This window comes from Hyphomicrobium sp. B1, from assembly GCF_049532635.1.
In the GTDB taxonomy this organism is placed as follows: Bacteria; Pseudomonadota; Alphaproteobacteria; order Rhizobiales; family Hyphomicrobiaceae; genus Hyphomicrobium_B.
Genome location: NZ_CP134871.1, coordinates 2951882 through 3066476 on the forward strand (window position 1 = coordinate 2951882; position 114595 = coordinate 3066476).

Annotated in this window: 102 protein-coding genes, 1 tRNA gene and 1 riboswitch (2 of these 104 cut by a window edge); of the genes, 55 read left to right on the plus strand and 48 right to left on the minus strand. The window is 60.2% G+C overall.

Going from position 1 to position 114595, the window contains the following annotated elements:
* Window positions 1-277, minus strand: the 5' portion of a protein-coding gene (locus RLW55_RS14155) for a hypothetical protein (RefSeq protein WP_024275937.1). 50 nt of this gene lie to the left of the window's left edge; only the first 277 of its 327 coding nucleotides appear in the window; the start codon lies at window positions 275-277; its stop codon lies beyond the left edge, outside the window.
* 105 nt (window positions 278-382) lie between these two features.
* Window positions 383-733, minus strand: a complete 351-nt coding sequence (locus RLW55_RS14160) for a hypothetical protein (protein ID WP_423414514.1) — start codon at window positions 731-733, stop codon at window positions 383-385.
* Between the two features lie 216 nt (window positions 734-949).
* On the opposite strand from RLW55_RS14160, the gene RLW55_RS14165 reads away from it, so the two are divergent.
* Window positions 950-1025, plus strand: a tRNA-Arg gene (locus tag RLW55_RS14165).
* Between the two features lie 154 nt (window positions 1026-1179).
* Window positions 1180-3087 carry a L,D-transpeptidase family protein gene (locus RLW55_RS14170; RefSeq protein ID WP_423414515.1) on the plus strand — a complete coding sequence of 636 codons (1908 nt, stop codon included), beginning with the start codon at window positions 1180-1182 and terminating at the stop codon, window positions 3085-3087.
* Window positions 3088-3106: 19 nt separating this feature from the next.
* On the opposite strand, the gene metC is transcribed toward RLW55_RS14170, so the two are convergent.
* Window positions 3107-4291: a cystathionine beta-lyase gene (gene metC / locus RLW55_RS14175; protein ID WP_409560154.1), complete on the minus strand. Its 1185-nt coding sequence runs from the start codon at window positions 4289-4291 to the stop codon at window positions 3107-3109.
* A 187-nt stretch (window positions 4292-4478) separates the two neighbouring features.
* Here metC and RLW55_RS14180 point away from each other — a divergent pair, with 187 nt between their 5' ends.
* Both RLW55_RS14180 and RLW55_RS14185 read left to right on the plus strand, forming a co-directional pair.
* A complete protein-coding gene (locus RLW55_RS14180) occupies window positions 4479-5516 on the plus strand; it encodes an amino acid ABC transporter substrate-binding protein (protein ID WP_409560153.1) in 1038 nt (345 codons plus the stop codon).
* Between the two features lie 53 nt (window positions 5517-5569).
* Window positions 5570-6148 (plus strand): hypothetical protein, encoded by a 579-nt coding sequence (locus tag RLW55_RS14185; RefSeq protein WP_423414516.1) that lies wholly within the window; start codon window positions 5570-5572, stop codon window positions 6146-6148.
* On the opposite strand, the gene RLW55_RS14190 is transcribed toward RLW55_RS14185, so the two are convergent.
* Together RLW55_RS14190 and RLW55_RS14195 are read right to left on the minus strand one after the other, a co-directional pair.
* On the minus strand, window positions 6135-7208 hold the full coding sequence (locus tag RLW55_RS14190) for a hypothetical protein (protein ID WP_423414517.1): 1074 nt from the start codon (window positions 7206-7208) through the stop codon (window positions 6135-6137). The two genes, RLW55_RS14185 and RLW55_RS14190, sit on opposite strands and share 14 nt — an antisense overlap.
* A complete protein-coding gene (locus RLW55_RS14195; protein WP_423414518.1) occupies window positions 7205-9145 on the minus strand; it encodes a vWA domain-containing protein in 1941 nt (646 codons plus the stop codon). Before RLW55_RS14195 ends, RLW55_RS14190 begins: the two co-directional genes overlap by 4 nt.
* A 114-nt stretch (window positions 9146-9259) precedes the next feature.
* On the opposite strand from RLW55_RS14195, the gene RLW55_RS14200 reads away from it, so the two are divergent.
* Window positions 9260-9835, plus strand: coding sequence for a nitroreductase family protein (locus tag RLW55_RS14200; protein ID WP_409560149.1), 576 nt, complete (start codon window positions 9260-9262; stop codon window positions 9833-9835).
* Between the two features lie 288 nt (window positions 9836-10123).
* Entirely contained in the window at window positions 10124-10627 is a 504-nt protein-coding gene (locus RLW55_RS14205; protein ID WP_423414519.1) for a hypothetical protein, read from the plus strand.
* Between the two features lie 3 nt (window positions 10628-10630).
* Here the strand turns inward: RLW55_RS14205 and RLW55_RS14210 are convergent, their stop codons facing one another.
* Entirely contained in the window at window positions 10631-11413 is a 783-nt protein-coding gene (locus tag RLW55_RS14210; RefSeq protein ID WP_013948038.1) for an NAD kinase, read from the minus strand.
* A 133-nt stretch (window positions 11414-11546) separates the two neighbouring features.
* Between RLW55_RS14210 and cutA the strand changes: the two genes are divergently transcribed.
* Window positions 11547-11873: a divalent-cation tolerance protein CutA gene (cutA, locus tag RLW55_RS14215; protein ID WP_409560146.1), complete on the plus strand. Its 327-nt coding sequence runs from the start codon at window positions 11547-11549 to the stop codon at window positions 11871-11873.
* Window positions 11874-11878: 5 nt separating this feature from the next.
* Here the strand turns inward: cutA and RLW55_RS14220 are convergent, their stop codons facing one another.
* Window positions 11879-13018, minus strand: a complete 1140-nt coding sequence (locus RLW55_RS14220; protein WP_423414520.1) for a hypothetical protein — start codon at window positions 13016-13018, stop codon at window positions 11879-11881.
* A 787-nt stretch (window positions 13019-13805) separates the two neighbouring features.
* Here RLW55_RS14220 and RLW55_RS14225 point away from each other — a divergent pair.
* The gene (locus RLW55_RS14225) at window positions 13806-15137 is read left to right on the plus strand and encodes a hypothetical protein (RefSeq protein WP_423414521.1); all 1332 of its coding nucleotides are present in this window, start codon (window positions 13806-13808) and stop codon (window positions 15135-15137) included.
* A 203-nt stretch (window positions 15138-15340) separates the two neighbouring features.
* Entirely contained in the window at window positions 15341-16126 is a 786-nt protein-coding gene (locus RLW55_RS14230) for a pentapeptide repeat-containing protein (RefSeq protein ID WP_423414522.1), read from the plus strand.
* 510 nt (window positions 16127-16636) lie between these two features.
* On the opposite strand, the gene RLW55_RS14235 is transcribed toward RLW55_RS14230, so the two are convergent.
* The 3 genes from RLW55_RS14235 to RLW55_RS14245 form a co-directional block, all read right to left on the minus strand.
* On the minus strand, window positions 16637-17221 hold the full coding sequence (locus RLW55_RS14235) for a cytochrome P460 family protein (RefSeq protein ID WP_423414523.1): 585 nt from the start codon (window positions 17219-17221) through the stop codon (window positions 16637-16639).
* Window positions 17222-17383: 162 nt separating this feature from the next.
* Window positions 17384-17695, minus strand: coding sequence for a YciI-like protein (locus RLW55_RS14240; protein WP_423414524.1), 312 nt, complete (start codon window positions 17693-17695; stop codon window positions 17384-17386).
* A gap of 50 nt (window positions 17696-17745) precedes the next feature.
* Entirely contained in the window at window positions 17746-19917 is a 2172-nt protein-coding gene (locus RLW55_RS14245) for a S9 family peptidase (protein WP_423414525.1), read from the minus strand.
* A 346-nt stretch (window positions 19918-20263) separates the two neighbouring features.
* Between RLW55_RS14245 and RLW55_RS14250 the strand changes: the two genes are divergently transcribed.
* The 4 genes from RLW55_RS14250 (at window position 20264) to RLW55_RS14265 (ending at window position 22905) form a co-directional block, all read left to right on the plus strand.
* Window positions 20264-20671 carry a MucR family transcriptional regulator gene (locus RLW55_RS14250; RefSeq protein ID WP_024275924.1) on the plus strand — a complete coding sequence of 136 codons (408 nt, stop codon included), beginning with the start codon at window positions 20264-20266 and terminating at the stop codon, window positions 20669-20671.
* Window positions 20672-20922: 251 nt separating this feature from the next.
* On the plus strand, window positions 20923-21393 hold the full coding sequence (locus RLW55_RS14255) for a hypothetical protein (protein ID WP_423414526.1): 471 nt from the start codon (window positions 20923-20925) through the stop codon (window positions 21391-21393).
* A gap of 514 nt (window positions 21394-21907) precedes the next feature.
* Window positions 21908-22345 carry a helix-turn-helix domain-containing protein gene (locus RLW55_RS14260; RefSeq protein ID WP_409560138.1) on the plus strand — a complete coding sequence of 146 codons (438 nt, stop codon included), beginning with the start codon at window positions 21908-21910 and terminating at the stop codon, window positions 22343-22345.
* Window positions 22336-22905: a DUF6456 domain-containing protein gene (locus tag RLW55_RS14265; RefSeq protein WP_409560137.1), complete on the plus strand. Its 570-nt coding sequence runs from the start codon at window positions 22336-22338 to the stop codon at window positions 22903-22905. Before RLW55_RS14260 ends, RLW55_RS14265 begins: the two co-directional genes overlap by 10 nt.
* A 239-nt stretch (window positions 22906-23144) precedes the next feature.
* Here the strand turns inward: RLW55_RS14265 and RLW55_RS14270 are convergent, their stop codons facing one another.
* Window positions 23145-23657, minus strand: a complete 513-nt coding sequence (locus RLW55_RS14270) for a YcgN family cysteine cluster protein (protein ID WP_409560136.1) — start codon at window positions 23655-23657, stop codon at window positions 23145-23147.
* A gap of 215 nt (window positions 23658-23872) precedes the next feature.
* Here RLW55_RS14270 and RLW55_RS14275 point away from each other — a divergent pair, with 215 nt between their 5' ends.
* From RLW55_RS14275 to RLW55_RS14285, 3 genes are read left to right on the plus strand one after another with little or no spacing between them, the layout of a single operon-like run.
* Complete coding sequence (locus tag RLW55_RS14275) at window positions 23873-26194, plus strand: transglycosylase domain-containing protein (RefSeq protein WP_409560135.1); 2322 nt, start codon at window positions 23873-23875, stop codon at window positions 26192-26194.
* 30 nt (window positions 26195-26224) lie between these two features.
* Window positions 26225-26881 carry a DUF1214 domain-containing protein gene (locus RLW55_RS14280; protein ID WP_409560134.1) on the plus strand — a complete coding sequence of 219 codons (657 nt, stop codon included), beginning with the start codon at window positions 26225-26227 and terminating at the stop codon, window positions 26879-26881.
* The gene (locus tag RLW55_RS14285) at window positions 26878-27435 is read left to right on the plus strand and encodes a DUF1254 domain-containing protein (protein WP_409560133.1); all 558 of its coding nucleotides are present in this window, start codon (window positions 26878-26880) and stop codon (window positions 27433-27435) included. The genes RLW55_RS14280 and RLW55_RS14285 overlap by 4 nt, the downstream gene beginning before the upstream one ends.
* Window positions 27436-27640: 205 nt before the next feature.
* Here the strand turns inward: RLW55_RS14285 and RLW55_RS14290 are convergent, their stop codons facing one another.
* The 3 genes from RLW55_RS14290 to RLW55_RS14300 all read right to left on the minus strand — a co-directional run bounded on the left by RLW55_RS14290 (window position 27641) and on the right by RLW55_RS14300 (window position 29171).
* Complete coding sequence (locus RLW55_RS14290; protein WP_423414527.1) at window positions 27641-27847, minus strand: hypothetical protein; 207 nt, start codon at window positions 27845-27847, stop codon at window positions 27641-27643.
* A gap of 214 nt (window positions 27848-28061) precedes the next feature.
* Entirely contained in the window at window positions 28062-28406 is a 345-nt protein-coding gene (locus tag RLW55_RS14295; RefSeq protein ID WP_013948021.1) for a DUF1491 family protein, read from the minus strand.
* Window positions 28407-28439: 33 nt separating this feature from the next.
* Window positions 28440-29171, minus strand: a complete 732-nt coding sequence (locus tag RLW55_RS14300) for a peptidoglycan-binding domain-containing protein (protein ID WP_409560131.1) — start codon at window positions 29169-29171, stop codon at window positions 28440-28442.
* A 257-nt stretch (window positions 29172-29428) separates the two neighbouring features.
* Between RLW55_RS14300 and RLW55_RS14305 the strand changes: the two genes are divergently transcribed.
* From RLW55_RS14305 to RLW55_RS14405, 21 genes are all read left to right on the plus strand, one after another.
* Window positions 29429-29821, plus strand: coding sequence for a DUF5330 domain-containing protein (locus tag RLW55_RS14305; RefSeq protein WP_409560130.1), 393 nt, complete (start codon window positions 29429-29431; stop codon window positions 29819-29821).
* Between the two features lie 120 nt (window positions 29822-29941).
* Window positions 29942-30373, plus strand: coding sequence for a SufE family protein (locus RLW55_RS14310; RefSeq protein ID WP_423414528.1), 432 nt, complete (start codon window positions 29942-29944; stop codon window positions 30371-30373).
* Window positions 30374-30627: 254 nt separating this feature from the next.
* Window positions 30628-31200: a hypothetical protein gene (locus RLW55_RS14315; RefSeq protein ID WP_423414529.1), complete on the plus strand. Its 573-nt coding sequence runs from the start codon at window positions 30628-30630 to the stop codon at window positions 31198-31200.
* Window positions 31118-32665 (plus strand): DNA-packaging protein, encoded by a 1548-nt coding sequence (locus RLW55_RS14320; protein ID WP_423414530.1) that lies wholly within the window; start codon window positions 31118-31120, stop codon window positions 32663-32665. Before RLW55_RS14315 ends, RLW55_RS14320 begins: the two co-directional genes overlap by 83 nt.
* A 283-nt stretch (window positions 32666-32948) precedes the next feature.
* Window positions 32949-34601 carry a phage tail protein gene (locus tag RLW55_RS14325; protein WP_423414531.1) on the plus strand — a complete coding sequence of 551 codons (1653 nt, stop codon included), beginning with the start codon at window positions 32949-32951 and terminating at the stop codon, window positions 34599-34601.
* Between the two features lie 153 nt (window positions 34602-34754).
* Window positions 34755-36062 (plus strand): TIGR02594 family protein, encoded by a 1308-nt coding sequence (locus RLW55_RS14330; protein WP_423414532.1) that lies wholly within the window; start codon window positions 34755-34757, stop codon window positions 36060-36062.
* Between the two features lie 90 nt (window positions 36063-36152).
* Window positions 36153-36443: a hypothetical protein gene (locus RLW55_RS14335; protein ID WP_423414533.1), complete on the plus strand. Its 291-nt coding sequence runs from the start codon at window positions 36153-36155 to the stop codon at window positions 36441-36443.
* A gap of 81 nt (window positions 36444-36524) precedes the next feature.
* A complete protein-coding gene (locus RLW55_RS14340) occupies window positions 36525-37196 on the plus strand; it encodes a response regulator transcription factor (RefSeq protein ID WP_013947991.1) in 672 nt (223 codons plus the stop codon).
* Window positions 37186-38565, plus strand: a complete 1380-nt coding sequence (locus RLW55_RS14345; RefSeq protein WP_409560107.1) for a sensor histidine kinase — start codon at window positions 37186-37188, stop codon at window positions 38563-38565. Before RLW55_RS14340 ends, RLW55_RS14345 begins: the two co-directional genes overlap by 11 nt.
* 160 nt (window positions 38566-38725) lie before the next feature.
* Complete coding sequence (locus RLW55_RS14350) at window positions 38726-39217, plus strand: RT0821/Lpp0805 family surface protein (RefSeq protein ID WP_013947989.1); 492 nt, start codon at window positions 38726-38728, stop codon at window positions 39215-39217.
* A 137-nt stretch (window positions 39218-39354) separates the two neighbouring features.
* Window positions 39355-40527: a c-type cytochrome biogenesis protein CcmI gene (gene ccmI, locus RLW55_RS14355; protein WP_423414534.1), complete on the plus strand. Its 1173-nt coding sequence runs from the start codon at window positions 39355-39357 to the stop codon at window positions 40525-40527.
* 29 nt (window positions 40528-40556) lie between these two features.
* Window positions 40557-41027, plus strand: a complete 471-nt coding sequence (ccmE, locus tag RLW55_RS14360) for a cytochrome c maturation protein CcmE (protein WP_013947987.1) — start codon at window positions 40557-40559, stop codon at window positions 41025-41027.
* Window positions 41028-41039: 12 nt separating this feature from the next.
* The gene (locus RLW55_RS14365; protein WP_423414535.1) at window positions 41040-43019 is read left to right on the plus strand and encodes a heme lyase CcmF/NrfE family subunit; all 1980 of its coding nucleotides are present in this window, start codon (window positions 41040-41042) and stop codon (window positions 43017-43019) included.
* Window positions 43019-43498, plus strand: coding sequence for a cytochrome c-type biogenesis protein (locus RLW55_RS14370; RefSeq protein ID WP_409560103.1), 480 nt, complete (start codon window positions 43019-43021; stop codon window positions 43496-43498). The genes RLW55_RS14365 and RLW55_RS14370 overlap by 1 nt, the downstream gene beginning before the upstream one ends.
* A 129-nt stretch (window positions 43499-43627) precedes the next feature.
* On the plus strand, window positions 43628-45214 hold the full coding sequence (locus tag RLW55_RS14375; RefSeq protein WP_409560102.1) for a Do family serine endopeptidase: 1587 nt from the start codon (window positions 43628-43630) through the stop codon (window positions 45212-45214).
* A 119-nt stretch (window positions 45215-45333) separates the two neighbouring features.
* Window positions 45334-46014, plus strand: coding sequence for a response regulator transcription factor (locus tag RLW55_RS14380; protein WP_029670984.1), 681 nt, complete (start codon window positions 45334-45336; stop codon window positions 46012-46014).
* A complete protein-coding gene (locus RLW55_RS14385; protein ID WP_423414536.1) occupies window positions 45998-47443 on the plus strand; it encodes an ATP-binding protein in 1446 nt (481 codons plus the stop codon). The genes RLW55_RS14380 and RLW55_RS14385 overlap by 17 nt, the downstream gene beginning before the upstream one ends.
* A 4-nt stretch (window positions 47444-47447) precedes the next feature.
* Window positions 47448-50405: a bifunctional [glutamine synthetase] adenylyltransferase/[glutamine synthetase]-adenylyl-L-tyrosine phosphorylase gene (locus RLW55_RS14390; protein ID WP_423414537.1), complete on the plus strand. Its 2958-nt coding sequence runs from the start codon at window positions 47448-47450 to the stop codon at window positions 50403-50405.
* A gap of 135 nt (window positions 50406-50540) precedes the next feature.
* Window positions 50541-51158: a sigma-70 family RNA polymerase sigma factor gene (locus tag RLW55_RS14395; RefSeq protein ID WP_409560099.1), complete on the plus strand. Its 618-nt coding sequence runs from the start codon at window positions 50541-50543 to the stop codon at window positions 51156-51158.
* A 20-nt stretch (window positions 51159-51178) separates the two neighbouring features.
* Window positions 51179-51691, plus strand: coding sequence for a hypothetical protein (locus tag RLW55_RS14400; protein WP_409560098.1), 513 nt, complete (start codon window positions 51179-51181; stop codon window positions 51689-51691).
* A complete protein-coding gene (locus RLW55_RS14405; protein WP_409560097.1) occupies window positions 51688-52203 on the plus strand; it encodes a periplasmic heavy metal sensor in 516 nt (171 codons plus the stop codon). The genes RLW55_RS14400 and RLW55_RS14405 overlap by 4 nt, the downstream gene beginning before the upstream one ends.
* Before the next feature lie 43 nt (window positions 52204-52246).
* Here RLW55_RS14405 and RLW55_RS14410 read toward each other — a convergent pair whose 3' ends face one another.
* The 6 genes from RLW55_RS14410 to RLW55_RS14435 form a co-directional block, all read right to left on the minus strand.
* Window positions 52247-53293: a sensor histidine kinase gene (locus tag RLW55_RS14410; protein ID WP_423414538.1), complete on the minus strand. Its 1047-nt coding sequence runs from the start codon at window positions 53291-53293 to the stop codon at window positions 52247-52249.
* Window positions 53294-53497: 204 nt separating this feature from the next.
* Window positions 53498-56155 (minus strand): aminopeptidase N, encoded by a 2658-nt coding sequence (gene pepN, locus RLW55_RS14415; protein WP_423414539.1) that lies wholly within the window; start codon window positions 56153-56155, stop codon window positions 53498-53500.
* Window positions 56156-56231: 76 nt separating this feature from the next.
* Window positions 56232-57401 carry a carboxynorspermidine decarboxylase gene (nspC, locus tag RLW55_RS14420; protein ID WP_423414540.1) on the minus strand — a complete coding sequence of 390 codons (1170 nt, stop codon included), beginning with the start codon at window positions 57399-57401 and terminating at the stop codon, window positions 56232-56234.
* Between the two features lie 33 nt (window positions 57402-57434).
* On the minus strand, window positions 57435-57872 hold the full coding sequence (locus tag RLW55_RS14425) for a hypothetical protein (RefSeq protein ID WP_414462867.1): 438 nt from the start codon (window positions 57870-57872) through the stop codon (window positions 57435-57437).
* Window positions 57872-59086 (minus strand): saccharopine dehydrogenase family protein, encoded by a 1215-nt coding sequence (locus RLW55_RS14430; protein WP_409560092.1) that lies wholly within the window; start codon window positions 59084-59086, stop codon window positions 57872-57874. The genes RLW55_RS14425 and RLW55_RS14430 overlap by 1 nt, the downstream gene beginning before the upstream one ends.
* 235 nt (window positions 59087-59321) lie before the next feature.
* Complete coding sequence (locus RLW55_RS14435; RefSeq protein ID WP_409560091.1) at window positions 59322-60008, minus strand: class I SAM-dependent methyltransferase; 687 nt, start codon at window positions 60006-60008, stop codon at window positions 59322-59324.
* Window positions 60009-60222: 214 nt separating this feature from the next.
* Between RLW55_RS14435 and RLW55_RS14440 the strand changes: the two genes are divergently transcribed.
* Window positions 60223-61053 (plus strand): sulfotransferase, encoded by an 831-nt coding sequence (locus RLW55_RS14440; RefSeq protein ID WP_423414541.1) that lies wholly within the window; start codon window positions 60223-60225, stop codon window positions 61051-61053.
* Between the two features lie 9 nt (window positions 61054-61062).
* Here the strand turns inward: RLW55_RS14440 and RLW55_RS14445 are convergent, their stop codons facing one another.
* The 11 genes from RLW55_RS14445 to RLW55_RS14495 all read right to left on the minus strand — a co-directional run bounded on the left by RLW55_RS14445 (window position 61063) and on the right by RLW55_RS14495 (window position 74596).
* Entirely contained in the window at window positions 61063-61611 is a 549-nt protein-coding gene (locus RLW55_RS14445; RefSeq protein ID WP_409560089.1) for a c-type cytochrome, read from the minus strand.
* Window positions 61598-62890 (minus strand): sulfite dehydrogenase, encoded by a 1293-nt coding sequence (soxC, locus tag RLW55_RS14450; protein WP_423414542.1) that lies wholly within the window; start codon window positions 62888-62890, stop codon window positions 61598-61600. The genes RLW55_RS14445 and soxC overlap by 14 nt, the downstream gene beginning before the upstream one ends.
* Before the next feature lie 25 nt (window positions 62891-62915).
* Entirely contained in the window at window positions 62916-63737 is an 822-nt protein-coding gene (locus RLW55_RS14455; protein ID WP_423414543.1) for a quinoprotein dehydrogenase-associated SoxYZ-like carrier, read from the minus strand.
* Window positions 63738-63918: 181 nt separating this feature from the next.
* Entirely contained in the window at window positions 63919-65703 is a 1785-nt protein-coding gene (atzF, locus tag RLW55_RS14460; protein ID WP_423414544.1) for an allophanate hydrolase, read from the minus strand.
* Window positions 65700-69320: an urea carboxylase gene (gene uca, locus RLW55_RS14465; RefSeq protein ID WP_423414545.1), complete on the minus strand. Its 3621-nt coding sequence runs from the start codon at window positions 69318-69320 to the stop codon at window positions 65700-65702. Before uca ends, atzF begins: the two co-directional genes overlap by 4 nt.
* Before the next feature lie 5 nt (window positions 69321-69325).
* On the minus strand, window positions 69326-69973 hold the full coding sequence (locus tag RLW55_RS14470) for an urea amidolyase associated protein UAAP2 (protein ID WP_423414546.1): 648 nt from the start codon (window positions 69971-69973) through the stop codon (window positions 69326-69328).
* Entirely contained in the window at window positions 69973-70704 is a 732-nt protein-coding gene (locus RLW55_RS14475) for an urea amidolyase associated protein UAAP1 (protein WP_423414547.1), read from the minus strand. Before RLW55_RS14475 ends, RLW55_RS14470 begins: the two co-directional genes overlap by 1 nt.
* A gap of 103 nt (window positions 70705-70807) precedes the next feature.
* Window positions 70808-71644 carry an ABC transporter ATP-binding protein gene (locus tag RLW55_RS14480; RefSeq protein WP_414462859.1) on the minus strand — a complete coding sequence of 279 codons (837 nt, stop codon included), beginning with the start codon at window positions 71642-71644 and terminating at the stop codon, window positions 70808-70810.
* Window positions 71641-72459: an ABC transporter permease gene (locus tag RLW55_RS14485; protein WP_409560081.1), complete on the minus strand. Its 819-nt coding sequence runs from the start codon at window positions 72457-72459 to the stop codon at window positions 71641-71643. The genes RLW55_RS14480 and RLW55_RS14485 overlap by 4 nt, the downstream gene beginning before the upstream one ends.
* A gap of 45 nt (window positions 72460-72504) precedes the next feature.
* The gene (locus RLW55_RS14490; RefSeq protein WP_409563271.1) at window positions 72505-73515 is read right to left on the minus strand and encodes a putative urea ABC transporter substrate-binding protein; all 1011 of its coding nucleotides are present in this window, start codon (window positions 73513-73515) and stop codon (window positions 72505-72507) included.
* Between the two features lie 200 nt (window positions 73516-73715).
* Window positions 73716-73823, minus strand: a riboswitch (guanidine-I (ykkC/yxkD leader).
* 134 nt (window positions 73824-73957) lie between these two features.
* The gene (locus RLW55_RS14495) at window positions 73958-74596 is read right to left on the minus strand and encodes a TetR/AcrR family transcriptional regulator (protein ID WP_409560080.1); all 639 of its coding nucleotides are present in this window, start codon (window positions 74594-74596) and stop codon (window positions 73958-73960) included.
* 258 nt (window positions 74597-74854) lie between these two features.
* On the opposite strand from RLW55_RS14495, the gene RLW55_RS14500 reads away from it, so the two are divergent.
* From RLW55_RS14500 to RLW55_RS14510, 3 genes are all read left to right on the plus strand, one after another.
* The gene (locus tag RLW55_RS14500) at window positions 74855-76045 is read left to right on the plus strand and encodes an efflux RND transporter periplasmic adaptor subunit (RefSeq protein ID WP_409560079.1); all 1191 of its coding nucleotides are present in this window, start codon (window positions 74855-74857) and stop codon (window positions 76043-76045) included.
* A 15-nt stretch (window positions 76046-76060) separates the two neighbouring features.
* A complete protein-coding gene (locus tag RLW55_RS14505) occupies window positions 76061-79231 on the plus strand; it encodes an efflux RND transporter permease subunit (RefSeq protein WP_409560078.1) in 3171 nt (1056 codons plus the stop codon).
* A gap of 101 nt (window positions 79232-79332) precedes the next feature.
* A complete protein-coding gene (locus RLW55_RS14510; RefSeq protein ID WP_423414548.1) occupies window positions 79333-81840 on the plus strand; it encodes a tetratricopeptide repeat protein in 2508 nt (835 codons plus the stop codon).
* Between the two features lie 21 nt (window positions 81841-81861).
* Here RLW55_RS14510 and RLW55_RS14515 read toward each other — a convergent pair whose 3' ends face one another.
* The 3 genes from RLW55_RS14515 to RLW55_RS14525 form a co-directional block, all read right to left on the minus strand.
* Entirely contained in the window at window positions 81862-83073 is a 1212-nt protein-coding gene (locus RLW55_RS14515; RefSeq protein WP_423414549.1) for an extensin family protein, read from the minus strand.
* 196 nt (window positions 83074-83269) lie between these two features.
* Window positions 83270-84280 carry a helix-turn-helix domain-containing protein gene (locus RLW55_RS14520; protein WP_409560075.1) on the minus strand — a complete coding sequence of 337 codons (1011 nt, stop codon included), beginning with the start codon at window positions 84278-84280 and terminating at the stop codon, window positions 83270-83272.
* A gap of 129 nt (window positions 84281-84409) precedes the next feature.
* Window positions 84410-84865 (minus strand): MarR family winged helix-turn-helix transcriptional regulator, encoded by a 456-nt coding sequence (locus tag RLW55_RS14525; RefSeq protein WP_013947952.1) that lies wholly within the window; start codon window positions 84863-84865, stop codon window positions 84410-84412.
* Between the two features lie 449 nt (window positions 84866-85314).
* Here RLW55_RS14525 and RLW55_RS14530 point away from each other — a divergent pair, with 449 nt between their 5' ends.
* Window positions 85315-87225: a hypothetical protein gene (locus RLW55_RS14530; RefSeq protein WP_423414550.1), complete on the plus strand. Its 1911-nt coding sequence runs from the start codon at window positions 85315-85317 to the stop codon at window positions 87223-87225.
* Between the two features lie 19 nt (window positions 87226-87244).
* Here RLW55_RS14530 and RLW55_RS14535 read toward each other — a convergent pair whose 3' ends face one another.
* Complete coding sequence (locus RLW55_RS14535) at window positions 87245-87943, minus strand: SDR family NAD(P)-dependent oxidoreductase (RefSeq protein ID WP_414462855.1); 699 nt, start codon at window positions 87941-87943, stop codon at window positions 87245-87247.
* Between the two features lie 317 nt (window positions 87944-88260).
* On the opposite strand from RLW55_RS14535, the gene RLW55_RS14540 reads away from it, so the two are divergent.
* Window positions 88261-88959: a hypothetical protein gene (locus RLW55_RS14540; protein WP_423414551.1), complete on the plus strand. Its 699-nt coding sequence runs from the start codon at window positions 88261-88263 to the stop codon at window positions 88957-88959.
* Window positions 88960-89016: 57 nt separating this feature from the next.
* On the opposite strand, the gene RLW55_RS14545 is transcribed toward RLW55_RS14540, so the two are convergent.
* Together RLW55_RS14545 and RLW55_RS14550 are read right to left on the minus strand one after the other, a co-directional pair.
* On the minus strand, window positions 89017-89865 hold the full coding sequence (locus RLW55_RS14545) for an LssY C-terminal domain-containing protein (protein WP_423414552.1): 849 nt from the start codon (window positions 89863-89865) through the stop codon (window positions 89017-89019).
* Between the two features lie 455 nt (window positions 89866-90320).
* Window positions 90321-91190, minus strand: coding sequence for a MurR/RpiR family transcriptional regulator (locus tag RLW55_RS14550; protein ID WP_414462852.1), 870 nt, complete (start codon window positions 91188-91190; stop codon window positions 90321-90323).
* Window positions 91191-91490: 300 nt separating this feature from the next.
* Here RLW55_RS14550 and RLW55_RS14555 point away from each other — a divergent pair, with 300 nt between their 5' ends.
* The 4 genes from RLW55_RS14555 to RLW55_RS14570 are packed head-to-tail and all read left to right on the plus strand — an operon-like array spanning window position 91491 to window position 96327.
* Window positions 91491-93092 carry an APC family permease gene (locus RLW55_RS14555; protein WP_423414553.1) on the plus strand — a complete coding sequence of 534 codons (1602 nt, stop codon included), beginning with the start codon at window positions 91491-91493 and terminating at the stop codon, window positions 93090-93092.
* Window positions 93089-94624: a glutamine synthetase family protein gene (locus tag RLW55_RS14560; RefSeq protein ID WP_423414554.1), complete on the plus strand. Its 1536-nt coding sequence runs from the start codon at window positions 93089-93091 to the stop codon at window positions 94622-94624. The genes RLW55_RS14555 and RLW55_RS14560 overlap by 4 nt, the downstream gene beginning before the upstream one ends.
* Before the next feature lie 42 nt (window positions 94625-94666).
* Window positions 94667-95605 carry a carbon-nitrogen hydrolase family protein gene (locus tag RLW55_RS14565; RefSeq protein WP_423414555.1) on the plus strand — a complete coding sequence of 313 codons (939 nt, stop codon included), beginning with the start codon at window positions 94667-94669 and terminating at the stop codon, window positions 95603-95605.
* 41 nt (window positions 95606-95646) lie between these two features.
* Entirely contained in the window at window positions 95647-96327 is a 681-nt protein-coding gene (locus RLW55_RS14570) for a type 1 glutamine amidotransferase (protein WP_423414556.1), read from the plus strand.
* Window positions 96328-96495: 168 nt separating this feature from the next.
* On the opposite strand, the gene RLW55_RS14575 is transcribed toward RLW55_RS14570, so the two are convergent.
* The 3 genes from RLW55_RS14575 to RLW55_RS14585 form a co-directional block, all read right to left on the minus strand.
* Entirely contained in the window at window positions 96496-97038 is a 543-nt protein-coding gene (locus RLW55_RS14575) for an NADAR family protein (protein ID WP_423414557.1), read from the minus strand.
* Window positions 97039-97102: 64 nt separating this feature from the next.
* Window positions 97103-97654, minus strand: coding sequence for a hypothetical protein (locus tag RLW55_RS14580; protein WP_414462847.1), 552 nt, complete (start codon window positions 97652-97654; stop codon window positions 97103-97105).
* 54 nt (window positions 97655-97708) lie between these two features.
* Complete coding sequence (locus RLW55_RS14585) at window positions 97709-98254, minus strand: tetratricopeptide repeat protein (RefSeq protein ID WP_423414558.1); 546 nt, start codon at window positions 98252-98254, stop codon at window positions 97709-97711.
* Between the two features lie 289 nt (window positions 98255-98543).
* Here RLW55_RS14585 and RLW55_RS14590 point away from each other — a divergent pair, with 289 nt between their 5' ends.
* On the plus strand, window positions 98544-98777 hold the full coding sequence (locus RLW55_RS14590) for a hypothetical protein (RefSeq protein WP_423414559.1): 234 nt from the start codon (window positions 98544-98546) through the stop codon (window positions 98775-98777).
* A 310-nt stretch (window positions 98778-99087) separates the two neighbouring features.
* On the opposite strand, the gene RLW55_RS14595 is transcribed toward RLW55_RS14590, so the two are convergent.
* Window positions 99088-100806, minus strand: a complete 1719-nt coding sequence (locus RLW55_RS14595; RefSeq protein ID WP_423414560.1) for a hypothetical protein — start codon at window positions 100804-100806, stop codon at window positions 99088-99090.
* Window positions 100807-100834: 28 nt separating this feature from the next.
* Window positions 100835-101647 carry a MotA/TolQ/ExbB proton channel family protein gene (locus tag RLW55_RS14600; protein WP_409560061.1) on the minus strand — a complete coding sequence of 271 codons (813 nt, stop codon included), beginning with the start codon at window positions 101645-101647 and terminating at the stop codon, window positions 100835-100837.
* Window positions 101648-102316: 669 nt separating this feature from the next.
* Between RLW55_RS14600 and dusA the strand changes: the two genes are divergently transcribed.
* A complete protein-coding gene (dusA, locus tag RLW55_RS14605) occupies window positions 102317-103321 on the plus strand; it encodes a tRNA dihydrouridine(20/20a) synthase DusA (RefSeq protein ID WP_414462843.1) in 1005 nt (334 codons plus the stop codon).
* Window positions 103322-103330: 9 nt separating this feature from the next.
* On the plus strand, window positions 103331-104158 hold the full coding sequence (locus RLW55_RS14610; RefSeq protein WP_409560060.1) for a sulfite exporter TauE/SafE family protein: 828 nt from the start codon (window positions 103331-103333) through the stop codon (window positions 104156-104158).
* An 86-nt stretch (window positions 104159-104244) separates the two neighbouring features.
* Here RLW55_RS14610 and RLW55_RS14615 read toward each other — a convergent pair whose 3' ends face one another.
* From RLW55_RS14615 to RLW55_RS14630, 4 genes are all read right to left on the minus strand, one after another.
* Window positions 104245-105750, minus strand: a complete 1506-nt coding sequence (locus RLW55_RS14615) for a phosphomannomutase/phosphoglucomutase (RefSeq protein ID WP_423414561.1) — start codon at window positions 105748-105750, stop codon at window positions 104245-104247.
* Between the two features lie 108 nt (window positions 105751-105858).
* Entirely contained in the window at window positions 105859-106428 is a 570-nt protein-coding gene (locus RLW55_RS14620) for a retropepsin-like aspartic protease family protein (protein WP_423414562.1), read from the minus strand.
* A 48-nt stretch (window positions 106429-106476) separates the two neighbouring features.
* Complete coding sequence (locus RLW55_RS14625) at window positions 106477-107175, minus strand: retropepsin-like aspartic protease family protein (protein ID WP_409560057.1); 699 nt, start codon at window positions 107173-107175, stop codon at window positions 106477-106479.
* A 31-nt stretch (window positions 107176-107206) separates the two neighbouring features.
* Window positions 107207-108853, minus strand: a complete 1647-nt coding sequence (locus RLW55_RS14630; RefSeq protein ID WP_414462839.1) for a sensor histidine kinase — start codon at window positions 108851-108853, stop codon at window positions 107207-107209.
* Between the two features lie 151 nt (window positions 108854-109004).
* On the opposite strand from RLW55_RS14630, the gene RLW55_RS14635 reads away from it, so the two are divergent.
* The 3 genes from RLW55_RS14635 to RLW55_RS14645 all read left to right on the plus strand — a co-directional run bounded on the left by RLW55_RS14635 (window position 109005) and on the right by RLW55_RS14645 (window position 110810).
* Window positions 109005-109568 carry a thermonuclease family protein gene (locus RLW55_RS14635; protein WP_423414563.1) on the plus strand — a complete coding sequence of 188 codons (564 nt, stop codon included), beginning with the start codon at window positions 109005-109007 and terminating at the stop codon, window positions 109566-109568.
* 3 nt (window positions 109569-109571) lie between these two features.
* Window positions 109572-110183 (plus strand): glutathione S-transferase, encoded by a 612-nt coding sequence (locus tag RLW55_RS14640; protein ID WP_423414564.1) that lies wholly within the window; start codon window positions 109572-109574, stop codon window positions 110181-110183.
* 126 nt (window positions 110184-110309) lie between these two features.
* Window positions 110310-110810, plus strand: coding sequence for an Lrp/AsnC family transcriptional regulator (locus RLW55_RS14645; protein WP_409560053.1), 501 nt, complete (start codon window positions 110310-110312; stop codon window positions 110808-110810).
* Between the two features lie 11 nt (window positions 110811-110821).
* Here RLW55_RS14645 and RLW55_RS14650 read toward each other — a convergent pair whose 3' ends face one another.
* On the minus strand, window positions 110822-111703 hold the full coding sequence (locus RLW55_RS14650; protein ID WP_423414565.1) for an NAD(P)-dependent oxidoreductase: 882 nt from the start codon (window positions 111701-111703) through the stop codon (window positions 110822-110824).
* Between the two features lie 124 nt (window positions 111704-111827).
* Window positions 111828-112508 carry a hypothetical protein gene (locus RLW55_RS14655; RefSeq protein WP_409560051.1) on the minus strand — a complete coding sequence of 227 codons (681 nt, stop codon included), beginning with the start codon at window positions 112506-112508 and terminating at the stop codon, window positions 111828-111830.
* Window positions 112509-112661: 153 nt separating this feature from the next.
* Here RLW55_RS14655 and RLW55_RS14660 point away from each other — a divergent pair, with 153 nt between their 5' ends.
* Both RLW55_RS14660 and RLW55_RS14665 read left to right on the plus strand, forming a co-directional pair.
* Window positions 112662-113921, plus strand: a complete 1260-nt coding sequence (locus RLW55_RS14660; RefSeq protein ID WP_423414566.1) for a threonine ammonia-lyase — start codon at window positions 112662-112664, stop codon at window positions 113919-113921.
* A gap of 578 nt (window positions 113922-114499) precedes the next feature.
* On the plus strand, window positions 114500-114595 hold the 5' end (the start) of the coding sequence (locus tag RLW55_RS14665) for a DUF4384 domain-containing protein (protein ID WP_423414567.1). Its footprint extends 2244 nt past the window's final position; only the first 96 of its 2340 coding nucleotides appear in the window; its start codon is at window positions 114500-114502; its stop codon lies beyond the right edge, outside the window.

Sequence of the window (114595 nt, forward strand, 5' to 3'; positions counted from 1 at the left end):
CTGGGTTCGACCCTGCCGCAGGGTCATTCGGTGTTCCCGTCGAAGGGCCGGGCTGAACATTTTCGTTCGTTGTCGGATCCGCCGGGATGCCTGCCGGGCTCGTCGCGCCGGATTCGCCCGTGCTCGCGCCTTCGTTGGCGGGAGCAGGCGTCACCGTTGTTGGCTTGCTGCCCGGCACCTCGGGTCTGACGCCGGAACTATAGTCCGCAGCCATCGCGCTGAGCGAGCCGGCTGCCACGAGGGCCAATGCAGCGGCGCCGACTTTGAAGCCTTTCATCGCGTTTCTCTCCTTTTCTTGTTGCCGTTTGCAGTCCGGAAACGGACCCCGGACGCGGATGGTTCCGCGTCCCGTTGGCTCGAAAAGAAGGTAACGAGATAGCCACTAACGCCCGCGTTCCGGCAGCATCCGCGCCACAATCTCGCGATGGAGACGAAGCTCGTCTTCGGCTTTGGCATAGAACTCAGTCAGTTTGCGCACGAGCATCTGCGGTTCGGACGCCAGCGAATGCCGCAGCTCCGATAATGCTGGAGCATTCTTGCGGTAGGCATCTGCCCCCACCGCTGCCATGCCTCGGAGCAATACGATGGATGCGGATGTGGTCGGGCGCTCGCCGGAAATCTCGCAATACCGCAAAATTTGCGAAAAGATGCGCAGACGCCAGTCGTGCAGATTCGGCCGGTTTCTCCAAAGCTCAACGGCCTGCCGATGGCAGGCTTGCTCGATGAAAGTCATATCTCGACAGTGTCCCCCTGACGAAAAAAGCCAACATCCCCGCTTTCTTCGCTAACGCGAACGTTGATCGCCGGTTCCACTCATGATCGCGTTTATCAACCGTCTGGAATATGCAATCATTCAGATGGAATCGCACCGTTCGCGTTGCGAAGACACTGACTTCAGAAAGCGGCGATTGTTGGTTTCATGCAGTCGTCGCATACAGGCGTCACATCTGGTCCCGTGGCTCAATGGATAGAGCGTCGGAATTCGACTCCGAAGGTTGCAGGTTCGAGCCCTGCCGGGATCGCCACACGTTGGCATCTGTTGCGAAGGAAATTGCAACGGTGCCCGTTATTAACATTTAACCTTGGAGCACGATTTAAAATCTTATGCTGGAAGCCGAGCGAAGCTTGCTTAGGTTAGCTTTGCCCACGGTCACCACCGAAATGTAGCGAGTGCGTACCATGATCTTGTCCCCCCGCGGCCCTCACGTTCTATCCAAGTCCTGGAGCGCCCGGTCGCTCATCGGGTCGCTCGTAAGGCCGTTCATGATATGCGGCGCCCTTGCCGTCGTGCCGATCCCTGGGCTCGCTGTTGCCGAAGATGCCGCGCCGCCCCCCAACGTTCCGAACATCGAAGCCGCGCAAGCCATTTCGACACCGCCCGCGGAAACGCCAGCTCCCCTGACCGGTGTCCCGGCGGCGCTTTGCACCAAGCTTTCGACCACGCTGGCCTTCGATACAAGCGACCGCGCCGACGTCGCCACATTCTATCAAAGTCGGCAATGCCGACCGCTGTGGGTCGATGATAAGGGACTGACGAACGCCGCTGATCGCGTGATCGCCGAATTGGGCCGCGCTGGCGAATGGGGTCTCGACGCCTCCGATTTCAACGTCGCTGCCGCTACGAAAATGCTCGGTGACGGACAATCGTCGCCCGAAGAACTCGCTGCAGCCGACATTGCAATTACCGGTGCAATTCTGCGCTACGCCCATCAGGCCGAAGGCGCACGCATTCCGGAACCCGAAAAGCAGCTTTCCTATTATCTCGATCGCAAGCCGGTCATTACGCCAGCCTCCGGCGTTCTGGCACAGATTGCTGACAAGCCCGACCCTGATGCAGTGCTGCGCGGTTTCCAGCCCCAGCAGGATCAGTTCCTCAAGCTGAAAGCTCTGCTCGCCAGCCTGCGCGGCGAGCATGAAAGCAAGCCGGTCGTGCCGCAAATTCCGAAGCGCGGCGCAATGCTCGCGAATGGCGTTCGCTCGCCCGACGTCGCAATATTGAAGCAGCGCTTTGCGATTGCAACGTCAGGCGAGGATGCTTCGCTGTTCAACGATGCGCTCGAAACGGCGATCAAGCAATTTCAGGAACAGAACGGCCTTGCCGCTGACGGTTTCGTAGGTCCTGCGACACGCGCGGCGCTGGCTGGTGACGATACGAAGTCGACAGCCGACAAGATCGAAGCCGTCATTGCCAATATGGAAGAGTGGCGCTGGATGCCGCGCTCTCTCGGCGATACGCACATCCTGGTCAACGTGCCCTCATTCTCAATTGCACTGACAGAAAATGGTAAGACGCTGTTCAGCGATCGCGTCGTCGTCGGCACCGCCGACAAGGAGACCCCGATCTTCTCCAAGGATATGACGACAATCGTCCTCAATCCGCGCTGGAACATCCCGGATTCGATCAAGCTCTCGATGCTGCTGTCAGGCCGCTCCATCGAAAGTCAGGGCTATGTCGTCATGCGCAACGGCCGCCGCATCGACAGCACCAAGGTCAACTGGGCGAAAGCCAACTTGAGTGCCTACAACTTCTATCAGCCCGCAGGCGACGACAACGCGCTCGGCGTCGTGAAGCTGCTCTTTCCGAATAAGCACTCGGTCTACCTGCACGACACGCCGTCGAAATATCTCTTCGACAAGCCCGTCAGGCTCTACAGCCACGGCTGCATGCGTGTACGCAATCCGCAGGTCTTCGCCCAGACCATCCTGGAGATCGATAGGGGCGACGCCGCGCCCAACGTGAAACAGCTCGTCCGTCGCGGACCGATGGACAACGAGATCAAGCTCGAACGGCCGATTCCCGTCCACGTCGGCTATTTCACGGTCTGGGTCGATGATGGCGGCAAGGCCCACTACTACGACGATTGGTACGGCCATCAAAAGCGCATCGAGCAGGCGCTTGCGGGCAAGTGGGACGCAATCGACGTCGCGACGGCGCCGCCGCTCGATACCGCGGCTTTGAAAGCGGTGCGCTTCACTCGCAGCAGCGACAGTCTCACCCCGCCGATGGGCCTGACAAATAGCGGCAGCAGCTATCGCAAGTACGATGGCGGCGTCGGCGATATCATTCGCCAGGTGCTTGGCTTCTAAATGGAAAAGAGCGCCATCATTAGGCGCTCTTCATCCGTTCGAATCCAGCGGCAAGGTCAGCAATGAGATCCTCGACCGCTTCGAGACCGATGTGGAATCGCAGTGCCGGCCCCGGACCCTGCCAGCGCGTCGCCGTGCGGTAGGATGTCGGGTCGAACGGCACGACGAGGCTTTCGTATCCGCCCCAGGAATATCCCATCCCGAACAGCTTCAATCCGTCAAGCAACGCCGCCAGCGCTTTCTGTGGCACGGGCTTGAGAACGATCGAGAACAAACCGCAGGCGCCGGTAAAGTCGCGTTTCCAGATCGCGTGGCCCGGATCGTTCGGCAAAGCCGGATGGAGAACACGGTCAACCTCGGGCCGCGCCGCCAGCCATTCCGCGACCGCAATGCCTGAGCGCTGATGCTGCTGGAGCCGCACCGCGAGCGTTCTCAGCCCGCGCAAGCCGAGGTACGTTTCTTCCGAGCCGGGACAGGTGCCGAGCCGCTCTTTTGCGTCGTCGATGAACTTTGCGGCTCGCGCATTGGCCGTGACAGTGCCGAGCATCGCATCGGCATGCCCCACGATGTACTTGGTCGCCGCCTGGATGGACACGTCCGCGCCGAGCGCCAGAGGCTTGCAGAAGAGCGGCGTCGCCCAGGTGTTATCGGCCAGCACCCAGATGTTCTTGGCGTGAGCCGCCGCCGCAATCGCTGGAATGTCCTGCATCTCGAACGTCTGCGATCCCGGCGCTTCGACCATGACGAGGCGCGTATTCGGGCGGAACAGCTTCGCGATGTCCGCGCCGATCAGCGGATCGTAATAGCTGACCTCCACGCCGAGCCGCGTCAGCATTTTGTCGGCGAACGTGCGGGCCGGCTGATAGACGCTGTCGAGGATCAGGACGTGATCGCCCGCCTCGGCGAATGCCAAAATCGCCGTCGAGATCGCGCCGAGGCCTGACGACGTCAAGATCGTCGCGGTGCCGCCTTCCAGCTGCGTGATCGCCTCTTCGAGTGCGCGCGTCGTCGGCGTGGCGCGGCGGCCGTAGGTGTAGGGCTGCGAATAGGCGCGAAGGGCGTCGAGCGTCGGATAAAGAACCGTCGATCCCCGATAAACAGGCGTATTGACGAAGCCGTGCTGTTCGAACGGCTTTCGCCCCAGGTGCACGACGTCGGTCTCGGGACGCTCTCCGCGCTCGGAACCTTCCTTCTTTACAGTCATTCTAAAGCTCTCCGGGCGGGTTCGGCCGTCGTGACGCAAGTTTGGTTGCCGGTCAAGGCCTTGACCATTGCGCGCTGACGCGAGATGTCTGGCTGCGCACTAGGACCGATGGGCGCTCCCGTCGCTTTTGTCTGCTCCGTGTATGGAATGATGAGACCCGAGTGAAGCATTGGCCGGAAGAGTGCAGATGAGCATCGTTGTGCGGGTCTTGGCGGCAGCAATCGCGCTGTTCGTGGTCGCGCTGGGGGTGGCTTCCGAGGCCGAGAGCGCACCGATCAGTATTCTTGACGCAATCAAAGCCCGTGGCAAAGTCGTCTGCGGTGTCCAGGACCATGCACCCGGCTTCAGCGAGGTGAGCCCGCGCGGTGCCTGGAGCGGCATGGACGTCGAATTCTGTTCAGCGCTCGCCGCCGCCATCTTTGGCGACCGTGACGCAGTGAAGCTCCTGAGCCTCAACGCCAGCGATCGCTTCAAATCATTGCAGGATGATGAGGTTGACGTTCTTCTCGGCGCGACGGCATGGACGCTGACGCGCGATACAGAACTCGGTGCGCGCTTCGTGGGTACGCTCTATTACGATGGCCAGGGCTTCATCATTCCACGCAATCACTCGATCGCCAGCGTTCTTGAGCTGTCTGGCGCTTCGATCTGCGTTCTGGCCGGAACGAGTGATGAGACCGCAATCTCCGATTACTTCGGCAGCCGGAAGATGCGTTACCAACTCATACAGTCCGATCGCTGGGAGGATCTGGTCAAAACCTATTCCGACGGCGGCTGTACGGTGCTGACCGGCGACATGACATTGCTCGCCTTCGAAAAGAGCCGCTTGGCCAGCGGCGCCGATCAGATGCTGCTGCCGGAATTGATTACGAAGGAACCGTACGGCCCGGCCGTGCGGCTTGGTGATGATGGCTGGTTCGCCGTCGTCCGCTGGGTGATGATGGCACTCGTTGCCGCGGAAGAAATGAATATTTCCAGCAGCAACGTCGACACCATGAAGGCTTCGCCCTCGCACGAGGTCCGGCGCTTCCTGGGTCTCGATGCCGATCTAGGCGCGCCGCTCGGATTGCCGCGCGACTGGGCCTATCAGGTCGTTCACGACGTCGGCAACTATGGCGAGATCTTTGAACGCACGCTCGGCCAAAGCTCATCGCTGAAACTCGATCGCGGCCTCAACAACTTGTGGAGCAAGGGCGGTCTCATGTACTCGGCGCCGTTCCGCTGATAGTTTCGCCGCAGGGGGAATTGCAGCCGCAGGCGTGACGATGGGGGAGGGTGATGGGAATCCCAGCGACGTATCACATGTTGCTCGAACTGATCGTCTTTGCGATCCCGGTCGCCGTCATCCTGATGCTCCTCTACCTGTGGCGGTCATCCCGGCGTTATCGCCGCGGCGCTTTGCCTCCGGATCGCCTCATCGAGCCTTTCCACGCCGTTGCGCAGCCGTCGCCGGAAGCCGCAGCACCGCCTTTGCAGAAGCCACTCGAAACCACTGAGACGATTGCAGCGAAAATCGACAGTGCGGCTGCCCACGGCGAAAAGACGGCGCTTGCCGGACTTTATCTCGATCTCGCCGCCACTTACGCCCGCGCAGGCGATCAGAGTGCACGGATGGAAGCGCTTCGCTCGGCCGCCGGGAATGGCGCGCTTCACGGCCCCCATTCGGCTCATGCTGCAGCGCGCCTGGCGCTGGGTGAAGCAGCGCAAGAAGCGGGCGATCTCACGAGCGCCTGCGAGCAATGGCAGTTGGCGCGCACAGCCTGCCTCGAAGGCGGTGATGCCGCGCAACATGCACTAATCGAAAAGCGCATGCGCGATAACGGCTGTCCGACCGACTGGGTCCTTACGGATTTCTGAAATCCATCGGCATGCCGCCGGACGTTGGCGCGATTGTTGGAGCGATCGTCGTCGCGCCGCTCGACACCCGATTGCTGTTGTCGTCGGTCGCGCTGGCCATCAGCACTTCGACGCTGATGTTGTCGCCGTCCTTGATCTCGAACGAGTTCTGGTAGAGACGGCCGCCCGACGACGCTGTCACTAGGTATTTCCCAGGCGCCAGCACATGCGTCGGCAGTGCGCCGACGCTCTCTTTCACAGTATCGCCTTCCGTCGTCTGGATCGTCCAACGCGTGTCGGGCACCGCTTCGCCTCCCGCCCGCGTGACGAGCTTGAACGTCGCCTTGCCGCCCGTGTGCGTTACTGTCGTCTCCGTCAGCTTGCCCGCTTCGACGGTCACGTCCGCCTCGATCTTGGCGTTGGCGTCGCCGTAAATCGAGACAATCCGGTAGATGCCGGAATTGAGGCGAATGATCAGGTTCGGCTTGGCGCCGGTGATAACCGCAGAGTTGCCTTCGAACTCGTCGCGATCATCGGTGTAGATTGAATACGAGACCGCGCCGGGTGGCGCTGGCTTGCCGCCGATCATCGCCGCGACGCGAAGTCCGCCCGCATTCAGCACGAACGGCTCGAACGGCGGCCCGTCCGGCTTGATGACGATCTTTCGTGTCAGGTTCGCCCGCCCGAAGGCGGCGTTGACGGTGTATTCGCCGGGTGGAAGTTTCACGAGGGGGCTCGCCTCGCGGGATTCCAACACGAGTTTCGACTTGGTCGACCGCGGCACGGTCCGAAAAACCCGCCAGATGAGACCTTGCTCGATCTGCTGGCCGTCGCCCGTCAGCAACGCAACGAGCCGGACGCCGCCTTTCGTCTTGCCGCGCTCAACCGTCGTTGTGTTTTGCCGTTTGCCGCCGACCGGCCCCCAGGGCGCAGGCGCTGGGCCGTCCGGAACGGGCTCCTGCGCGAACGATGCCGTCGCCGCAACGAACGACAACGCCATTGCCGCCAGCATAAGCACAGCGACGGCGCGCAACCGCTGGCGCAGCGATAATGGGTTTAGTCTACGCAACGCTTCGGTCATCCGGGTCCAATCTCAAGCTTCTGGCTCTGGCCCGCTCGGACCTCGAACGCAGCCTGTCCATGACTGTTACGCGCGTCGAAGCGCACGGTATATCTTCCCGGCGCCAGGATCGCAGTCGCTTCGGTGCCGGTCGCGCGCCAGATAGGCATGCCGTTTTCATCGGCGACTTCCCAGGTCAAATCGCCGAACGCGGGTACTGCGGCGGCTGTCGGCACGAAGTTGACCTGTCCCGACGCGATATCGATCACGGCTTTTGCAGGCTTGCCTGCGTCGAGCGTCACTTCCTGAGAGGCCGACAGGTGTGCGGTCGCAAGCGAAGCGCTGATCCGGTAGCGCCCCGGAGATAAACTGAGGTCAAGCGCCGGGCCGATGGCGCGTGCAATGCTGACGCGGTCGCCGTCGATGCGGTCGACACGATAGAAAATGTTGTCGTCGGGCTTAGCCGGTACACCTGCAACGAGCGCCGTGATCTTGACCGGCACGAGAGCAATCGCAAGCGTCTCCGTGACCGTCTGCCCGGCGCCGATGGCGACGCGTTTGCTGGTGAGGCCGTTGCCGGCATTGGCGCCGATGTAGTAGGTGCCCTCGGGAAGCACGAAGGTCGCCTGCGGGCTGCGCGACCGCGCCACTTCGCGACGTCCGTCAGGACTTTCCGGATCGTCGGTCTCGACCGTGTAGAGCACGTCTTGGATCGCCCCGCCGTTCGCGCCGGTTGCCGACAGGTCGAGGCGTCCAGTCGAGAGCGCGACATCGAGCCGTTTGTCGTCTCCCGCAGCGAGATTGATCGTCTGCGATGAACGCGCCGCGCCATCGACGGCCGTCACGCCATATTCGGCAGGCTGCAGATAGAGATCGACCGTATCGCCACGCTTCAAGGCAACAGGCTGGCCGTTCGACGACACGCTCAAGGTCGCGGTGGGCGAGGGCGGGCCACTCTTGCTGCCCACAGCGCGCGCAACGAGATGCGCAGCGTCGAGCGGGACGATGATGCTCTGCGCTTCGCCGTCGGCAATCGTGATCGTGTGCCGGGCTTTGACGCCGCCAAGCTCGGCTTCGATGTCGTAATCGCCAGCCGACAGTTTGGCTGAAATGTCTTTGCCGACGCCCTGGCCGAGCACTTTCGCGCCCCCGGCTTTGTAGATCCTCCACGTCACCGGTGCCGTGATGAGGGGGCGGCCCTCAGCCAATGCCGCAGAGGCGCGTAGCGATGCTCCGGCGGGCGGCGGCGGTGCTTTCGGCGCCACCGGTTTGCCTGCCGCGACCGCAACGTCGGACGGCGACAGAACCGCGAGCTTCACGGCTTCGTCGATGGCGGCATCGAGTCCGTTCGAATCTGCGATGTCGTAGAAGCGGCCGCCCGTCGCCTCTGCCATGCACGCCATGCGCGGGCGTTCGTTCGCGGAAAGTCCGATGCCGATCACCTGAATGACGACACCGGGTGACGACTTGGCGATGGCGCGCGCGGCTGCGCAGGAATCCTGGCGGCAGTTATCGGCATTGTCGCCGACGATAACGATCTGCGCCGGCCGTGAGGTACCAATAGCGTCCGCCGCCATGCGCAACGCCGCCGTCACCGGGCCTGGCCCTCTCGGGCTAAGCTTCGAGAGCGGATCGAGAACGCTCTGACGCGGGCTGTCCGGACCCGCGATCATCTCCACGTCGCTGCAATCACCGCGGCGGCGATGTCCGAACGAGATGAGGCCGACGCGGGTGGACGAGGGCTCGGCCAGAAGCGCGCCGAGCTTGTCACGCACGACGTCGATCTTCGGCCGGTTGGCGGGCGCCAGCCGGCCCCACATCGAGCCCGATCCGTCGACGATCAGCATGGCCGTCGGCGCATCGGCACTCAGAGCGGGTCGCGCCGCGAGGCCGACGGCGGCAAGCACGGCAACCGCCACGAGCGGTGCGACGATCCTCGATATTTTCAGCCGCATCATTCCCCCACCACCTTAGCGCTTCGATCCTTATCCCGACTCTGACTGTAACGGGTGGCTTGTAACAGCTCGACGCCTCGTATAGCGAGACGGGCACGCAAAGGTACGGAACAACCCATGAATACCGCATTTTTTGAATTTCTTGCGGCAAGACGTTCGGTCAAGCCCGACCGGCTCGCCGCACCCGCCCCAACGGCCGAAGAACTCAACAAGATTCTGACGGTCGGGACACGCGTTCCTGATCATAAAAAGCTTTCGCCCTGGCGTTTCATCGTTTTTGAGGGCGATGCGCGCGCGTCGGCTGGGGAAATCTTCGCCAAGGCCTGCGAAAAGGAAGAGCGCGAGCCGCCGTCGCATGTCCGTCTCGACATGGAGCGGGCCAGATTCATGCGCTCGCCCATGGTCATAGCGGTCATTTCATCGGTGAAGCCGCGTCCCGGTGCGCCGGAGTGGGAGCAGGTGCTGTCGGTCGGTGCGCTTTGCTTCAATCTTTGCTTGGCGGCCAATGCGCTGGGCTTCGGCACCTCCTGGCTCAGCGAGTGGATCGCCTACAGCCCCACGGTCCGCGAAGCCTTCGGCCTGTCGGAGCACGAGAAAATCGCTGGTTTCATCTATGTCGGCACGCCGATGGAGAAGCCCGAGGAACGCGAGCGCCCCAAGCTCGAAGCCATCGTCAAGCATTGGCCGGCCTGACCTTGAATCTGAGCGGTATCAGTACCGCGGCATTAAGCCAGCATTAACCATGCCCTGCCAAGCTCTCGGCATACGTGTTGGCAAACTCGATTCGGGGAGCCGCGGGATCAGCACCGCCGGCCGGGAAATCGGGAAACGGCACTTCAGACCACATCATGGCCCTCCGCGCGTGCCTCAAGCACCTGCTGGAGGGCCAGTTAGTTTCAGCCCGGCCCGAAACATACTTAATGAACTCTTAAGCTGTATAAGTGCAGGTTCGTTGACCGAAATGGTCACCGAAGGTCCGCCATGCTTTCAATTGTCGGCTTTTCCAGCACCCACACCACGGCCTTGCAGCTTCTCAAAAAAGCAAAAGGCGAGAATGACGGAGCGTCCGACCAAACGGATGGCGCGGCTGGCAGTTCGGATCCCTTCCACGATCTCTTTGCGACAAAGCTCGACGAGAATGACGGCAGCGATGAGGATCTCACCTACAAGCCAGACGCGGCGCCTCTGACTACGGCGTCGGGCTCGGTTGTCGAGCCCTTGACCGATGAGGGCGGCTTCACGGATGCGATGGGGAATTCCCTGCCTGTCGCATACACCATCAAATGGCATGGCGTTGAAGTGGCGCGCATTTATAACTCGGGTGGTTCGATGGTCGCCAATGGCTTCGATCTCTCATCCTTGGGCTGGAATGGAGAGGATCTTCCCACCGACGAAAAAGACGCTGCGGGAAACGCACTCACCGGAATGGACTTGGCAAATAAGCGCTTCGAAAAACTCACCGAATTTTTCGCGACACAGGCTTGATGCCTAATACCTGAACTGCTCCGCCAGAACGCGTTCTTCCAGGCCGTGTTCGCGGTCGAACATCATGTAGAGTTCGATCGCGCGCGCCTGCTCGATGTCGACCTTGATGACGTTGCGCGTCTCGAAATGGTCGGCCACGGCGCTGACTGGCCGCTTCTCGTGCTCCAGAACAGAGATCGTGATGCGCACCTTGCTCGGCACGATCGCCCCGCGCCAGCGCCGCGGGCGAAAGGGACTGATCGGTGTCACGGCCAGCAATTGAGATTTGATCGGCAGAATGGGACCGTGCGCCGAAAGGTTATAGGCCGTCGAACCCGCAGGCGTCGAAACCAGGATGCCGTCGCAGATCAGCTCTTCGAGCCGCATCTTGTCGTCGATGGCGACCTGCAACTTGGCGGCCTGATAGCGCTGCCGGAATAGCGAGATCTCATTGATCGCGAGGCTCTTGTGCGCTTTGCCGTTGGCGTCCGTCGCGATCATCGCCAGCGGATGGATGCGGCTCGTCTCGGCCGCGGACAGCCGCTCAAGCAGATCCTCTTCCCGGTAGTCGTTCATCAGGAAGCCAACCGAGCCGCGGTTCATGCCGTAGATCGGGATCTTGTCGTTGATGAAGCGGTGGAGCGTCTGCAACATGAAGCCGTCGCCGCCGAGCGCCACGATGACATCGGCTTCGGCAGGGTCGGTTTCGCCGTAGCGCTTGATCAGGGCCGCCTGGGCTTCGATCGCTTCGGGCACTTCGCTCGCGACGAAGGCGATGCGCTCGAATTTGTGCTTTTCTTTCGCCATCAAGGCCCTTCAGGTAAATGCTGTCGCGGTTGTAAGGCCGCGGACCAAGGCAGGGAAGCTCGCTCAAGTGCCGTCAAACGACAAGCCCCCCCATCTAGATCGTACAGTGCGGGATAGCGGAGAGTGCCGCCCGATGCCAGCCGATGGCGTCGTGATGATTTACGCGACGTTCCCGGATCGCGCCGCAGCCCTGGCTTTGGGCAAGGATCTGGTCGAGCGGCGACTGGCCGGCTGCGTTAACGTCCTGCCGTCGATGACGTCCGTCTATGTTTGGAAGGGCACCACCGAGACGGCGGAAGAAGCTGTCATGGTCGTCAAGCTCGCAGCCGAGGGTGCCGAACGCGCTGTTGCGCACATCGTTGCCAACCATCCCTACGAGACGCCCGCGGTGCTCGTCGTTCCCGTCACGGGCGGGAGCGACGCATACCTGAGGTGGGTCAGAGACGGCACCGAGATTTAAGACCGTCAATATACGCCGCCGAGCGACTGCATGAGATTGAAGCGTGTCGTGCCCGGACGCGGATCGCCATGGCGGCGCTTGCCTGAGTAAGCATAGGAATTATATCGCCGCCGTTTCTCGCTCTCGGCGCGGCGTGATTTCTTCACCTTGTGTGCGGGCGCGATGTCGGCGTCGCGCGTTACCGGGAGAGCGTCAGCCGCATCGGCGTCTTCGGAAACACTGTCGTCGTCCGGCTCATATTGCAGAGCGGCAAGCTTCGCTGACCCATTGGGTGTCACGGTAGCAGCCGGCAGCGCACCGGTGACGACGGAGGTCGAAGGCACCATCACCTCTGGCGGAAGAGGCCCACCGATCGACATGCGCCCAGGCAAGGGATCAGGCCGCGGAGCAATGGCGACCTGCGGCAGCGGATCGGTGACGACCTGATTTCTCTGCCAAGGCAGCACCTCGCGCTCGGTCGGCTTTGACGCCACAGCGCGCTCGCCAGCGCGTCCGTCGGCAAGACGCGTGATCGTCAGCCAGCGTCCATCCTGTCGCTTCTGCCGTCTCTCGGCCTGCGCGATGACCGCAGCGGGTAAGCAACGGCCGTCCCCCTGCATGATCTGTCCGGAGGGGCAGTCGGCGGAGCACATCACGTCCTGATGGCTCTGTACCAGTGCAAGCAACACGTAGTCAGGCTGATTGTACGGCAGCACGGCGTTGGCGCGATCCAGGAATGCAGCCATGGCTCGCCGTGTCGATTGTGTCCAGCTGCCGTTGATTGTGCCGCGATAGCAGCCGACGCGCTGCAATTCGGTCTGCAGGTCGCGTGCCAGCTGAGTGCGGGTCGCAGGGTCTGACGAGCCCGAGGATCGCACCGGCGACACGACCGAACGTCCGGCCGCCACGACCGTCGTCCAGGTGCTGGGCTTCGGAAGCACGACCGTCGCGACCTCGTTCGCATTGGCGGCAACCGGTTTGCGCAACGACGGAGACGTGGGCGCAAACGTCGGGATGATGTCTCGCTCCCGATAGGTACGGTCGGGCGCGACGGAAATGCGCGTGACGGCGGCGAGGTCGTCGGAAGGATCTGAGAACGGAAAGAGGTACAGGCTTCCGAGCACGATACCGGCGGTGATCAGCAGCAGTGCACCGGGGCGTGACATGACGCGACTCCACCAACCTCACTGAACATCAGTCACGCGGTCGAAAACGATCGGGCCGGAACGATGAATAGTCAGCCTCGCCCATGAAAATCGACGACGCTGCACATTCCAATGTGCAAGACCAACACGAGATGAGAATGCCTCAAGTCCGGGCGCTTGGTAAACGCACAATGCGTCATACCTTGTGACGGGCGCGACATGGGGCCGCCATGTACTCACCATGCCAAGAACGATATCCGGCACACGCCCGCCACAATCGGAGGCTTGTGCGAAACTTGCGCGGCCGGTGCAAAACCTCTTGATAACCGGGACTTTTCAACCGCTGCCGTGAGCTCGTGGACACTGTCATATGACGCCCGCGTCATAGTCGGCACGTGCTCCTACAATTCTGATTCTTCTATCGTTTCGGATTCACATCGCCTCCCGACTCAGCTACGGCTGAAAGAGAGGGGAGTTTAATTCGCGTAAGTTTTCCACTTTCGGTCCGAACCGGACGACAAAGTTTTCCACTCTGATTTCTTGCGGCGAAATCGTGGCGGAATCCTCCAGTCGGGCTTCGAATGTGGCGGCTCTGGTTTGCTTGATTGTGCGGTTTTCGCGTCGCTCGGCTGCCGATTTGTCATGGGGATGACATCGGAGCTCACAGCCGAACGAACGGAGATCATTCGCAATCTTGCTCGTTCGCGTACCGGAGCATGGTCGGCGGCACCCTCGGTCGCTGGGACCACAACGACGTGGCCGGTCTTTTTCAATTACCGACCGGCCTTCACAGGAGAGGGCAACCACGATGAGACACGTTTTAGGCGTGTTGGGGGTTCTCGCAGCAGGCGTATTGCTCGCCGTTTCCGCTGCGATGAACTGGCGTTTTGGCTTCAGTCTCGGACGAACCGAGCTCGACGGCCAAATCTACGGAGCAGCATCCGCTGCTGCCGACTGCATGAAGGCTCTTGTACCGTTTTTCTTCTTTGCCGCAGTACGCAATCGAATTTGGTCGCAAGCGGCAGCGTCCGCCTTGGTCTGGACGGTCGTAACGACCTATTCCATGACCTCCGCACTCGGTCACGCGGCGTTGAACCGCTTCGATTCGACCGGGGAACGCGCTCAGGAAGCTCAAGTCTATCAGGACTTGAGGACCGAGCTGAAGCGCGCGGAAGAGCAAGCTGCCTGGATCCCTCAGCATCGTCCGTATGAAACGGTGCAGAGCGAGATCGATGGGCTGAAGCTCGACAAGGCATGGAAGTGGTCGAAAGGCTGTACAGAAGTCACGACCAACATGCGGCGCCAGCTCTGTCAGCAGGTGACGTCTCTTGAAGCCGAGCTTGCATCAGCGGCCTCGGCCAAGAAGGCCGACGCTCATATTGCCGAGCTCAAGTCGAAGATCGATGCGACCGCAGGTACGCCTGCGCTGTCGGAAGCCGACCCCCAAGCGAAGGTTTTGACCGAGCTTGCGAACGCGTTCTTCCCGGACGTGAAGATCGAGAACGTGCAGATGGCGTTGACGTTGTTCGTCGCCCTGCTGCTCGAGATCGGGTCTGGATTCGGCATGTACGTCGCATTCAGCCAGTGGCGACTTTATGATCGCCAGCCTAAGCCCGTCTCGCCGAAGGCGCTGACGGAAGTAAGCACCGCTGCGGCAGCGGTGGCGGTTCCGGTGCTCACACCGGTGACCGTGCAAACGAAAAAGCCGCGTTCTGGCGCCAACGACAACCGGTCGCTCGAGATCGCTCTCGAAACACCCGTTGCCCCGGCGCGCGCAATCGAAGCTCCGCCCGCAGAAGTGCATCAGGCAGAGCCGACGGTTGTCGAAAGCAAGGTCGTGGCACCGGTTGCGCGCCTCGTCCCCGAGAACAACACCGAACGTTTCTACAAGGAGAATGTCGAGGTCCGTGATGGATCAAGTGTAACGGCTACTGAACTCTATGAAGACTATTGCTCTTGGTGTGACTCTAAGAACAAGGAGCCTGCAGCACTTCCGAGCTTTGCACGTGAATTCGCCGAGCTTGGCGTGAAAAAGGAGAAGGTAGCCGGACGAGTCCGGTACATCGGTATCGCACTAAAATCCGACACGGCACTCGAGGAGGTTACGAAATCGCTGACCTTCGGCACGGTCGCAGCCTAAGCGCTGCCTCCTAGAAACGAAAGGCCCGCTTCGGCGGGCCTTTTTGTTTTGGGGGGAGCAAACGCACCGATTACTTGCTCAGGATCCGGCAGCCCATCATTAACATTCGGTTCGCTCGTCCCAATCTAATCAGCGTGACTTTGGTCACATACGCCGGTGCCATATTCGGCTTTCTTGCGAAATGCAGATCCTGGAGAACTGACATGAAGAGAGCATTGGCAGTCCTAAGTTTCTTGATTTTAGGCGGCCCCGCAGTTGCCGCGCAAAGCATGACCGACATGGTCGATTTCAGCTCCGACGCCTATACGAAGGCCGAGATGAGCCGAGCGGACATCAGTGCTGCTCTCGCTAAGCTGAAAGCAGGGGAAAAGCTCGACCTCTCGGGAAAGGCGCTGAACGGACTGGATTTGTCGAAGATGGATTTGCGCCGCGTGAATCTGCAGGCCGCTCGCCTGATGCGCACCAACCTCTCGAACTCAAATCTCGACGGCGTGAACCTCGATTCTGCTTGGTCGTTGAACTCTAATTGGAGCGGCGCGCAGGTACGAGGCGCAAGCCTATTTCAAACCCAGCTCCAAGGCGCAAACCTGCAAGGCGCGGATTTTTCCGGCGCTAACGTCGCGGCAGATTTCAGTAAAGCGAATTTGCAGAACGCGAACTTCGATAAAGCCAACTTGGCGCCAAACGAGGCCAATCAGTCGATGGGACTGATGCGCGGCACATTCCGCAATTCAACGCTCGACGGCGCGTCGTTCCGCGGCGCGAACATGCGTCGCGTGCTGATCGAATTTTCTTCGCTGAAAGGCGCGGATATGACGGACGCCAACTTGGATGACGCCGAACTCGGCGGATCGAATTTCGATGGAGCGGACGTAAAAGGCGCTAATCTCTTGGACGCCGATTTCACGTCCGCCAACGTCAACGGCATCAAGAACCTTAAGCAGGCCCGCAACGCGGACAAGGCAAAAGGACTTGCCGTCGTTGAGTGAAACGACTGTCTTCTGGAGCGACGCATCATTGAGAAAGACCCGCGCTTCGCGGGCTTTTTTATGTGCAAACGCTGACAAACAAGCCCATAGCATTCGAGCGAATTCCTCTTACGGACGGGTTCGGCATTTATGCTTTTCTTATTTGGTGGGATCGGCAGGGATCTCGTTTCCCTATGATCGCAGCCTCATATCTCCGCGGTGAGCGAGGCTGCGAACGGCTGACACCCGTCAAATGCTGCATCGCAAGCGAATGTGCTCTTTGGAGGAGCATCAAATGGAAACGCATGGTCTTTTCAGAATTCACAACGGTTGGAAATGTCTCACGACGCAGGACAGCGTCAGGATTAAGTTCCCCGATGGGCAGGAAACAGAGGTTCCGGAGGACGAATATCGCGCGGCCGGATATCCCCCCGCTTTCGACACGCTACTTTGGCGAGAGACATCAGCGGAGAAAAGCTCCGCGGTCCGGCCAATCAATGACCCCAGCCTCAAGTAAGAGGCGACACAGCTCTATCTCTTCGGATACGCTGTAAAAATATAATCCTTCGCCTGCACGATCGTATGGCAGGTGAATCCGCACTTGGCGTCGTTCTCTTGGGGCGGCGTGTCGGAAGCCGTCGCGGGCGAGAAAGTATCGGTGGCCGGATCGTAGTTGAACGCCGCGTAGCCCCAACCGCCGCTGTCGGCGAAGCGCTTACTGTCCTTCTCGATGAAGTCGACGTTTTGCAGTTTGCCCGGTACCGTCGCAGGACCAGGCGAGTCCTTGCTCGGCACCGGCTTCCAATGGATCTTCGCGATCTTCGACCCTTCCGGGAACGGCTTGCCGTTTTCGGGAATACCTGACCGGTAGGCTTCGATCATTATCGGATTGGCGAGGATGACCGCCATCGCGCTTTCCGTCTGGCTGACGGCCACGGTTTGCCAGTCTTCGTAGCCTTTGAAGTCGGCGAAGGCGAGGCCGCCGGGAACTTTCAGGCTATACTTATCAGGCGCAGCGCGGACATAGCTGCCGGCGGCGGCAAGTAGCACCGCGATCATCGCGAACGCGCTAAGTAGCTTTGTCTTTGAGGAATTAGCCGTCGAAATACGCAACATGCACCAGCCTCCAGATCGGCCGGACGATGCTCCGGCCTGTACGCATGGAAGGAACGTCAATCTTAATTGCAGCAATATGATCAGCAAGCGGACCTTAGCGGCTCCCGCAATTTTGTCGAGAGACCCGTGCTGATGCCAACGTGAAAGTGCGAGGAACGAAAATCAGTCCGATGTGACAGGCTCAACCGGCTGGGCTGCATCTTTCCCGACGACCGTCGTCCATTCCCGCACCCGCCATCGTGTGACGAGGCCTTTGGTGACGTACGGGTCGGCTTTGGCAAAATTCTCCGCTACGGCAGGCGAACTTCCCGAGAAGAGCAGCATACCGCCATCCGCAGGACCGGCAAACGCGCCGCCGAGAAGCAGTTCACCCCGCTCGACGGCCGCTCTAGCCAGGACCAGATGTTCGTTGCGGAGGGCTCCACGGCGTTCCAGGTAGTCGTGAACGTAATCGTAAAAAAGAACGTAGTGCATGATCGCCCCCTTTCGTTTCTTCATTGGGGCGATACAGCCCATCCGCTGACTTACGCTCCGAGTCCCGCGACCTCCAGCGCGAACGAGAAGTTGAAGGCCGTATCCTTCAGACCGTCGAAGCGGCCCGACGCGCCGCCATGCCCTGCGCCCATGTTCGTCTTCAACAGCACGAGATTGGCGCTCGTGTTGAGCGCCCGCATCTTGGCGATCCACTTCGCCGGCTCCCAATACGTCACGCGCGGATCGGTTAGACCTGCGAGTGCGAGGATGTGTGGATAGTCCTTCGCTTCGACATTATCGTAAGGCGAATAACTGCGGATGTAGTCAAAGTCGTCCTTGCTCGTCAGTGGATTTCCCCACTCCGGCCATTCCGGCGGCGTCAGCGGCAAATCCTTGTCGAGCATCGTATTCAAGACATCGACGAACGGCACGTCCGCTATGATCGCAAGGAAAAGGTCGGGCGCCATGTTGGCGATCGCGCCCATCAGCATGCCGCCAGCAGAGCCGCCGTTGGCGACGATCCGCCCGCGCGTCGTGAAGCCTTCCGACACGAGATGCTCGCCCGCCGCGATGAAGTCGGTGAACGTATTCTTTTTCTTCTTGAGCTTGCCGTCGGTGTACCAGCGATAGCCCTTATCCTTGCCGCCGCGAATGTGAGCGATGGCGAAAATAAAACCGCGATCGACGAGCGACAGTCGCGCCGTCGAGAACGCAGCCGGCATTGCGATGCCATAGGCGCCATAACCGTAAAGGAACAGCGGTGCCGAACCATCGAGCGGCGTCGTCTTTTTGTAGAGCAGCGTGACCGGAACGAGCGCGCCGTCCTTTGCAGGCGCGAGCAGGCGGCGCGTCACGTAGTCGGCTGGATTATGTCCGCTCGGAATTTCCTGGCGTTTGCGCAGCGTGCGTTCGCGCGTGGCCATATCGTAGTCATAGGTTTCCGCAGGCGTCGTCAGCGACGAATAGGTGAAGCGGATGCGCGTGGTGTCGAATTCATACCCTGAACTCATGCCGAGCGCATAAGCCTCTTCAGCGAACGCAATGCTGTGCTCGCCGCTGAGATCGAAGAAACCGTCGGCGCTGCCGCCCGCCTTGATCGGCGTCACGACGATACGCGGCAGGCTTTCCTCACGTTCGAGCCGCGTCACGAAATTCTGGAACACGCTGACGTCGAGGATCAATCGCCCAGGTTTGTGCGGGACGATCTCGCGCCAGTTGGCTTCTTCGGGCGCGGCAACGGGCACAATCACCACGCGGAAATCTTCCGCATCGTTAGAGTTCGTCGCGATGATGAGGTTCTTGCCGTGATGCTCGACGCTGTACTGGTGCCCGACACGGCGCGGGGTCACCATCCTCGGACCGGCCGCGGGATTGTCGGCGTCGATCAGATGCACTTCGCTCGTATCGTGATCGTGAATGTCGATGAGGATGAATTTCTGCGACTGCGTTGACGACAGTCCGACGAAGAAGCCTGAATCCTTTTCCTCATAGACGAGCTTGTCTTCGGAAACCGGTGTGCCCAGTACGTGGCTGTAGACGAACAGCGGTCGCTGATGCTCGTCGACCTTGATGTAGAAAAGCGTGCGCCCATCGCTCGACCATTCGAGGCTGCCGTGGGAATCCGGAATTTCGTCGGCGAGATTTTGGCCCGTCGCCAGGTCGCGGATGCGGATCGTGTAGAGCTCCGAGCCCTTGTCGTCGGTCGCGTAGGCGAGCAGCTTGTGATCGTTCGTGTGCGCCGTTGCGCCGAGGTCCCAATAGCTCTTGCCTTCGGCTTCCGCATTGCCGTCGAGCAGGACCTGCGCATCGCCTTGCGAGCCGCCGCGCGGAATCCGGCAAAGCTGCGCATACTGGCCGCCTTTGACGAAACGCGGGAAGTATTCGAACGGCCCGTCCGGTTGCGGCACATGGCTGTCGTCTTCCTTGAGACGGGCCTTCATTTCTTTGAACAGCGTCTCCTGTAGAGGCTCGGTGTGCGCCATCATCGCCTTGGTGTAGGCGTTCTCGGCGTCGAGATGATCGCGGATGTGCCCAGCCAACTCCTGCGGCTGCCGCATCACTTCCTGCCAGTTGTCGGCCCGGATCCACGCGTAATCGTCGGTAAGGGTAACGCCATGATAGGTCGAGACAACAGGCAGACGGTGCGCCACCGGCGGGGAGGGCGGCGCCGTCTCTTCGGCAAGGGCGGTCGTGTCGGAGCTGCCAGTCGTCGGACCAGTCATCGGGCTACAAACCTTTCGATGCTTGAGTGAAGATCGGGGGGATGGTTCTCGGCCGCCCGCGGGCGCACGTCAACGCGGCTCCAGTCACCGAGTAATGATCAAATGCAGATGCTCCCACATCAAGAATTAGTAATGTCGTAATCTAATTCTGCACCGCGATTGACAATGAATGCGACCTGTAGTCAAAGCTTTCGCAAGTGAATTCCAGTTGATCTCGTCGGCTGCATTCGCGTTACTGGGGTTTCCGGCGGACTTCGTCGATTAAATCGGAAAACGGCGGGGTGTCGACATGGACGGGCGGTCCGGGCAGGTTTTTCGACCGGCAGAGGAAGCGGAAGATGAGCACATGGACAGTTCTGCCCAGCCTGAGCTTGTGACGATCACGGCGACGATAGTCGCAGCGTACGTCAGCAACAATTCGATCGCCTCGACCGAGCTTCCGAACCTGATCGCCGAAACGCACGCCGCGTTGAGCCGCGCCGCCGGGCGGACGGTGCCGCAGGACCGCGAAGAGTCAAAACCGAAGATCGCCGTCAAGAAGTCCGTCATGCCGGACTTCATCATCTGTCTCGAAGACGGCAAGAAGTTCAAATCGCTGAAGCGGCATTTGCGGACGCACTACAACTTGTCGCCGGAAGAATACCGCGAGAAGTGGGGGCTGCCGCCCGACTATCCGATGGTCGCGCCGAATTACGCCAACGCCCGCTCGCAACTTGCGAAGAAAATGGGCCTCGGCACCCGTCGCGAAAGATAATATGCATACGGTCGCCATCGCCTCTAGTGGAATAAAGATTTTTTCGTAGTCGATTGGGTTGCGTACGGGCCAATTATTTTCTGTGACGTTCCGGTGACCGGTCGCCGGGCTTGCAGCCACGAGAATGGGAATAAAGAGCAGAGCTGGTAGTTGGTGGGGTCGATCATCGCTGCATTGTTGAAGGCAGCGATCAGTTGAGCGGTCGCATTTTGAACTCGATCAGCGCGGTGGTTCATTGGGCAGATCTGTTCATGAATCTCGAAGAACAAAAATATATGGCGTTAGAGGGAATTCATACGTGGGCTCATGCCACCGTCAGACATGCTGCCGAACTCTCTAAATTTCAGCGAAGTTTCGCTGCCGGCAATTTTATTGGCGTCCGTCGAGATTTTGAAAGCGAACGCCATATCTTTTTAATCGTAGCGCATCGATTGATGTCATACATCAATTGGGCCACTGATTTAAATTTTATCGATACTCAAATTTTCAATGAGGTTAAGAGGTTCGAACTCGACATAAAGACAATGAGAGATTTGAACGAACATGTAATCGAATATTTCCGAGGTGGTGGAAGACGTCCTCAATTGTGGTCGACAGAGAATGCCGACGCGAGTTCGACCATGGGCACACGCATAGGCGACAGACTTGACTGGTTAGAAGTTAAAGATGCTGTCGAGACGCTTATCAAAAAATCGCCGCCTTATTACCATCCCGCTGCATAGATATAGCCCGCAGTTCAGCGCGTTCTTGCTTTAACAATCTGGCGAGGCGGGAGTGCCGCGTCAGATCGTAGGCGCGGTCTCCGGCAATGCCGCGGCGGCGCTCTTTCCGCAATTCCCGTTCGATGATGGCGATAATTTTTCGCCGACCCTGATCCGTGCGATCGCCAATTTCCTTCGGCCAAACGGGCAAAAGTTGCAAAGCATCCGGCGCGTAGTTGGACTCTGGCTTGCGAAAGACGGAGCGCCCCGCATCGCCGGACGTCGTCTTGTGTCGATTTGATACGCAGTTGTGCATGACTGGCGACTGTGAGGCCGCCGACGAACGCGGGGATAACTTTCCCAAGTGTCGCCGCCGATAAGGTGAACGTAAGCGCTCGAAAAAAACTTATCCCCGCTGTATCGGGCGCCCGTATTCTGCTCGGCGATGACACAACCGAGACGAATGGCCAGACATGTTCACTCATCCGCGACGGGCGTTAACGTCCGTACGACTGTCAGACCATGGGAAGAAGGGATGACACGGGCCTCGCTTTTGTCGGCCCTGAAGACGCGACAGCGTCTTGTGGCCGATCGCCAAACGGCGGACGACCTGCGCCACCGCCAGACGCGCGTTGCAATCGACCTTGCGATTTCCAACGTCTTCGGCGTTGATGCAGACCTCCTCTGGAGTGGCACACGCGGCGTTCGAGACATCGCCGAGGCGCGTCAGGTCGCGATGTACCTCGCGCATGTTTGCTGCCGCATGTCGCTGACGGAAGTCGGCACGATGTTCGGCCGCGATCGCACCACCGTCGCGCATGCCTGCCTTAAAGTCGAGTGCCGCCGCGACGATCCGAATTTCGATCGCGCGCTGGATGTTTTGGGCTGGGCGTTGCCGACGCTCGTCCAGCGCGACGTAACCACCAATCGGATCAGTCCCCGCGAGGAGATCGAGGAACATCAATGGCTGTAGGAAACACGCGCCGCAACGCAGTCAACGCGCAAGAGGGAAGTGCTACGCCGACGCGCAACCTTGCCGAAAGTCCGCTGGCCTGGCTTGCTCGGCGCAAGGATAAGGACGGACAGCCGATGCTGACCGACGCCGAATTCGACGCTGGCGAAAAGCTCCGCGCGGACTTCTGGTTCGCTCAAATGACGCCGCGCACGACCGCAAACTGGTCGCTTCTGCTTTCAGGCGGCGGTGGCGGCAAGGGCGCGCCGGACATCGGTCCCGACATCCGCGATGCCGTTGTCGCGGCGAAGGAGCGTGTGAAGCGCGCGCTGGCGGCCGTCGGTCCTGATCTCGCCGGAGTTCTGATCGATGTCTGCTGTCACTTGAAAGGTCTTGAAGCCAGCGAGAAGGCAAGCGGCTGGCCGCAACGCTCGGGCAAGATCATCCTGCAGATTGCACTTCGTCAGTTGGCGCGCCATTACGGAATGCTGCCGCCACCGACCACTGCCCACGCCGATCGTCCCGTCCGCGTCCGCCACTGGGGCGCGAGCGACTACCGCCCTGAGATCGATCCTCGGTGAACCTGCCTCCTCGGAACAAGCCCAAGGGCATCATGTCGATATCTTGCGCGCGCTCCCTCGCCATCGTCATGCCGACGGAGGTCGGCACCCAGGCAAGCATCATCGCAACGAATGTTTGGTGCCTGGCTGGATCCCGGCCTCCGCCGGGATGACGGTGGTTAGATGTCTCCATTTGCCATGCGGAGCCGACTAGCAAACTCTATCCTCCGGCCGAGCCCGAGGGATGACGTCGTGCTCGCTTACTTCGCGGATTTGCCCGCCTTCCGGCCCTTACCTGAGCGAGGCGGCTCCGCCGCTTCGTCCGGTAGATCGGGAATGATGTACTTCCAGTAGTTTTCCTGCTTCACGCGCCGCTCGCTCATGGCGAAACTGCGGACCGAGATCCCCGCCTGATGCACCGTCTCGTCCGTGCCGGAGACCAGCGGATGCCACCACGGCAGGTCGCCACCCTCACCGACGATTCGGTAAGCGCACGACTTCGGCAGCCACGACAGCTCGCGCGCACGCGGAATGTCGATGGCCAGGCAGTCCGGCATTTTCTCGAAGCGGTTGGGGTAGTCCTTGCAGCGGCAAGTGCGGACGTCGAGCATGCTGCAGGCGAGCCGCGTCAGATAAATCTGCGCCGTGTCTTCGTCTTCGAGCTTGACGAGACAACAGCGCCCGCAGCCGTCGCACAGCGCCTCCCACTCGTCGCGACTCATCTCTTCGAGCGTTTTTGTGCGCCAGAACGGTGGATCGTTGCCGTCCAACATCAGGTCTTGCTCTTCCCTTCTGGCTTGAGCCGGGATAACCACAATTTTGTCGACTTGCGACGTCTAACGTCGGCAAACTCGCTTTGCGGCGCGTCCGGCGGATGCGTCGCAATTGCTGTTGCAAATAAAATTCTTGCAGTAAAGGGCTTAAGCCCGCGTCTCGCGCGTGACAAGAGCGACTTGATACGATCGACGCCGGCAAGGGATGGCGCTTCTTGAACGACTGGTTTCACAAGCAGGGCGGACGGGATCGCTTTATCGATTGGCTCGCCATTGATTCGAAGCTCAATTCGTCGCTCGGGGATGCCTGGTCGCGCATCAAGGACTATTGGAACGCTGGCTCGAGCTTTTTCGCGCGCTTTCAGCTTGTCGGCTGGCGGCGGCTGCTGAACGAATTTGCGTCCGAAAGCCTGACGATGCTGTTTGGCGGCTTCGTCGTGCTTTATGGCTTGGCGCTGCCCGCCTTCCAGGAGTTCGACGAAAGCAAGTTTTCGACTGGGCGCTATGCCGTGACGTTCCTCGACGTCAATGGCAATGAGATCGGTCGCCGCGGCATCCTGCACAACGACTCCGTGCCGCTCAGCGAAATACCGGATGTGCTCATCAAGGCGACGCTCGCAACCGAAGACCGGCGCTTCTTTGAGCATTACGGCATCGACGTCTTGGGCACGCTGCGCGCGTTGGTCACCAACGTGCAGGCAAACGAGGTGGTGCAAGGCGGCTCGACCTTGACGCAGCAGCTCGCAAAAAACCTGTTCCTGTCGTCAGAACGATCCGTCCAACGCAAGATCAAAGAGCTGTTTTTGTCGTTCCTGCTCGAAAGCCGGTACTCGAAGAAGCAGATCCTGAAACTCTATTTCGACCGCGCCTATCTGGGCGGCGGCACCTTCGGTGTCGAAGCCGCCTCGCAGTACTATTTCGGCAAGTCCGTCCGCGACATCAACATGGCCGAAGCTGCGGTGCTGGCCGGCCTCTTCAAGGCGCCGACGAAATATTCGCCGTTGGTCGATCTGGCGGCGTCGCGGGCACGAACCAATCAGGTGCTCGATAATCTCGTCGAGGCTGGATACTACACGGCAGGGCAGGTGCACGCCGCGCGCATGAACCCGGCCAAAATCGTCGAGGCACGGGCGACGAGCAGTCCGGACTGGTTCCTCGATTGGGCTTATGAGGAAGTGCAACGCCTCGCCGAAGGCAAGAACCAATACGTACTGACGGCGCGGACGACGGTCGATCCCACGCTGCAACGTCAGGCACAGGAAGCGCTCAACGCGGCACTCCGCAAGGACGGCAAGGCCGACCGCTTTGACTCCGGCGCCATCGTCGTGATGGAAACCGACGGAAAGGTCCGCGCTCTCATCGGTGGCCCCGATTACGGTGAGAGCCAGTTCAACCGCGCGACGCACGCGAAACGCCAGCCGGGATCGTCGTTCAAGGTCTATGTCTACGCAACGGCCATGGAGAATGGTTTCACGCCGGATACGATTGTGCGTGATGCCTCGCGGTCGTGCGGAAACTGGTCGCCGTCGAACTACGGCGGCGGTGGTGGATCGGGCGCACGCATCCCGCTGTGGAGTGCGCTGGCTCGCTCACTCAACACCGTTGCAACTGAGTTGTCGTTCGTCGTCGGCCGCGACAAGGTTGTCGAAATGACCAAGCGGCTCGGCATCGAAGGCGTCAAGAAGACCTGCTCGATGGCGCTGGGGGACGGTGGCCTGACCGTGCTTGAGCATACAGGCGGCTTTGCGACGTTCGCCAACGGCGGCAAGCTCGCCAAGCCCTATGGCATTCTCGACATCACGACATCGAAGGGTGATCTTCTCTATTCGCGCGAGCGCGACGAGCCTCCGGCGCCGCAGGTGATCTCGCGGCACGTTGCAGAAGAGATGAACGTCATGCTCAACCGCGTCGTGACCCAGGGCACGGGCGGCATGGCCAATCTTGATTTCACCAACGTCGCTGGCAAGACCGGCACGTCCACTGGACCGAAAGATGCGTGGTTCATGGGCTTCACCGGCAAGTACGTGGCTGGCGTATGGATCGGCAATGACGATAACCGGCCGATGCGCACTGGCGTAACCGGCGGACATCAGGCGGCGCCGCTCTGGCATGATGTCATGACGGTGGCGCACACCGACATGAACATTCCGACGATCCCCGGCCTCGCACCGCATCCGCGGCAGGTCGAAGAACAGCAACGGCTCGCCGAACTCAGAGCACAGCAGGTGGCCGCCGGATTGGAACCTGCACAGACCGACGCGTCCAAGCCGCAGAGCATAATGCCGCCAAAGACACGCGAGGTCTTGAAGGTCCTGACATCGGCGCTGCGCAAGGCAAACGACGAGGGACCGGCGCCCGCACCGGGCAGCGGCGGCGCTTCGCATTTGCCGCTTCCGGTCGATCCAAAAGACATGCCGCAGCCCGCGACCAAGCCGGATCGGCGCGCGACCTTGTTCGGTACCTCGCCGGATGGTCTGTCGCCACCAATTGCAGCTAGCGGCTCCGGCGCGAGGAACCCGGCCACAGCAGTGCCCTGACGGCGGATGCGATAGGAAAGCAAAACGAACGTGGCATCGATCGGACTTGAACCTGCGGCTGCCCCATCGAGACTGAGCGTCTTGCGCGCGATCGTCGGCATTATCGTACGTGCCGTGACGGTCGTGCTCGTTGTCATGCTCGCGATCGGCGCCGGTCTATGGTCAAGCCGCTATATGATTGCGCGGGGCTCACCGCTGTCTGTCGCGACGTATGGACCATGGCAGCAATGGCCGCGCATCGGCCGAGAAAGCGCCGATCCCTACACCAAGGCGCACATGATCTCGACCGGCAAGCTTCGGATCTCGTCCGACAGCGCAGGTGTGTTCGAAGCGCGAACGGATTCAGAAGGCGCGCGGCTGCACTCGTCGTGCAATTACGTCGTCACCGGCGCGAACATGCACGGGCTCTGGTGGAGCATCGGCGTGTTCGACACGCGCGGCAATCTTATCGCAAACGATGCCGATCGCTACGAGTTTACCGCCGACACCATCGCCCCCAATCCGAACGGCTCCTTCGTCGTCACGCTCGGACGTGACGCGCGTCCCGGCAACTGGCTGCCGACAAGCGGCGCGGGCCGTCTCGTGCTGGTGTTCACGGTGCTCGATCCCGCGACCGGCCTGTCATCGGAAGAACGCGCCGAACGCAATAAAGATTTGCCGATCATCAAGCGCGAGGGCTGCTCATGAGGTTGTTGCGCAGCTTCGATTGGCGATTGCTCATCATCTTCTTCCTCGTCGCCGGGATCGTGCATCTCGTCATGACGTTCCTCGCTGTCAACGACACACGCGCCTCCGCCTATACGCGGCTCGCCCATGCCTATCCCAAGAACAAGATGACGATTGCGGACGCCATTGCGCCCCGGCGGCAACCGCTGCCGTTCCTGGCACCTGACGCGCGCTATGCATTCTGTCCGTTCGAAACGAAGAACGGCACGATGCGCGTGAAAGCCCTGTTGCCCGATCTCGGCTGGACGATCGGCGTCTATGCGCCCGACGGCACGAACCTCTACTTCGCCGCTGCATCTGCGGATCGCGAGACGACGATCGACCTGTCTATCATTTCGTCAGAGGATCGCTTTCAGGGATTACCGGTGACGAACCCTGCGAACATCGACCCGCAGCAGACGATTGCCGCCGCGAAGGGCCTCGTCGTCGTTCGTGCTCCCGACAAAGGTGAACCCTACCGCGCCGACGAACTCGCGGTGCTCGCCAAAGCCGCCTGCAAACTCGGCGGCGCATGAGTTTGTCATAGACGGCCACTCAGCGGCCGTGACAGTGGAGGGCGGGGGCGTACACGCCGCCCGTCATTCTCGGCGTCATGCCGGAGGATCGATTTCACTTCTAGCCTCTGCGCGATGAAACCGCGGACCGGCTTTACCCACATCACGATCGCGCAGGAAGCCATCCACGACAGCAATCCCCGCGCAAAAGCCGGACGCGCGTGCATCAGCTTTCGAGTTCTGGCTCGTTGCGGTGACGCTGCGCTTTGCGTTGGTCGTCCGCATCCTCTTGGCCGGTCCGCTCGTAGATATCCCGCTCGTACCGGACACCGGGAAACAGAACGATTTCTGCAGATGCTACCGCCCCGCACACTGACAGCATCGATGCTGCCGTGGGCCTCGGCGCGGACTTGAATTCCAGTATTGTCGCCATGGACAATCCCCCCAAGACGCGAGCATCGCTCGCATCGTGCGGCACTTCCCCGCCATGAAGGCTCCCGCCACGGGACTTAAATCACGATACCAATGTGGCGAGTATGCGCTGCGGCCGCCAGAATCATCGCATCAGATGAATTACAGTCGTCGAGAAGTTAAGAGCTTGTAAACGGCGGAAATGTCCGTGCCATTCTGCGCGCGGCGCGCTGTGGCTATTTCATCAATTCATCGCCGAGGAAGTTGCGGCCCTCGCGGTCTTCGATCTCGACAACCCAGATGTCGCTGTCGAACCCGGCCTCGCGATTGAGCATGGCTTCGGCCTCGGCTTCGGGCACGAACTCGCTTTTGAAGCGTGGCACCCACCGGCGGTCGAAGTCGGCATCGTCGAGGCCCGCTGGCGCTGGCGAGAAGACGGCAGCGGAGCCGTCGGCCCGCACCACCTTGATGAAAATCGCCCCGGCGTCGTCGTCACCATGGCGCGCGATCACACCCATCGCGCCGTTGTACTGACAGCGACGCAAATAGGCTTTGACCCAGATTTCAGATTTAAGACGCATGCGGCCACGTTAGCAAAAGATCGCGGGCGGGCTCTAGCGGCTTGAAGCTTTGGCGATGGCGTCACGCCGCGCCTTGGGCTCGCTTTTCAGGCGGAGCAGGCGGCTTTCCATCGGCCCCGAAATGCGGCCCGTGATTTTCAGCTTCTGATCCGTCTCGAATTCGCGGATGGCGCGCGCGAGTTCCGGCGTCAGCGCCGGACCGGGCACGCCGGTCTGATAGCCGAGGCCCGCGAGCTGCTGCTTGACGGTCCGCACGAGGCTCTCGGCATCGGGCGTCATCGTCTTGCCGGGACGCGCCGAGCTTTGCGACAACGATGACGACCCGAGGATCAACTGGCTCAGCAACTGATCGCTCGGCTCGCTCGTCAGGACGAGGCCGTTGTCATATTCGTAGGCGAAGATGGCGGCGCGGGTCACGAGACCCAGAATGCCGTCGGCCGGGCCTGGCTCGTAGTTGATGTTGTTCAGCTCGCGCTGCACGCCCTTCGTGATCTCGGCGCGAGCTGCGTCGTCGCTGGTGCTGAGCGGGGCGGGCGGCAGAACGCCGTCTGCAGACTGCGTCGGCGCGCCGGGGCCAGGGTCCGTCGGTCCTAGAATGATGCCGGGACCGTCGACCCACGCCGTACGGTCGGTGGTGATGCCGCCGGTTTCGATGCCGTTGTTCGTCTTGGCGCCGGTATTCTGGAAAACGAGCATATTCAGCGCTACGCTCGTAGTCGCCAGCAGCGACACGATGGCTGCAAGCTTTCGGTCCCTCTCGGTCATGTGCCTACGTTCCCTCGTTCCCCCGAGAACGATTATCGGGGCCAGCCGTTAAGACCTCCTTAACTGTCGCTTAAAGCGGTTTCAGACTCGTTAAAACCGCCGCCCGCATTCGAAGCAAATGCGGTTCAAATTGTGCGGCGCAGGCTAGCTTAACCTTGATGCGGAGCTGGTATCGATGAGGGTGAGGGGAAAAGCCCTCGTCCAATCCGCTTCCCGTGCCGGGCGTGTCCTGGCCGTCAGACGCGAAGGTTTGTGTTATGGGTTTGTTACGTCTAGCCACTGTCGCCGCAATCGGCATCGCGCTGCTTCCTTCCGACAAGGAACAGCAGCAGCATCTGTATGAGCGCGCCGGAGCGACAGCTGAATGGGTCGTCACCTTCTGCGACCGCAACGCCACCGTATGCACCAAGAGCGCCGAGCTGTGGACCCAGTTCGTTGCCAAGGCGCAGTTCGGCGCTCAGCTCGCCTATGAGATGGCGAAAGAGCATTACGCCGGCGACGGCATGAACACGGCGAGCCTGAAGCTCGACGATACCAAGACCGGTGGCCGCCTCGCTCCGGCCGTCCTGGAACGCGACAGCGGCACTCTGACGCCGCTCGACAAACAGCCCGACTGGCGCGGCAAATCCGCGAACCGCAACGGTATTTGACGGCTAAGCGGCGCACCGCGCCGCCTGCACTCCGGCTGTCGCCCTTGCCCTTTCCCTGTCCGGCCCCCTATGTGTAGGGAAACGGTCCGACGTGGTCGGGATCGAAGCCGGGATTTCTCCATGACGCTTGACGACATCCGCGCCGATTTCGCGCTCCTCGACGATTGGGAGGACCGTTATCGCTATGTCATCGAGCTTGGCAGGGCGCTGCAGCCTTTCCCGGAAGAGCTTCGGACCGAGGCGAACAAGGTGCGCGGCTGCGCCAGTCAGGTCTGGCTGGCGACGCGGCGGATCGGTGACGCGGGAAAGCCAAGCGCCGGCGATAAGCTTGAAATGCAAGGCATGAGCGACGCCCACATCGTGCAGGGGCTCGTTGCGCTGCTGTTCATCATCTACGACGGCAAAACGCTCGATGAAATTCTGAAGACCGACGCCGAAGGCATTTTCGCGAGCTTGGGCCTCAAAGAACATTTGACGCCGCAACGCTCCAACGGCCTCGCTTCGATGGTGAAGCGCATCCGCGCCGACGCTGCCGAAATGCTCGCGGCTTAAAATTCGTTGCGTCTAACGCTTTATAAAAATTTCGCCAAACTTATCCCCGCTCTACCCGTGCGGATTATACTGTCCGGTTGATTTTAATTTCTGAATATTAGTATTTGTTTTCAACGTCTTATATGATTTTGTCGATTGACAGCGCGACGCTTCTCAGGCATCATTTCTGTATAACGCGGAAAGTGTGAGAGCAGGCTTCGGCCCTGCCACGTGCACATCGCAGTTCCCTGAAAATTCGAAAAGGTCTCCGGCGCATGGCAGCAAGCCCGCGCGCTGCGACCTCCGCGCGTCGAGCAGTCCGCTCGATCGCGGAGAGCCGCTCGGCGCAAAAAATTCCAGCTGCTCGGCGGACGGCTTCGAGCGACGTCGCGATGAAGAAGGCGGCCGTTGCCGATGCCGCGGAAACGAAACCGCTGAAGATCTCGAAACCCAAAAAGACGACCGAACGTCCCGCCACTCCGACGGAAGATGACACAGCCCCGCGCCTTGCGGCCGGCTCCCCGCAGGGGAGTCGCAAGGCGCCTACTAAGAAATCTCTCGTTCAGCGCGTCTACAACACGATCGACGGCGAGCTGACGAAACTCGAAAAGCAGAAGGGGCTGACGTCCCAGGATCGCGAGCGCGCATCGCGGGCTCTGTCGCAGATGGTCAACGCATTGGAGAAAGCCGTTGAGATGCAACGCGAGATGACGAAACGGAAAACGACGGGAGCAGGCGGAGCAAGGACCAAGGAGGCGCTCGCGCATGCGGAAGACCTACGCCGCGAAATTGCGGAACGTCTTGAGCGCCTCAATCGCAAGCGGGCGCCTAGCCGACGATCTGAATGAGCTGACCCGCGCCGAATTGGAATTCATCGCCCACGACTGGGAAATCTGGGCGCGAGACGATCAGCTTGCGCCCTCTTTGATGGCGCCCTGCGACTCTGCTCCGCAGAGCCGGCCGGAAGCGCCGGACTTGTTGGACGAGGCTCGCGAAACATCGAGCTCACCCGGCGGCCGGCTACCCGCAGGGGAGTCGCCGGGTGCAATCAATAAAGCCTGGCGCGTGTGGCTGCTCCTCGGCGGCCGTGGTTCGGGAAAAACGCGAGCAGGCGCCGAGTGGGTGAGGAGTCTTGCTTGCGGCGGCGAAGCAGCTGCGTCCGCGGCCTCTCGGAACGCGAGTTCGAAGAACGATCCCACAAGCCCGTGCTCGGCGGCCGGCTCGCGGAACGCGAGTCGCCGAGCACAACAAATAAGAATAGCGCTGGTTGGAAAGACCTTGGCCGACGTCCGCAACGTGATGATCGAAGGCCAGTCCGGTCTGCTCGCGATCCACCCCGCGCATGAGCGGCCGGAGTTCGAACCGTCGAAGCGGCGTCTGACATGGCCGTCGGGCGCAATCGCCGAATTGTTCTCGGCCGACGAAGCCGAAGCGCTGCGCGGTCCGCAGTTCACGGCCGCGTGGTGCGATGAGCTTGCGAAGTGGCGCGGCGCTGAGAGGGCCTGGGACATGCTGCAGTTCGCACTCCGTCTCGGCGATGCGCCGCGCGTCTGTGTGACGACGACGCCGCGCAATACCAAGTTGCTGAAACAGATCATCGCTGACGAGACGACCGTGACTGTCAATCTAGCCACCGCCGACAATACGACGAACCTCGCGCCGTCGTTCCTCGCGGAGATGACGCGGCGCTATGCGGGCTCGGCGATCGGTCGCCAGGAATTACTCGGAGAGATTGTCGAGGACGCCAGCGATGGTTTATGGCGGCGGCATTGGATCGAGGAAGCGCGCGTCGAGGCGGCACCAGAAATGCAGCGCATCGTCGTCGCGCTCGATCCGCCGGTCACCGCGACGGCGTCATCGGACGCGTGCGGAATTATCGTTGCGGGATTGGGCGTCGATAAGCGCGCTTACGTTCTCGCCGATCGCACGATCCAAGGCCGAACACCTGAGATCTGGGCGAACGCGGCGCTGGGCGCGTTCGATGATTACGAAGCCGACCGCATGGTGGCGGAAGTCAACCAGGGTGGCGATCTCGTGATCTCGGTCTTGCAGCGGTTTCGAGAGAATTTCCCCGTCGTGAAGGTTCGCGCCACGCGGGGAAAATGGGTTCGCGCCGAGCCGGTCGCGGCGCTCTACGCGGAAGGCCGCGTGGTGCACGTCGGACGCTTCGATGCGCTCGAAGATCAGATGTGTTCCTTCGGCGCCGACGGCACGATGCGCGGCCGCAGCCCAGACCGCGCCGACGCGCTCGTCTGGGCGATTACCGATTTGCTGTTGAGCGACACGATGAAGCCCTCAGTGCGGATGCTTTAGCACCACCACCGTCATGCCGACGAAGAGCCTGCCCCCGCGAAGGCCGGGGTCGGCACCCAGTCAACGATCCACATCTGCTGTATCGCGGGATGGCTGGATCCCGGCCTCCGCCGGGATGACGGCAGCAGAGAACGACACTGGCAGCGAGAGCGCATCGTTTCGTTCAGTTGTCATCCTCGGGCTCGCCCCGAGGATCCATTGGGCGATCGCGCAGGTGCGAAATGGATCCTCGGCATGAAGCCGAGGATGACATGCGTCGAATTCGAATTCCAAAGGACAGGTCATGTCGCTGATCACGGAGGCGCTGTCGCGCTGGCTGCCGGAGGCATTGTTGGCACGCGGCGACTCGCGTTCCGCAATCCGGCCGCCGCGTGCGATCGATGATGCGCGAGGGTCGTCCAACAAGGCCGTGCCCGGCGGCCGGCTCCCCGCAGGGGAGTCGCCTGGCACAATTAAAACTTCCGTGCCCGGCGGCCGGCTCGCGGAACGCGAGTCGCCGGGCACCATCAAAAGCTCAGCTCCAGACACGAACAACAAGGGTTCCTCCGTGGGTCCCCTCATCGCCTATCACACTCTCGGCGAGCCCGTGTGGGCGCCGCGCGACTACGCCGCCTTCGCCCGCGAAGGCTTCATGCAGAATGCCATCGTCTATCCGCAAGCCGTCGCAGAAGCGCGGCGATTGACAGGCGCGAGCGGTCGCGTGGCGGAAGCCGATTTGCCGATCGTTCTTGACGATGGGCTCGCGACGTCAATTGCCGAAAGCTGGCTCTACGAAACCTGGGCGACGCGCGAATCCGCAACGTTCAAACTGCCACCGTCTACGCTCGCACTGGAACCCGGCGACATTGTTTCAGCTGACATCGGCGGTCGGATCCGTTTGTTACGATTGACCGATGTCTCTGAGCACGGCATCCGCGATATTCAGGCGTTGAGCATCGATCCGAGCATTTACGATCAGATCGACGTTCCGGCGCGCACGGCAACGCCGCCGCCGCTTGTGCAGATCGGCCCGCCCGCAGTCGCGCTGATGGACTTGCCGCAGTGGAACGCGAGCTTCGATGCCTCGTCGGGTTACGCAGCGACGATGCAGAAGCCGTGGCCCGAGAGCGTGGCTTTGTTCGCGTCGCCACAGGAAACGGGTTACCAGTTGAAAGCAGTGGCGACGGCGGCGGCAACGCTCGGCTTGACGCTCGACGATGTTCCACCGGGGCCCGAGGGCCGCATCGATCGCAGCGCATCGTTTCGTGTCCGTCTGACGAACGGCGCGCTATCGTCCGTCGATCTCATCGCGATGCTCGCAGGCGCTAACCTTGGGGTACTTCGTAACGCCGACGGCGATTGGGAGATCATTCAATTCCAGATCGCGGAGTTGGTCGATGCGCAAACCTATCGCTTGAGCGGTTTGCTGCGAGGGCAGTTCGGCACCGAAAGCGCGATGACGGAAGCGCTCGCGAGCGGAGCGCAGTTCGTACTGCTCGACGGTGCGGTGGCGCGCGTTCCGCTGCAGGAAAGCGAGCGCAAGCTGACGCTCAATTGGCGTTACGGTCCAGGCAATCGCAACATCGGTGACGCGTCCTACGTCACCGTACCATTTATGTATCAAGGGTTGGGATTGCGGCCCTTGTCGCCCGTGCATGTCAAAGGCACGCGCGTTTCAGGCGACATTCGTTTGTCGTGGATCCGGCGCTCACGGACGGGTGGCGACAACTGGGAACTGCCCGAAGTGCCGCTCGGCGAGGAGAGCGAAACCTACGAGATCGATATTCTCGACGGCATCACAGTGAAACGCACACTGACGGCTTCGACGCCAAACATCATCTACACCGCATCCGATCAGATCACCGACTTCGGCAGCGTTCAATCAAGCGTTGTCGTCAAAATCTATCAGACCAACGTCCTCTTCGGCCGCGGTGCGGCGCGCTCTGCCGTCGTTTAGGCAGAGCCGTAAATCATCAGATCGTCATCCCGGCGCAGGCCGGGATCCAGACAACCATCCACGATTGCTCTGCAGAGGCTTGTCTGGGTGCCGACCTCCGTTGGCATGACGGAGATTCTGTAAGCGTCGTCGAGGAAATTTCGAGGAACGATAATGGATCAACCGGCGTGGCTTGCGGCTGCGTGGGCCGAACTTGGCGTGCGTGAAATTCCCGGCGATGCGAACGCGCCGGAGATCCTGCGCTATTTCCGCGACGCTGGTGACGATGACGTCAAAACGGAAACGACGCCATGGTGCGCGGCGTTCGCCGGTGCCATGCTGGAGCGCGCTGGCGTTTTCAACACGGGCTCACTGCTCGCGCGCTCATATCTCGAGTGGGGCACGGCGCTCGACGATGCGCGGCTCGGTGCCATCGCTGTTTTCTCGCGCGGCGATGACCCGACTGCCGGGCACATCGGCTTCGTCATCGGCGAGGCGGCGGGCAAGCTCTATCTCCTCGGCGGTAATCAAAGCGATGCCGTGACGGTTGCGAGTTTCGAGAAATCGCGTCTGCTCGGGTTGCGTTGGCCGCAAGACGAAAGCGAAATTCCAACGGCAGACGGCAGCATCTTCGCCAAGGCGCTCGCTCACGTCCTCGAAATGGAAGGAGGATTTTCCGACGACGCCTACGATCCCGGCGGCCCGACGAACAAGGGCATCACACTCGAAGTCTATGCGGGTTTCAAAGGTCAGACGCTCGATGCCACGTCGCGCGACCGGTTGATCGCAGAACTGAAATCCATTCCCGACGCAACCGTCGCCACCATTTATCGGCGCCGCTATTTCGACCCCGCCGATTGCAGCGCGTTCACCCCGCCGCTGGCGCTCATGCATTTCGATGCTGCGGTCAATCACGGCGTCGGCACCGCGATCCGCATGCTGCAGCAGTCCGTCGGCGTAACGGTCGACGGTGAGATCGGTCCCCAGACGCTTGGCGCCATCGGAGCGCGCAACGTTGTCGATCTCATCGAAGTCTACGCCGACATCCGCCGCGCCCGCTATCGCGCTCTGCCGCACTTCTGGCGGTTCGGCCGCGGTTGGCTGAAACGCGTCGATGCAACGTTGGCCCTCGGCAAATCGTGGGCAGCCACTGACGGCATCATCCGCGGACTGATGGAGCCCGCACAAAACGCAAAAGGAGAGACGACAATGAGCGACACATCGACCATGGTCACGACCGACGACAGCGCCAAATGGTGGGCGCAATCAAAGACCCTCTGGGGAACTGTGATCACGGCGGCGGCGACCGTGCTGCCGCTTTTGGCCCCCGCAATCGGCGTCTCGCTGCCGGCCGATGTTATTCAGACTTTCGGCGACCAAGCCATAACGGCGGCCCAGGCCGTTACCGGTCTCGTCGGCACTGCGCTCGCTATTTATGGCCGGTTTACGGCATCTTCCGTCCTCAGCATCCGCAAAAGTTAATTGCAAATTGGGAGGGGAGGACGAACTCCAGTATTCATCGGCCATTCAACAGGCTAATCTTAACTGGTCTGATTTTTCCGGAAGAGACGTATGGTCGGTTTGGGAAAAGCGGCGGCGTTCGGGGCTGCGGCAGTCTTGCTGCCGTGGAGTACCGCCTGCGCTCTCGACTGCATGACCGACTGGGGTATGGCCGGACAAATCGTACGCCGGCAAAATCTGATAACGGTAGAGGAGGTTTCCCGGTCGCTGGCGGCCGACGGAGTGGGCGTACTCGTCAAGACGACGCTGTGCCGGTCAGACGAAGGATATTTTTATCGCCTTGTCATCAGAAGTCCGACGGGACAGTTGAAGACGGCCGTTATGAATGCCAAGAGCCGCTAGCCGGTTCGTTGTTGCGGATGGAAGGCGCGGCCAGCGCGTTCTGTAATCCGCGGCATTCCGTAGGAGGGGAGGGATACGCCCGTGCGTGCACTTGTGGTCGAGGACGACAAAGATCTGAACCGTCAGCTTTCCTCAGCGCTATCGGACGCCGGCTTCGCCGTAGACACAGCCGCTGACGGCGAAGAGGGCTATTTCCTCGGCGATACCGAACCTTACGATATTGTCATTCTCGATATCGGCCTGCCGAAGATCGACGGCATTTCCGTGCTGGAGCAGTGGCGCCGCAGCGACCGCAAGATGCCGGTCATCATCCTGACCGCACGAGACCGCTGGAGCGACAAGGTGGCCGGCATGGACGCCGGCGCCGACGATTATCTGGCAAAACCCTTCCACATGGAAGAGCTTCTGGCCCGCGTCCGCGCTCAGGTGCGCCGTGCTTCCGGTCATGCCAAATCCGAGATCGAGTGCGGTCCGATCCGGCTCGACACCAAGTCGGCGCGCGTGACCTGCGAAGGCAATCCGGTCAAGTTGACGTCGCACGAATTCCGCTTATTGGCTTATCTGATGCACCATAACGGCCGCGTCGTCTCGCGCACCGAGCTGGTGGAGCATCTCTACGATCAGGATTTTGATCGCGATTCGAACACGATCGAAGTATTTATCGGCCGTTTGCGGAAGAAGATTCCAGGCGATGTTATCCAGACGGTCCGCGGTCTTGGATACCGCATGAGCCAAGGACCGGATGAGGCTTAATTCACTTGCGCTGCGCCTCTTTGCGACCTCGGCAGCGTGGACACTTCTGGCGCTGCCGCTGGCCGGCTACATCATTTACGCGCTTTACCGCGAAGATGTGCAGCTGAGCTTTGACGCTCAGCTGAAAAAGCTTCTGACGCAGATCACCATCGATAGCATGAGCACGATGGGCGACCAGCCCGTCATTCCGCCGAACCTCTACGAGCCGCTTTTCGAAGTCACGCAATCCGGCTGGTATTGGCAGATCCGGCCAATCGACGGCGCGCCGGGGCGAACGCTCGTATCGCCCTCGCTTGCGACTGCCGTGCTGCCGTCTCCCTATGATCGCAAATTCCCCACCGACGATACCGGCACGCGCTGGATGAACGTACCCGGCCCGACCGGCACGACGATCCGCATTCTAGAATTCATCGACTCTCCCGGTCACGATCCCGATAAGACGAAGTATTCGATCATCGTTGCGGGTCCGATGGACTGGTTCGAGGCGACTGTCGCCAAGTTTCGAACGCGTCTGACGAGCGCGCTGGCGCTTGTCGGATTGGGCCTATTGGCCGCGACGGTTTTTCAGGTCCGCTTCGGCTTATTGCCGCTGCGCCGTGTCGAGAAAAGTCTGGCAAGTATTCGCTCGGGTCAAGCCGAGCGTCTCGAAGGCAACCTTCCTGCCGAGATCGAACCGCTGCAAGTCGAGCTCAACGCGCTGATCGAATCCAACCAGGACATCATCGATCGCGCGCGCACCCAGGTCGGCAATCTGGCACACGCGCTCAAGACTCCGCTCGCGGTCATCACCAACGAAGCGCATGAAGACGACAGCCAGTTTGGCAGCAAGGTCGCCGAGCAAGCGCGCTTGATGCGCGATCAGATCAGCCATTATCTCGACCGCGCGCGCATCGCTGCGCGGACGAACACTATCGGCCGCGTCACGCCGGTCGACACAACCGCCGGTCCGTTGATCCGCGCCCTCGAACGGATTCACCAGGACAAAGGCATATCGATCGACTTTGCAGTTCAGCCAGGCGCCAAATTCCAGGGCGAGAAGCAAGACCTGGAAGAGATGCTGGGCAATCTGCTGGATAATGCGTGCAAGTGGGGAAAGACGCGCGTCTACCTTGCCGCGACCGTCAATAGCCAAGACACCACGATGCGCCGGAAACTTCGAATCACGGTCGAAGACGATGGACCGGGATTATCTGCAGAACAGCGCGCGAAAATCGGCAAACGCGGTTTACGTCTCGATGAGACGAAGCCCGGCTCGGGCCTTGGATTGTCCATCGTCAGCGATCTGGCCTCATCATATCGCGGAAAACTGCGCCTCGACGCATCCGAGCACGGCGGTTTGAAAGCTGTTCTCGATCTTCCTGCCGCCTAAAGTTCAATTGGCGCACATGTGGCGGCGCAGCATCGAACTGCGGTGGGGATTTGCCCGAATTGTGGTGGATTTCCGCCTTGTCGAAGGCACAATATCGGTCTAGCCAAGTCCAGGGACTATGCGCCGATGGGGAAAAGCGGCGCGAGGGGATGAACCGATAATGGGGTTTACCATGCGCATCGCGCGCTTTTCGCTGCCGCTGCTGGCGACGATCGCCATGCTGGGGGGCTGCAGCAACGGCAACGGCGGGGTCGATAATACAAATACCGGTCTCGTCATAGGCAGCATCACCGGCGGCCTTCTCGGCAATTCCGTAGGCAAGGGCGACGGTAAAGTCGCAACTACGATCGCCGGCGCCGTCGTTGGTGGCATTGTCGGCAGCCAGATCGGCAAAAGCCTGGATGAACGCGATAGGCGCTATGCCCAGGAAGCCGAATACGACGCGCTTGAGCGTGGCCAATCGGGCGTATCGCGCGAATGGCGTGATCCCGACACCGGTAACTATGGCGAAATCGTGCCGAGCCGCCCCTACAAACGTGGTGTTGCCGACTGCCGCGATTACACCCATACGGTCTACATCGACGGCAAGCCGAAGCAGATGCGGGGAACCGCCTGCCGGAGTGCTGACGGTCAGTGGCAGTCTGTGGGCTGACGCACTGCAGCAAAACACGGGAAACATTTCCATAATTTAACCGGTCCGCGACAGATGGGCTGCCGCGAGCTTTGACTGCTTGCCTGGACCGGCGCGCGATCCTATTCCCTCCACAAAAGCTCGAGGATCGCGCGGCGATGGTTTTTTGGATTTTAGTGGCTGTACTCGTGGCGGGCGTCACGCTGGCCATCGTAAGGCCGCTGATGCGCCCCGCCGAGCCGGCCGGCGCTACCGCTGACGCCGATGTTGCGGTCTACAAGGATCAGCTCAAAGAAATCACGGCCGACGAGGCGCGCGGCACCCTCGGCGCCGCCGAAGCTGAAAGCGCCCGTGCCGAGATCGCACGCCGCCTGCTGCGCGTGACGCAGGACAACCCCAAATCCACGACGGCCGCTGAGGCGGCAATGCGCAATCGATTTATCGTTCCCGTCTCGATTCTGACGTGCATCGCCTTGCCGGTCGTCAGCCTCGCGCTTTATCTCGACTATGGCAAACCCGGCATGCCGGCTCAGCCGCTCAGCGAACGGTTGGCCGAAGCCAATGCGACCAGTACTCCGAACGATCTGATCGCCAAGGTCGAGCAGCGTCTTCGCGAGCATCCCGAAGACGGCAGGGGCTGGGATGTCATTGCCCCCGTTTACTATGCGATGGGCCGTTACGCTGACGCTGCTGATGCCTATCAGAAAGCCGTCCGATTGATCGGCGAAGACCCGAAGCGCTTGCAAGGGTTTGCGAACGCTCGGATCCGGATGGAAAACGGCATCGTGCCCGACGATGCGCGCAAAGCGCTGCAGCGCATTCTCGTGCTCAATCCGAACGCCACAGAACCGAAAATCTGGCTAGCGCTTGCGAAGGAGCAGGACGGTCATCTAACCGAAGCCGCGGCTGACTATAAAGATCTGATCTCGAAAGCGCCTCCCGATGCTCCGTGGCGTCCGGTTCTGGTGGAGCGCCTAGCTAAGCTCGATCCGCAGAGCGCCGCTGCTTTCGCAAACGATAAGAGCGCCGTGAAAGCGCCCGCGGCGGCGTCCGGCATGCCGTCCGGTCCCGAAGCCGGCGCCGTTATGAATATGAAGCCCGAGGACCGCCAGGCCTTCATCACGCAAATGGTCGATAATCTCGCGGCACGACTTAAGACGGATGGCAGCGACGCAAACGGATGGGTCAAGCTCATCCGCGCGTATCAGGTTCTCGGGCGTCATGACGACGCCGTGAAAGCGCTAAACGATGCCCGCGTTTCTCTAAAGGGCAATCAAGGAGGACTGGCCCAGGTCGAAGATCTGGCCCGTCAGCTAGGCCTCGGAAGTTGATGGCAACGTAAGATCCGCTCAGGGTTCTCATGACACGCAAGCAAAAGCGCGGAGTATTGATCGGAGGCGGCGTCGCGACACTCGCGATTGCGCTGATCCTCGTGCTCTTCGCTCTGAAAGACAGCATCGTCTTTTTTCATACGCCGAGCGATATCGTCGAAAAGCACGTTCCGCCCGGACAGCGCATTCGCCTTGGTGGCCTCGTCGAGAAGGGCTCCGTCATTCGCGGCCAGGGCACGACGATCAAATTCAAGGTCACAGATACGCTGAAGGATATCCCGGTGACATTCACGGGCGTCCTGCCGGACCTGTTCCGGGAAGGACAGGGTGTCGTGACTGAAGGCGTCCTCGACGGCCACGGCGGCTTCAAGGCCGACACGGTGCTGGCCAAGCATGATGAAAATTACATGCCACGCGATGTCGCGAAGGCGCTAGAAGCAAAAGGCGTGAAACTCGGCGCCAGCGCTCACCCCGATCAGATGAAGGCAGAGATGCCTTAGAAGGATAATGCCGTGATCGTCGAACTCGGACATTTCGCTCTCATTCTCGCACTGCTGGTTGCCGTCGTGCAGGTCATCATTCCGGCCTTCGGCGCGGCAATCAAAGACGAGCGCATGATGCGCGTTGCCGAACCCGCCGCCATATCGCAGCTCTTGCTGATCGCGGTCGCGTTCTTCGCTCTGATGCACGCTTACGTGACGTCCGACTTTTCCGTGCTGAACGTTGCCGAGAATTCGCATTCGACGAAGCCGCTGATCTACAAAATGGCGGGCGTCTGGGGCAATCACGAAGGTTCGATGCTGCTCTGGGTGCTGATCCTGGCGCTGTTCGGCGCGGCCGTCGCGCTGTTCGGCAACAATCTGCCGCCGACGTTGAAGGCCCGCGTTCTCTCCGTACAGGCGTCGATCGCCGTCGCGTTCCTGCTCTTCTCGCTGCTGACGTCGAACCCGTTCGTTCGTCTCGATCCGGCGCCGTCGGACGGCAACGGCCTGAACCCGATCCTGCAAGACCCGGCGCTCGCGTTCCACCCGCCGTTCCTCTACACGGGTTACGTCGGCTTCTCGATCGCATTCTCATTTGCAATCGCCGCTCTGATTGAGGGCCGCATCGACGCTGCCTGGGCGCGCTGGGTGCGTCCGTGGACGCTCGCCGCCTGGATGTTCCTGACGATCGGCATCTCAATGGGGTCCTGGTGGGCCTATTATGAACTCGGCTGGGGCGGCTGGTGGTTCTGGGACCCTGTCGAAAACGCTTCCTTCATGCCGTGGCTCGCCGGAACGGCGCTGCTCCATTCCGCGCTCGTGATGGAAAAGCGCGAAGCGCTCAAGATCTGGACGGTGCTGCTTGCGATCCTGACGTTCTCGCTGTCGCTTATGGGCACCTTCATCGTCCGTTCCGGCGTGCTGACGTCCGTGCATTCGTTCGCCGTTGATCCGGCGCGCGGCGTCTTCATCCTCGCCATTCTGGTGTTCTTCACCGGCGGCGGCCTTGCGCTCTTCGCCTTGCGTGCAAAGGATATGCAGGCTGGCGGTCTTTTCCAGCCGATCAGCCGCGAAGGCTCGCTCGTTCTGAACAATCTGCTGCTCGTCACGGCGACGGCGACGGTGCTCGTCGGTACACTGTATCCGATGGCGCTCGAAGGCCTGACGGGCGAGAAGATCTCGGTTGGGCCGCCGTTCTTCAACATGACGTTCGGCCCGCTGATGATCCCGCTGCTGATCGCGCTGCCGTTCGGACCGATGCTCGCCTGGAAGCGCGGCGATCTGCTCGGCGCCATGCAGCGCTTGGCCTTTGCCTTCCTCGCGGCGCTCGTCACGATTGTCGCCGTCTTTGCCGTCGAGCATCGCGGGCCTTGGCTCGCGCCGTTCGGCATTGCGCTGGGTGTCTACGTGATGGTCGGCGCCATCGTCGAATGGGCAAACCGCGTGAAGCTCGGTTCCGCTGGGCGCGATGAAGTCATGCGTCGCGCATCAAACCTGCCGCGCTCGGCCTACGGCACGCTGTTCGCGCACTTCGGCATCGGCATGCTGATGGTCGGCATCGTCGCGACCAGCGCCTACCGCGAAGAGCACATCCTGGCGATGAAGCCGGGCGACAAGGTCATGGTTGATGGATATGAGCTGACATTCACCAAGGTCGAACGCGGCCGCGGCCCGAACTACACCGAGGACATCGCCGACTTTAACGTCAAGCGTAACGGCGAGACCATCGCGACGCTCCAGCCAGCGAAGCGCCTCTACGATGCGCCGCCGCAGCCAACGACGGAAGCCGGCATTCATGCGGCGTGGCGTGGCGACCTTTACGTCGTCATCGGTGATGGCCAGCCGGGCGGCGGTTACGCCGTGCGCGCCTACTTCAACCCGCTCGTCCGGTTCATCTGGCTCGGTGCGCTGTTCATGTTCCTGGGCGGCGGCATCTCGCTGTCCGACCGGCGACTGCGTGTCGGCGCTCCGTCGCGTCCGCGCCCCATCGTTGCGGTTCCGGCGGAGTGATGAGCGTGCGGCGGCCCTTGGCAATTCTGGCGCTGGCAATTTGGGCGGCACTTGCTGCAGCTCCCGCGGCGTTCGCCGTTCAGCCGGGCGAAATGCTCTCTGATCCGGCGCTGGAAAAGCGCGCGCGCAACATCTCGGCCGAACTGCGCTGTCTCGTCTGTCAGAACCAGTCCATCGACGACAGCGACGCGCCGTTGGCAGGAGACCTACGCCGCCTCGTGCGCGAGCGGATCATGGCGCATGACAGCGATCAGCAAGTGCTCGACTATATCGTCGCGCGTTACGGCGAATTCGTCCTGCTGAAACCCCGGTTCGAGCTATCGACCCTGCTTCTATGGCTAACGCCGATCTTCGTCCTCCTTGCCGGCATCGTGTTGATGATCCGCGCCACCCGGCCGGCCGCTCCGACCACCGGCACGCCGTTGACGGAACAGGAAAAAGCCAAGCTTAATGAGATCCTTGCGGCCAAGGATCCGTAAGCCGTTTTGCGCCCCGGCGAGGCGTTAGATTACCAACAGTTAACGTCCCTGACATGCTGCCGTAACCCCGGTTCCGCTAGGCGTCATAGTAAGGCTCGCGAAGCCTGCCTTTCAGCTGGAGACCCTGGGATGCGATTTCCGCACCGCTTGTCGACGACGTTTTCTTCAAAATTGACTTCAAAGTTTGCCCCGGCATCGGTCGCGATGCTGGCTGTTACAGCGGTGGGATTTGGACTGGCGGTGCCGTCTCACCCTGTGCGCGCCGAGTCCGGCGCCCAGACAATTCAAACGCCATTCGGCCGCGCGCCGCTCTCCTTTGCCGACATCGTCGACAAGGTGAAGCCGGCGGTCGTTTCCGTTTCCGTCATCAACGACGGCGGCGCCTCGAAGCTTGCTTCGAACGAGAAGGGCGATAAGGACAAGAAGAATTTTTCGCTTCCCGATCTGCCGCCCGATCATCCGCTGCATGACTTCTTCAAGAACCTGCCGAAGGAATTCGGCCAGGAAGCTCGCCCGAAGATCGTCCAGGGCCAGGGCTCCGGCTTCGTCATCACGCCGGATGGTTACGTCGTCACGAACAATCACGTCATCGACGGCGCCACCAAGATCCAGGTGAGCTTCGACAACGACGAGACGAAGTATGATGCGAAGCTGATCGGCACCGACCCGCGCACCGACATCGCGCTCATCAAGATCGAAAGCAAGAAGACCTTCCCGACGATAAAGCTTTCCACCAAGCCGCCGCGCGTCGGCGATTGGGCGTTGGCTGTCGGCAATCCGTTCGGTCTGGGCGGCACGGTCACCGCAGGTATCGTGTCGGCGCTCGCACGCGATATCGGCTCCGGCCCCTATGATTACCTGCAGATCGACGCCGCTGTGAACCGCGGTAACTCGGGCGGCCCGACCGTCAACCTCGATGGCGACGTTATCGGTGTTAACACAGCGATCTTCTCTCCCTCGGGCGGCAACGTCGGCATCGCCTTCGCTGTTCCTGCGAACACGGTCGCCGAAGTCGTCAAGCAGTTGAAGGCCGACGGCTCGGTGAGCCGCGGCTGGCTCGGCGTCAAGATCCAGAACGTCGACGAAGACACTGCCGCCAGCATCGGACTTTCCGAGGCGCACGGCGCGTTCGTCAGCGAAGTGACGCCGAACGGCCCGGCTTCGAAATCCGGCATCAAAACTCAGGACGCGATCCTGCAGGTTAACGGCGAGAAGATCGCCGACAGCCGCGACCTTGCTCGCAAGATCGCCGAACTGGCGCCGAACTCGAACGTCGACGTTAAGGTGTGGCGCAACAATGCCGAAGAGACGATCAAGGTGAAGCTCGGCCTGTTCCCGAAGAACGCCGAAGCGGCGATGAATGGCGACAACAATGACGACAACAACGGCAACAGCAACGACGACGACGCTAAGTCGGTCGACCTGAGCCAGCTCGGCATCACGTTGATGCCGGCACGTACCGGCAAGGATGCTCAAGGCAAGGATACGCAGGGCGTTGCCATTGCTGAAGTCGATCCGACGTCGGATGCGGCGGAGAAAGGCCTGAAGCCGGGCGATGTCATTCTTGAGGTCTCTGGCCAGGCTGTGTCCTCTCCCGACGACGTCATCTCCGGCATCAAGAAGGCGCAGGACCTGAAGCGCACCGCGGTTCTCCTGCACGTCAAATCGGCCGACCAAAAGCGCTTTGTCGCTGTTCAGTTGACCAAAAAAGGTTGAGGTAGCGCGCTATGACGAACTCGAGCAGCTCCGTCAACCAAACGGCGGGGCTGCCTCGACGTTTGGGGGACATCCGGTTAAACAGTGAGCGGAGAGAAGACGAAGGTCGGACACAAACCATGCGCGTGCTGGTAATAGAAGACGATAAAGAAACCGCGCTTTTCCTGCAGAAATCCCTGAAAGAGAACGGTCATACGGCTGATCTGGCTCATGATGGCGAAGCGGGCCTATCGATGGCGACCGACGGCGCCTATGACGTATTGATCGTCGACCGGATGTTGCCGCTGCTCGATGGCCTTTCGCTGATCAAGTCCCTTCGAACGGAGGGCAATCGAACCCCTGTGCTTATTCTGTCGGCGCTTGGCGAGGTCGATGACCGGGTGAAGGGCCTGCGTGCGGGCGGTGACGACTATCTGACGAAGCCCTACGCTTATTCCGAGCTTCTGGCCCGCGTCGAGATTCTCGGGCGTCGGACGGCGCCGGAAGAGCAGCAAACCCGCTATTCCGTCGGTGACCTCGTGCTCGACCGGCTTTCCCATCGCGTAACGCGCGGCGGCGAACACATCCTGCTGCAGCCGCGCGAGTACCGCCTGCTTGAATATCTGATGCAGCACGCCGGGCAGGTCGTGACCCGCACCATGCTCCTGGAGCACGTCTGGGACTATCACTTCGATCCGCAAACCAACGTGATCGATGTCCATGTTTCGCGGCTTCGGGCGAAGATCGACAAGAACTTCGACAAGCCGCTGCTGCACACGGTCAGGGGCGCAGGATACACCATTCGTGACGGCCCGGTTTGATCGCGTCGCAAAAGCGGCATCGACGACAACCTTCGGATTGAGCGCGTTGGCCGTAGCGTTCTTTTTGTTCGCTGCGGCAATCGTTGTCGGCTTCCTGTTCTGGCAGACGAACAAGCTCTTTACCGATCAAGTCCTAGCGACCCTGTCGGCCGAGTCCCGCATCTTGTCTTCCGAGTTGAAGGTTGGCGGCCAGATGAAACTGGTCGAGACCGTCACGGCGTTGTCGCGGCCGCAAGGGACGGGGCTCTATTATCTCGCTGACAGCACTGGGGCGAAGATCGCCGGCAATCTCAATCGCATTCCGCCGGAGCTGGAAGCCGATAGTCCTGGCGGTGTATTCAATTACCAGCCGACGGACGACGAAGGGCCGTCGCATCTCGCCGTGGCCATTCCTGTCGATCTCGGCCCTAATCTCCACCTCCTCATCGGCCGCGATGTCGAAGATCAGCGCGCATTCGCGAATTCGATCCGCTTTGTCTTTCTGCTCGGCTTCGGCGCCCTTTCGATCATCGGACTTCTGGGCGGACTGGCTGTCAGTCGCCTCATCGTCAACCGCATGGATCAGATCACGGCCGCAAGCCGCCAGATCATGGAAGGCGATCTCTCGCGGCGCATTCCGACGACGGGCCGGGGAGGCGAACTCGACGCGCTTGCAAACAATCTCAACGAGATGCTGGAACGCATCGAGGGCCTGATGAATGGTCTGCGCGAAGTCTCAGACAACATCGCCCACGATCTCAAAACGCCGCTTAATCGCATGCGCAACGCCGCCGAAGCCGCTCTTCGCGATCCGCGTGGCGAAGAGGCCTATCGCGAGGGCCTTGAACGCACGATCGAAAAGGCTGATGACCTCATCAAGACCTTCAACGCGCTGTTGTTGATCGCACGGCTGGAAGCCGGTCCGCTCGAAGACAGCACCGAAACGTTCGATCTGGGACATTTCGTTGCCGACGTCAGTGAACTTTACGCTCCCGCCGCCGAAGAGGCAGGCTTCAATCTGACGATCGACGTCGAGCAGAATGTGTTCGTCCGCGGTAACCGGCAACTGATCGGACAGGCCATCGCCAATCTCATCGACAACGCCATCAAGTATTCCCGTGGCGGCGAGCCTGGAAGCGCCATCACCGTGCGCGCCTATCGCCTTGAGGGCCGGCCCGTGATCTCGGTCGGCGATCATGGCCCCGGCATCGACGAAATCGACCGCGAGCGCGTGCTGAAACGCTTCGTTCGGCTGGAAGCGAGCCGCACCAAGCCGGGCACGGGCTTAGGGCTTAGCCTCGTTGCGGCGGTCGCCCGCCTCCATCATGGCGAAATCCGGCTTGAGGATAACCAACCGGGCCTGAAGGTCGTCCTTCTCCTGTCGCAAAGGTGCCTCGTTGCAGTGCCCGATCAGGAGGGTGACGCGGCACCCGGGCTTGCGGCACAATGAGGGGATGGATCAGTCTCTTCCCCCAAGCTTCGCCGAACGTATATCCGAATCGCCGAAGAGCCCCGCTGACGGTCGCGGCGCCGAACGCTTCCAATCCCTGAAGGCGGAAGCCGCGGCAGCCTGCCCGCAACTCGCGGAACTTCTTCTCAATTCCGATGTCGAAAATCTGCTGACGGGCGTCTTCGAAGGTTCGCCGTATCTGACGACGCTCGCGAACCGTGATCTGGCGCGCCTCGCACGTATTTTGTCCGAGCCTCCGGCCGCGCGCTTTCAAAGCCTTACCGACGAACTCGTCGCGGCAATGCAGGCGGCCTCGGACCTAGGCTCCGCCAAACGCGCGCTTCGCATCTACAAGTCAGAGGTCGCGCTGCTGACGGCACTGGCCGATCTTGCAGGCGTCTGGCCGGTGATGACGGTCACCCGGACGCTGTCGGACTGCGCCGACACCGCTGTCGGGACAGCTGTCCGCTTTCTGTTTCGCTTGGCGTCGGCGCGCGGGCAGTGGCAGCCGCTCGAAGCGGAAAGTCCCGAACGCGACTCCGGCTACTTCGTGCTGGCCATGGGCAAGCTCGGTGCCTTCGAACTCAACTACTCAAGCGACGTCGATCTGACGGTCTTCTTCGATCGCGACAAGGCGCGGCTCGTGGGCGACGGCGACGTGCAATCGTTCTTCGTCCGGTTGACGCGCGATCTCGTGCTGCTGCTCGATGAGCGCACACCGGATGGATATGTCTTCCGCACGGACCTGCGCCTTCGGCCCGACGCCGGGGCGACGCAAATCGCACTCTCGACCGTTGCGGCCCATGGCTACTACGAGACCGTCGGCCAGAATTGGGAGCGCGCCGCGATGATCAAGGCCCGGCCGATTGCCGGAGACCTCGAAGCCGGTGCCGAATTCCTCTCCGAGCTGTCGCCCTTCGTCTGGCGCAAGTATCTCGATTTCGCGGCGATCGCCGATATCCACGCCATGAAGCGCCAGATCCACGCGCATAAGGCGATCGGGCCGATCTCGGTCGCCGGACAGAACTTGAAGCTCGGCCGCGGCGGCATTCGCGAAATCGAATTTTTTGCGCAAACACAGCAATTGATCGCAGGGGGCCGCCAGCCCGATTTGCGCGTCAGCAGCACGCTGGACGCACTGGCAGCGCTTGAACGGCGCGGCTGGGTGAAGGCTGACGTTCGCGCCGATCTTGATGATGCCTATCGCTATCTCCGCCGTCTGGAGCACCGCGTGCAGATGGTCGCCGATGAGCAAAGCCACGAAGTTCCGGGAGAGCCTGCAGCGCTTGAGTCTTTTGCGCATTTCGCGGGATATGCCGATGTGGCGGAGCTTTCCGCTGCTTTGCTGCCAGTGCTGGAAACCGTCGAGAAGCACTACGACGGTCTGTTCGAGGAACCGCCGCAGCCGTCGTCGCCTGCCGGTGCCAATCTTGTCTTCGCCGGAGCCAAGGACGATCCGCGCACGCTGGAAGAGTTGAAGCGCCTTGGATATTCGCAGCCGACACAGGTTCTGGCCATCGTGCGAGGCTGGCACCACGGCCGCGCGCCGGTCGTCAGGTCGCCACGTGCACGCGAACGCCTGACGGAAGTCCAGCCGCTGCTGATCGAAGCGCTTGCCGATACGGTCGATCCTGACGGGGCGATTGCGAGCTTCGACCGTTTTCTCGCAGAGCTTCCCTCTGGCGTGCAGCTTTTCTCGTTGCTGAAGGCTCAGCCAGGGTTGATCCGGCTGTTCGCCGACATCATGGGCTCCGCGCCGCGCTTGGCTCACATCCTGTCGCATCGCCGGCGGCTACTGGATGCCGTGCTCGATCCGCAGGTTCTGGGCGGCGATTTCAATGGCGCTGCCATCGACGACGTCGTCGTAAAAGCCTTCGCCGCTGCCCGCGCGACAAGCGACGGCGATCCGATGCAGGAGATCCTCGATACCGCCCGGCGGATCGGCAGCGAGCAGGCCTTTCTGGTCGGCGTCAGAATTCTTGCCGGCAGCATATCGGCGACCGAAGCAGGCGTCGCTTACGCAACGATCGCGGAGCGCCTGATCGCGGCCCTGCTGGGCGAGGTCACGCGCGAGATGGAGCAGGACCACGGCCGTGTGCCGGGCGGGGCTGCTGCTGTCATCGCCATGGGCAAGCTCGGTGGCCGCGAAATGACGGCGGCGTCCGACGTCGATCTCATCTTGATCTACGATTTTGATCCGGCGGCCGAACAATCGGACGGGACAAAGCCGCTCGCGCCGCCGCATTACTACACGCGCCTGACGCAACGCCTCATCACCGCCATCTCGGCACGGACGGCGGAAGGGGCACTTTACGAGGTCGATATGCGCCTTCGCCCTTCAGGTCAGAAAGGGCCTGTCGCGACGCGGCTTTCGAGCTTCACGAACTACCAGGCCAGCGAAGCCTGGACGTGGGAGCATATGGCCATGACGCGGGCCCGCATCATCGCCGGCTCACGCGAGTTGTCCGGACGTGTCGAAGCCGAGATTCGCAAGGTCCTGACGGCCAAACGCGACCGCGCCAAGATCGCCGCGGACGTCCTCGACATGCGCCGCCGCGTCGAAGCCGAGAAAGCGACCTCGGATATCTGGGATCTGAAGCAGGTTCGCGGGGGACTCGTCGATCTGGAGTTCATCGTTCAGTATTTACAACTGGTGCATGCCGCCAAGCATCCGGCAGTCCTCAATCAGACGACGCTCGCAGCCCTGGCTGCGGCCGCATCCGAGGGTGTTATCCATAACGATGACTACCTGCTGCTGGCACATGCCGGTCAATTGCTGCACGATCTGACGCAGGTGCTCCGATTGACCATCGAGGGGCCTTTCGACCCCGCATCGGCGCCGAAAGGCCTGAAATTGCTCCTGGCCCGATCAGGAGATACAACCTCTTTTGAAGACTTGGAAATAAAGTTGAAACAAACGCTTGCAGACGTAGCGGAGGCCTTCAATCGGCTGATCGTCTAGGGTTTTTACGGCCCGGCGACGGATTGTGGCAGGCTGAGACGTTCTTGCGATAACCGACACGGAAAGCCGTCTTTCGGGCGGCAGCATCCGAGGCGTTGGAGCGCAAGGCAGGCGAATAGGATGTCGAGGGGATTAGTGGCGGCAACGAGGACGGATGGCACTCCGGCCGCACCGCGACCGGCGGCCGAAAGCCGAGCCGATGAGGCGATGCTCGTTGCCGCGGTGGGTCGCGGCGACGGCGACGCCTTTCGCCTGCTGATGGCCCGCCATCTCGGAAGCATCGTTTCCGTGGCGCGCCGAATGCTGCGGGACGATGCGGAGGCGGAAGACTTGGCGCAGGAAGCTTTCTTGCGACTGTGGCGTTCGAGCGGAACGCTGGAAATTGGCCCGGCCGGCATTAGGCCGTGGCTGCGTCGCGTGGTCTCGAATTTGTGCCTCGACCGCGTGCGCGGTCAGGGGCGCGTGTCGGTGGTTGAAGAATTACCCGAGGTTCCCGAGCCCGCAAAACAGCTCGCCGGCCTCGAAAGTCAGGATACGCAGCGCCGGGTTGAAGCGGCGATGCAGAAACTGCCGGACCGGCAGCGCCTTGCGCTCACGCTCTTTCATTTCGAGGGGCTGAGCCAGATCGAGATCGGTCAGGTCATGGGAGTGTCGGACGAAGCTATCGAATCTCTGCTCAGTCGGGCGAGACGGCAACTGAAGACGGAATTGAAATCGGAATGGGAGTCGCTGCGAAATGATAGCGAACTCTGAAGTGCGGGAGACTGCAGACAATGTCACGCAATAGTTTAGGCCCTGTGGGGCTCGATAGACTGGAGGCGGCGCTCGATACGTACGGAGCAGACCGTACGCGATGGCCTGCACCCTTGCGTCTTACGCTATCGGGCTTAATTGCGGGCAATCCCGACGCCCACAAAATGCTGAAGGATGCCGAGGCTTTCGATCGGCTGCTGGACAAGGCTCCGCAATATGATGCGACGCGCCTCTCTAAGTTGAGCGACCGCATCGCGGCGGCAGCGGAACGTCAGCCCCGGCTCGTCACGAGCCAGGAGCGTTCGCCAGCGGCAGCTGTTCGGCCGGCGTGGCCCACGCTTCGCCGTCACCATGGCTTGGCTGCGACGGCTCTCGCTGCATCCCTCGTCCTTGGCGTATTCGCCGGTCAAATGAAGGTCTTCACGTCGACCGCCGATGCGCTTCTCGGTGAAGATGGCTCTTCGTCCACCCTCAGCCGGCAGATTGCCTTTACGGACGATGGTGACAGTTTTGTAGACGGGGATCTGCTGTGACGGTCAACGTCGATCAATCGCGACCGGCAGCGGATCGGCCGCGCTGGCTTTATCCGGGCTTTATTGCGTCGTTGGCCTTGAACCTGCTGTTCATCGGCTTGTTTGCGACCGCCGTTTGGCATCATCACGAAGAGGAGCGAAAGAGGGACGAAGGGTTCCTTGGTTTCGTCAAACAGTTGCCTGCCGATAAGCAAACCATGATCCGGCAAAAGGTGATCGAGGCGCGCGCGTCCATGAAAGGTTTGCGCGACAACGTGCGCAAGACATGGACCGATGCCAACGCCATGCTGACGGCCGAGCCATTCGACAAAGATAAATTTTTGGCAGCACTCATGCAGCTTCGGACGGCCGAGAATGCTTTCAAAGGCGCGATCTATACGAGCGTCGCGAGTACCGCAGCCGAGTTGACGCCAGACGAGCGCAAGCTTCTGCAGGAATGGCGAGCGAAGCGTCACGCATCGATGCTGAAACCGCCTGGACCGCCACGGCCAGACGACGACAGGGCAAAATAACAATAACGGCGGCGACCATGTGGACGCCGCCGTTATGCTTTCTTCAGGCCGCCATGGCGAAAAGGTCAGGCTGAACCGCGCGCTGAAGGCGCACGCTTGTTGTCCACTCGCCATTTTCCGCAACTGAACTCGTCAGCTCGGCACCTGACAGCTCGCAGAATGTGCGCGCCAGGATAATTCCGAAGCCGTCTTCCGGCTGCACGTCGATGCCGCCGATCAGCGTCAGTGAGAGATATACAGCTTCGCTGGCGACCTTCGTTTCAATCCGCAACTCAGAGCCCGGAGCCGCACGACGGGTGGCTTCTGCAATGAGGTTGATGAGCATCTGGCGCGTCGCCTGATGGTCGCCGACGATCTCGGCATCGCCTTTGACGTCAATCGCGATGGCAATAGATTGTGCCGCAAGATCGGGGGCGGCAAAGGCGCAAGCGTCGTCGACGATCGCTCGAATCTTGCTCGTCTCGCGAGCCCGCTTGCGCTCAGGAGCCGTCAGCAGCGCCGTGATCGCCAGCGCGTCTTCCGCCGACTTCAGCAGGATGCGACCACTCGTATGAATATCGCGGGCGTAGCCGCTGTAGCTCGACCCGAGAGGCCCGAAAACTTCGTTCGTCATCAGCTCCGAAAAGCCGAGCACGGCGTTAAGCGGCGTCCTGAGCTCATGGCTCATATGGGCCGTCAGCCTGGCCCAGGCCGCGCGATCCAGGCCCGGTTGCGCCGCGGGCGTGCCTAGAAGCTCCGGGAAGCGCATTTGGCGCCCGGTATCGGTGTTGAAGGCCGAGCGGTGGTCCAGCTCGCTGCGCTTCTGCGTGGCGTCCGCGCCATCCCGCGCAAGCGGCTGCCACGGCAGCATCACGACCAGGGCGGCAAGCCCTGCGCCAGCCACGAAGAATACGGTCGAAAGCATATCGGGGCTGAGCTGGGGAATGATGGCGCCGGCTGCCGTCAGCACGGCGGCGAGAACCAGAAAGAGACCGCGGTTTGGAAAAGTCCGGCTTGCGGCGGCTGCGTAGAGTGCGCCGGTGTGATGTGATCCAAAGCCGCCGAACGCGGCAATACTTCCCCGTTGAGGAACGGACCAAGTCCGAGCCATCCTCAAATTCCCCTGCTGAATTTTGATCTAAGTGCCCCGCCCCACAAGGCCGAAGACGATCATGTCTCCGAGCATGATTTGAGCTTCGCCGATTTGCGACTCACCGTCGAGGGAGAAAAAATCGCGAGAGAATCAATTTTGTCGCTCTTTCGACGGCCCGAGCAAAAGGATCGCGGGCTGTGGCCGAAATGCTCCAGAAACCGTTTAGTCGTCGAGCATCCGCGTGACCATTTCCAAGCAATCGCGCGACAGCCGCGGCGCCGAGGCCACCCTTTTCAGCGACGCTTTGGCGAGGTTCTTTCGCTTGGTCTCAAGCGCCCGATAGCTGCGGAACGCAGCCAGCATGCGTGCGGCGACCTGCGGATTGAGCGGGTCGATTTCGAGCACCTTGTCCGCCAGGAATTCATAGCCCGCGCCATCGGGACGGTTGAATTGCAGCGGATTGCTTGAAGCGAACGTACCGATGAGCGCGCGCACCTTATTCGGCGTCGTGATCTTGAAGAGCGGATGCTGGCAGAGCGCCTTCACTTCATCGAGCGTTTGCTCTCGCGGGGACTGCGCCTGCGCGGCAAACCACATGTCGATGACGAGATGATCGTCTTTCCAGCGCTCGAAGAAATTGTTGAGGACGCTTTCGCGGCCAGGAGCATTCACGCCCGCGATGAGAAACATCGCATGGCATGCATCCGTCATGTTCGTGGCTTTGCGATAGTGCGCTTCGAGCCGCGCGAAGTCTTCCTCGGTCTCGCGCGTTGTCAGCAGCGTCAGGGCGGCATTACGCAGGGCGCGCCGGCCGGCGTTCTTGGCATCGGGTGAGAATTTCTTCTCGCGCGATGCGCCTGCGTAGATCGTTTCGAGATCGCTCGCCAGCCTCTCGCCGATCGTGCGGGCGAATGCACGGTGCTCGCCGAAGATCGCCGCGTGGTCGACCTTCGTCGCCTTCTCACGCGCAACGTCGGCAACCGACGGCAACTTCAGAAGCTCGGCCTTGTACGCATCGTCGAGACCGGAGTCGCGCAGCGCATAGCCCAATGCGTCGGTGAGTTTCGCGGCCTTCGATGCGGCGAGCGATTTCGGCCGTTTCGCGTCGAGCAGAGCCAGGATGCTCCGCGTCGCGTAGGCGTTGCTCGCCTGCCAGCGATTGAAGAGGTCGCTGTCATGGTGCATCAGAAACGCCAGGTCCTGATCGGTGAGCGGCATGTTGATCACGACGGGCGCAGAGAAGCCCCTGAGCAGCGACGGCACCGGCCGCGAACCGACGCCCTTGAACGTGAACGTCGTCGCGCGTTCGGTGACGGCCATGACGCCGTCGCGGATCTTGACGCCGCCCTCGACGTCGAGATCCATCTCTTTGCCGTTCTCGCCAAGCAGCGCCATGCTGATCGGAATGAAGTAGGGCTGCTTCTTGGCTTTGCCGGGCGACGGCTTCAAAACCTGATGAACCGTCAGCTCCGCCGACTTCTTCCGCTTGTCGTAGGTCAGGTTGCAGACCAGTTCCGGTGTGCCTGCCTGCGAATACCAGCGATGGAACTGCGAGAAATCCTGCCCGCTCACGTCCGCGAAGCAGGCGATGAAATCCTCGATGGTGACGGCCTGGCCGTCGTGACGCTCGAAATAGAGATCCATCCCGGCGCGAAATTTCTCAGGCCCGAGCGTCGTCTCGATCATGCGGACGACTTCCGCGCCTTTCTCGTAAACGGTCGGCGTATAGAAATTGTTGATCTCGACGTAGCTTTCAGGGCGCACCGGATGGGCGAGGGGGCCTTGGTCTTCCGGAAACTGCAGCGCCTTCAGTTGCCGCACGTCGGCGATGCGCTGCACGGTAGCACTGCGCTGATCGGCTGAGAATTCCTGGTCGCGGAAGACTGTCAGGCCTTCTTTCAGGCAAAGCTGAAACCAGTCGCGGCAGGTGATGCGGTTTCCGGTCCAGTTATGGAAATATTCGTGCGCAACGACGCTCTCGATCGATTCATAGTTCGCGTCGGTCGCCGTCTCGGGCGACGCCAGAATGAGCCGGTCGTTGAAGATGTTGAGGCCTTTGTTCTCCATCGCCCCCATATTGAAGTCGGAGACGGCGACGATGTTGAACACGTCGAGATCGTATTCGCGACCAAAGCGTTTTTCGTCCCACCGCATGGCGCGCTTCAACGATTCCATCGCCCAGTGTGCCCGCTCTTCCTTCCCATGCTCGACATAAATGCGAAGGTCGACCTCGCGGCCGGACTGGGTCTTGAACGTTGACGCTATGGACGACAGATCGCCGCCGACGACGGCAAAAAGATAGGACGGCTTGGGATGCGGATCGTCCCAGACGGCATAGTGGCGCTCCCCGCCGAGCAGCGTGCCGCGCTCAACCGGATTGCCGTTGGCGAGCAGAACCGGCGCCGTCGCCACATCGGCTTCGAGCCGTACGGTGTATTTGGAGAGCACATCCGGTCGGTCGAGAAAATATGTGATGCGTCGGAAGCCCTGAGCCTCGCACTGCGAGCAGTAGACCCCGCGCGAGAGATAGATACCCTGCAGCGCCGTGTTGGCCTTGGGATTGATCGTCGTCACGATTTCGAGCGTGAAGGGCACTTTCGGCGGCGAGAGGACCGTCAGGCTGGCGTCGCCGACGCGATAGGAGGACGGCTTCAGCTTCTTGCCGTCCAACGTGATGCTCTCGAGCGTCAACAGTTCGCCGTCGAGCTTCAGGGGCACCTTGCCGGTCGTCGCCGAAGCAGGATTACGCCGGATCTCGAGCTTCGAGGCGACGCGCGTTTTCGTCGGCGCGAGCGCTATGTCAAGATGGACGGTGTCGATCAGAAATTCCGGAGGGCGGTAATCCGCGAGAAGGACTGGTTTGGGATTTTCTGCTTTCATGGCACCCCGCTGCGAACGTCATAGGCGCTTTCGGGGAAAGTTCCAACCGTTCCGCCGACCGACAACCGCAAAGCTTCTATCCTAATCGGTGCCGGAAATCATCGTAACCAAACGACCGCAGAACATGAATTGTTCCGTCCTCGTTGAGAACTGCGAGATCGGGCAATGGCACGCCGTTGAACGTGTTATTCTTCACGAAAGAATATTGCATCATATCGGTAAAGATGATGCGATCACCCACTTTCAACGGCGCGTCGAATGAGTACTCGCCGATGATGTCTCCGGTCATGCATGTCTTGCCGCCCAGGATATAACCGTGCGGTTTTCGGCCGGGTTCCGCCGCGCCAATAACATGTGGCGTATAAGGCACCTCTAGAACATCCGGCATATGCGTCGAGGCAGAAGCATCCAGAATAGCGATGTCCTTGCCATTGTGGTGTAGCCCCAGAACGGAGCCGACAAGGTATCCCGTATCAACGACGAGACCGGCGCCAGGCTCCAGAACAACGTCCACGTTGAACTCTGTTTTGAATGCCTTGATTGCGGCGATCAGCTTCGAAATGTCGTAGCCGGGCTTGTTGATGAAGTGGCCGCCGCCAAAGTTCACGACCTTCACGCGCCGGACATAGTCGCCAAACGCCCGCGCGACGTGCTCGATGAGCCCGACCGATCCCTCGTGGCCCGACTCGCACAGCGAATGCGTATGCAGGATGTCGACGTCGTCCCACGACACGCTGTCGAGCATGTCGCGCGTCGCACCGAACCGCGAGAAGGGCGCGCACGGATCGTAAAGCGCACCGCCAAGCGTGGCGTTCGAATAGCCCGGATTGATGCGGATGCCGATTTTGAGACCCGGCACCTCGCGGATCACGGCGAGATTGTCGATGATCTGCTGCGGCGAGTTGAAATAGATGTGCTGGGCGAGCTTCGTCAGGCGCGCAACCTCGCCTGGCGCGTAGGCCGGGGAGTAGACGTGCACTTCCTTGCCGAACTCGTCGTGACCAAGGCGCGCCTCGTACTCGCCACTTGCTGTCGTGCCATCCAGCACCTCGCGCATGATCGGAAAGGCGGCCGGCAGCGCAAACGCTTTCGTCGCCAGCAGGATCTTGCAGCCCGCCTCACGCTTGACCTCTGCGGCCCGCGCCAGATTGCGCTTCAACGCCGCCACGTCGAGCACATAGGACGGCGTCGCGATGGACTGCGCCCAGTCGAAAGACTGCAGGTTCAATTTGGAAAGGTCGGACACGTCGAGCCACCGATCAAACAGAAAAAGGGCGCTTTACGGCGCCACGCGAACAGGTCCGGCGGTCGTGCCGGGCCACTTGTAGATGAAGGTAAGATACGCAAGCGACACGTATATGGCCCCGAATGCCACGCCGCCAAGAAGGACTGCCGCTTCGTAGAGCGTCAGGCCATGCAGCCAAGGCGGCTGAGCATTACCGAACCCGGTGATCTCGCTGGCATGTGTCGCGAGCTTCGACCACGCGCGTTCGGTGCCGACCAGAAGGTCGTTCAAGCCCCACGTCAGCGCGCCCATGAATGCCAAGCCGAACGTGAGCATCGTGAACGCCAGAAGCCGCAGCGAAATGGGCGCCTCGCGAAGAAAGAGCCACAACCCGGCGATGTAAGCCGAGATCATTCCGAAACTCACCGAAAAGACCGACACGACAATGCCGGTCAATTCGTTTCTGATCGAAAGGATCTCGGCTTCGCTCATCAGGTCTCGACCGCGAACAGCTTCTTCTGGTCGGATTTGTCGATTTCCTTGGCGTGCCAGGGCAGGCCCTGCTCGGCGAGTTCATCAAGGAACGGTTCGGGCGGCAGCTGTTCGACGTTGAATACGCCTTGGCCTTTCCAGATGCCCTTAAACATCATGATCGCGCCGGTGACGGCCGGCACGCCGGTCGTGTAGGACACGGCCTGTGCGCCGACTTCTTTGTTCGTCTCGGCATGATCGCAGACGTTCCAGATCATGTAGCGCTTCTTCTTGCCCTTCTTCTCGCCTTTGAGGACGACGCCGATCGACGTCTTGCCGGTATAATTTTCGGCCAGCGAGGAAGGGGCCGGCAGCACCGACTTCAGAAACTCCATCGGGACGACGGGCGTGCCTTTGTAGTCGACAGGATCGATGCGCGTCATGCCGACGTTCTGGAGCACTTCGAGGTGCTTGATGTAATTATCCGAGAACGTCATCCAGAACCGGATTTGCTTCAGGCCCTTGATGTTCTCCACCAGGCTTTCTTCCTCCTCGTGATAGATGAGGTAGGATTTGACCGGCCCGACTTCCGGATAATCGATCATGGTCGAGATCGACAGCGGATCGATTTCGATCCACTCGCCGTCTTTCCAATACTTGCCGCGCTGCGTCACTTCCCGAAGATTGATCTCAGGGTTGAAGTTCGTCGCGAACGCTTTGCCGTGGCTGCCAGCGTTGCAGTCGATGATGTCGATCGTGTGAATCTCGTCGAACAGGTTCTCCTGCGCATAGGCGCAGAAAACGTTCGTGACGCCGGGATCGAAGCCGCAGCCGAGCACGGCCATCAGGCCCTTCTCTTTGAACTTTTCATGATACGGCCACTGGTATTTGTACGTGAACTTGGCTTCCTCACGCGGCTCGTAGTTGGCCGTGTCCATGTAATTGACGCCTGCTTCGAGGCAGGCGTCCATGATCGCCAGATCCTGGTAGGGCAGCGCCATGTTGATGACGAGATCGGGCTTGATCTCGTTCAGGAGCTTGACCGTATCCGCGACGATGTCCGCGTCGAGCTGATAGATCTCGATCGGCGTCTTGCACTCGGCCTGGACCTTCTTGCAGCTTTCGAGACGGCGAGACGCGAGATGGATCTTCTTGAAGACGTCGCGGTTCATCGCGCATTTCTTCGCGACGACCGAGCCCGCAGCGCCTGCCCCGATGATGAGTACGTTGTCCAACGACCGCTCCCAAAGTTGAAAGGCCGGTCATACCGGCTTGCGTAGCGCGTAAAGTCGCGCTGGGGGCCGGAAATAGGGCAGGCGCACAATTAATTCAATACGTTCCGTCGTTTGCCGCCGACAACGACGTCGAAGTCGATACAATTCCTGCAAAAAGAGAATTATGACAGTTTCTTGCTAAGCCGTTTACCGCAGTCCGGATCGCGGGCCACCACTGGCTGTGGAAGCCCGTTCCTTAATCCGGAAGCCGCCCAAGCTCGTAGATGGGGCAGACCGAACGCTGTTCCTCCGGCGGCCACCCGTACTGTCCAAGATTGAGGTCGGCCGCCTCGAAGCGGCGCAGGATCACAAGCCGGGCCGGAGCAAGATCCTCCTCCTTGAGCCAATTGGCATGCGAAATGAAAAGTTTGGCGGCTGGCGCCAGGCACCGCCCGATGTTGGCGAAGAACAAGCTCCGCTGCGCTTCGTTGCAATGATTGAGCACCGAGAACGCGATAGCGTGGTCGAACATCCGGTCGATGCCCTTCAGCTCGAAATTCGCCAGCGCGACGACCGTCGGCCGCTTTTCTTCAAGCCCGTGCTCGGCAATCAGGCGGCGGGCGGCCTCGACGAACGACAGATTGTAATCGAAGCCGTAGTAATGCCCGGCATTGAGATAGCGAATGAAATGGACGCCGGCGCGCAGCGGACCACAGCCAATGTCGAGCAGATTGGAAGACGTCTGCAAGCCACCCGCCCGAAGTAGCTCAAGCTGGAAGCGCCCGCGCGCATCCCATCCTTCGCTTCCCCCGCCGAGATGCTGTTTGTATTCGCCCCGTGCGATGGCGTTCCCGTCAAGCACGAGGTCCGTATACTTGCCGGCTGCAGCACCCTTGACCTTCGACAGGCTTTTCAAGGCGCCGCGAAGCGTAATTACCCCCATCGGGTCATCCTGCTCCACTGACATACCGTGTTGGATTGGCTTACGGCATGCGAGCGCAGCGAACAGCTATCCGTGAGGCATAGGCTATCTTGCTGATCTCGGGAGCGAAATTGGTATTCTGTCGCGGTGGGCGGGACCGCGCGTCGCCTGATGATCGCCTCGTTTCTGACATTTCGATCAAGTCTCTGACGGGCAGCAAATCATCGGAGGACTGATGGTCGCGTGGAGCAATCCGCTCATCGCATGGGGATTGATGTACTTTGGCGCAATGCGGTTCCATACATCGGGTGAAGCACGCCTTCAGCCGTTGAGTTTTCGTGTGAAGAAGAAGGATGTGGCGGCATTTGCTGGGAAAGGCGCTCTCGACGCCCGCCTTGATCGGATCGACGAACATCGCCCGATAGATCGTGTCTTCGTAATGGGGTGCGGCCGCTCCGGTACCTGGTTGTTAACGGGGCTCATGTCGACGTTCAAGGACACTTGCGTCGTTGCCAAGGAAGTTCCGGTCGAACTCTTCGCACAGCTGACGACGACCGGACGGACGCTCGTTCTGAAGCGCAACAACGTCTCGTTTGAACGCCTATCGCAGATCCCTGCGCGCATCAAAATTGCCTACGCAATCCGGCATCCCTTCGATGTTCTGACGAGCCACAATCCAACGAGCACGCACGTTTATCATATCGACGTCGCACGATGGCTCGGCGAAATGTCGGCGCTGCGGGCAGCACTCAACGATGACAGACAAAACTTCTGCGTCGTCCGTTACGAAGACTTGGCGACCGACGCAGCGGGTGTTCAGAAAAAGCTTGCCGATGAACTCGGACTCGAAGTCGGAACGCCAGCCAGCGAGCTTGCCTCAGTCTTCAAGCCGTCCGGCAAGGCTGAATCCGCAATGCACGGATTGCGCGGCATCGATACCAGATCACTGAACAAATACAGAAGCGATCCCAACCGCATTGCCTATCTGAAATCGATCAGGCCGCAACTCGGCGAAGCGCTCGACTGGGTCGCTACCCGTTTCAGCTACGACACGGCCTTGCCGTGAGCGCCATGCTCATTTCTTTTTCTTGACGTCGATCCAGATGAAGCCATTTCGGTTCGGCATTTCGACTTTCGGAAGCGTCTCCGCATTGATCACTTGGCTTTCGCCGATGACCTTGTTTGCTGCCAGCAGATAAGCGGTGATCGCATACGTTTCGTCGGCGGAGAGGGAACCCGGCGCTGCTGGCGGCATGCTGCGCGAAATGAAATCGAAGATCGTCGTCGCGAACGGCCAATAAGCGCCGATAGTTTTGTTTGGATCATCGCGCGTCGGTGGCGTCGGATCGCCGATAAGATCCTCGGCGGTCGCGCCTTCGCCGTGCGCGCCATGGCATCGGGCGCACTTTTCGGCATAAAGCACCCGGCCTTCCTTGGCCGTTCCATGCCCCGGTGGAAGTCCACGTCCGTCGGGGAAAATCGTCCGATTCCACGCGGCGGCTTCGGCGGCCGTCATGGTCTTGCCGAGATGCGGCGCTGCAACTTTACTGGCGTCCGCCGCGCCCACCGCATTGAACGGCGCTGCGGCGGCGAGCACGATGACGATATGTCTAAGCATAGACATGCGTGATCTCGCCATCCTCGTCGACAGCCCAGCTGACGATCGCATTGTAGTGAAAATATCCTTCTCGCCCGCGCTCCTTTACCAGGACATCGCGCTCCGGCTGAACGTAGCCCGTCTCATCCGTTGCGCGGCTCTTGAGGATCGAGGGCTTGCCGTCCCACGCCCAGGGAGCGCGAAAGCGCGTGAAGCAATGCGCCATGACCGGCTCTTGCAGATGCGCCTCAGCCCACGTCTTGCCGCCGTCGGCGGAAACCTCGACTTTCGCTATTCTGCCGCGACCGCTCCAGGCTAACCCTCGAATTTCATAAATGTTCGGGCCATACATCTTCTGCCCCGGCGATGGTGACGTGATGAGCGACTTCGCGTCCATGACGAACGTAAACATCCGCGCTTTGCCGGATGGCAGCAGTTCCGTGTATTTCGCCGTTTCATTGCGCGTCATTGCCGGTTGATCCGTGACGTGCAACCGCCGCAGCCATTTAACGTTCGTAATGCCTTCCCAACCCGGCACGATCAGGCGTAGCGGATAACCGTTCTCCGGGCGCAGCCGCTCGCCGTTCTGGTAAAGGCCGAGCATGGCATCGGCGGCAAGCTTCGACAGCGGCAGGCTGACATTCAACAATCCGGCGTCCGCGCCTTCCGCGATCACCCACGACGCGGTCGCGTCGACGCCCGCTTCATCAAGTAAGATCGACAATGGCACGCCGGTCCATTCCGAGCATGAAACGAGGCCGTGAAATGCACCCACCGGGCGTTGGATCGGTTCCGAGTGCCAACCGGCGTTGCTGTTGCCGCCGCATTCGATGAAGAGAAAGCGCGACTGCATCGGATAGCGCAGGAGATCCTCGACCGTGAATTCCAGCGGCTTACCGACAAGGCCGTGAATGACGAGCCGATGCAGCGCCGGGTCGATATCTGGAACGCCGTCATGGTGGCGTTCGAAATGCAGCCCGCTCGGCGTCACGATGCCGGCGAGATCCTCCAGCGGCGTCCACGAAACGCCATCGCCCGCGGGCGTGCGATTGCCGCCGATATTGCGAATGACATACTTTTCGTATCTCGAAGGCAGGCCATACGTTGTGAACGGTCCGCCGGTATGGTGCAACCATGGCGGATCGGCAGGATCGAGCGGCGCTGCATTCTTCGTCTCGGCGGCCGACAGTGAACCCGCTGCTTGCGCCGAAGCCAGAACGATGCCGCCTTTGAGCAAAAGGCGGCGATCTAGAAGACCACCGCCCGCAACAGGCTTCAAATCAGTTTCTGTGAGCTTTCCGGCCACGCGGCCGTCTCGCGGGTCGTGAGCGTCAGGACTGGCTGGGCGTTGAATGACCGCTGAACTGCGTGCCTTCCGAATCCTCGGCTTTGACGTCCATCTTGTCCGCCGGGTTGCCTTGGTATGTGAAGCGGAAGTTCGGGTCTTCGCTGATAGAAATGCCGCCTTCCATCGAAAAGATCAGCTTGCCGCCTGTCGTCACCGACAGCTTGTCGATGAAGCGCGCCGGCGGATACGCATGCGTGATCTGATCCATTGCCATGCCGGACGTATTGGGATGCTTGAGCATCACCTGCGCGACCTCGCTGCCGTCCTCTTTGCCGGCCGCCGTCTTGACGCGCATCTTACCCATCTCCTTGGCGGCCTCTTCGGGGTCCTTGCTCGCGGGTGCCGAGCAGCCGCCTGATGCCTTCACGAAGACGGTCGTCATATAGAGTTTGTTGTCGGTCGTTTCCGCGATAGCGCGAACGTCCGAGTATTGGTCGATGCGCACACGCGTCGCGAGCATACGCTCACCTGTTCCCGCCGCGTCGCCATAGTTGAACGTCGCAACGACCGGAGACGGATTCTGATCGATGACTAGGGTCAGCGACTTTACGTCAGCGGCGAACGGCGCCGGCATGCGTACGGTAATGGGGACGGTCGCCGCATCCTCGGCGCGCTTGGGAGCCTCAAGCGTAATTTTTCCTGCACCATCCAGAATTTCGCGCGAGCCGAAAGCATCCTTGCGAATGTCTGTCCATGCGCCTGGGTTGCTAACAGTGGGGCTTCCATCATCGGCGGCGAGAGCGCTGACGCTCATCGCGGCGATCAAAATAGCGGATCCCAAAAGTCCGCTTGCAGTTTTCCGCATCGTTTCCTCGCTTGCCGCCTTTTGGCGGTCTTTCATGCGCACTGAATGCCGAATTCGGAATGAAATACTACATCAACCCGGAAGACCGGGCCATCTTTTTCGCGAAAGTACGGCGCATCCTCTATTAAGACTACGCCTAACTGCCTCCATTCGTTACTAATTAGATCGAGAGGAGGCCGCGTCAAGCGACGGCCGTCCGGTTAAGCCATGCGCGCCAGCCGCCGAAATTCGTAATGTCCTCGGCGCCGACAGTGGCGTGGCTCTCGCACAGGAAGCCTTTGACGCGCCGCCCGTCTTCGAGCACCAGCGTTCCGATGCCGAGCGGCGCCGGGATCAACGCCACAAACGATCCGAAGGCGGCGTCATCCATTTCCCAGATCTCGACCTCGATCGCGCCCGGCCCGGTGCCTTCATAAACGAGTCCCGGCTTAGGCGGTGTTGTCCCCGGCAAGGAATAGAGCCGATAACCGGCAGCAGTTCGCGATGTCTCGCGGAAGATGGCGTCGCGCTCTGTCAGCTGGCTGTTGAGCGGCTGCCCACTGAGATGCGCGCCGACGACGGCGACCTGCACGGTCTTTTTCTTGGCCGGACGAACCGCGACCCGCATCGTATCGCCCAATGCTGCGTCGGTGGCGCCGAGCTTGGCATCGAGCAGTGCCCGGTGCACGGCATCGCCGATCGTCGCGAGCTTGCCGTCGGCAAACGCCCGGCCGATGAGGGTCACGCCGAACGGAATGCCGTCCTCGCGGAATCCGGCCGGAACCGCGAGCGCCGAAAGATCAAGAAGATTGACGAAGTTCGTATAGGCCCCGAGGTTCGAATTGAGCCGGACCGGATCAGCCAGCATGTCGGCGATCTTGTACGTCGTGCCGGCCGTCGGCAGGACCATGACGTCCATGCGCTTCCATTCGGCGTCCGCAGCGCGACGAAGCTCGGCGAGGCGATACATGCTCTCGAAGGTTTGCAGCGCGGTCTTGGCTTTGCCGCCGCGAACAATATCGGCGACCACCGGATTAAGATCGTGTTCGGGCAGATCTTCGGTGGCGAACAAGCGTTCCGCGACCCAGGGTCCGTCATAGAGCATCGCCGCCGTGTCGCGAAATGGCGTGTAGTTGAAGGGCGTGATTTCGACGCCCAGGCCCGCGAGACGATCGATCGTATAGAGATAGAGCCGGCGGTATTCGCTGTCCTCGAAGAACGAAAGGGGCGAATTCGGTACGCCGACCTTCAAAGGTCGCCCGACACTCTCGACCGTGAACGGCGGCGCATCGGCGCGCGAGAAGCAATCGTCCTTGTCGAACCCAATGGCGGTCTCGGCAACCCTGGCAGCGTCCGCAACTGTCAGGGCGAAGATCGAAACCACGTCCTGGCTTTTGCATGCTGGCACGACGCCACGCGTCGAGATCAGGCCTTTCGTCGGCTTCAGTCCGACAATGTTGTTGAAGGCAGCCGGCACACGTCCCGATCCGGCCGTGTCCGTGCCGAGCGAGAACGACACGAGACCGCCGGCAACGACGACGGCCGAGCCCGAACTCGATCCTCCGGAAATATATTCCGGGTCGAACACGCTCGCCGGGATGCCATAGGGCGAGCGCGTTCCGTTGAGGCCCGTCGCGAACTGATCGAGATTGGTCTTGCCGATCAAAATCGCACCGGCGGCTTCGAGCCTCTGGACGACGGTCGCCGATCGCTCCGGTGTGTACGCAAAGGCAGGGCAGGCGCACGTTGTCGGAAGTCCGGCGACGTCGATGTTGTCCTTGACGGCGAACGGGATGCCGTAGAGCGGTCCTTGCGTGATGCGCCGCGCTCGATCCTTTGCCGCTTCCTTGTCGACCAGCGTGATCCAGTCGGCCCGCACGCCTTTGGCCTGAATGCGCGCGTAAATCTCGTCGATGACGGCTTCCGGCGTAATCTTCTTCGCTTCATAGAGCGCGGTCAGATTGCCGATATCGAGCGATAAAGTCACGCCGTCGCCTCCGCCTGCAATTCTTTCAAGATGACGAGTGTCTGTCCGAGCGAAACCGGCCGACCTTCGGCACATCGAACCTCATGAACGACGCCGCTGGTCGGCGCAGGAACGGCCATTTCCATCTTCATCGACTCGACGATAATCAATGTCTCGCCTTCGGAAACCGCGGTACCCGGTTCGACAAGGACTTTCCAGACACTCCCCGGCACAGGACTTTCTACCGCAGTCGCCCCCGGCGGCAACGCGGCATCGGCGTCATGGTCCTCGAAGGTGTCGGCCGAGCTAGCCGCCCCTTCCTGGTCGCTCTGTTGCCAGCGCGCCCGCTCCGCTTCGAAAGCCGCCTGCTGCCGCGCTTTGAATGCCGCAATCGTCTCGGCGTTTTCGGCGGCGAACGCCTGATAGTCCTTCAGGCTGAACGTCGAAGGTTCAATTTTGACGTCCACTTGACCTTCGAGAAACCCGTCGCGGAAGGCCAGAAGCTCTTCGCCGGAAACTGGATAAAACCGGATCTGGTCGAAGAAGCGCAACAGCCACGGCGAACCGGCCTCGAAAGCCTTCGTAGTCCGGTAGGTATTCCAGACTTGGCACGTCCGCCCGAAGAGCTGATAGCCGCCCGGTCCCTCCATGCCGTAGATGCACATGTACGCGCCGCCGATGCCGACAACGTTGTCCGGCGTCCACGTCCGGGCCGGATTGTACTTCGTGGTCACGAGGCGATGGCGCGGATCGAACGGCGTCGCCACCGGCGCGCCAAGATAGACATCGCCAAGGCCGAGCACGACATACGTCGCGTCGAAGACGATGCGAAGAACATCTTCGATGGAATCGAGGCCGTTGATCCGCCGGATGAACTCGATGTTCGACGGGCACCACGGCGCATCCGGCCGAACGCCCTGCATGTACTTGTCGATTGTCTTCTGCACCGCCGGGTCATTCCAAGACAGCGGCAGATGAACGATGCGCGACGGCACCTCGACATCACTCAGATCGCCAAGCGTATCTTCGATGGCCGAGAGCTCCGCCAGCAAATCTTCCAGCGGCAACGTCGTACCGTCGTAATGGATCTGCAGCGAACGGATGCCGGGAGTCAGATCGAGAATGCCGGCAAGCTTGCGCCGTTCGAGCGCCGTCATCAGAGCGTGCGCGCGGAACCGCAGCGCGAAGTCGAGAATGATCGGCCCGTATTCAACGAGCATGTAGGCGTCGCCGGCACGGCGATAGACGACGCGCGGGCTGTCGCCCGACGCTTCACGGCTACCGATCACGCAATCGCCGGCGCCCCACTTGCCGTTCGGAAACGAGGGTGCTGCAATGGACTTCAGCGACGCGACTTCCGCTGCTTGCTTTCCCAGTCGAGCCGCCGCGGCTGCGGGCGTCAACCGCACGAAGCGGACTTTATCGCCAGGGCGCAATTGCCCCATCTTCCAAAGTTCCGCCTGCACGATCGTCACTGGACAGACGAAACCGCCGAGTGACGGACCGTCGGGGCCGAGGATCACCGGCATGTCGCCCGTAAAGTCGACCGCACCGATGGCGTAGGCATTGTCGTGAATGTTGCTTGGATGCAGTCCCGCTTCGCCGCCGTCGGTCCGCGCCCACACGGGCTTCGGTCCGATCAGGCGAATGCCGGTCGGATTCGAATTGTAATGGACTTCCCAATCTGCCGAGAAAAACGTGTCGATGTACTCCGGCGCGAAGAAGTCTGGCGCGCCGTGCGGCCCATAGAGAACGCCGATCTCCCAGGTATGCGTCAGCGGCGGCATGAGGTCGGCAGAAAGGCCGGGCACCGGCGGTTGGCTCGCCTCCGTGCCGACATGAAGCACGTCCCCGGTCATCAGCACGCGGCCGCCGTGGCCACCGAATTTGCCGAGCGTGAATGTCGATTTGCTGCCGAGATAGCTCGGAACATCGATGCCGCCGCGAACGCCGATGTACGCGCGTACGCCAGGACCTTTAACGCCGCCGACTTTCAGAACTTGCCCGGCCTTGACGGCGAACGGCTGCCAATAAGCCACCGGCTCGCCATCGAGCGCTGCGGCAAGCTCAGCGCCCCCCAGGCAAACAGTCGTATCGGTATTGAAGCGCAGCGTCGGGCCGGAAAGCGTGGTCTCGATCGTCGCTGCGCTCTCTTCGTTGCCGAGCAGGCGATTGATGAGCCGATGCGACAGCGGATCCATCGGCCCCGAAGGCGGTACGCCAACGGCCCAATAGCCGACGCGTCCCGGCCAATCCTGGATCGTCGTCTGAGTGCCGGGAGAGAGAACCTCGATCGTCTCCGCTTCATAAACGAACGTCTGCAGCGTGCGCGTCAGCATCTGACCGGTGCCGAACACCTCCGAGCGCGACAGCTGACGCAGATAATCGAGGTTGGTTTCAAGCCCGCCGATGCGCGTCGCATCGAGCGAAGTCTGCAATCGAGATAGCGCTTCTTCGCGCGATGCGCCATTGACGATGATCTTGGCGATCATCGGATCGTAAAACGGAGAGACTTCTGATCCGCTCTGTACCCACGTTTCGATGCGTGTCTGAGGTGGCCAGGTGACCTCCGTCAGACGGCCCGAACTCGGACGAAAATCGCGGCCAGGATCTTCGGCATAAAGGCGAACCTGAATCGACGCACCTTTTGGAGAAAGCGTCGCTTGCGCCGGAAGCTGCAACTCGTTCGCCGCTTGCCGCACCATCCACTCGACGAGATCGACGCCGAAGACTTCCTCCGTCACGCCATGCTCGACCTGAAGCCGCGTGTTGACTTCTAGAAAATAGAATTCGTTTGTCTCAGCGTCGTAGAGATATTCGACCGTTCCCGCGCTTTCGTAATTCACCGACTGGCACAGACGCCGCGCCGTGTCCCAAAGCGCCGTGCGCGTTGCCTCCGGCAGATTGGGAGCAGGCGTCTCTTCGATGACTTTCTGATTGCGCCGTTGTGCCGAGCAATCGCGCTCGCCGAGCGAGACGACGTTACCCTTGCCGTCGCCGAAGATCTGTACTTCGATGTGCCGCCCGCGCGACACATACTTCTCCAGGAAGATGCCAGCGTCCTTGAAGTTGTTACGGGCAAGACGCTCGACACGCTCGAACATCGGCGCAATCTCGTCGGCGGATGAGACGAGCTGCAAGCCGATGCCACCGCCGCCCGCCGTGCTCTTGATCATCACCGGATAGCCAATGTGCTGGGCTTCGCTTTTCGCATGCTCGACATCGCGAATAAGCCCTGAGCCCGGCGCCAGCGGTACGTTAGCTTCGAGTGCCAGCTCGCGCGCTTTGTGCTTCAGGCCGAAGGCGCGCATGTGCCGCGCCTTAGGGCCGATGAATGCGATGCCGGCTTTTTCGCAGGCTTCCGCAAAATCGGGATTTTCCGACAAGAAGCCGTAACCCGGATGGATGGCCTCGGCGCCCGTCTTCTTCGCAGCATCAAGAATGACGTCATACTTCAGATAGCTTTCGGCCGCAGGCGAGGGGCCGATGGCGACGGCCTCTCCCGCTTGCATGACGTGCATAGAATGACGATCCGCTTCCGAATAGACGGCGACACTCGCGATGCCCATCCGGTCGAGCGTCCGGATGATCCGGCAGGCAATCGCGCCGCGATTGGCGATCAGAACTTTGCGAAACATCTGCGTTACGCCCCCTTCGCCCAGACGAGCACTTCAATCGGCGTCGGATTGTAGGCGTTGCACGGATTGTTGAGCTGCGGGCAGTTCGAGATCAGCACGATGACGTTCATGTGCGCCGTCATCTCGACATACTTGCCGGGCGCCGACAGCCCGTCCTCGAACGTCAGGCCGCCGTCGGGCGTCACGGGAACGTTCATGAAGAAGTTGATGTTGTGGCTGATGTCGCGCTTCGAAAGTCCGTACTGCTCGTTCTCCGCAATCGCCAGCATGTAGCTGTCGCGGCAAGCATGCATCGATTTCTTTTCGAGCGCATAGCGGACCGTGTTGCTCTCGGTCGCGCACGCCCCGCCGAGTGTATCATGACGGCCGACGGTATCGGCCGTGATCGTCAGCATCGGCCGGCAGAGGTCCGACAGCAGAACCGTTCCCGCCGTCAGATAGATGTTGCCCTGCTCACGGATCGTGTCCGACGCCGAATAACGCTCGCCGGGATTGTCGGCATTGAAAAACAGCGTATCGGCGGCTTGGTTGCCGTCGAGATCGAGAATGCGAAACGTCTCACCCTCACGGACGACGTGCATCCAGTAGTCGCCAGCCGGAACGACACGCCGATAGATCGCGTCGGCATCGCGGAATGTGCTTTCTTTAATCATCAGTGTGCCTCCTCGCAGCAGCCGGCGAGAAAGATCCGGTTGTTCTCAAAACCGCGGCCGTTCTCGGGGCGCGAGAGGCGCGCTGGGTCGTCATCGGCAGCTGGCGGCCCTTCGAAAATTTCGAATCCGACGGCTTTGCGCGGATAGCTGTTGGCGGAATTGAACGGATGTGGGCAGGTGTGGAACAGCACCAGCGTTTCCATCTCGAAACGCAACTCGACCTGCGAACCGGCCTTCGCCGCAGCGGAATCGAGCGACATCGCTCCACTATCCGCGACGACGACCTTGCTGAACCAGTTGACGTTCGCCGCGAGATCGCGCCGCGTCAGGCCGTATTTCGCACCTTCGACGAGGAAGCTGTCGTGGCCATTCTGCTGCCAGTCGTTGCGCGCGGCCTGATAGCTCTTCTCACCCCACTTGCGCGTGACGGTGGCCTTCGTCGTGTTGCCCGAGACAGTGTCGTGCCAGCCAAACGTGTCACCGACGATCGAGCAAAAGATGCGCCCCATGTCGGAGTAGAGGCAATGACCTGTCGTCAGCTTGAACGTGTGCTGACATTTGAGCGTATCGGGCGCGTTGTAGCGCTCCAGAAGGTTTTGCGGATTGTAGAACAGCATGCCGATATTGGCGCCGCCTTCGACGTCCGTCAGCCGCAGTCGCATATTGCGCCGCATAAGCAGCGACCAGTGCTTACCGCCCGGTAGCGTATCGGTGTAGATCAGGTTTCCCATCGTAGACTCCCAACGCAAGAGCACTCCACTCTTTGCGTGCCGGTCCGGGCCGTCCCGGGTTGGTCATAGCCGCCAGGGTCGTCCCTGGCGGAGGCATGTCGTCTTACGAACGCGACTCCGAATGCCCGCCATCCGCCGGAATGGCGGGCGACCCCGCGATTTTCGGCGGCCAAATATCGATGTCCTTGGTGATGGTCGCGCCCTGGGGCAACACGACGCCGTTCATGCCCGGCGTGATGTCGGCCGACAGGCGCGCGCCATAGCGCTCGGCTTCTTCGGGACGATCACGCGTACGTTCGAAGGCGATGATGCGCGTGCCGAGCGCGAAGGCCTCGCGCAAATCGTGCGTGACCATCACGACGGTCAGTTCCGATTCATTCCAGATGCGGCGCATCAGAACGTGGATGTCGGCGCGAATGCCGGGGTCGAGCGCTCCGAACGGCTCGTCGAGCAGCAGGATCTTCGGCCGCCGCATCAGCGCCTGCGCGAGCGCCAAGCGTTGCTGCATGCCGCCCGATAACGCCGACGGATATTTCTTCTCGTTTCCCGAAAGCCCGACCGCCTTGAGCAACTCGCGAGCCTCTTCCTCAGCCTGTCTGCGCTTCGGACCGAACAGTCGGCCGAGGCCGCCGCTTTTCTCAAATTCCCGCCCGATGACGACATTGCCGAGCACTGTCAGGTGCGGGAACACCGAATAGCGCTGAAACACGACACCACGATCTGCGTCAGGCTCGGGCTTCAGAGGTTGACCGGCGACCGTGATTTTTCCGCGCGTCGGCTTCTCTTCTCCGAGCAGCATGCGCAGAAACGTGGTCTTGCCGCAGCCCGACGGACCGACGAGCGCCACGAAGGCACGCGGCGCAATTCTGAGATCGATCTGTTCCAGAACGACGTGATCGCCGTATTCCTTCCAGACCTTATCGAAGACAATTGCGCTCATTGAGCCCTCGCTTGAGCAAACCACGGGAAAGCCTTCCGTTGCAGGATGCGCAAACCAAGATCCATCAGGAAGGCGAGGAAGGTGATCCACGCGACATACGGCAGGATCACATCCATCGAGAGATAGCGGCGCACGAGGAAGATGCGATAACCAAGGCCGGCATCTGCCGCGATGGCTTCGGCCGCGATCAGGAACAACCACGCTGGTCCGATCTCGAAGCGCACGGAGTCGAGGAGACGCGGCAGTGTCTGCGGCAGGATCACACGCAGCGCGATCTGCATGCTCGATGCGCCGAGCGTCTGCGCTTTGATCAGCTGCTCGCGTGGAATGTCTTCGACGCGCAAAGCGATGTCGCGGATCAGCTTCAGCGACGTGCCGACGACAATAAGTGTAATCTTCGAAGCTTCGCCGAGGCCCATGATGATAAAAAGAATAGGTAACAAGGCGAGCGGCGGCACCATAGATAAGACGGCAATGACCGGCCCGAACGTTGCGCCTGCGACCGGCAGTAAGCCGAGCACGATGCCCAGAACCAGCGCTATGATCGTTGAGATCGCAAGACCCGTAACGAGCCGCGTCAAACTCGCGGTCGTGTCTTCCCATAAAAGATAGTCGCCGGTGCGCGCGTCGGGCTTCAGTGCATAGTCGTCGATGGCCTGGCCCATTTTCGAGAAGCTCGGCAGCAGCTTGTCGTTCGGGTTTTCCGCCAGTCGGATGCCTGACCCGATCATGTAGGCCAGAATTAGAAGTGCGAATGGCAGGAGGGCAAGCGCAAGCCGCCACGTTCTGTCAGGACGATAGTTTATGGCGCGCATGCATCCGCCTTCCTGCGATTATTGTGGGATGAGACGTGTGCGAGCCTAGAGCTTGCCGTCTTCCGCTTCTTTCATGAACGACGCGTCGTAGCGGAACTTCACGTTCCCCTTGTCGCCGAAGACGGTCTTGTCGGGAAATTCGACGCCGATCGCGCCGGCCGACTTCGCGTCCTTGCCGAGCAGCGCCTTCTCGAACAGGAAGTTCGAGACGAGTTCCGTCGTCTTCTTGAGTTGCTCGCCCGTCGTGAAGGCCACGGCGTCCTTCGGCGCGGAGAAGAGCATCGTCGTCGCAAGCTGCTCATCGAAGCCCTTGAGATCGGTGCCAGAAGCTTTTGCCATCGCTTCCTTCGCCGTGGTTCCGTCCTTCATCGCTGCCAGCGTCTCGTACCAGATGCCGACGAGCGCCTTCGCGAATTTCGGATTGTCCTTCAGGACGTTTGTGTTCACGACCATCAGGTCGATGATCTCGCCGGGGATCTGCGAGCTGTCGAACACCTTGTGCGCGTCAGGCGATTCCAGGATCGTCGAGACGATCGGCTTCCAGGTCACGACCGCTGTCACGTCGGGCGTCTTGTAAGCTGCTGCCATATCGGCGTCGGACGTGTTGACGACCTTCAGATCCTTTTCGGCGAGCCCGACGGTCGGCAGTGCTCGGGCCAGCAGATAATGCGAAACCGAGAACTCCACGAGATTGACGTTCTGTCCCTTGATGTCGGCGAGCTTGTCCTTGTTCTTCAGGATGATCGCGTCGTTGCCGTTCGAGAAGTCACCCACGATCACGGCCGTCGTATCGACGCCGCCTGCTGCCGGAATAGAAAGAGCGTCCATGTTCGTAACGGTCACGGCATCGAAAGAGCCGGCCGTGTATTGGTTGATCGATTCAACGTAGTCGTTGAACTGCTTCACTTCGATGTTGATGCCGTACTTGTCGGCCCACTTCTTCACGATGCCGGAATCGGCCGCGTATCCCCACGGCATCCAGCCGACATAAATCGACCAGGCGACCTTGAAGTCTTTTTTCTCGGCGGCGTTGGCCGGCGATAGGGCAAACCCCATCACGGCCGCGGCGCCAATCACAGCTTTCAGAATTGTCGTGACGGAATAGCGCATTGCTGACCCCTGTCCTTGTGCTGGTCACTCAAATCAGACCGCAAGGGCGCCGGTTCAGGAAGCGGGCGGGGATCCTCGAATACGCGCGGAAAATGCGCACAGAGGGAGGCCTGTCCGTTCGAGAGCCGAAGCAACTCGCGGTGTAGGTCTCCCGGGCTTTTATCCCGCCGTGGCTCCGCCGCGCTGCTCGCGAGGCGGGAGAGCCTCTCTCGGACCTGACGCTTGGAAAAGCCGGAACCCTAGAGGCGTTATGCATCGCTGCGCTGCACAAGCTGTGCCAGTTCATATTCGTCGAAAATACGTGATTTTATCGCGGTGTTTGCGCGGAGCTCTGCTAATCACTTGAGCACGGCGCCTAGTGCATGAGCATGCCGTCGGCGTTCGGCGATTATTTTGCAGCATCGCGGGGGCTGGCGGCGAGAAGGCTGCGCAGCATGGCAACGAGACGTGACGCCGGTCCGGCGCCGCCGCACTGCAGGCTGATGCGAGCCCCTTCGAACAGCAGGAAGACTTCGTCTGCGAGCCTTTCCGGCTCCCGATAGCGTGCAGCGCGGAAGACTTCGACGAGCCGGTCATGCTTCCGCCGCTTGTAGGCTTCGATCACCCCGCGTGCCGGATGTCCGGGATCGAGCTCCACTGCGGCGTTCGCGAGCGCACACCCACGCTCACTCTTATTGGATAGAACATCTTCGACATGATCGATCCAAGCGGTGAGCTTTTGTTCGGGCGTACCAAGGCCTTCGCCCAGCAGGCGGTCCAGGATTTCGACATTTTCTCCCGCCAGCTGCTCGACGTAAGCGACGATGAGGTCGTCCTTCGAACGAAAGTGCCGGTAAAGCGTCATTTTGTTCGTAAGGGCGGTCTCGGCGATGGCTTCGACGCCGACGATGTGCACGCCGAACCGATAGAAAAGCTCACGTGCCGCAAGCAAAATTCGCTCGCGCGGCGGCTTCCCGGCCAGGATCGCGCTGATTTCAGAGCGCAACTCGCTGAAATTGCGCACGTCCTTGTCCAGGGTGGTTCCCATCGCCCTCTTGACGAAAAAGTTAGCCGTCGTTAGCTGTGTTACCGATCGGTAACTGCGTCGGGGACTCGCTATCATGACTCCCTGGACCTGTCATTCGGTTGTTCAGCGCTTGCGCTCCATAGGGTGGGGTCCGAGTAAATGATATCGGCGAGCCCGCCCGTGTGCGTGACGCCGTAGAATCTGACGTTCAATGCCACGAGTTAACCGAAGCGCTCGGCTGATGCATTGACGCAAAATTTCGTGATGGAGAAAGACAGCGTGTTCCAAAGATCCGCTCCCATCGTCGCGGCTCTGCTCTTTCTTTCCGCAGCCATGTCGGGGTGCAGCGAGGAGAAGTCCGTCGCTCAGACGGCGCCTCCGCCGCCGCCGCAGGTCACCGTCGCCAAGCCGGTCAAAAAGGTCGTGACCGACTATGACGAATACGTCGGCCGCTTCGTCGCGCTCGATTATGTCGAGGTGCGCGCTCGTGTCTCCGGTTATCTCGACAAGATCCATTTCACCGACGGCCAGATGGTCAAAGTCGGCGATCCGCTCTTCACGATTGACCGTCGGCCCTTCCAGGCGGCGCTCGATCAGGCCCAGGCGTCCATCGCGCAAGGAAAAGCCAACTTGGCGTTCGCCGAGGCCGATCTCGAACGCGGCAAAAATCTGCCCGTCGGGACCGTCATCACGCAGCAGACGCTCGATCAGCGGGTGCAGGCCGAACGCGTCGCGCAGGCCAATGTGACGGCGGCGGAAGCCTCGACACGTCAAGCGTCGCTGGATCTTGAGTTCACCGAGCTGACTGCGCCGATCTCCGGCCGCATCGGCGATCGTCGTGTTTCCATCGGCAACCTCGTCACCGGCGGTACGAGCGGCAACACGACCTTGCTCGCGACCATCGTCTCCGTCGATCCGATCCGTTTCGAATTCACGATGGATGAGGCGTCTTACCTCCGCTATCTCGATGCAGCCTCGGTCAAGCGCGCCGACAGCGTCGATCGCGGCTTGAGCCTCGATGCTGACTTGAAGCTGATCAACGACAAGGATTTCGTGCATCACGGCCACATCGACTTCGTCGACAACGCCATCAACCCGTCGTCCGGCACGATCCGCGGCCGCGCCGTATTCAAGAATGCCGATGGCCGCCTGACGCCAGGCATGTTCGGTCGCATCCGCATCGCTTCCCATCCGCCCGAAGAGGCGCTCCTCGTTCCCGACGATGCCATCGGCACCGAGCAGGTTCGCAAGTTTGTGTTGGCCGTCGACAAGGACAACGTCGCGAAGCCCAAATACGTGACCCTCGGTCCGGTGATTGATGGCTTGCGTGTCATTACGGCCGGACTGACCGCCGACGACACGATCATCGTCAACGGATTGATGCGCGTGCGGCCCGGTTCGAAGGTGACGCCCCAACAGGCGACGGCAGACGCTTCGAACCCGAAGGACCAAATGGTCCGGACCAACTAGAGAACGGACCGTTCCATGCGTCTTTCGCACTTCTTCATCGATCGGCCCATCTTTGCGGCCGTCGTTTCGATCGTTTTTGTGATCATCGGCGCGGTGTCCGTCAGCCGTTTGCCGATCGCACAGTATCCGGAAATTGCACCGCCCGTCGTCAACGTGACGGGGCAATATCCGGGTGCCAGCGCGAGTATCGTCGCGGCGACGGTCGCAACGCCGCTCGAGCAGCAGATCAACGGTGTCGAGCACATGCTGTACATTTCGTCGAACTCGACGAATGACGGCCGCTTCTCGATTTCGATCACGTTTGATATCGGCACCAACCTCGACATCGCGCAGGTTCAGGTCCAGAACCGCGTGCAGATCGCGCTTCCCCGACTGCCGGCCGACGTGCGAAACATTGGTGTGACGGTCGCGAAAGCGTCGCCCGATCTCATGATGGTCGTGCATTTGTTGTCGCCCGACAACTCCCGCGATACGCTCTTCATCTCGAACTACGCCAACGTCAACGTCATCGACCAGTTGAGCCGTATTCAGGGTGTGGGTTCAGTCACGGTCTTTGGCGGCCGCGATTATTCGATGCGCGTCTGGCTCGATCCCGACAGGCTGCAGTCGCTAAGCTTGACCGCCGACGACGTCGTCACGGCGCTTCGCGGACAGAACGTTCAGGTCGCGGCGGGCGTTCTCAATCAGCCACCTTTGCCAAATCCTGGCGCCTTTCAGATTACGGTGCAGACGTTAGGCCGATTGGTGGATCCGAAAGAGTTCGGAAACATTGTTGTCAAGCAGACATCGAATTCGGTTGTCCGCGTGAAGGATGTCGCGCGGGTCGAGCTTGCGGGTCTCGATTACGGCATCAATTCCTATCTCGATAAGCAGGCCGCTGTCGGTCTTGGCATCTTCCAGCTGCCCGGCTCGAACGCCATCGAGACGGCGAAGAAGATCAAAGACGAGATGGAGGAAATTTCAAAGAATTTCCCGCCGGGCCTCAAGTATACGATCGTCTATAACCCGACCGACTTTATTCAGCAGTCGGTCGATGCCGTCGTTCATACGATCCTCGAAGCCATCGTGCTCGTCGTGATCGTGGTCGTGCTGTTCCTGCAGACGTGGCGCGCGGCGATCATACCGATCGTGGCGATCCCCGTATCCCTTGTCGGCACGTTCTTCCTCATGGCGCTGTTTGGCTTCTCGCTGAACAACCTGTCGCTGTTCGGTCTCGTGCTCGCCATTGGTATCGTCGTCGACGACGCGATCGTCGTCGTCGAGAACGTCGAACGCAACATGTCGAACGGGCTCAGTCCACGCGAAGCCGCATATCGGACGATGGAAGAAGTCGGCACCGCGTTGATCGCCATCGCCCTGGTGCTGAGCGCTGTCTTCGTGCCGTCGGCGTTCATCACAGGCATCTCTGGCCAGTTCTATCGGCAGTTCGCGCTGACGATCGCGGGCGCGACCGTCATCTCGTTGATCGTGTCGTTGACACTGTCGCCCGCGCTTTGCGCTCTCCTGTTGAAGCCGCACGCCGAGCACGAACGCCACAGCATCATCACGTGGCCGATCCGAGCGTTCTTCAATGCGTTCAACTGGAGCTTCGAGAGGCTCTCGCACGGGTACGGCTGGCTCGCTAGCCGCGCCGTTCGTTTCGCGGTGATCATGCTCGTCATCTATGCGGGTCTTATCGCGTTTGGCCTGAACGAGTTCCGCAAGACGCCGGTCGGCTTCATTCCCGATCAGGACGGGGGCTACCTGATTACCGTTGTCCAGCTTCCTCCGGCCGCATCGCTCGAGCGTACCGACGCGGTGAACCGGCGGATCGTCGACATGGCGCTGAAGATTCCCGGCGTCGCCCATTGCGTCAGCCTCGTCGGCTTTTCCGGTGCGACACGCGTCAACGCGTCGAACACCGGTGCCGTCTTCGTGGTGCTGAAAGACTTCGCCGAGCGCGCCAAAGATCCCAAAATGTCGGCGGCGAATATCCGCACCGAACTGCTGAAAAAGTTCTCGGCGATTCAGGAAGGTCTCGTTCTGGTCGTTGCGCCGCCACCTGTTCGCGGTCTCGGCAACGCTGGCGGCTTCCGTATGATGGTCGAAGATCGCAGCGGCGCGGGCTCGCAGGCATTGCAGCAGGCCGTCAATGCGATGATGGCCAAAGCAGCCCAGACGCAAGGCGTCCGGCAGGTCTTCTCGCTGTTTGAGACGGCAACGCCGCAGCTCTTTCTCAACATCGACCGCGTCAAGGCTGAGATGCTCGGCATCAATATTCCGGACGTCTTCTCGGCGTTGCAAACCTATCTGGGATCGCTCTACGTCAACGACTTCAACATCCTGGGACGCACGTTCCGTGTCACTGCGCAGGCTGATGGCGCCTTCCGCCTGACCCCGCAGGATGCGCTAAATATCCGTGTCCGAAACAACAACGGCGATACGGTTCCGCTTGGGTCGTTCGTGACTGTGAGTGACATTTCCGGTCCGTCGCGTGTTCCGCGCTACAACCTCTATCCGGCTGCCGAACTCGATGGTTCGGCGGCGCCCGGCTATTCGCAGGGCCAGGCGATCAGCATCATGGAGAAGATGGCTGATGAAACACTGCCGCCCGGCTTTAGCTACGAATGGACCGATCTCGCCTTCCAGCAGATCCGCGCCGGCAATACGGCGGTGTTCGCTTTCGCGCTCGGCGTCGCGTTCGTGTTCCTTGTGCTGGCCGCGCAGTTTGAAAGCCTGACGCTGCCGCTTGCGGTCATCTTGATCGTGCCGATGAGCTTGATCGCGTCGATCTCCGGCGTCGTCATCCGCGGTATGGACAACAACATCCTCACCCAGGTCGGCTTCATCGTGCTCATAGGTTTGGCGGCAAAGAACGCGATTCTAATCGTAGAGTTTGCTGAGCAACTTGAAGGTCAGGGCCGAAACCGCTTTGAGGCGGCAACGGAAGCCGCACGACTCAGAATGAGGCCGATCATCATGACGTCGCTCGCCTTCATTCTCGGCGTCGTTCCGCTGGTCTGGGCAGTCGGCGCCGGCGCCGAGCTTCGTCAGGCTCTCGGCACGGCGGTGTTTTCGGGCATGATCGGCGTGACGTTCTTCGGCTTGATCTTCACGCCGGTGTTTTACGTCGTCTGTCGTTGGCTCTCTAGTTTGCGCCGCAGCCGGCCGGAGCAGAGCGAATCGCCCGCGCATCCGGCGGAATAAAAATCTCGGCCGGTTCCTCACTGGTGCAAGCCTCGCACATGACGCCGGAGTCAAACTCGACTCCGGCGTTTTTATGCGGCTGAGAGGACCGGGCAGCGACGATGAATAGAAGAGAGCGGCGGCGCGCAGATGCAGTTTCGCGAGCGGCACCGCAGTCCGGTCAAAATGCCGACGTCGCCCGGCATTATCACGACGCAGTGCAATCCTTGAAAGCGGGCCGTCTCGACGAATCGGAGATCGCTCATCGTCGTGTGCTCTCGCTCGTTCCTGAGCATCCGCCGAGCCTCCACCATCTCGGCCTGATCGCCTTCCGGCGCCGCGATCTGGAAGGCGCGGTCGATTTCATTCGCCAAAGCGTCACCGCCAAGCCCGACTATCACGAGGCGTGGCTCAACCTGGCAATCATCCTTGGCGAGCTGAGCCGTTCGAAAGAAGCCATTGAGGCTTGCCGCGAGTGTCTGGCTCTGCAGCCGGGGAACGCGAATGGTCACGCTATTCTCGGCAATCTCTTGCGCGTTGCCAACAACGACGCCGAGGCCATGACGGCCTACCTCAACGCTCTCAACTTAAAACCGAACCAGCCGCTCGTCCTCGCGCGCCTCGGTGAACTTCACTTCAAATCGAACGACCTCGAATCCGCGGCGGCCTATTGCAATCGAGCGTTGACGCTGGACCCGGAACTCAATGAGGCGAAAACTCTCGATCTGCGTCTGTCGACGATGCTCGGCTTGACTGGGACACGCATCGCCGAAATCGAGGCCCAATCAGATTCTAACGAGGAGCGCGCCAGGACGTTCGACCACTTGGCCACGTACCTGCGCGAAAATCGGCGCTTTGAGGAGGCGGCTGATCTCGGCCGTCGTGCAATCGTCGCCAACCCCGCTGTTGCCGATTATCATTTCAATCTGGCGCTGTCGTACGAAGGACTGGGATACCGCCAAGATGCCTTGGCGAGTTATCAAGCGGGTCTCGCGATCGACCCCAATCGGGCAGAGGGGTATGCTTGTGTCGGCATGCTTCTCAGCGGCATGAACATGCACGCTGGCGCCGTTCAGGCGCTGGAGCACGCGATAAAACTCAATCCGATGCTCGCGTATGCATACTACAACCTCGCTATCGTCCAGAAGCAGCGCGAAAATTACGACGAGGCGCGCGCAGCCTTCCAGAAATGCCTTGAATGCGCGCCCGACGAGATCGTCAATCGCTTCGAATACATCAATCTGCGGCGATTGATTTGCGATTGGGATGGCGTGGATGAAGAAGAGCGCGTCTGCCTCGAAATCTTCCGGACGAGAAACGTAAGCATTGCGCCATTCCAGCTGATTGCATTGCGCGCAAAGCCGAGCGATCAACTCAAGGCAGCACAGAGCTACACCAGAACATTCGACGTTCCGCCGTCTTCGCGGTTTACCTCTTATCGCAGCCGCCTCGGGGCCGGGGAGCGCATCCGCGTCGGATTTGTCTCCTGCGATTTCTTCGAGCACGCAACCGCGATGCTTTTCGCCGAGGTGCTGGAGTGGATCGATCGCAGCCGCTTCGAGATCTTTGGCTATTGCCACAGTCCCGAAGACAACAGTGCCACACGCCAGCGCTTGTTGCGGTCGTTCGAGCATCTGAAGAAAATCGGGACGATGCGCAATCGTGACGTGGCGCAGTCGATCCATGATGACGCCATCGACATCCTTGTCGATCTCAAAGGATATACGCGAGATGCGCGCAGCGAGATTTTTGCCTATCGCGCGGCTCCGATCCAGGTGAACTATCTGGGCTATCCAGGCACAATGGGCGCCGAGTTCATCGACTACCTCATCGCCGACGCGATGGTCGCGCCGATGGATGCTCAGGAATTCTACACGGAACAGATCGTCCATCTGCCGCACAGTTATCAGCCGAATGATCGACAGCGCCTAATCTCCGAAGCGCCGATGTCGCGCGCCGACTTCGGATTGCCGGACGACGCGTTCGTGTTCTGCTCCTTTAACAACAGCTACAAACTCAACGCGACGATGTTCGACGTCTGGATGCCGTTGCTGCAAAAGGTGCCGGGATCGGTGCTATGGCTGCTCGTGCCGAATACGACGTGCGCAGAGAATTTGCGCCGCGAGGCCGAGGCGAGGGGCGTCGATCCAACCCGGCTCGTTTTTGCCAAGCGCATGCCAATCGCCGAGCATCTCGCACGCCATCGCTTTGCCGATCTTTTCCTTGATGCGCTGCCCTGTAACGCCCATACGACGACGACAGACGCACTGTGGGCCGGTTTGCCGGTCCTGACGTGTCTCGGCGACACGTTTGCGGGCCGCGTCGCCGCCAGTCTGCTGTCGGCAATAGAGTTGCCCGAGCTGATTACGACCAATCTTGCCGATTACAGCGACCTGGCGCTGGAATTGGCTCAGAACAAAACGAAGATTGGCGCGATCCGTCAGAAGCTCGCGGCGAATAGAGAAAGCACACCGCTTTTCGATCCCGCACGATACACCCGCAATCTCGAAAGATCGTTCGAAATGATGCTAGACATCAAGCGCGCGGGTGACGCGCCACGTCCTTTCACCGTGATCGAGAATGAGGTGGCGCAGATCGCGCCATCTCCGATCAAGATTCCAGCGGAATAGAGCTAAGCTGAAGCAGCGCGTCTATTCGCACAGTGTCAGATGCCGCTTGCGTTCCTTCATGTCGAGGTGAAGGTGATCGCGGTGAGCTTCGTTCGTGTCAGGCCCGAGCACGGTATCGAAAATATCGCAGGCGCCGTCGTGCGCTTGGTGCAGGAAGGCCGACACGGCCTGCTTTTCCTGCTCCGCCTTTAGCTCTTCCGGAGATTTCGCCTTCGCTTTCGGGTCGGCTTTGGATTTCGCGTCGCTCTTGTCTTTCTCATCGCTCTTCTTGGCGATGTCGTGCGCGCCGAGCTTGGAAGCGGCAACCTGGAACTTGGCTTTCTCGGCGGGCGCTGCGGCATCGCTCGCCTTTTGCGCCCGTTTTAATTCTTCCTCCGTCGGACCCCAGTCTTTCGAAATGCGGATGACCTTGCCGTCCGCTAGAACGAAGGCCGAGACGTCGATGGCATTCATCAGGGCGTGCTCGCTGATCGGCGCACGCGCAAGCCCGTAGCGGTTGCGGCACGAGTAAGACCCCGCAATGACGCGCACGATCGATGAACCGAAGGTTTTTTTCGCGGCGGGCTCGAGCTTGTCGGTGACCCACGAGTTGAGCCCTGCGATCATCTGGCAGTTGAGCGTTGCTGCGGGCTCAATTCTGACCTTGCTCTCGCCGACCGCCTTCAGAAGATACGGAGCCGGCGCGCCGCAAATACCTTCGCGGACCGGCGGCAATTCTTCGCTGACGACGGTTATTTTGCCGAGCAGCCGCGTACAATCCTGCTTCGCCGATGCGATCTCGGCCTCGGTCCATTCGGGCGCGCTCTGTTTGCCTGGCGGGACCGGTTTCGCCGAAGCCTCGCTCTGGGCGGGTAGCGTCGGAACTGTCTGGCCCGCATTCGATGACGCCGGCAAATTCGGTCCGGCCGCATCTGCCGCTTTGTCCGTCGGCGCCGCGTCGGCCTTTTTGTCGGCAGGTGGGCTGTCGGCTTGAAGCGTTGGCGCCTTCGGTGATGAGGGAATAATCGGCGGAACATCGACTCGCGCATGCAACTCAAGTGCGGGCGGCGAACTCAGCCGTCCGGCGCGAACGATGGAGAAGCTGTTGGGTTCAAAGAAGGGCAGCAGCAGCAGGCCGAAGAAGACGATGCGCGTGAGCAGAACAGATGAGCGAACCGCAAGTTCATCTGCCTTGACGGCAGCCTTGGAACGGAACGCCAAGGCCAGAGCTAACAATTCCTGTTGCCTGCTCAAGACGGATCCTATTCGCTGAAGCTCCCGAGGGGTCCGATGCGCTTTGAATGCTTAAGTTCGATAGCCCCAAAATTTGACGACAGATGGCCTCAGCCGCGCGCAAAGGCAAAATCTCAGCCCCTTTGAACGAGAGGGCCTTTCGAAACGCTAATAAAGGCGTGAAGTTCCGCCGACGCCGATTATGACCGGGATTTCTTCAAATTCGGTCAACGTGGGCGAGCTGACGCTTTTTGAAATCTCGTGGCGTCATTCCAACCAGGGCTTTAAAGAGCCGTCCGAAATGCGAGACGTCGCCGAACCCCCACGAATAGGCGATGTCGCTGATCTGGCGATGCGCTTGCGCCGGGTCAGCAAGCGCAGCCTGGCACTTTTCGATCCTTTTGCTGAATAATAGGCGTTGAAGGGATGTTTGCTCGGCATCAAGCAATTGATTGGCGTAGCGGACCGAAATGCCGGCAGCGTTGGCCAGGTCTTCGCATGTTGCACTGCAATTCGATAGGTTGTCATCGACGACGGATTTGAGCCGAAGGAGGGAGGCGAGACGTGCCGATGAATGAACGAAATCGTCACCTTCGGAATCCTTCAGCGCGAGTGCGACGAGATCAAGCAGCTGCAGCTTGACCTGCGATTGCGAGGACGCGCTCAGATAGGAAAGCTGGTCGGGCAGCAATTGGGCAAACGTCGAAGCCAGTGCGCCGCCGCCGTGCCGTCCATCGACCCGCCGCGCGGTCCATCGCGCCAGCGGACCGAGTCGCACTTCGCAATCGCGACGCGAGACTTCAATCACGAGGCAGTAAGCATCAGCGGATTGAACGAACGTGCCGAGACGCCCAGCATCGACAATGCAGAGATCGCCATTCTTGAGCTCGGCCTCGCGGCCGTCTTGTGTAATTCGGACACTGCCGCCGAGCTGCACTGCAATGTGCACGACATCGGCAAGCTGGGCCGCCTGGCGCTTGGTGCGCCACGCCGTCATTCCATTGCAGCGAAAAATCGAAATTGCCATGCCGGGCAGCCGCAGATGCCGCAGGTCGCCTTCGAAACGTGTTGGATGGTCTGGCCGCGTCTCGAAAGGCCCAAGTACCTTGCGGCTAGTCTCGAACCAGTATTCGAACCGATCGCGCGGATGAACATCTGATGTGGAAATGGACCATTCTGTCAGCTCGTCCCCGGCTGACTGAGTGGAATCCTCAAGAATGCGCAACATTTTTTTATCCCTGCCCGCTCTCAGATGATACGGGCCGAGGGAGGAACGTCAAACGCAAAGAGAGAGGAACCGCCGATAATTCTACGGATGGAACTATCGGCGGCGTCGGCAGTTATGATGGGTTATTCTTTATGCAGACGCTGCCGTTTCGTCGTGTGCGGACAGGATCGACTTTAGAGTCGAGACAAATTGGCTCGCCTCTGCAGCAGGGACGCCGGCCAGCAATTTCTTTTCGACGCGCGAGTAGAGGCGGTCAGCGCCCGCAATCGCTTTTGCGCCGCGCTTGGAAAGGCGGACGCAGTAGGCGCGACCGTCGAGCGGCGAGCGTTTGCGCTCAAGTAGGCCCTTGCGGATAAGACGGCTTACGATTCCTGCGACCGTAGAACGGTCGATGCCCGTAATCGTGACGAGATCGGTCTGGCTCAGGTTTTCCTGACGGGAGATCGCCGTAAGGATGGCAAGCTGGCGAAGGGTCAGGTCGTTGTCGGCCGTTTCCGTAGAATAAAGCTGCGTTGCGCACTGATCGACGCGCCGAAGAAGATGAATAACCGAGCGCTGAAGATGGGCTGCAGGCTGCTGGCTCATTGTCGAAGTGTCCCTCCATAAGAAAGCGTGCGATTGATCAGCACGCAAATGCTCAGTGGAGAAAACAGTAGTCGGCCTCGGTTTTCTCTACTCATCAGGGCTTGAAAGTCGGATGTGAGGGAGATTGCGGAAAATTTAGGTGAACGTGAACGTGCACAGATTGTTCTGAGCGAGAGAACAAACCCGCATCTAAAACGCGCGTGCTGGCATGCCACACGTGCCTGACGCACAAGGTTCACATTGCGCGTCGGATTTCGCCGAAGGTCGAATTGTTCGCAGACATCAGCCATTCCATTCGCGTCTGCACGTAAAAAATGACAGGGGATTCGCTGCAACACGGCCTGGACTTCGCGCGCCAAATCGCATCCGTGGAATGATACTTTCTGTCGGATGCGCCATCATCCGCCCATAGGCCTGCGCGACACGTGCGGCGACCAGGGGAGGGGGCTTTGGCGACGATCATTGCCGTGCACGGAACGTTTGCGGCGCCGACATCGGCTGATCCGAACGGCGGTCCTATGCCGGAATTGCAGTGGTGGGAAGCGGGTAGCACGTTCGAAAAGGACATGCGCGCCTGCGTCGAGGCGCGGGACGGTGAACTGAATTTCGTTCCATTCTCTTGGGCCGGCGACAACAGCGAAGTCGAACGCCGCGAGGCTGGCGACCGGCTGACGAAAGTCATGCGCGACCTCGAAACCAAGAGCGAGCCCTACTGCATCGTTGGCCATAGCCACGGCGGCTCCATCGTCTCCGACGCATTGCTGAACAACGCCGCCCGCCGCCGTCCGCTCGCCAACCTTAAGCGCTGGATCACTGTCGGCACGCCATTCCTGAAGCTTCGGAAAGAGCTTTGGTTGCTTACCCGTTTGAGCTTGATGCGGAAGGTGATCTTCGTCGCCTCGATGATGCTGCTGATCATGTATCTCGTGTATCTGATCGCAACACAGTTCGACGGCGGACGAACCTTGTTCGGCGGAGTCTTTCCTCGCGTATCAATCTTTACGGGCGTTCTTGCAAGCTTACCGGCCTTGGTCTTTTATGTCGTCCTGCACTGGCTGGACCGCCGCAGTCTGCTCAGCTACCGAAAACGAACGACGAGCCGTGCCCGCATAAATTTCGCCCCGCGATGGTTGCCGCTGTCTCATCCCGATGACGAAGCGATCCAAGGGCTCTCGCTGCTGCCCGACGCCAAACTCGATTTTTTTGATAAATCGTTTGCCGTCTCGTCGATCACGCTCCTGTCCGTCATTGCACTGCCGATCATATATTTTGCCATTCTGCTGTCGCCGGCCAAGATGGTTGGAATCGCGAACTGGATGAAAACCGAGATTTACGACGCCAACGCTTCACCCGAAGCGGAGGCGGCGTTGAAGGATCTTCGCAGCCAGCTGATGGCCGCTTGGCGCGGCGAAGGCGAGGCCGTGAAGACCGAGAGCGGTGCGGTGGTCCCAAAGCCGTCGGATCCGAAGGCTGCGTGGCAGCAATATCGCCAGAAACGCAACGAACTTGAGCAGAAATACCCCAATCTTGACGCTATCGAACGGGGAATGCGCTTCAAGAAACGCTTCTTCGAGAAGAACGGGCAGCCCTGCGAAACGCTCTGCGGAAACGGCGAAGATATCGCGACAAACAGCGGCCTTCTGCTGCACGTCGTCACCGACGAATTATCTTGGGCGCTGGGAACGACAGATCTGCGAGACCCACGGCTGCGCTGGTTTGGTACGATCTTCGTGCCCGCGATTATCGTTCCAGCCATTCTTGGCATTTTGGCTCTCGTTCTTATGGTCGTGATTCAAGGCATCGCGACAGTGGTCAGCGCGGGATTGGCGAAAATCCTGAATGGCATCACGAACTCGGAAGTAAAGCGCGCCGCTTACGGCAACGACACAGACGGCGAGGTTGCTATCGGTGCCCTGGACCGGCCGACGTGGGTCGAAAAATCTCAGCCGCGCCTTCCTGCGGCGGTCGCCGATCTCGTCACCACTTACTCCAATGCCGCCGCAAGTTTGACGATCGCTAAGTTTCGCCACGCGATCGGGCAAATCCGGTTCGCCGTACCGCCGCATACAGCCGATACCGCTATCAGCACGTATTTCACCTGGAAAGAACTGGTGCACGCGTCCTATTTCGACGTGCCCGAATTTCGCAAGCTGATCGCTCAGGCCATCAGCCGTTCGGATGGCTTCGTGGCGAGCGCACGCTTTCGCGCCGATCCGGATTTCGCGCGGACGGCCGAGTGGCTGGATGCCATCGAGAACGCACCCGGCACCACTGAAGAGCCCGCCGATCGCGAGCCGACGCCGGGCGACTCCAAGGCCGTCGCGGCCGTCGTCGGTTCGGCTGTGAAAGCCTCGCCCTAGCTGAACGAGGCCTCGCGCGTCACCACCGCACGGCGCGGCCCATATAGTCGAGATATTTCAGGCCCGGCGTTCCCGACTGAGCGGATATAGTGTCGACGACGCGCGGAATGCTTTCCTCGATACCGAGCGTCGCGTGTGGGCCGCCCATGTCGGTGCGGACCCAGCCCGGCGCAATGATAACGAGAGAGCGGCGGCTGCCCCGTTGCCTGGCCGCGTAGCTGCGCATGAATGTATTGAGCGCCGCCTTGCTGCCGCGATACACCTCCCAGCCGCCGTGCTCGTTATCGGCCACGCTGCCGAGGCCCGACGACATGACGCCGATGGTGCCGGACGGCGAGACGAGCCCATCGAGTGCCTCGATCACACGCATCGGGCTGAGGGCGTTGGTGACCATCACGCGAATAAACTCGTCCGTCGAAACATTGCCGATCGTTTCATCCGGATCGTTAGCAACACCCGCGTTGACGAACAGCAGGTCGAACGTTCTCCCCGCCAGCCGATCACGCAACGCCGCAACTTGATCTTGCGCCACGATATCGACCGTTTCGATTTCGAGCGATCCGGCGTGTCTCGCTTGCAGATCGTGAAGCGCTGTTTTCGTCTGGCCGCGCACGGTCGCAACCACGTGCCAGCCGCGTCGCAGATATTCCTCGGCGAGGGCGAGGCCCAGGCCGCGCGACGCGCCGACAATCAACGCTGAAAGTCTTTTGTCGGACATGGATTGTTTCCTTTCGATAATTCCAATTGCTGAGATCGGTCCCACCCGGAAGCAGTCCCACACCGCGAAACATCGTGCATCCAGAGCGCGGTTGCGAGTGCGGTTGTGTCAAGGGTTTGATGACAAGAAAGAACGGCGACGCAGGCAAAGCGCTCAAAATATCAATGCCAGCTTTATGAATGAAGGCAAAAAAGCCTCTCCGCGTTTCGCCGCGAGCACACTGCTTCCGGAAGCTGCGTGCCATCGGCGCTCAGTTCTTGACGCGCTAGGGCAAGGCTGATTGCTATGCCGCCCGCATAAGCGTTGGAACGTAGGGAATGACGAAAGAGCAGCATGAAATCGAGGGTGAAGGTTCGCAGCGGGAAAGTGGAAATTCTTCCGGCATCAGCAGCCGGTCATTTTCCGCAGCGATATCGGCGCTGGCACTCGCATTCTCGGGTTACAGCCTTTGGGACAGCTCGCTGAAAGCGCCGGATATCAAGATTTTCGTGCCGCCGGTCATTCAATTCAGCGCGCCGTACAACAACAGCAACTTCGAAGTCATCGAAGTTCCCGTCACGCTCCTGAACGACGGCGGCCGGACCGGAACCGTCATGTCGATGGAGTTGGAAGCAACCAACACCAAAACCAATGAAACCAAGCATTTCTACGCTGCCAATTTTGGCCGCTGGTCCATGGAAAAAGCCCGTTCGCTGGCATTCGATGCGTTCGCGCCCATTCCATTGCCGGGCAAGGCGAGCAAGACTGAGACCGTCCTTTTCTTCACCGATGGCGCGAAAGAGAAGCCGGACCAGCTCATTCGCGATCTCGGCGTCTACAAATTCCGCTTGGTTCTCGACAAAGCCGAAGTGAACGATTTCGGTCCGCTCGACAAGTTTTTCCATCGCGGTCCAGCCGAGGTGACGTTCGCTATGGAATTGCGCGATTACGATGCCAGATCATTCAACGTCGGCACATTGCCTCTTTATTCGACGACGGGACGCTCAGCGAAAGGCGGGGACGCACCACCAGAATAGTCGTCCCGGCTATCGGTTGGGGCGTAAGAGGACTAGCGAAGTTCGTTCGTCACCTGATTAAATCGTGTTTTTAGGCCGCCGTGCTGCAATCGCGATTTCCGCAATGGCGACGTCACCGTCCGTCACATAGTGGTTGACGCGTCCGGTCTTCACCTGATCGCCGGCGCGATAGAGCCTTGCGCCCGCGATGGCGCCGCAGCGGGTCAATTCGCTGACGATGAATTCGCGTTCTATGTCGGTATCGGGGTCCGTCGCGTGCGTGATTTGGAAGGTCAGCCGCGTAAGGGAAAATCCCGTGTCGCGTGTACCGGCGCCGATCCAAAGAACGCGCTCCTCTTCGCCGGGACGATCGGTATTGAGCCAAAAGTCGAGCGTATTGGCGTTCGCCTGCGCATAGTCGAGCCCTTGCGCCCAAAAGCGGATGTGATGACGTTTGCGCGGACTGTTATCGATCGCCTTTTGAAAGCCGATATCTTGCCCGCGTCCGAATAAGTACAGCGTGCTGAAAGGCGCCGTCGGATACGGTTCGTTGAGAACGAAGGCCTTCACCATGCGCCACGAGCTTTCCAGCGTCAGACGATCAGCTTCAACCCAACCGGCTGCCGCGAAGGCATCGCGCAGCTGTTGGAATGTCCCGGCCAGCGCCACGTTGATCGGATCGCCCGGAAGGCCATCGCCGGTGATCGTGAAGCTTGGTACATGTCGCGCCCGCTGGATTTTAAGGCCCATCCTGACTGCATTCGGAAGGATGAGATAGGCGCCAATTGCGTAGGCCACGCTCAGCGCCAGGATCGGTGGCAACCGGTGATCGACGAACTTGAAGACGTCGACGATCAGCCAGATGCTCAAAGCGCCGAGGCCAAGAATGGCCACGCGTTGCAAAAGCCGAATTACTCGTCTCACCATGCGCTGCTACAGCCCGGTCGATCGCACAAACCCGACGTTATTAAGAGTGTTTGGATTGGCGTTGCAAAGGAAGTTTGCGCGGGTGGTCGATCGCGCTATGCATCGGCGCCAGCGTCGACGGCGACACAAATTCCCCCTCCAATCGGCGCGCAAAGCGGGTACAAGGCCCCCGTGACCAATGTTTTGATGGCGCGCATTCGGCGCTACCGCACTGTCAGGTTTCTCTGCAATATCAAGCACATAGATTTCCAGTGCAATGAGGTGGCGCGCGTGGGCTATCCCTCGGAAGGTACGCATACGAAAATGTACGCGGTCCTTCGGACTAATCGGTAGGAGAGGCTCAACGCGCCGACGGATTGAAAGCGGTACCCGGCCATGTCCGTATCCTTAGCGGAGGTCGGCTGGTCGACAGTAGAGAAGGATGCCGAGACGGCATTGATCGATGTACGGCTGCGCTATCCGGCATCGAGTTTTCGGCGGATCGCCTCTAGCTCTTCCATGCGCGCCTTCACCTCGGGCCAACGCAGCGCGCTGAGGCGCGCGATCATCGCCTCGATCAGAACCGAGATCGGAGCAAAAGAATCCCAATTGGAATTGACCGCGATCCGCAACGCGAAGACGTGCTCGGCGACGGCAGATAACGGCGACAACCACTCATCCGTGAACAGGATAATCTTCGCTCCGCGAGCAGCCGCTTCCTTTCCCATGCGCACGACGTCATCCTGGTAGCGACGAATGTCAAACAGCAGGTATGTGTCCGACGATGTCACTCCCAGGAGATGCTCCGCCCAGGTCGCCGTCTGGCTGTCAATGATGGTCACGTTCGAGCGCAATTCGCGCAAGTGAAGATACGCCTGCAGCGCAAGGCTTGATGTGAGACGACCGCCCAGGATCGTCACCGGTCGAGCTTCTTGTGCGAGCAAGGCAATGGCACCGTCAAATTCCGAAGGCCGTATCAGGTGCATCGATGCGGCCATCGCGCTCGATACGGATTCCCAGTACTTGGCAAATGGAGGAACCTCCGCCAAATCTCGCGCGTCGGCCGAGAGGACGTCTTTTGTCAGCGGTGATCGGAGACGCGCTTCCAACTCGTCGCGTAGACGTTGCTGAAAATCCGCGTACGCGCCGAACCCGAGCTTAGCAATCAAGCGCAGAACGGTGGGATTGCTCACATCTGCTTGCTTGGCGAACTGCGCCACCGTCTGCAGCCCGGGAACCGGATAGTTGCCCAACAGAATAAGAGCGGCTTTGCGCTCCGTTGGCGTCAGTTGGTCTAACCGCCGGCGGATCATTTCCGCGACAGTGGTGTGAGGCAGGCCGGTCATTAATAGCGCTCCAGGTCGTCCATTGCCTCTGAGCCAAGCCGGGTTCGTGCCAAATAGTACAGCATTCCCGCTCCAAATCGGTGAAATTTCGTGCACGCGCTGGCTCCTAAGAGAGATTCGCGCGCCCATAACTGATCTTAACGTCGATAACCGATTTGGAAAATTTGGTACATATCTCTGTTATTTATGGAACTAAACAACACACATATTGCATAATCTGTTCTATTTGGTACACCGCTTGCAATGGCGTTGACGGAAGGGGCTCGACGGGACGCCCCAAGCTGAAGCAGGGGAAAGCGCATGTATCCGTCTGTAGATGGTAGCACGGCCGCCGCGAAAGTTGCCGACCGGTCGACGTTTGACGTCACCAAACAAGAAGACCTTCATCTTTTGAAACCAAAGGCCGTTGGGCTCGTCGGCGTTCTCTTTCTGACGCTGACGGGAGCCGCCCCAATGACGGCCAGCCTTTTGAACATTCCGATTGTCGTCGGTAACGGCAACGGATACGGCGCGCCCGCGGCGTTCCTAGTTGCGACGGCGATCCTTCTGCTGTTTTCCGTCGGCTACGCAGCAATGGCCTCGAAAGTATCGGCAGTCGGCGGATTCTATTCCTTCATCAGTCACGGTCTCGGACGTGAACTCGGCATGGCCTTTGGATTCTGTGCCGTCGCCGCATACGCGATCTTCGAACCCGCGCTTGCTGGCGGCCTCGCGTATTTCCTGAACCTTAAGCTCACTGAGCTCTTCGGTATCAATGTGCCGTGGGCGCCTCTCGCGGTCGGCATGGTGGTTCTGATTTCGGTGCTGACGTATTTCGAGGTTCAATTATCTGCTGCACTCCTCGGCGTTGCGTTAGTCGCAGAAGTTCTCATTCTTCTGTTCTTCGACCTCGGCATCTTTGCGCATGCTGGTCACGGCGCGACGGTATCGTTATCGGCGCTCAATCCCATCGGCGCCTTTCAAGGTTTCGAACCCGACGGCAAACTGCTGGGCGGCGCCGCTGGTATCGGATTGTTCTTCGCTTTCTGGTCCTGGGTCGGCTTCGAAATGGCTCCGAACTATGCCGAAGAGTCGGTCAATCCGAAAAAGATCGTGCCCATTTCGCTTTACGTGTCCGTCATCTGCCTAGGGGTGTTCTACACGATCACCACTTGGGCCGTGGTCTCATCCTATCCCGACTTCCATTCTTTGATCGACGCCGCGCAGAACAACTCTGCGACGTTCTTTTTCGACCCAGCCACGAAGCTACTCGGGCCGTGGGTGACATCAATTATGAGCTATCTCGTTCTGACGAGTTCGTTCGCCTGCGGCATGGCTTTTCATAACACTGCTGCCCGGTATCTCTATGCGTTGGGTCGCGAGGGCGTGTTTCCGAAGGCATTAGCGCGGACCCACGTCGTTCATAAAACGCCGTATGTCGCGTCCGTCGTCCAATCGGTGATTGCGATCCTCGTCATCGCTGCATTCGCCGTCTTCATCGGTTCCGATGACCCGAAGACCGATGCCTACGCCGGGTTGTTCTCCCTCATGGCGCTGATGGGGACGATCCTCGTGCTCGCCGCTCAGGCCATCGTGTCGCTTGCGGTGATTGTCTACTTCAAGAAAAATCACCCGTCTGAGGCAGGCCGTTGGTCGACGTTTATCGCGCCGACGTTGGCGTTTCTCTCGCAAGCGTTTGCGCTCTATCTTTGCGCAACAAACATGGAGTTCCTTGGTGGCGGCTTTGCGTTCGCGGAATGGATCATCCCGCTCGACATTGCGATCTTTGCAGTAGGCCTCGCGGGGGCATTCTTCATCAAGGCGACCAACCCAATAAAGTTCGAAAAGATCGGCCGGCTCATCTATCAGGGCGTGCCCGACGGGATGCTCGCCTCTGCCGAACACGCGGCAAAACAGCGATGAACTTACGCAACTGGTGGTTTCGGCGCGCGGCGCCGGCCACCGCACGCAATAATCTCGAACTCCAAACTAAGGACAGCATGATGTCGGCCAAGCAGCCTCATTTCATTGAAGACCACGGCCTCTGGAGCGAAGAGCAAAAACTCATGGCCGCCGATCTGATCGCCAGGATCGAACGCGAAAACATCAAGTACATCCGCATCGGCTGGGGTGACCAGCACGGCATCGTGCGCGGCAAGACGGTGACGGCCGCGGAATTTCGCTCAAACCTGAAAAGCGGCAAAGATTTTCAACTCGTCACGGCGATCTTCGATACGACGAACCATCCTATCGTCGCGCCGTTCGGCGATTCCAATAAACTGAACGTTCCCGAGATGATCGGGCTTCCCGACGGTGTGCTCGTGCCTGACCCGTCGACATTTCATGTTCTGCCGTGGGCGCCGGACACCGGCTGGATCCTAAGCGACGCTTATCTTTCGAACGGCACTCCGTGTCCGCTGTCGACGCGCCAAGTTCTGCGCAGCCAGCTTGAGCGTCTCGAGGAAAAAGGCCTTGAGATGGTTGTCGGTCTTGAGTTCGAATTTTACGTTTTCAAGCTCGAAGACCCGAGCCTCCGGCCTGAAGAAAGCGGCTATCCGCCGGAGCCGCCGAAGGTGTCGATGATCTCCCACGGCTACCAGTATCTGACAGAAAATCGCGGAGACGAAATCGACCCGGTTCTTCGTTTGCTGCAGTCCAATCTCGAAGCGCTCGGCCTACCGCTCGCAACCGTCGAAGACGAGTGGGGGCCCGGTCAATGCGAGATAACTTTTAGTCCGATGACTGCCATGAACGCTGCCGACAACGCTCTGCTCTTTCGTTCGGCCGTGAAGCAGATCTGCCGCCGCAACGGCTATCACGCGACGTTCATGGCAAATCCGCAGGTGCCAAATGTTTTTCCCAGCGGTTGGCATATGCATCAGTCCATCCGGCGCATCGCCGACAAAACCAATATGTTCATGGCCGAAGGCACAGAGGGCCCGCTTTCAGCATACGGCATGAATTACGTTGGCGGCTTGCTGCAAAATGCGGCGGCAACCTCTCTCATGACCACGCCGACGATCAACGGCTACAAACGTCAGCGCCCTGATGGTTTCGCGCCGTTCAAGGCGGGCTGGGCACTTGAAAATCGAGGCGCGATGATCCGCGTCATCGGACGGCCAAACGACCCCGCCTCTCGTGTTGAAAACCGCGTCGGCGAGCCGACGGCGAACCCCTACCTCTATATCGCCTCGCAGCTTATCGCCGGACTCGATGGTGTCGACACGCAAAAGGATCCAGGCAAACCGGCTGCTGCTGCTTATCTTGCCGACGCGCCGCTTCTACCACGCAGCCTCATGGATGCTGTGGAAGGCTTTCGCAACAGCGCCGTCATTAGGGACGCAGTCGGCGAAAAATTCTGGAACTATATGATCATGCTTAAAGAGTATGAAGTCGCCCGCTTCCTGGCCGCGGTTACAGACTGGGAGCAGAAAGAGTACTTCGAGATGTACTAGAGCGGCTTAATCATTCAACGCTTAGGGTATCAGGAGAATGCTTTGAAGATCGCCGCTGCTCAGATCAGGCCCGTTTGGCTCGACAAACGCGCGACCGTCGCAAAAGTCATCGACACAATAAAGCTCGCCGCTGCCGAACGGATCGATCTGCTGGCCTTCCCTGAAGCGTTCGTCAGCGGATATCCGTTTTGGTTATGTCGGACGGATGCCGCCGCGTTCGGCGACCCGAAGCAGAGCGAAGCGTATGCGCGCTTTCTCGATGAGTCGATGGAAGCCGATTCCGAAGAGGTGAAAGAAATCGTGGAAGCGGCGCGCGACTATCGCGTGTCCGTCTTTCTCGGTTTTAACGAGCGCGGCAATGGTATTGGTCGAGGCACGCTGTACTGTGCGTTGTTGAAGGTCGATCGCAATCAAGGGCTGTTGGGCGTACATCGCAAGCTCATGCCTACTCACGATGAGCGCTTGTGCTGGGGTGCTGGAGACGCACATGAACTCCGCACGCACCGCATCTCGGGAGTTCAGGTCGGCGGCCTTTGTTGCTGGGAAAACTGGATGCCGATGGCGCGCTTCGCTCTGTACTGCGGCGGCGAGGAGCTGCATATCAGTCTATGGCCCGGCAACGCGGTTGTTGCCGAAGGCATCGTTTCTGCTACAGCGCGCGAAGGCCGCGTCTGGTCGCTGAGCGTCCACGGACTACTCTCCATGAGCGATATTCCCGATGATTTCCCATTCAAATCGCAACTTATCGCGGATGGTCACGACGTGATTTTCAACGGCGGCTCTTCACTTGTGGCGCCGGACGGTACGGTTGTCATACCTCCATCTCCTGGCGTCGAAGGATTGATTTCGCACACCATCGACGTGAAAGAAGTCTACGAGAACCGACAGCTTTTCGACGTGACTGGACACTACTATCGCCCGGATATTTTCGACCTCCACATTCGCAGCGAGCGTTTCGACGCCGCGAAGCTGCGGCGTTGATCGCTAGAAATCTTGCATTTTAATTAGGCTGCCGGTCGAAGATGAGGGTTACCGTCATTCAAAACAGCGCGTATGGCAGCGCCGGTCTCGTCGAGAAATTCATAGCTTCAAAAGGTTGGACGTGTCGGCGCACGCTCTCACCAAAAGATATCGTGACAACCGACCTCGCTGACATCGCAGACGATGTCGTCGTCTTTCTCGGATCGCGCCGCGGCGTCTATGAGACTCATATCCAATGGATTGCACGCGAGCGCGCCTTGATGAAGCGTCTCATCGACAATGCCATTCCCGTCCTCGGGATCTGCTTTGGCGCGCAACTCCTCGCGACCGCCTTGGGTGGCACGGTCAAACCGATTGGGCATAGATACCGTGGCTGGATGGAAAATGCCTTTGCCAGCACGCCGGTGTGGCAGGGGCCCTGGCTTCGTTGGCATGGAGATTTCATTACGTTGCCGGGCGAGATAAAAGTTCTAGCGAGAGATAACGAGACCGTGCAAGCGTTCGAATATGGCAATGCCGTGGGCGTCCAATTTCATCCCGAAGTTTCAAACGCGGTTCTCAAAGACTGGGGCGCCTATCGGCGTTCAATGCCCGAAGAGGACCAGATATCTCTCGCGAAGGCGTTGAACTACGCGGACGACCACGCCTACGAAATCGAAAAACGGGCATTCGAGCTATTCGATAATATTTTTGGGAAGATTGTGGGTCGGAGCTTGGCATGAAGCGGCCCATATCGCTGCTGCAGGTCCACCGCCGCCTTGATGTCCGGTTTTCTCCCCAAAAGGTAGACATCGCTTTTTGAAGCGGCCGGCACCGCCACCGATTGATCCGGATGCGGAATGTTATCCGCAGTTTTTGAATCCAATGATTCCCTATTGTGTCCGAACCAGTTATGAAGGTGTCGACGATGGTCCGACGCGCAGGCCGTCGCGCACTTCCATCAGAACGCGCCCGGCCCAGTTGAGACCAGTGCCGTCAGGGCCGATGCCCCAGAACGGCTCGCTTGGGCAGTCTTCAACCAATTCGGCGTTCCCTGTCGCGAGTAATAGGATCCCCAAGCCCCCGTTCTGCACAAACTTGGCGTAGTCGGCACGACGCATAATGTCGAGTTTCACCTCGTGCCAGTCGGCGCGGGGTTGCTCGCCGTGCTTGCGGAACCATGAGCTCTGCGAAACCCGGCGAGGCGAAGTAGGCGGTGCCGCAAGGCGTTTGGCCAATCCGGGATGAACGGCTGCGCGGATAGCCGCCTTGTATTGCGGATTGGCCGACTTCTGCGCCTGATAATAATGCTCCACCGTGGGCCAGGCTTCGCCGTCAATCACAATGGGGCTTGAATGGAAATGCGAGAGAAAGCGGAACCGCTCACGATCGCGGCCGAAGTAGAGGATGCGATTGTCGAGTGGAACAATGACGCTTGGTCCATCTCCAATCATAGCTACCAGTCATCTCGAAAATTTAAACAGTCATATGGTGGATCCGGCCGACGTCCGCCCCTCGCTATGGCTTCGGCTGCGGGTTGACCTCGGGCTCAGGGTTTAGATATTTGCGGTCGGGTGGCGGAGGCTTGGGAAGGGCTAGGGCATTGTAACCTTGGTTGCCGCACCCCAGGAAGAGGAGCGCGGACAGATCATCGAGCGGGATGTTGAAGGGCCCGGCCTTCCTGCCTTCGGTGAGGTCGAGTTCCAGAACGGCGAACGAGCCCGTGCGCAGACCGGTGTTCAGGTCAGTTCGGTCCACAGTGCAACGCTCGCCGGCGGCGTAGCAGATGAACTTTTTCGTCACTCCGCCCTCAACGGCTAGCGTTCCGCCGACCATATGGCCGCCGCGGGCCATTACCTCGACAACCAGCGGCTCGACCCAGAACGAGTAATATGTCCAGTTGTCGGCATCGACGATATTGCGTGCGACGCTGCATCCGTTCTCTGGCCTGATAGCCCAAGGGCCGTACTTGACGCCGATCTTGCCGTCCGCCGGATAATCTTCTTCTGCCGCGGCCTGTGGTGTGCTGAGGAAGAGGACGCTAGCTATTGCCATAAAGGGAATACGCACGGCTCGACCTTTCAAGTTTTCTAGCATTGCACAGCAAGCGGCGCAGTTTATCCGTCAGCGGCGCACTCCCAATCTGCGTAGATTATCGCGGGCATATGCAAAATTCGGGTCGATGTCCAAGGCTCGGTTTAGATCGGAAATCGCTTGCTTCCTGTTACGGAAATAGGTGAAAAGTACCCCCCGGTTCGCCCAGGTCCAAGCATTCTGCGGATCAACGCGGATTGCTTCGTTATAGTCGGCCATTGCGAGGTCGAGCTGGCGAAGATCGAAATAGATCGTCCCGCGATTGTTATAGGCCGGGCCATAATCGCGGTTCGCACGCAGCGCATAAGTGTAGAAGTCAATAGCTTTGCGCTTGTCTCCCGTCTTTTCGGCGATAAACCCGGTCAGAAAGTTCGCATCCGCTTGATCGGGATCAAGCTCCAAGGATTGAGCAAGGTCCTTTGATGCCGGTTCGTACTTTGTCGCCGTGGAGCAAGACGGAGGTCGCGGAAGCATCGCCTTGCACGTGTCTCCTTCCTCGTTTGCGATTTGCACGCTTGTCCTCGCGCGCATGTAATAGGCTAAGGCCTTCGATTTATTGTCGGCGGATTGAGACATTTCGACAAGCTTGTCGAAGACCGGGAGAGCTGCACGATACTCACCCTTGTAGAAAAGGGCCTCGCCCTGATCGTACGTGCTCTGGAGTTCAGAAGAGCTAGGGGACGAATTTGAAGGAGTTGGTTGCGGGCTCGGTGCGGGGGAGGGCGTCGGCGCGGCTGGCGCGGGCTCTGGCTCTGGTTTGGCTGACGGCTCCGGAGTAGGCGGCGGTGCCGCCGGAGTTTGAGTTGGAGTTGGATTGGGTGACGGCTCCGGAGTAGACGTTGGTACTGCAGGGGTCGGCGTCGGAGTGGGCAACGGCTCCGGCGCGGGCTTGGATGGAGGAGGAGACGGCGGTTCAGGCGTTGCCGGCGCCTTCTCGTTCTGGACCGGCTTGACCTGCGGTTCCGGGTCTGGCGCGGGCGGAAAAGGGTCGGGCAAGAGGCCCGCTGCCCAAGCCGACGCTAAGGCGGCAACGATTCCGGTGCTGAAGATCAGTAGGCGCAACTTCCGACCCGCCGGCAGCGAACTCGCCGCCACGTAGGCACCATCGGCAGCTAGCTGTGTGGATGCGGGCGCCGCATCTGCTGTCGACGCGCAGGATGGGCACTGACTGTGGGCATCGGCGTCGTAGATGTGACCTTCGACGCAGCGAACGAGCCGTGTGCTCATTTTTTATTCCAAACAAAAACTGACTACGTCCACGCAATATTGCAGCAGCAAAAGCTGCAGCACAGCAGATCTAGCCAGATTTTACAACGTCTTCGAGCGAAGACCCTGGCGACCTAAAGATCCGTATTTTCCTGGCGAATTTGTTGCCCGGCGTGTCAGCTTTTTGACGTAAATTGTTGCCGCTACTGCCGTTTGATCTGCGAAACGAGTGGCAACGACAGATCCGGGGGAACTCGACCACCGGACGGATCAAGCATTTGGAACAGCGGATTGTTTGGGCGGATCGTTTGCAGAAGCTGCTCCTGGACGATTGCGCTAGGGACGGGGTTCGTTTCAAAGAAATCACGCGGGGTGCTGGATTGGTGATCAATCAGAAGTTTGATCAGCGCCTTCGCGGCGTCTACGGGCATGCGTCGTTCGGCAACGAGACGGCTGACCTGAAGCGCCGATGCGGGGTCGCAGCCACCGGCTTTCGCTTCGTCCAGGAGAAGTTGGGCCGCCTTCTCATCTTCTGGCCGGTTAGCGAGTTTAATGCCGGCCTTTTCCAGCGCGCGGCGGGCGGCGGTCGCGTCGAAATGGGCTGAGATCGTCAGAAACTGAGCGAAATCGATCACGCTGTCGGGGGCGGCAGCGGCGCGCAGACTGTCGATATAAGACGCACGCTCATCGGCTGTTGCAGTACGGGTCCCAGGAGAAATGCTTGCAGACAGCAGCCTGATCCATTTCGAGATGTCGGAGAATGATATCTGTTTGTCTGCGTATTTCTGGCCCAAGTCTTTGAGCATCGTATTGCCGGGTGAAGCGAAATCGGTCCCGGATGTCCTTACATCTCTCGCGGCGACGATCGTCGAGGTCACGGCGCCTGAAAACCGATCAACGATCGCTTGCGCGAAAGCATCCTTGGCGCCCGGATCGTCAAGGCCACACGTCATCTTCTCGCAATGGGATGCCGCAATCGTTTTTTGGAAATCCTCAAGCTCGGCAGCGGATACGTCGACAGGTGCGAGCGAACCACGTTCGCCACTCTTAAGGCGGACGAGCAATGCGTAGGGTTCACGGTCTGAAACCTTGCCGCTGACAAAGGTCGTCGGCTTCGTATCGCCGTCGAGACGGGCCGACCAGGAGGCCGTGAGGTCGCAGACCATATCGCCGCCGGGGAGAGGGTTCAGCAACTTCACATAAACCGTTAGCAGCTCGTCGACGTTGAGCTCATTGATCATGTAAGTGATGGTCCCGGAGGTTGGTTGTCCTGAGGGGCCAGCGCTGGTCCGGTTTGTTACCTCCGTTTGCACCTTATCGGTCTCGAAGAATGGTTTTTGCGCGGTACGGTCGGGCGGCGGATTCACAGACCCGTTCTTGCGTGGCAAGTTGCTAGTAATGTAGAGATTGAGTGAAGGCGCCGTGCATCCGCGCCAATCGAGACGCACGATGTTCCAGTAGACGGCCTCGGGTTTCTGGTTGCGCTTCAGCAGCTCGATCTCGGCGAGCAGCTTGGCGATCTCCACCTTCAAAGCGGTGATCTCCTTCTCCTGCGCAACCAACAGCTCTTCAAGTCGCTTCACCTGCGACGTGAGCTGATCGACCTGGATCTTCAATTGGTGGATGTTGAGCAGAGCCTCTTCGAGCTGCCGCGTTGCCTCATCAAGCTCATCCAGAAGGGCGTCGATCTCCTCATCGGTGAGCCGCCCCTTCTTCAGCTTGTCTTGAGCCTCCTGAAGCTTCTTTTTGGCTTGGTCTACCTGTTCAGTGGCTTCATCTGCCGTGCGCTGGGCCACCGGGTCGCTAGTATAATAGGGCATCAGCACAATCATGAGCACGAGGAACGCGCCCATGGCTTTGGTGATCACCGCCATCATGGCGATCTCGCTGCCACCTGCCGTGTCGCGCCGTATCCGTCTCATCGCGCCTGTCCCGTCCGCGTTGGTCTCATCATGTGCGCGGTACGTAGATACGGTTGATGAGATTCTTCAGACAGTATTGTGCGGCATCGTTCAGCGCGCTTTCTTCCATCTTCTGGACGGCGTGCTGGAAGAAGACCAATACTGTACTGACCAGGAGCGCGACGAGCGTCGTGTAAAACGAGACCGCAAGGCCGCCGGTCACACGGCCGATGTCGATCTTTCTCGGGTCGATGAACTCCAGCGCGACCGCGATGCCGACAATCGTGCCGATGAAGCCGATAGTCGGGATCAACCAAGCGATATAGCGGACATTCTGATAGCGCAGGTCGACGCGATGCGTGAGTAAGTCGAGGCTGCTCTGCATGATCGAAACCGCCTGGTCGACCGAGTGGCTAGCCTGCAGTTGCGTTGTCGTGATGTCTATCAGGTAGGGAAGGAAGCCGTTGTCGCCGTCGTAGAGTTTCGACACCTTGCGGCGGATCGGGCCGAGGTCGCTGACCTGCAACACGGATGAATCGTCTTCGGGCAAGAAACCGCAGCTCAGGAACGCACTCTCGGCGCTGGCGGACCGCCAGCGGATGTAGAGGTCGGCGAGACCGGCGGCGAAGATGAGATACGTCATGTTTTGAATGGTGAAGGGGTAGGGAAAGATGCTGCCCTTGTGATGATCGAGCACCAACGCCGCCGCGACCGAGTTATAAGGCAGCGCAAAGCTCAAAATTCCGATGATCAGCACGGCCATTAGCAGTGCCGTTGCGTAGACCATCGCTGAATTCAAGCGGCCGTTTCTGCCGCGCGCGAAGGTCGAGCTCTTCGAGAGGACCGGCGTCTCTGTTTGCATGCGATCTGGTCTCAGTTGTTGGAGAGACTAAAGAGGCAACGTCATAAAATCCGTTTTCAGAGCGTCTTTTAGTTGAGCTGTGTCGGAAGTCCGTTGTCAACCGGCTCTACCCACGGCGGTTTCAATGGAGCAAGAGTAATCGCTCCGCTGACGTGCATCCGCCGGGCGCATTCTGCTAATAGGTGTGATGATAGATGGGCGAGTTCGGCTGATGCTCGAGTACTATTCCTGAATCGCCCCTAATGGCCCTTCGCGTATCAGCTGACGAAACGTCCAAATCTCGTTTAGAGATGTTCAGCCCTCTGCACTATGCGCCAATACCAGGGGCGCCTAGAGGGCTGCGAGCCTCGCGAAGTACACATTCTTTGCGCCGAACGAAGCCGGACCTGATTTTTTCCGACCAGGAAACCTTCGTGCTGTGAAGCTGCTGCTGGGGGCACCAGATCGAACGCTCCGAGCGTTAGCTAAGCATCCAAGTCGATGAGGATATCGAGATCGCCGAAGATCGACATCTGAAGCATGGTCTCAGCAAATCGTGAACACTGCCGCGGGTAGGTCCGAATACGATTTCTGCAACTGCTTCCAGAATTTAGATAGCCGACCGCCCTTGTGAATTTCGGGTGTCTCCAATAAAACGTTGGACGGAATTAGACGTAAAAATATAGCAATATGAAGTGCATAAGTCACAGATTCTGCGTGGCCCCCATGATGGATTGGACTGACCGGCATTGCCGCGTCTTCCACCGCCGTCTGACGAAGCGTGCGCTGCTTTACACCGAGATGGTCACCGCTGATGCCGTCATTCACGGCGACCGCGAACGATTGCTCGGATTTTCCGCCGAGGAACACCCGATCGCTCTGCAACTTGGCGGCTCCGACCCGGCGAAGCTTGCGACCGCCGCGCGGATCGGTGCGGAGCTTGGATACGACGAGATCAACCTCAACGTCGGCTGTCCTTCGGATCGCGTCCAGGAAGGTCGCTTCGGTGCGTGCCTGATGGCAGAGCCCGAGCTTGTCGCCGCGTGCGTCTCCGCCATGCGCGAAAGCCAGCCTGTCCCCGTCACCGTCAAGTGCCGCATCGGCATCGACGATCAAGATGCCGAGGCCGATCTGACGCGCTTCATCGACGTTGTCGCTGATACCGGTTGCACCTCGTTTGTTGTCCATGCTCGCAAGGCTTGGTTGAAAGGCCTCTCGCCGAAGGAAAATCGCGAGGTGCCCCCGCTCGATTATCAGCGCGTGTATCGGCTGAAGGTGCGACGGCCTGATCTCACCATTATCATCAATGGCGGCATCGAAACCATCGCCGATGCTGAGACGCATCTCGAACACGTCGATGGCGTCATGCTCGGCCGCGCCGCTTATCAAAACCCGTATATTCTTGCGGATGTCGATCGGGCCATCTTCGCCGACGCATCCGCACCGCCGACGCGAGGCGAGGCATTGACAGATCTGCTTCCCTATGTCGAACGTCACGTCGCCAAGGGCGGCCGGTTATCGAACGTCACGCGTCACATTTTGGGTATCTATCACGGTCAGCCGCGTGGCCGCGCGTTCCGCCGCCTGTTGAGCGAGAGCGCAACCAGCGCTTCCGCCACCGCAGAGGTGCTGAGCGAGGCGATCGCGCTCGCAGAGCACGGCTTCGGACGGCAAGACCGTCCCGATGCAGCCTGAACCGACCGCATGGCATTCTCAACAGTCCCGACACATCATCTGATTGAATTGCTGGCGCTGCTTGCCGGTGCGGGGCTGCTCGCCGGATTTTTGTCGGGCCTTCTCGGCATCGGCGGCGGTGGCGTTCTCGTCCCGGTCCTCTATGAAGTCTTCGGCGCGGCAGGCGTTTCCGAAGACATCCGCATGCACATCACGCTCGGCACGACGCTCGGCGTCATCGCGCCGACCGTATTTCGCTCGTTTGCCGAATATCGGGCCAGAGGTACAGTCGATACCGGCATCGTCAAGCGCATGGGGCCATGGATTTTTTTCGGGGTCAGCGTTGGTATCGTCGTCGCGTACTACGCCAGCAGCGAAGTTTTGCGCTGGATATGGGTGGTTTTCGGCTCAGCGCTGGCCGTCAAAATGTATCTCGGCCGCGACGACTGGAAGATCGCCGACACGCTCCCACGTCGCCCGTGGCTGGAAATCGCTGCCTTCCTGATTGGCTTGGTATCGACGCTGATGGGCATCGGCGGCGCGACGTTCACGGTGCCGCTGTTCACGCTGCATGGCATGCCGTTACTGAGAGCCGTTGGAACCGCAACTGGCATCGGTACTGTGATCGCGGTTCCGGGAATCGCCGGCTACATCATCTCAGGCTGGGGCGAGCAGGGATTACCGCCGCTCTCGCTCGGCTACGTCAGCCTCGGCGCATTGCTGATCGCGCCGCTCGCGGTCTTTGCCGCGCCCTATGGCGTGAGGCTCGCGCACGGCATCTCGAAGCGCGCACTGGAACTCGCGTTCGCAGTCTTCCTGACGACCGTCGTCTCGCGTTTCCTCTGGACGCTTTTTTGATTGGCGCTGGCGACTCCCTGCGGGAAGCCGACCGCCAGCGCAAATGTATGGCGAATGCACGCACCGGCGGCCGGGGCGCGCTACGCTTAAACAGCTATCTTCTGATTGTATTCGCCGACTTCGGGAAAGCGCGAAAGCTGCTGGTCGATGTCCTTGAAGATCGCCTTCATGTTAGCTTCCGACGTCGGGCTTTCGACCACAACGACCAACTCCGGCTTATTCGATGATGCGCGGACAAGGCCCCACGTCCCGTCTTCCAGCATCACGCGCACGCCGTTGACGGTGATGAGATCGCGGATCGCCTGGCCTGCAATCGTGCCTCCGCTCTCTTTCTGCTTCGTATAGTGCTCGGTGATCCGATCAACGACGCCGTACTTTTTCTCGTCGTCGCAATGCGGCGACATCGTCGGCGAGCCGTAGGTCTTAGGAAGCGCGTCGCGCAGATCGGCAACCGTTTTTCCAGGACTACGATCGAGCATGTCGCAAACGGCGATCGCTGAAACGAGGCCATCGTCGTAGCCACGGCCAAGCGGCTCATTGAAGAAGAAGTGGCCCGACTTTTCGAACCCGACCAGTGTCTTGTGTTCGAAATTATAGCGCTTGATGTAGCTGTGGCCGGTCTTCCAATAGCTCGTCGTCGCCCCGTTAGCGATCAGCACGGGATCGGTCGTGAACAGGCCCGTCGACTTTACGTCGACAACAAACTTTGCCTTCTTGTGGATCGCCGAAATATCGCGCGCCAGCATCACGCCGACCTTGTCCGCGAAGATTTCATGGCCGTCGTTGGCAACAACACCGCAACGGTCGCCGTCGCCGTCGAAGGCCAAGCCGACATCCGCGCCGGTTTCGAGAACCTTTGCAGAGACCGCATGAAGCATCTTCATGTCTTCGGGGTTCGGATTGTGGTTCGGGAAGGTGTAGTCGAGATCGGTGTTGAGGGGCACGACTTCGCAGCCGATCGCTTCCAGCACTTGCGGTGCAAAGGCGCCCGCAGTGCCGTTGCCGCAAGCCGCGACGACCTTCAAGCGGCGCTTCAGCTTCGGGCGATTGGTCAGCGCCTTGATATAGCGCTCGGCAAGATCGGAAACGAAGATATAGCGCCCGCCGGTCTTGGCTTCGAACTCACCGTTGAGAACGATCGACTTCAATTCGGACATATCGTCGGGTCCGAACGTCAGCGGCCGCGACAATCCCATCTTGATGCCGGTCCAGCCATTATCGTTATGGCTTGCCGTCACCATTGCGACGCCTTCGACGTCGAGTTCGAACTGCGCGAAGTAGGCCATCGGCGACAGCGCGAGGCCGATGTCATGCACCTCGCATCCGCCGGCGAGCAGGCCGGTCATCAGCGCCTGCTTCACCGCGGCGGAGTACGAGCGGTAGTCGTGGCCGACGACGATGCGTTTCGGCACGCCTCGGCGCGCAAACAGCGTCGCCATGCCGAGCCCGACGGCATTGAGGCCCATCAGGTTGATTTCCTGCGGGTAGAGCCAGCGCGCGTCGTATTCGCGGAAGCCGGTCGGCTTGACGAGCGGAAGGCGCTCGAAGTCGGCGGTGTTGGGCTTCAGGTCAGCGCGTGGCTTCGGTAGCATGAGGTTCTCCTCGAACGTGGTTCATTCGGGGACCTTAACGCGCTTTGGCATGCGCGTGGTTCCGACGGCCGCTCTATCAGCAATGTTCTGGGCGGAATAGTGGAATAGTCACTCTTCAAGCTCGAGTTTGTCACCGCGCATCTCGACGCGCGACAGCCGCCCCAAAAACGACATGCCCAGAAGCGTGCGTTCGGAAGCACCTCGTTCCGACACCACGCCTTTGACGTTTCGCACAGTGATATCGCCGATTTCGATGCGTGAAATCGTGACTGGCGCGACACGTGCAATGCCGTTCGCTGTTTGAGCCGTATGTGTGAAATCCGACGGTTTCACGAAAATTCCGGCTCTGGCGGCATCGTCATAGGTCAATGCAACGAGAGACGCGCCCGTATCCACCATCACGCCGATTTCCCGGCCGTTGATTTCGGCCTCCGTCAGAAAGTGGCCATATTGACCAGCAGGCAGCGTCACCGAGTTGGAAGCATGCGAGGCAACGACTGGTACATCCAAAGCGGGGGAGGGTGCCGTATCTGTCTGATCGGCAACCATAGGTGCCGGATGTAGCCGGTCCATGATACCGGCGACGATGCCAGGATGTGTCAGGGTATAGGCAAGTCCAACCGCGCCAACAGCCGCGATGGCGAAGGACGCGAAAAGACTGGCCGTGGCCGACGACATTTCCATTGCCCTTTCAACAGCGCCGCGAACCCTTGACTTCGGGCCCAGCTATTGCCGAAGCGTCGCGAAATTGCCTGCCACTTGATATGACCCGAGACGTCTTAAAAAACTGGAACCGAGAAGGGTTTCGTTAAGAGTTCCAGCCTTCGCCACCAGGCCCTCGACATCATTCATGACGAGCGGCCCGATGCGGACGGATTTGAGACGCACCGGCGCCAGATAGCTCGTGCCGTTGGCGGTCCTGAGCGGGGTATCGTAGGCGAGGGTGCCGATATCGATGCCGGCCTTTTCGGCATCCGATTGCTTGAGGATGACGGTCGCCGCGCCGGTATCGATGCGTGCCGTCAGCGCCGCGCCGTTGATCTCCGAATTGGCCAGAAAGCCGCCGTCGTCTGCACGACGAAGCAGGACGGACGCCGAAGCATCCCGCGGCGTCGGTAACGCGCTGTCGTTTGCGTGTCGCGCAAAGGTCATGACATCGGCAAGCGAGAACGCCACGTCCTTGTTGAAAGCACCCATGACGAGCACCCCACCCGCGATGCAAGCCGCCAGCGTCGGCCAGACGGCGAGCCGCCGTTCGCCGCGATGGCTCAGAAGCGTGGCGATGTAGAGCGCCAGCAGAATGCCGATGACGGACGCTGCAACCGGGAGGTTCGGAATCGCATCGAAATTGAACCCGCCAAGCATCGACGCGCCCAGCACTCCGGCGAGCCCGACGACCACGACGAAAAGCAGAAAGATCAGCATGCCCCGGCCTTGTTGAGTGAGAAGATGGTGATTAGCGCGCCTCTCCGGCCACCCGCATCGGTGCATCGGAACCGAACGATGAAGACGATGGGCGCATCCGCGGTTGCCGCGGCTGCCGCGGCGCGCCGGTATCGCGGTGACGTTCCTGTCCCACTGGCTGCAGCGGCGATAGCGGATTGAGAACGCGCTGAGGCGGTATCGTTACGGTCACTTCGGTGCCCTTGCGCAACTCTGACTGCAAGTCGAACGTGCCGCCATGCAGATGGATCAGGTTCTGCACGATGGAAAGCCCGAGGCCGGTGCCGCCTTCGGCGGTTTCGTGCGCAAGCGAGCCCTGGCCGAATGCCTGCAGGACGCGCGGGATCTCGTTCTTCGGAATGCCGGGTCCGGTGTCGGCCACCGTCAGGAACTGGCCCCCATCCTGGGTATTTCCGACGATCAGCGTGATGCGGCCGCCCTTCGGCGTAAACTTCAGCGCGTTCGACAGCAGATTGAGGCAAATCTGGCGCATCGCGCGCGGGTCGGCCCACACCTGCGATACGTCCGGGGTGAAATCTTCGACGATCATCAGCGCTTTTGAATCGGCCTTGATCTTCACCAGTCGCTGACAATCCTCGGCAATATCGGTCAGGCGGATCGGTTCTTCGCTTAGATCGTAGCGCCCGGCCTCGATCCGCGAGAGGTCGAGAATTTCGTTGATGATGCAGAGCAAGTGGTCGCCGCTCTTGTAGATGTTGTGAGCGTAATCCCGATAGACGTCGTTGCCGATGGGGCCGAGCAGTTCGCGCTCCATGACTTCCGAAAAGCCCATGATGGCATTCAGCGGCGTGCGAAGCTCGTGGCTCATCGTGGCAAGGAAGCGGGACTTCGCCTTGTTCGCGGCTTCGGCGCGGCGCCGGGCTTCGTCCGAGATGGCGGTGGCTTCTTCGAGTTCCGAGATCAAGCCGTCCTTTTCCGCCCGGTATTCGACCATCGCCAGCGCCGTCGAGTGCAGCCCGCGCGCCAGATAGACGAAAAAGACGTGGATGCCGATCGCCATCGAACCGAGGGCAAAATAGAACGGATCGCCAAGGGAGAAGAGACGCGCCGCAACCGCAACCGTCATCGGCACGGTGCCCGCGAGAAAGAGTTGTGGTAGCGTTGATGCAAACGTCATACGGATCGCCAGCACGACCATCAGCGTCGCGAAAATAAACACATGCGATGAGAACGTCGCGGGCGACATAAGGTGGTGCCCGCCGCCACCATGGATCGACATGCCGATCAGCGCGAACGCCGCGAGCGCAAAGCCGTTGACGAGTTCGATGCGGACGAAATGACGGCGCCACTGTCCGACATTCACCTCGGTGCGCGGAATGGAGAGCAGCCGCCGGCACTGATCGAGCATATAGACGCGCGAGATCGACACGATCGCGATCCAGGTCGTCGCCTCCGTGAAGGACGCCCAGAACATCGAAGTGATGTAGAAGATGAAGCACAACGCCGGCATGGCGAAGGGCGCGCTGGTCTCGTTACGCGCAAACATCGTAAGCAGTTCGTATTCGAATTCCGGCTTATTGACGGTGCCATGCGTGAGCTTTTCCCGGAAAGACCTGAGGTCATTCCGAGATTGGGTCTGCCGCATAGAGGGCGCTGCGTCGACAGCCGTTGCTTCGACACTCTGAACGTTGTCGTCCATCCCGCGAGCCGTTATTCCCATTCCATGAATTTGCGCGTGCTCATGCCGGGCGCAGTTCGTAAATTGGCGGCAATTCGTTAAAGCAAGCCTTAAAGGTCTCCTTCGCCGGTCGAAAAAGGAGGCTACACAACCAGAGCGAAGGAAGCCGCAAATGGGGCGTTGGCGACGCTGGAGACGGCGAAACTGGGCATCCTTTATTAAGCTTGCGCTGGTTTTAACTTTGTTTGCCGCAGTTATCGTTGGTGCGCCCCGGCACTGGAATACGCGGTGGCACCGTGCCGACGCGGCCGATCCCTTTCCGCCAACGGTCACCGGCTATGGAGATCCTATCGACGGCGACAGCCTATGGGTCGGCAAAGAAGAGGTGCGCCTCAAAGGCATAGACGCACCAGAATGGCGGCAAGGCTGCGAGAAAAACGGCACGCGCTGGGATTGCGGGGCGGCGGCGCGGGACGAACTGGTCCGCGCCATTGGCGATGATGAGGTCACCTGCGCCATCGAAGAACGCGACGTCTACGGCCGAATGCTGGGTCGCTGCACGGCCGGCGGTCGCGATCTCAATGCACAAATGATCGCCTCCGGCATGGCGGTCGCCTATGGCGCGTACTGGGACGAGCAGGCCGTCGCGCGTGCCGAGCGAAGAGGACTTTGGGTCGGAGCTTTTGAAGAGCCGCGCGATTGGCGTCGCGAGCACGCCTCCGGGGATGACAGGTGAACCATGCACATCATCGAGACACACGCCGCTCCGAGCCCGAGACGCGTAAATATATTCCTCGCCGAGAAGGGCATCGTTGTTCCACGCGAGGAGCGCGATATGATGACCGAAGACCTCAAAAGCGGCGACTTTGCTAAGCTCAATCCCTGGCATCGCGTTCCGGTTCTGGTTTTCGATGACGGGCGGACGATTTCTGAGACCATCGCAATCTGCCGTTATTTCGAGGAGATAAAGCCTGAGCCGCCGCTGTTCGGCGTGGGTGCCATCGGCAAGGCCGAAGTCGAGATGTGGACCCGGCGCGTCGAGCTAGGTTTGTCGAGCGCTGTGTTCAGCGTTTTTCGCCACCTTCATCCGAAAATGGCCCATCTCGAAGTGCCCCAGGTCGCGGAGTGGGGGGAGGCCAATAAAGAGAAAGTTGCATTCGAACTTGGCCGCCTCGATGCCCGCCTTGCCGACAGCCGCTTTATCGCCGGAGACGATTATACGATCGCCGATATCACGGCGCTCGTCGCCGTCGATTTCATGCGGCCCGCGCGCCTCGGCAGACCAGATGCGTTTGCCAACGTCACGCGTTGGCACGGAGAGGTTTCAGCCCGGCCGAGCGCAAAAGCTTGACGCTCATCGGTCGATATGTGGAAAATATTACCAATCACCACGTTGACACACGGCATATACAGAATAATAATCTCAAAAAGCGACGCGAAAGCGTAAAATGTTGTTCTCCTGGCCAGGGCGGTGCCGATGCTCGACGAAATGGACGTTAAAATCCTGCGCATTCTGCAGCAGGATTGCACGCGCCCCGTTGCTGACATCGGCAAGGAAGTCGGCCTCTCGACGACGCCCTGCTGGCGGCGTGTGCAGAAGCTCGAAGAGTCGGGCGTCATCCAGCGCCGGGTCGCCATTCTCGATGCGCAACAGGTGAACGCCGGCGTCATGGTGTTCGTCTCGATCAAGACAGACAAGCACTCGCTCAACTGGCTGGAAAAATTTCACTCTGCCGTCGCGGAATTTCCCGAGGTCGTCGAGTTCTATCGCATGTCCGGCGAGATCGACTATCTGCTTCGCGTCGCGGTGCCCGACATCGCGGCCTACGATGCCTTCTACAAAAAGCTGATCTCGCGCGTCGATATCGCCAAGGTGTCGTCGGCCTTCGCGATGGAGCAGATCAAATACACGACAGCCCTTCCGCTGCAGTTCGCGATCACCGAGCGTTCGGGAAAGAGTGAGCGCGCCGAAGCGTAAGAGCCTAGCCGTCAGTCCGACGTTTTGGGTTTGAGGCGCGCGATCAGACTCGATGTATCCCAGCGGCTCCCGCCGTGGGCCTGAACGTCCGCATAGAAACCGTCGACGATTTTCGCCACCGCCAGATCGGCGCCGTTCGATTCTGCTTCATCGAAACAGATGGCGAGATCCTTACGCATCCAGTCTACGGCGAAACCGAAGTCGAATTTGCGCTCGTGCATGGTCTTCCAACGGTTGTCCATCTGCCACGATTGCGCCGCGCCCTTAGAGATCGTCTCGATCAGCGCCGTCACATCCAGCCCGGCGCACTCGGCGAAATGGATCGATTCCGCCAGCCCCTGGACGAGTCCTGCGATCGCGATCTGGTTGCACATCTTGGCAAGCTGCCCTGATCCGGAAGGTCCCATGAGCCGGACCGCGCGCGCGAAACAGGTGATCAGCGGCTCAGCCTTCTCGAATGCGGTTTTGTCGCCGCCAGCCATGACGGTCAGCACGCCGTTTTCGGCGCCCGCCTGGCCGCCCGAAACGGGACAGTCGAGAAATGCGAAGCCGCCGGACTGTGCGGCCGCCGACAGCTCCCGCGCGACCTTGGCCGACGCCGTCGTGTGATCGACGAAAATCGTGCCCGCGCTCATGGACTGAAAAGCACCGTCTGGGCCGGTCGTGACGCTGCGCAGGTCGTCGTCATTGCCGACGCACGCAAACACCACCTCGCAGCCACGCGCGGCTTCGGCTGGTGTCGCAGCGACTGTGCCGCCGAACTGCTGCTGCCATTTCTGGGCTTTGGCGGCAGTCCGATTGTAGACGACGACATCATGGCCGCCGCGCGTCTTCAGATGCCCCGCCATGGGATAGCCCATGACGCCGAGACCGAGCCAAGCCACCTTCGCCATTTGTCCGTTCCTGTTCCACGTCGCCGTGCGTCTCACCCGACCACGGCGGCTGATGACAAAAAGCAACGCCGGGATCAACTGCCATTGTCCCGGCGTCTGCGCGACTGATATTGCGAAGAGACCGCTAGTAGCGGCGATTCTGAGCGGCCCACGGGTTACTGCGGTCAAATCCGCGCACCGGCTGGGCGCTCGCGATGCAGATGACGCCGTTGCGCCGGTCCTTGTGGCAATCGACGTTCTTTCCCACAGCAGAACGCCACTCGGAGAATTCCGGGCCATAACGGTCGGCAACCTTGCTGCGCCAGCCCTGGATTGCAGCCCGACGGGCATCATCCTGCCGAACGCTCAAGGGCACACCGTCGTCGGGGGCCGAGGCTTGGACTTCGATCCGCGGCATGGTGCCGACATCTTGAATCGGCGGTCCGCCCACGCCGCGCGGCGGTTGAACTGACGGTGAAGGCGATCCACCACCGTTCTGGGCAGGCGAAAAGACGTCTTGGGAGGGTGAGTAGTGGCCCCGCGGAGACGAATAGGCGTCACCGGTAGGCGCGGGTGCATTGCCGCTGCTCTGATAGGCATCAGATTCGCCAGCTTGGTAGGGAGGCGCCGCCGCACCTCCGACGCCGGGAGGCGAACTCTGATGGTTCGGCGTGTAGCTGTCCGGCGGCGGGTCGGTCGGCTGGCCGCCGGTATTGTTGACACCCCTGTAGGGCGTGTATTCGAACGTCTGCGCACTTGCAGGCAGGGCAAAGCCCACAAGCAGGGCCGCCACCGCGGCAATCGACTTCAGGGGCAGACGGGCCATTTACGTTCTCCGGACGGCGAATCGGTGGAAGTTATCGCCGGTAGATGCACGGGCCTGAGCAAATGCTGAATGGCAACGGGCCAAAAGCTGGTAGCGCCGCGCTGCCGAGCAATATGCTAAGGAAAGACCTTCCATTAAACCCCCCGGACGATAATGACAAATTTGGCGAAACTTGATTCCCGGCCCCTATCCGTAACCTATGGCGATGTGGTCCGCGCGGCAGAGGCGATCCGCGGGGCCGTCGTTCCGACGCGCTTCGAGCCAAGCCGAACCCTCAGCACCCTTCTCAACGCCGAAATCTGGCTGAAGTTCGAGAACTTGCAGTTCACCGCGTCCTACAAGGAGAGGGGGGCCTTAAACAAGCTCCTGTCGCTGTCGGACGTCGAGCGGCAAAATGGCGTGATCGCCATGTCGGCCGGAAATCACGCCCAGGGTGTGGCCTATCACGCCCACCGTCTCGGCATCCCGGCGACAATCGTGATGCCGGCTTCGACGCCCACCATCAAGGTCGAGAACACCCGCAGCCATGGGGCCGAAGTCATTCTCGAAGGTCAGACGCTGGAAGAATCCTACGCCTTCGCCGTCGCCTATGGGGCCGAACGCGGCATGGCCTTCGTTCATCCGTTCAATGATCCGGCCGTGATTGCGGGGCAGGGAACGGTTGCGGTCGAGATGCTGGCGGTCGCGCCAGATCTCGATGTGCTGATCGTGCCGATCGGCGGCGGCGGATTGATCTCGGGCATGGCTGTCGCCGCGAAGGCGATCAATCCAAAGATCAAGATCATCGGCGTCGAGGCGCAGCTCTACCCCTCAATGCTCAACGCCGTGAAACATGCCTCGTTGCCCGTCGGCGGCGATACCCTCGCGGAAGGCATCGCCGTCAAGACGCCGGGCAGCCTGACGCAAGAGATTGTCGAAGCCCTGGTCGACGACATTCTGCTCGTCTCAGAAGCCGATCTCGAACGCGCCGTGTCACTACTGATCACGATCGAGAAGACGGTCGTCGAGGGCGCAGGCGCCGCCGGGCTCGCCGCGCTGATCGGCGCGAATAGGCTTTATAAGGGCCGCAAGATCGGTCTGGTTCTCTGCGGCGGCAACATCGACACGCGGCTGCTGGCCAGCGTTCTGACGCGCGAGCTTGCCCGTGACGGCCGCCTGTCACGCCTTGCCATCGACCTTCCCGACCGGCCCGGCCAGCTTGCCAAAGTCGCGGGCGTGATCGGTGGTGTTGGCGCCAACGTCGTCGAGGTTTATCATCAGCGCGTCTTCACTGACGTTCCGGCGAAAGGCACCGAGCTTCACCTTGTCATCGAAACGCGCGATCGCGCCCATCTCGATCTGGTCGTGACGGGCCTCAAAGAGGCGGGCTATTCGGTGATGGTGAAGAGTTCGACCGGCGCCGGAGCGCCCTGACCGTCAGAAAACAACGCGCAAAAAGATGGGCCCTCGGCTTTTGCGGAGGGCCCTAAGTGGATCGTTGGATCGGGGAAGAGTCGGATCGAAATTGACGAGGCATCGAAAATATTGCGGCTACCTCGAAGTGAACTGGACGGGGAGCGGAAATTTCAACTTGGTATCGTCTTGAAGCTTATTGAAAATGAGCGCGCCAATCAGAAGTCCGCAGCTTGCCAGAAAACAAATCGCCATACCGGCACGCGTTAAACGATCGACCGTGGAGTTTTGATCACTGGCTGCCTTGAGATCCATCGCACAAGCCCGCCTTCAATCTATTGAAGTAAGCTTCTTGTAACCGACTTTTACGAGGCGGTCGATTTTGAAGTCTTGCGATGACTAATCACTATACGATCGAATTAACGAACTGTTTACGCCTGTAAACAAGGCGTAAACCCGCGCTCCGATTTGGCATTCCAATAGATTGGGAGACGGACCGCCGGTCGCCACGTTACAGCCGCGCCTCCGCTTTAGGGATGCGCGAAGATACAGCGGCCAGAGACGGTCTTGGGCCTGGAAGACGAAACACGAGAGACGACGTGCAATTCGAAGACGTGATGTTTTATGCGCGGCTGTTGGTAGGCCTGCTGACTTTCGCCTGTTTCGGCGCGCTCGGTGCCGTTGCGGCGGACCCG

Excerpts from the sequence above, each read along its gene's own strand:
- RLW55_RS14160 (WP_423414514.1), bottom strand. The coding sequence starts at position 733 with ATGACTTTCATCGAGCAAGCCTGCCATCGGCAGGCCGTTGAGCTTTGG.
- RLW55_RS14170 (WP_423414515.1), top strand. The coding sequence starts at position 1,180 with ATGATCTTGTCCCCCCGCGGCCCTCACGTTCTATCCAAGTCCTGGAGC.
- metC (WP_409560154.1), bottom strand. The coding sequence starts at position 4,291 with ATGACTGTAAAGAAGGAAGGTTCCGAGCGCGGAGAGCGTCCCGAGACC.
- RLW55_RS14180 (WP_409560153.1), top strand. The coding sequence starts at position 4,479 with ATGAGCATCGTTGTGCGGGTCTTGGCGGCAGCAATCGCGCTGTTCGTG.
- RLW55_RS14185 (WP_423414516.1), top strand. The coding sequence starts at position 5,570 with ATGGGAATCCCAGCGACGTATCACATGTTGCTCGAACTGATCGTCTTT.
- RLW55_RS14190 (WP_423414517.1), bottom strand. The coding sequence starts at position 7,208 with ATGACCGAAGCGTTGCGTAGACTAAACCCATTATCGCTGCGCCAGCGG.
- RLW55_RS14195 (WP_423414518.1), bottom strand. The coding sequence starts at position 9,145 with ATGATGCGGCTGAAAATATCGAGGATCGTCGCACCGCTCGTGGCGGTT.
- RLW55_RS14200 (WP_409560149.1), top strand. The coding sequence starts at position 9,260 with ATGAATACCGCATTTTTTGAATTTCTTGCGGCAAGACGTTCGGTCAAG.
- RLW55_RS14205 (WP_423414519.1), top strand. The coding sequence starts at position 10,124 with ATGCTTTCAATTGTCGGCTTTTCCAGCACCCACACCACGGCCTTGCAG.
- RLW55_RS14210 (WP_013948038.1), bottom strand. The coding sequence starts at position 11,413 with ATGGCGAAAGAAAAGCACAAATTCGAGCGCATCGCCTTCGTCGCGAGC.
- cutA (WP_409560146.1), top strand. The coding sequence starts at position 11,547 with ATGCCAGCCGATGGCGTCGTGATGATTTACGCGACGTTCCCGGATCGC.
- RLW55_RS14220 (WP_423414520.1), bottom strand. The coding sequence starts at position 13,018 with ATGTCACGCCCCGGTGCACTGCTGCTGATCACCGCCGGTATCGTGCTC.
- RLW55_RS14225 (WP_423414521.1), top strand. The coding sequence starts at position 13,806 with ATGAGACACGTTTTAGGCGTGTTGGGGGTTCTCGCAGCAGGCGTATTG.
- RLW55_RS14230 (WP_423414522.1), top strand. The coding sequence starts at position 15,341 with ATGAAGAGAGCATTGGCAGTCCTAAGTTTCTTGATTTTAGGCGGCCCC.
- RLW55_RS14235 (WP_423414523.1), bottom strand. The coding sequence starts at position 17,221 with ATGTTGCGTATTTCGACGGCTAATTCCTCAAAGACAAAGCTACTTAGC.
- RLW55_RS14240 (WP_423414524.1), bottom strand. The coding sequence starts at position 17,695 with ATGCACTACGTTCTTTTTTACGATTACGTTCACGACTACCTGGAACGC.
- RLW55_RS14245 (WP_423414525.1), bottom strand. The coding sequence starts at position 19,917 with ATGACTGGTCCGACGACTGGCAGCTCCGACACGACCGCCCTTGCCGAA.
- RLW55_RS14250 (WP_024275924.1), top strand. The coding sequence starts at position 20,264 with ATGGACAGTTCTGCCCAGCCTGAGCTTGTGACGATCACGGCGACGATA.
- RLW55_RS14255 (WP_423414526.1), top strand. The coding sequence starts at position 20,923 with ATGAATCTCGAAGAACAAAAATATATGGCGTTAGAGGGAATTCATACG.
- RLW55_RS14260 (WP_409560138.1), top strand. The coding sequence starts at position 21,908 with ATGACACGGGCCTCGCTTTTGTCGGCCCTGAAGACGCGACAGCGTCTT.
- RLW55_RS14265 (WP_409560137.1), top strand. The coding sequence starts at position 22,336 with ATGGCTGTAGGAAACACGCGCCGCAACGCAGTCAACGCGCAAGAGGGA.
- RLW55_RS14270 (WP_409560136.1), bottom strand. The coding sequence starts at position 23,657 with ATGTTGGACGGCAACGATCCACCGTTCTGGCGCACAAAAACGCTCGAA.
- RLW55_RS14285 (WP_409560133.1), top strand. The coding sequence starts at position 26,878 with ATGAGGTTGTTGCGCAGCTTCGATTGGCGATTGCTCATCATCTTCTTC.
- RLW55_RS14290 (WP_423414527.1), bottom strand. The coding sequence starts at position 27,847 with ATGGCGACAATACTGGAATTCAAGTCCGCGCCGAGGCCCACGGCAGCA.
- RLW55_RS14295 (WP_013948021.1), bottom strand. The coding sequence starts at position 28,406 with ATGCGTCTTAAATCTGAAATCTGGGTCAAAGCCTATTTGCGTCGCTGT.
- RLW55_RS14300 (WP_409560131.1), bottom strand. The coding sequence starts at position 29,171 with ATGACCGAGAGGGACCGAAAGCTTGCAGCCATCGTGTCGCTGCTGGCG.
- RLW55_RS14305 (WP_409560130.1), top strand. The coding sequence starts at position 29,429 with ATGGGTTTGTTACGTCTAGCCACTGTCGCCGCAATCGGCATCGCGCTG.
- RLW55_RS14310 (WP_423414528.1), top strand. The coding sequence starts at position 29,942 with ATGACGCTTGACGACATCCGCGCCGATTTCGCGCTCCTCGACGATTGG.
- RLW55_RS14315 (WP_423414529.1), top strand. The coding sequence starts at position 30,628 with ATGGCAGCAAGCCCGCGCGCTGCGACCTCCGCGCGTCGAGCAGTCCGC.
- RLW55_RS14320 (WP_423414530.1), top strand. The coding sequence starts at position 31,118 with ATGCGGAAGACCTACGCCGCGAAATTGCGGAACGTCTTGAGCGCCTCA.
- RLW55_RS14325 (WP_423414531.1), top strand. The coding sequence starts at position 32,949 with ATGTCGCTGATCACGGAGGCGCTGTCGCGCTGGCTGCCGGAGGCATTG.
- RLW55_RS14330 (WP_423414532.1), top strand. The coding sequence starts at position 34,755 with ATGGATCAACCGGCGTGGCTTGCGGCTGCGTGGGCCGAACTTGGCGTG.
- RLW55_RS14335 (WP_423414533.1), top strand. The coding sequence starts at position 36,153 with ATGGTCGGTTTGGGAAAAGCGGCGGCGTTCGGGGCTGCGGCAGTCTTG.
- RLW55_RS14345 (WP_409560107.1), top strand. The coding sequence starts at position 37,186 with ATGAGGCTTAATTCACTTGCGCTGCGCCTCTTTGCGACCTCGGCAGCG.
- RLW55_RS14350 (WP_013947989.1), top strand. The coding sequence starts at position 38,726 with ATGGGGTTTACCATGCGCATCGCGCGCTTTTCGCTGCCGCTGCTGGCG.
- ccmI (WP_423414534.1), top strand. The coding sequence starts at position 39,355 with ATGGTTTTTTGGATTTTAGTGGCTGTACTCGTGGCGGGCGTCACGCTG.
- ccmE (WP_013947987.1), top strand. The coding sequence starts at position 40,557 with ATGACACGCAAGCAAAAGCGCGGAGTATTGATCGGAGGCGGCGTCGCG.
- RLW55_RS14370 (WP_409560103.1), top strand. The coding sequence starts at position 43,019 with ATGAGCGTGCGGCGGCCCTTGGCAATTCTGGCGCTGGCAATTTGGGCG.
- RLW55_RS14375 (WP_409560102.1), top strand. The coding sequence starts at position 43,628 with ATGCGATTTCCGCACCGCTTGTCGACGACGTTTTCTTCAAAATTGACT.
- RLW55_RS14380 (WP_029670984.1), top strand. The coding sequence starts at position 45,334 with ATGCGCGTGCTGGTAATAGAAGACGATAAAGAAACCGCGCTTTTCCTG.
- RLW55_RS14390 (WP_423414537.1), top strand. The coding sequence starts at position 47,448 with ATGGATCAGTCTCTTCCCCCAAGCTTCGCCGAACGTATATCCGAATCG.
- RLW55_RS14400 (WP_409560098.1), top strand. The coding sequence starts at position 51,179 with ATGTCACGCAATAGTTTAGGCCCTGTGGGGCTCGATAGACTGGAGGCG.
- RLW55_RS14410 (WP_423414538.1), bottom strand. The coding sequence starts at position 53,293 with ATGGCTCGGACTTGGTCCGTTCCTCAACGGGGAAGTATTGCCGCGTTC.
- pepN (WP_423414539.1), bottom strand. The coding sequence starts at position 56,155 with ATGAAAGCAGAAAATCCCAAACCAGTCCTTCTCGCGGATTACCGCCCT.
- RLW55_RS14425 (WP_414462867.1), bottom strand. The coding sequence starts at position 57,872 with ATGAGCGAAGCCGAGATCCTTTCGATCAGAAACGAATTGACCGGCATT.
- RLW55_RS14435 (WP_409560091.1), bottom strand. The coding sequence starts at position 60,008 with ATGGGGGTAATTACGCTTCGCGGCGCCTTGAAAAGCCTGTCGAAGGTC.
- RLW55_RS14440 (WP_423414541.1), top strand. The coding sequence starts at position 60,223 with ATGGTCGCGTGGAGCAATCCGCTCATCGCATGGGGATTGATGTACTTT.
- RLW55_RS14445 (WP_409560089.1), bottom strand. The coding sequence starts at position 61,611 with ATGTCTATGCTTAGACATATCGTCATCGTGCTCGCCGCCGCAGCGCCG.
- RLW55_RS14455 (WP_423414543.1), bottom strand. The coding sequence starts at position 63,737 with ATGCGGAAAACTGCAAGCGGACTTTTGGGATCCGCTATTTTGATCGCC.
- uca (WP_423414545.1), bottom strand. The coding sequence starts at position 69,320 with ATGTTTCGCAAAGTTCTGATCGCCAATCGCGGCGCGATTGCCTGCCGG.
- RLW55_RS14470 (WP_423414546.1), bottom strand. The coding sequence starts at position 69,973 with ATGATTAAAGAAAGCACATTCCGCGATGCCGACGCGATCTATCGGCGT.
- RLW55_RS14475 (WP_423414547.1), bottom strand. The coding sequence starts at position 70,704 with ATGGGAAACCTGATCTACACCGATACGCTACCGGGCGGTAAGCACTGG.
- RLW55_RS14480 (WP_414462859.1), bottom strand. The coding sequence starts at position 71,644 with ATGAGCGCAATTGTCTTCGATAAGGTCTGGAAGGAATACGGCGATCAC.
- RLW55_RS14485 (WP_409560081.1), bottom strand. The coding sequence starts at position 72,459 with ATGCGCGCCATAAACTATCGTCCTGACAGAACGTGGCGGCTTGCGCTT.
- RLW55_RS14490 (WP_409563271.1), bottom strand. The coding sequence starts at position 73,515 with ATGGGGTTTGCCCTATCGCCGGCCAACGCCGCCGAGAAAAAAGACTTC.
- RLW55_RS14495 (WP_409560080.1), bottom strand. The coding sequence starts at position 74,596 with ATGGGAACCACCCTGGACAAGGACGTGCGCAATTTCAGCGAGTTGCGC.
- RLW55_RS14505 (WP_409560078.1), top strand. The coding sequence starts at position 76,061 with ATGCGTCTTTCGCACTTCTTCATCGATCGGCCCATCTTTGCGGCCGTC.
- RLW55_RS14510 (WP_423414548.1), top strand. The coding sequence starts at position 79,333 with ATGAATAGAAGAGAGCGGCGGCGCGCAGATGCAGTTTCGCGAGCGGCA.
- RLW55_RS14520 (WP_409560075.1), bottom strand. The coding sequence starts at position 84,280 with ATGTTGCGCATTCTTGAGGATTCCACTCAGTCAGCCGGGGACGAGCTG.
- RLW55_RS14525 (WP_013947952.1), bottom strand. The coding sequence starts at position 84,865 with ATGAGCCAGCAGCCTGCAGCCCATCTTCAGCGCTCGGTTATTCATCTT.
- RLW55_RS14535 (WP_414462855.1), bottom strand. The coding sequence starts at position 87,943 with ATGTCCGACAAAAGACTTTCAGCGTTGATTGTCGGCGCGTCGCGCGGC.
- RLW55_RS14540 (WP_423414551.1), top strand. The coding sequence starts at position 88,261 with ATGACGAAAGAGCAGCATGAAATCGAGGGTGAAGGTTCGCAGCGGGAA.
- RLW55_RS14545 (WP_423414552.1), bottom strand. The coding sequence starts at position 89,865 with ATGGTGAGACGAGTAATTCGGCTTTTGCAACGCGTGGCCATTCTTGGC.
- RLW55_RS14550 (WP_414462852.1), bottom strand. The coding sequence starts at position 91,190 with ATGACCGGCCTGCCTCACACCACTGTCGCGGAAATGATCCGCCGGCGG.
- RLW55_RS14555 (WP_423414553.1), top strand. The coding sequence starts at position 91,491 with ATGTATCCGTCTGTAGATGGTAGCACGGCCGCCGCGAAAGTTGCCGAC.
- RLW55_RS14560 (WP_423414554.1), top strand. The coding sequence starts at position 93,089 with ATGAACTTACGCAACTGGTGGTTTCGGCGCGCGGCGCCGGCCACCGCA.
- RLW55_RS14570 (WP_423414556.1), top strand. The coding sequence starts at position 95,647 with ATGAGGGTTACCGTCATTCAAAACAGCGCGTATGGCAGCGCCGGTCTC.
- RLW55_RS14575 (WP_423414557.1), bottom strand. The coding sequence starts at position 97,038 with ATGATTGGAGATGGACCAAGCGTCATTGTTCCACTCGACAATCGCATC.
- RLW55_RS14585 (WP_423414558.1), bottom strand. The coding sequence starts at position 98,254 with ATGTCTCAATCCGCCGACAATAAATCGAAGGCCTTAGCCTATTACATG.
- RLW55_RS14595 (WP_423414560.1), bottom strand. The coding sequence starts at position 100,806 with ATGAGACGGATACGGCGCGACACGGCAGGTGGCAGCGAGATCGCCATG.
- RLW55_RS14600 (WP_409560061.1), bottom strand. The coding sequence starts at position 101,647 with ATGCAAACAGAGACGCCGGTCCTCTCGAAGAGCTCGACCTTCGCGCGC.
- dusA (WP_414462843.1), top strand. The coding sequence starts at position 102,317 with ATGAAGTGCATAAGTCACAGATTCTGCGTGGCCCCCATGATGGATTGG.
- RLW55_RS14610 (WP_409560060.1), top strand. The coding sequence starts at position 103,331 with ATGGCATTCTCAACAGTCCCGACACATCATCTGATTGAATTGCTGGCG.
- RLW55_RS14615 (WP_423414561.1), bottom strand. The coding sequence starts at position 105,750 with ATGCTACCGAAGCCACGCGCTGACCTGAAGCCCAACACCGCCGACTTC.
- RLW55_RS14620 (WP_423414562.1), bottom strand. The coding sequence starts at position 106,428 with ATGTCGTCGGCCACGGCCAGTCTTTTCGCGTCCTTCGCCATCGCGGCT.
- RLW55_RS14625 (WP_409560057.1), bottom strand. The coding sequence starts at position 107,175 with ATGCTGATCTTTCTGCTTTTCGTCGTGGTCGTCGGGCTCGCCGGAGTG.
- RLW55_RS14630 (WP_414462839.1), bottom strand. The coding sequence starts at position 108,853 with ATGGACGACAACGTTCAGAGTGTCGAAGCAACGGCTGTCGACGCAGCG.
- RLW55_RS14635 (WP_423414563.1), top strand. The coding sequence starts at position 109,005 with ATGGGGCGTTGGCGACGCTGGAGACGGCGAAACTGGGCATCCTTTATT.
- RLW55_RS14640 (WP_423414564.1), top strand. The coding sequence starts at position 109,572 with ATGCACATCATCGAGACACACGCCGCTCCGAGCCCGAGACGCGTAAAT.
- RLW55_RS14645 (WP_409560053.1), top strand. The coding sequence starts at position 110,310 with ATGCTCGACGAAATGGACGTTAAAATCCTGCGCATTCTGCAGCAGGAT.
- RLW55_RS14650 (WP_423414565.1), bottom strand. The coding sequence starts at position 111,703 with ATGGCGAAGGTGGCTTGGCTCGGTCTCGGCGTCATGGGCTATCCCATG.
- RLW55_RS14655 (WP_409560051.1), bottom strand. The coding sequence starts at position 112,508 with ATGGCCCGTCTGCCCCTGAAGTCGATTGCCGCGGTGGCGGCCCTGCTT.
- RLW55_RS14660 (WP_423414566.1), top strand. The coding sequence starts at position 112,662 with ATGACAAATTTGGCGAAACTTGATTCCCGGCCCCTATCCGTAACCTAT.